The 115,343-nt window shown below is 33.5% G+C and carries 105 protein-coding genes and 2 tRNA genes; 56 read left to right on the top strand and 51 right to left on the bottom strand.

Translation table 11 applies throughout. The features are described 5' to 3' along the window. Nucleotides 1–3: 3 nt before the first annotated feature. Both ACSV4D_RS04290 and proS read right to left on the bottom strand, forming a co-directional pair. Nucleotides 4–75 (bottom strand) — tRNA-Glu (locus tag ACSV4D_RS04290). Between the two features lie 97 nt (nucleotides 76–172). Next, on the bottom strand, nucleotides 173–1,651 hold the full coding sequence (gene proS / locus ACSV4D_RS04295; RefSeq protein WP_439227284.1) for a proline--tRNA ligase: 1,479 nt from the start codon (nucleotides 1,649–1,651) through the stop codon (nucleotides 173–175). Nucleotides 1,652–1,752: 101 nt separating this feature from the next. Here proS and ACSV4D_RS04300 point away from each other — a divergent pair, with 101 nt between their 5' ends. From ACSV4D_RS04300 to ACSV4D_RS04320, 5 genes are all read left to right on the top strand, one after another. Next, nucleotides 1,753–2,664, top strand: a complete 912-nt coding sequence (locus ACSV4D_RS04300) for a hypothetical protein (protein WP_439227285.1) — start codon at nucleotides 1,753–1,755, stop codon at nucleotides 2,662–2,664. A gap of 21 nt (nucleotides 2,665–2,685) precedes the next feature. After that, nucleotides 2,686–4,221 carry an OmpP1/FadL family transporter gene (locus tag ACSV4D_RS04305; protein ID WP_439227286.1) on the top strand — a complete coding sequence of 512 codons (1,536 nt, stop codon included), beginning with the start codon at nucleotides 2,686–2,688 and terminating at the stop codon, nucleotides 4,219–4,221. A gap of 215 nt (nucleotides 4,222–4,436) precedes the next feature. Continuing rightward, complete coding sequence (rimO, locus tag ACSV4D_RS04310; RefSeq protein WP_439227288.1) at nucleotides 4,437–5,750, top strand: 30S ribosomal protein S12 methylthiotransferase RimO; 1,314 nt, start codon at nucleotides 4,437–4,439, stop codon at nucleotides 5,748–5,750. A gap of 29 nt (nucleotides 5,751–5,779) precedes the next feature. Then, complete coding sequence (locus tag ACSV4D_RS04315; protein ID WP_408081470.1) at nucleotides 5,780–6,268, top strand: hypothetical protein; 489 nt, start codon at nucleotides 5,780–5,782, stop codon at nucleotides 6,266–6,268. Nucleotides 6,269–6,299: 31 nt separating this feature from the next. Beyond that, nucleotides 6,300–7,202, top strand: coding sequence for an N-acetylmuramoyl-L-alanine amidase (locus ACSV4D_RS04320; protein WP_408081469.1), 903 nt, complete (start codon nucleotides 6,300–6,302; stop codon nucleotides 7,200–7,202). 153 nt (nucleotides 7,203–7,355) lie between these two features. On the opposite strand, the gene ACSV4D_RS04325 is transcribed toward ACSV4D_RS04320, so the two are convergent. The 3 genes from ACSV4D_RS04325 to ACSV4D_RS04335 all read right to left on the bottom strand — a co-directional run bounded on the left by ACSV4D_RS04325 (nucleotide 7,356) and on the right by ACSV4D_RS04335 (nucleotide 12,583). Beyond that, complete coding sequence (locus ACSV4D_RS04325) at nucleotides 7,356–8,381, bottom strand: outer membrane beta-barrel protein (RefSeq protein WP_439227289.1); 1,026 nt, start codon at nucleotides 8,379–8,381, stop codon at nucleotides 7,356–7,358. 507 nt (nucleotides 8,382–8,888) lie between these two features. Then, on the bottom strand, nucleotides 8,889–11,081 hold the full coding sequence (locus ACSV4D_RS04330) for a B12-binding domain-containing radical SAM protein (RefSeq protein ID WP_439227290.1): 2,193 nt from the start codon (nucleotides 11,079–11,081) through the stop codon (nucleotides 8,889–8,891). Nucleotides 11,082–11,305: 224 nt separating this feature from the next. Then, complete coding sequence (locus ACSV4D_RS04335) at nucleotides 11,306–12,583, bottom strand: MFS transporter (protein WP_408081466.1); 1,278 nt, start codon at nucleotides 12,581–12,583, stop codon at nucleotides 11,306–11,308. Nucleotides 12,584–12,690: 107 nt separating this feature from the next. Here ACSV4D_RS04335 and bshC point away from each other — a divergent pair, with 107 nt between their 5' ends. Both bshC and ACSV4D_RS04345 read left to right on the top strand, forming a co-directional pair. Continuing rightward, nucleotides 12,691–14,280 carry a bacillithiol biosynthesis cysteine-adding enzyme BshC gene (gene bshC / locus ACSV4D_RS04340; protein ID WP_439227291.1) on the top strand — a complete coding sequence of 530 codons (1,590 nt, stop codon included), beginning with the start codon at nucleotides 12,691–12,693 and terminating at the stop codon, nucleotides 14,278–14,280. Nucleotides 14,281–14,377: 97 nt separating this feature from the next. Beyond that, nucleotides 14,378–14,797 carry a nucleoside-diphosphate kinase gene (locus ACSV4D_RS04345; protein WP_408081464.1) on the top strand — a complete coding sequence of 140 codons (420 nt, stop codon included), beginning with the start codon at nucleotides 14,378–14,380 and terminating at the stop codon, nucleotides 14,795–14,797. Between the two features lie 145 nt (nucleotides 14,798–14,942). Here the strand turns inward: ACSV4D_RS04345 and ACSV4D_RS04350 are convergent, their stop codons facing one another. The 12 genes from ACSV4D_RS04350 to ACSV4D_RS04405 form a co-directional block, all read right to left on the bottom strand. Then, entirely contained in the window at nucleotides 14,943–15,239 is a 297-nt protein-coding gene (locus ACSV4D_RS04350) for a DUF721 domain-containing protein (protein ID WP_439227292.1), read from the bottom strand. Further along, on the bottom strand, nucleotides 15,220–15,663 hold the full coding sequence (locus ACSV4D_RS04355) for a hypothetical protein (RefSeq protein ID WP_439227293.1): 444 nt from the start codon (nucleotides 15,661–15,663) through the stop codon (nucleotides 15,220–15,222). The genes ACSV4D_RS04350 and ACSV4D_RS04355 overlap by 20 nt, the downstream gene beginning before the upstream one ends. Before the next feature lie 192 nt (nucleotides 15,664–15,855). Then, nucleotides 15,856–16,239 carry a hypothetical protein gene (locus ACSV4D_RS04360; protein ID WP_439227294.1) on the bottom strand — a complete coding sequence of 128 codons (384 nt, stop codon included), beginning with the start codon at nucleotides 16,237–16,239 and terminating at the stop codon, nucleotides 15,856–15,858. A gap of 240 nt (nucleotides 16,240–16,479) precedes the next feature. After that, nucleotides 16,480–17,433 carry a signal recognition particle-docking protein FtsY gene (gene ftsY, locus ACSV4D_RS04365; protein WP_408081459.1) on the bottom strand — a complete coding sequence of 318 codons (954 nt, stop codon included), beginning with the start codon at nucleotides 17,431–17,433 and terminating at the stop codon, nucleotides 16,480–16,482. Between the two features lie 127 nt (nucleotides 17,434–17,560). After that, nucleotides 17,561–17,713, bottom strand: coding sequence for a DUF4295 domain-containing protein (locus ACSV4D_RS04370; protein WP_073244765.1), 153 nt, complete (start codon nucleotides 17,711–17,713; stop codon nucleotides 17,561–17,563). 72 nt (nucleotides 17,714–17,785) lie between these two features. After that, a complete protein-coding gene (gene rpmG / locus ACSV4D_RS04375; protein WP_016988713.1) occupies nucleotides 17,786–17,968 on the bottom strand; it encodes a 50S ribosomal protein L33 in 183 nt (60 codons plus the stop codon). Between the two features lie 30 nt (nucleotides 17,969–17,998). Continuing rightward, on the bottom strand, nucleotides 17,999–18,235 hold the full coding sequence (rpmB, locus tag ACSV4D_RS04380; RefSeq protein WP_035660225.1) for a 50S ribosomal protein L28: 237 nt from the start codon (nucleotides 18,233–18,235) through the stop codon (nucleotides 17,999–18,001). 75 nt (nucleotides 18,236–18,310) lie between these two features. Beyond that, nucleotides 18,311–19,564: a competence/damage-inducible protein A gene (locus ACSV4D_RS04385; RefSeq protein WP_439227295.1), complete on the bottom strand. Its 1,254-nt coding sequence runs from the start codon at nucleotides 19,562–19,564 to the stop codon at nucleotides 18,311–18,313. Nucleotides 19,565–19,673: 109 nt separating this feature from the next. Then, nucleotides 19,674–20,018: an Hpt domain-containing protein gene (locus ACSV4D_RS04390; RefSeq protein ID WP_408081457.1), complete on the bottom strand. Its 345-nt coding sequence runs from the start codon at nucleotides 20,016–20,018 to the stop codon at nucleotides 19,674–19,676. Further along, nucleotides 20,018–20,629 carry a fumarylacetoacetate hydrolase family protein gene (locus ACSV4D_RS04395; protein WP_439227296.1) on the bottom strand — a complete coding sequence of 204 codons (612 nt, stop codon included), beginning with the start codon at nucleotides 20,627–20,629 and terminating at the stop codon, nucleotides 20,018–20,020. Before ACSV4D_RS04395 ends, ACSV4D_RS04390 begins: the two co-directional genes overlap by 1 nt. Nucleotides 20,630–20,721: 92 nt before the next feature. Continuing rightward, complete coding sequence (locus tag ACSV4D_RS04400) at nucleotides 20,722–21,492, bottom strand: exonuclease domain-containing protein (RefSeq protein WP_408081454.1); 771 nt, start codon at nucleotides 21,490–21,492, stop codon at nucleotides 20,722–20,724. A 117-nt stretch (nucleotides 21,493–21,609) separates the two neighbouring features. Then, nucleotides 21,610–22,908: a dihydrolipoamide acetyltransferase family protein gene (locus tag ACSV4D_RS04405; RefSeq protein WP_439227297.1), complete on the bottom strand. Its 1,299-nt coding sequence runs from the start codon at nucleotides 22,906–22,908 to the stop codon at nucleotides 21,610–21,612. Nucleotides 22,909–23,267: 359 nt separating this feature from the next. On the opposite strand from ACSV4D_RS04405, the gene ACSV4D_RS04410 reads away from it, so the two are divergent. From ACSV4D_RS04410 to ACSV4D_RS04420, 3 genes are all read left to right on the top strand, one after another. Then, nucleotides 23,268–24,290 carry a T9SS C-terminal target domain-containing protein gene (locus ACSV4D_RS04410; RefSeq protein WP_439227298.1) on the top strand — a complete coding sequence of 341 codons (1,023 nt, stop codon included), beginning with the start codon at nucleotides 23,268–23,270 and terminating at the stop codon, nucleotides 24,288–24,290. Between the two features lie 58 nt (nucleotides 24,291–24,348). Further along, nucleotides 24,349–26,211, top strand: coding sequence for an ABC-F family ATP-binding cassette domain-containing protein (locus tag ACSV4D_RS04415; RefSeq protein ID WP_439227299.1), 1,863 nt, complete (start codon nucleotides 24,349–24,351; stop codon nucleotides 26,209–26,211). A gap of 137 nt (nucleotides 26,212–26,348) precedes the next feature. Continuing rightward, the gene (locus tag ACSV4D_RS04420; RefSeq protein WP_408081450.1) at nucleotides 26,349–26,975 is read left to right on the top strand and encodes a carbonic anhydrase; all 627 of its coding nucleotides are present in this window, start codon (nucleotides 26,349–26,351) and stop codon (nucleotides 26,973–26,975) included. A gap of 97 nt (nucleotides 26,976–27,072) precedes the next feature. On the opposite strand, the gene ACSV4D_RS04425 is transcribed toward ACSV4D_RS04420, so the two are convergent. Further along, complete coding sequence (locus ACSV4D_RS04425) at nucleotides 27,073–27,333, bottom strand: SemiSWEET family sugar transporter (RefSeq protein WP_408081449.1); 261 nt, start codon at nucleotides 27,331–27,333, stop codon at nucleotides 27,073–27,075. 162 nt (nucleotides 27,334–27,495) lie between these two features. Next, entirely contained in the window at nucleotides 27,496–29,772 is a 2,277-nt protein-coding gene (gene katG, locus ACSV4D_RS04430; RefSeq protein WP_439227300.1) for a catalase/peroxidase HPI, read from the bottom strand. Nucleotides 29,773–30,112: 340 nt separating this feature from the next. Here katG and ACSV4D_RS04435 point away from each other — a divergent pair, with 340 nt between their 5' ends. Next, nucleotides 30,113–31,891 carry an AMP-dependent synthetase/ligase gene (locus ACSV4D_RS04435; RefSeq protein ID WP_439227301.1) on the top strand — a complete coding sequence of 593 codons (1,779 nt, stop codon included), beginning with the start codon at nucleotides 30,113–30,115 and terminating at the stop codon, nucleotides 31,889–31,891. A gap of 57 nt (nucleotides 31,892–31,948) precedes the next feature. Here ACSV4D_RS04435 and ACSV4D_RS04440 read toward each other — a convergent pair whose 3' ends face one another. From ACSV4D_RS04440 to ACSV4D_RS04450, 3 genes are read right to left on the bottom strand one after another with little or no spacing between them, the layout of a single operon-like run. Further along, a complete protein-coding gene (locus tag ACSV4D_RS04440) occupies nucleotides 31,949–34,195 on the bottom strand; it encodes a UvrD-helicase domain-containing protein (RefSeq protein ID WP_439227302.1) in 2,247 nt (748 codons plus the stop codon). Further along, nucleotides 34,185–35,360, bottom strand: coding sequence for an ATP-dependent nuclease (locus tag ACSV4D_RS04445; RefSeq protein ID WP_439227477.1), 1,176 nt, complete (start codon nucleotides 35,358–35,360; stop codon nucleotides 34,185–34,187). The genes ACSV4D_RS04440 and ACSV4D_RS04445 overlap by 11 nt, the downstream gene beginning before the upstream one ends. Before the next feature lie 14 nt (nucleotides 35,361–35,374). Then, entirely contained in the window at nucleotides 35,375–35,962 is a 588-nt protein-coding gene (locus ACSV4D_RS04450; RefSeq protein WP_439227303.1) for an ATP-dependent nuclease, read from the bottom strand. A 470-nt stretch (nucleotides 35,963–36,432) separates the two neighbouring features. Between ACSV4D_RS04450 and ACSV4D_RS04455 the strand changes: the two genes are divergently transcribed. From ACSV4D_RS04455 to ACSV4D_RS04475, 5 genes are all read left to right on the top strand, one after another. Next, complete coding sequence (locus ACSV4D_RS04455; RefSeq protein ID WP_408081443.1) at nucleotides 36,433–36,900, top strand: MarR family winged helix-turn-helix transcriptional regulator; 468 nt, start codon at nucleotides 36,433–36,435, stop codon at nucleotides 36,898–36,900. After that, nucleotides 36,884–39,274 (top strand): 3-hydroxyacyl-CoA dehydrogenase NAD-binding domain-containing protein, encoded by a 2,391-nt coding sequence (locus ACSV4D_RS04460; protein WP_439227304.1) that lies wholly within the window; start codon nucleotides 36,884–36,886, stop codon nucleotides 39,272–39,274. Before ACSV4D_RS04455 ends, ACSV4D_RS04460 begins: the two co-directional genes overlap by 17 nt. A gap of 89 nt (nucleotides 39,275–39,363) precedes the next feature. After that, nucleotides 39,364–40,545 (top strand): acetyl-CoA C-acyltransferase, encoded by a 1,182-nt coding sequence (locus tag ACSV4D_RS04465; RefSeq protein ID WP_439227305.1) that lies wholly within the window; start codon nucleotides 39,364–39,366, stop codon nucleotides 40,543–40,545. Nucleotides 40,546–40,586: 41 nt separating this feature from the next. Further along, nucleotides 40,587–40,940, top strand: a complete 354-nt coding sequence (locus ACSV4D_RS04470) for a four helix bundle protein (RefSeq protein WP_439227306.1) — start codon at nucleotides 40,587–40,589, stop codon at nucleotides 40,938–40,940. Nucleotides 40,941–40,986: 46 nt separating this feature from the next. After that, complete coding sequence (locus ACSV4D_RS04475; protein ID WP_439227307.1) at nucleotides 40,987–42,777, top strand: acyl-CoA dehydrogenase family protein; 1,791 nt, start codon at nucleotides 40,987–40,989, stop codon at nucleotides 42,775–42,777. Nucleotides 42,778–42,848: 71 nt separating this feature from the next. Here ACSV4D_RS04475 and ACSV4D_RS04480 read toward each other — a convergent pair whose 3' ends face one another. Next, nucleotides 42,849–43,373, bottom strand: a complete 525-nt coding sequence (locus ACSV4D_RS04480) for a DUF4251 domain-containing protein (RefSeq protein ID WP_439227308.1) — start codon at nucleotides 43,371–43,373, stop codon at nucleotides 42,849–42,851. A 165-nt stretch (nucleotides 43,374–43,538) separates the two neighbouring features. Between ACSV4D_RS04480 and ACSV4D_RS04485 the strand changes: the two genes are divergently transcribed. Both ACSV4D_RS04485 and ACSV4D_RS04490 read left to right on the top strand, forming a co-directional pair. Beyond that, nucleotides 43,539–44,063 (top strand): hypothetical protein, encoded by a 525-nt coding sequence (locus ACSV4D_RS04485; protein ID WP_408081437.1) that lies wholly within the window; start codon nucleotides 43,539–43,541, stop codon nucleotides 44,061–44,063. 130 nt (nucleotides 44,064–44,193) lie between these two features. Next, nucleotides 44,194–45,393: an LETM1-related biofilm-associated protein gene (locus ACSV4D_RS04490; protein WP_408081436.1), complete on the top strand. Its 1,200-nt coding sequence runs from the start codon at nucleotides 44,194–44,196 to the stop codon at nucleotides 45,391–45,393. Between the two features lie 32 nt (nucleotides 45,394–45,425). Here ACSV4D_RS04490 and can read toward each other — a convergent pair whose 3' ends face one another. The 3 genes from can to ACSV4D_RS04505 form a co-directional block, all read right to left on the bottom strand. After that, a complete protein-coding gene (gene can, locus ACSV4D_RS04495; RefSeq protein ID WP_439227309.1) occupies nucleotides 45,426–46,061 on the bottom strand; it encodes a carbonate dehydratase in 636 nt (211 codons plus the stop codon). A 58-nt stretch (nucleotides 46,062–46,119) separates the two neighbouring features. After that, nucleotides 46,120–47,757: a SulP family inorganic anion transporter gene (locus ACSV4D_RS04500; RefSeq protein ID WP_408081434.1), complete on the bottom strand. Its 1,638-nt coding sequence runs from the start codon at nucleotides 47,755–47,757 to the stop codon at nucleotides 46,120–46,122. Between the two features lie 82 nt (nucleotides 47,758–47,839). Continuing rightward, entirely contained in the window at nucleotides 47,840–48,124 is a 285-nt protein-coding gene (locus ACSV4D_RS04505) for a hypothetical protein (protein ID WP_408081433.1), read from the bottom strand. 171 nt (nucleotides 48,125–48,295) lie between these two features. On the opposite strand from ACSV4D_RS04505, the gene ACSV4D_RS04510 reads away from it, so the two are divergent. Further along, on the top strand, nucleotides 48,296–49,252 hold the full coding sequence (locus ACSV4D_RS04510) for a hydrogen peroxide-inducible genes activator (protein ID WP_408081432.1): 957 nt from the start codon (nucleotides 48,296–48,298) through the stop codon (nucleotides 49,250–49,252). On the opposite strand, the gene ACSV4D_RS04515 is transcribed toward ACSV4D_RS04510, so the two are convergent. The 3 genes from ACSV4D_RS04515 to mnmD form a co-directional block, all read right to left on the bottom strand. Then, nucleotides 49,249–49,476, bottom strand: coding sequence for a hypothetical protein (locus ACSV4D_RS04515; protein ID WP_408081431.1), 228 nt, complete (start codon nucleotides 49,474–49,476; stop codon nucleotides 49,249–49,251). The genes ACSV4D_RS04510 and ACSV4D_RS04515 overlap by 4 nt on opposite strands. Before the next feature lie 283 nt (nucleotides 49,477–49,759). Further along, the gene (locus ACSV4D_RS04520; RefSeq protein WP_408081430.1) at nucleotides 49,760–49,957 is read right to left on the bottom strand and encodes a hypothetical protein; all 198 of its coding nucleotides are present in this window, start codon (nucleotides 49,955–49,957) and stop codon (nucleotides 49,760–49,762) included. 142 nt (nucleotides 49,958–50,099) lie between these two features. Continuing rightward, complete coding sequence (mnmD, locus tag ACSV4D_RS04525; protein ID WP_439227310.1) at nucleotides 50,100–50,759, bottom strand: tRNA (5-methylaminomethyl-2-thiouridine)(34)-methyltransferase MnmD; 660 nt, start codon at nucleotides 50,757–50,759, stop codon at nucleotides 50,100–50,102. A gap of 284 nt (nucleotides 50,760–51,043) precedes the next feature. Here mnmD and ACSV4D_RS04530 point away from each other — a divergent pair, with 284 nt between their 5' ends. After that, the gene (locus tag ACSV4D_RS04530; protein WP_439227311.1) at nucleotides 51,044–52,111 is read left to right on the top strand and encodes a branched-chain amino acid aminotransferase; all 1,068 of its coding nucleotides are present in this window, start codon (nucleotides 51,044–51,046) and stop codon (nucleotides 52,109–52,111) included. A 61-nt stretch (nucleotides 52,112–52,172) separates the two neighbouring features. On the opposite strand, the gene ACSV4D_RS04535 is transcribed toward ACSV4D_RS04530, so the two are convergent. Then, a complete protein-coding gene (locus ACSV4D_RS04535; protein WP_439227312.1) occupies nucleotides 52,173–52,562 on the bottom strand; it encodes a hypothetical protein in 390 nt (129 codons plus the stop codon). 81 nt (nucleotides 52,563–52,643) lie between these two features. Here ACSV4D_RS04535 and ACSV4D_RS04540 point away from each other — a divergent pair, with 81 nt between their 5' ends. From ACSV4D_RS04540 to ACSV4D_RS04575, 8 genes are all read left to right on the top strand, one after another. After that, the gene (locus ACSV4D_RS04540; protein WP_408081426.1) at nucleotides 52,644–52,832 is read left to right on the top strand and encodes a hypothetical protein; all 189 of its coding nucleotides are present in this window, start codon (nucleotides 52,644–52,646) and stop codon (nucleotides 52,830–52,832) included. A gap of 273 nt (nucleotides 52,833–53,105) precedes the next feature. After that, a complete protein-coding gene (locus ACSV4D_RS04545) occupies nucleotides 53,106–54,275 on the top strand; it encodes an SRPBCC family protein (RefSeq protein WP_439227313.1) in 1,170 nt (389 codons plus the stop codon). A gap of 53 nt (nucleotides 54,276–54,328) precedes the next feature. Further along, nucleotides 54,329–54,871 carry an RNA polymerase sigma factor gene (locus ACSV4D_RS04550; RefSeq protein WP_439227314.1) on the top strand — a complete coding sequence of 181 codons (543 nt, stop codon included), beginning with the start codon at nucleotides 54,329–54,331 and terminating at the stop codon, nucleotides 54,869–54,871. 33 nt (nucleotides 54,872–54,904) lie between these two features. Further along, on the top strand, nucleotides 54,905–55,321 hold the full coding sequence (locus ACSV4D_RS04555; protein ID WP_439227315.1) for a hypothetical protein: 417 nt from the start codon (nucleotides 54,905–54,907) through the stop codon (nucleotides 55,319–55,321). A gap of 21 nt (nucleotides 55,322–55,342) precedes the next feature. Further along, nucleotides 55,343–55,795, top strand: coding sequence for a sensor of ECF-type sigma factor (locus tag ACSV4D_RS04560; protein ID WP_408081422.1), 453 nt, complete (start codon nucleotides 55,343–55,345; stop codon nucleotides 55,793–55,795). Between the two features lie 177 nt (nucleotides 55,796–55,972). Further along, a complete protein-coding gene (locus ACSV4D_RS04565) occupies nucleotides 55,973–57,298 on the top strand; it encodes a hypothetical protein (protein WP_439227316.1) in 1,326 nt (441 codons plus the stop codon). 119 nt (nucleotides 57,299–57,417) lie between these two features. Then, complete coding sequence (locus tag ACSV4D_RS04570; protein ID WP_408081538.1) at nucleotides 57,418–59,397, top strand: KUP/HAK/KT family potassium transporter; 1,980 nt, start codon at nucleotides 57,418–57,420, stop codon at nucleotides 59,395–59,397. A 435-nt stretch (nucleotides 59,398–59,832) separates the two neighbouring features. Next, nucleotides 59,833–60,813: a GTP pyrophosphokinase gene (locus tag ACSV4D_RS04575; RefSeq protein WP_439227317.1), complete on the top strand. Its 981-nt coding sequence runs from the start codon at nucleotides 59,833–59,835 to the stop codon at nucleotides 60,811–60,813. A 316-nt stretch (nucleotides 60,814–61,129) separates the two neighbouring features. Here ACSV4D_RS04575 and carB read toward each other — a convergent pair whose 3' ends face one another. Then, nucleotides 61,130–63,982, bottom strand: a complete 2,853-nt coding sequence (gene carB / locus ACSV4D_RS04580) for a carbamoyl-phosphate synthase large subunit (protein ID WP_408081419.1) — start codon at nucleotides 63,980–63,982, stop codon at nucleotides 61,130–61,132. 167 nt (nucleotides 63,983–64,149) lie between these two features. Beyond that, nucleotides 64,150–64,311, bottom strand: coding sequence for a 50S ribosomal protein L34 (gene rpmH / locus ACSV4D_RS04585; RefSeq protein ID WP_008464848.1), 162 nt, complete (start codon nucleotides 64,309–64,311; stop codon nucleotides 64,150–64,152). A gap of 166 nt (nucleotides 64,312–64,477) precedes the next feature. Here rpmH and ACSV4D_RS04590 point away from each other — a divergent pair, with 166 nt between their 5' ends. After that, entirely contained in the window at nucleotides 64,478–64,993 is a 516-nt protein-coding gene (locus tag ACSV4D_RS04590) for a DUF2892 domain-containing protein (protein ID WP_408081418.1), read from the top strand. 77 nt (nucleotides 64,994–65,070) lie between these two features. On the opposite strand, the gene ACSV4D_RS04595 is transcribed toward ACSV4D_RS04590, so the two are convergent. Further along, a complete protein-coding gene (locus tag ACSV4D_RS04595) occupies nucleotides 65,071–65,742 on the bottom strand; it encodes a YqiA/YcfP family alpha/beta fold hydrolase (RefSeq protein WP_439227318.1) in 672 nt (223 codons plus the stop codon). Between the two features lie 266 nt (nucleotides 65,743–66,008). Here ACSV4D_RS04595 and ACSV4D_RS04600 point away from each other — a divergent pair, with 266 nt between their 5' ends. Continuing rightward, nucleotides 66,009–66,311 carry a GNAT family N-acetyltransferase gene (locus tag ACSV4D_RS04600; protein ID WP_439227319.1) on the top strand — a complete coding sequence of 101 codons (303 nt, stop codon included), beginning with the start codon at nucleotides 66,009–66,011 and terminating at the stop codon, nucleotides 66,309–66,311. Nucleotides 66,312–66,387: 76 nt separating this feature from the next. On the opposite strand, the gene ACSV4D_RS04605 is transcribed toward ACSV4D_RS04600, so the two are convergent. The 4 genes from ACSV4D_RS04605 to ACSV4D_RS04620 all read right to left on the bottom strand — a co-directional run bounded on the left by ACSV4D_RS04605 (nucleotide 66,388) and on the right by ACSV4D_RS04620 (nucleotide 71,361). Continuing rightward, nucleotides 66,388–68,022 carry an ABC-F family ATP-binding cassette domain-containing protein gene (locus tag ACSV4D_RS04605; protein ID WP_439227320.1) on the bottom strand — a complete coding sequence of 545 codons (1,635 nt, stop codon included), beginning with the start codon at nucleotides 68,020–68,022 and terminating at the stop codon, nucleotides 66,388–66,390. 159 nt (nucleotides 68,023–68,181) lie between these two features. After that, complete coding sequence (locus tag ACSV4D_RS04610; RefSeq protein WP_439227478.1) at nucleotides 68,182–69,645, bottom strand: alanine/glycine:cation symporter family protein; 1,464 nt, start codon at nucleotides 69,643–69,645, stop codon at nucleotides 68,182–68,184. Nucleotides 69,646–69,807: 162 nt separating this feature from the next. Beyond that, a complete protein-coding gene (locus ACSV4D_RS04615; RefSeq protein WP_439227321.1) occupies nucleotides 69,808–70,983 on the bottom strand; it encodes a GlmU family protein in 1,176 nt (391 codons plus the stop codon). A 126-nt stretch (nucleotides 70,984–71,109) separates the two neighbouring features. Then, nucleotides 71,110–71,361 (bottom strand): type B 50S ribosomal protein L31, encoded by a 252-nt coding sequence (locus ACSV4D_RS04620; protein WP_035662670.1) that lies wholly within the window; start codon nucleotides 71,359–71,361, stop codon nucleotides 71,110–71,112. Nucleotides 71,362–71,602: 241 nt separating this feature from the next. On the opposite strand from ACSV4D_RS04620, the gene ACSV4D_RS04625 reads away from it, so the two are divergent. From ACSV4D_RS04625 to ACSV4D_RS04645, 5 genes are all read left to right on the top strand, one after another. Beyond that, the gene (locus ACSV4D_RS04625; RefSeq protein WP_439227322.1) at nucleotides 71,603–72,136 is read left to right on the top strand and encodes a DUF4199 domain-containing protein; all 534 of its coding nucleotides are present in this window, start codon (nucleotides 71,603–71,605) and stop codon (nucleotides 72,134–72,136) included. Nucleotides 72,137–72,143: 7 nt separating this feature from the next. After that, a complete protein-coding gene (locus tag ACSV4D_RS04630) occupies nucleotides 72,144–73,103 on the top strand; it encodes a glycosyltransferase family 2 protein (protein ID WP_408081411.1) in 960 nt (319 codons plus the stop codon). Nucleotides 73,104–73,233: 130 nt separating this feature from the next. Continuing rightward, the gene (locus tag ACSV4D_RS04635; protein WP_408081410.1) at nucleotides 73,234–74,961 is read left to right on the top strand and encodes a phospho-sugar mutase; all 1,728 of its coding nucleotides are present in this window, start codon (nucleotides 73,234–73,236) and stop codon (nucleotides 74,959–74,961) included. Beyond that, on the top strand, nucleotides 74,961–76,790 hold the full coding sequence (locus ACSV4D_RS04640) for an ABC transporter ATP-binding protein (protein WP_439227323.1): 1,830 nt from the start codon (nucleotides 74,961–74,963) through the stop codon (nucleotides 76,788–76,790). Before ACSV4D_RS04635 ends, ACSV4D_RS04640 begins: the two co-directional genes overlap by 1 nt. An 81-nt stretch (nucleotides 76,791–76,871) precedes the next feature. Beyond that, a complete protein-coding gene (locus ACSV4D_RS04645; RefSeq protein WP_408081408.1) occupies nucleotides 76,872–77,573 on the top strand; it encodes a DUF2971 domain-containing protein in 702 nt (233 codons plus the stop codon). Here the strand turns inward: ACSV4D_RS04645 and ACSV4D_RS04650 are convergent. From ACSV4D_RS04650 to ACSV4D_RS04660, 3 genes are all read right to left on the bottom strand, one after another. Continuing rightward, nucleotides 77,566–78,285 (bottom strand): hypothetical protein, encoded by a 720-nt coding sequence (locus tag ACSV4D_RS04650; protein WP_439227479.1) that lies wholly within the window; start codon nucleotides 78,283–78,285, stop codon nucleotides 77,566–77,568. The two genes, ACSV4D_RS04645 and ACSV4D_RS04650, sit on opposite strands and share 8 nt — an antisense overlap. A 117-nt stretch (nucleotides 78,286–78,402) precedes the next feature. Further along, nucleotides 78,403–80,871, bottom strand: a complete 2,469-nt coding sequence (locus tag ACSV4D_RS04655) for a TonB-dependent receptor (protein ID WP_439227324.1) — start codon at nucleotides 80,869–80,871, stop codon at nucleotides 78,403–78,405. A 12-nt stretch (nucleotides 80,872–80,883) separates the two neighbouring features. After that, complete coding sequence (locus tag ACSV4D_RS04660) at nucleotides 80,884–82,578, bottom strand: M23 family metallopeptidase (RefSeq protein ID WP_439227325.1); 1,695 nt, start codon at nucleotides 82,576–82,578, stop codon at nucleotides 80,884–80,886. Nucleotides 82,579–82,755: 177 nt separating this feature from the next. Here ACSV4D_RS04660 and ACSV4D_RS04665 point away from each other — a divergent pair, with 177 nt between their 5' ends. The 3 genes from ACSV4D_RS04665 to rny all read left to right on the top strand — a co-directional run bounded on the left by ACSV4D_RS04665 (nucleotide 82,756) and on the right by rny (nucleotide 85,117). Continuing rightward, nucleotides 82,756–83,046: a hypothetical protein gene (locus tag ACSV4D_RS04665; protein WP_408081404.1), complete on the top strand. Its 291-nt coding sequence runs from the start codon at nucleotides 82,756–82,758 to the stop codon at nucleotides 83,044–83,046. A gap of 8 nt (nucleotides 83,047–83,054) precedes the next feature. Further along, nucleotides 83,055–83,342, top strand: coding sequence for a cell division protein ZapA (locus tag ACSV4D_RS04670; protein ID WP_035660797.1), 288 nt, complete (start codon nucleotides 83,055–83,057; stop codon nucleotides 83,340–83,342). Nucleotides 83,343–83,554: 212 nt separating this feature from the next. Further along, complete coding sequence (gene rny, locus ACSV4D_RS04675; RefSeq protein ID WP_408081403.1) at nucleotides 83,555–85,117, top strand: ribonuclease Y; 1,563 nt, start codon at nucleotides 83,555–83,557, stop codon at nucleotides 85,115–85,117. An 86-nt stretch (nucleotides 85,118–85,203) separates the two neighbouring features. On the opposite strand, the gene xerD is transcribed toward rny, so the two are convergent. The 3 genes from xerD to ACSV4D_RS04690 all read right to left on the bottom strand — a co-directional run bounded on the left by xerD (nucleotide 85,204) and on the right by ACSV4D_RS04690 (nucleotide 87,438). Beyond that, a complete protein-coding gene (gene xerD, locus ACSV4D_RS04680) occupies nucleotides 85,204–86,106 on the bottom strand; it encodes a site-specific tyrosine recombinase XerD (RefSeq protein WP_439227326.1) in 903 nt (300 codons plus the stop codon). Between the two features lie 77 nt (nucleotides 86,107–86,183). Further along, on the bottom strand, nucleotides 86,184–86,657 hold the full coding sequence (locus ACSV4D_RS04685) for a hypothetical protein (protein ID WP_439227327.1): 474 nt from the start codon (nucleotides 86,655–86,657) through the stop codon (nucleotides 86,184–86,186). A 184-nt stretch (nucleotides 86,658–86,841) separates the two neighbouring features. Continuing rightward, nucleotides 86,842–87,438 (bottom strand): porin family protein, encoded by a 597-nt coding sequence (locus tag ACSV4D_RS04690; protein ID WP_439227328.1) that lies wholly within the window; start codon nucleotides 87,436–87,438, stop codon nucleotides 86,842–86,844. A gap of 325 nt (nucleotides 87,439–87,763) precedes the next feature. Here ACSV4D_RS04690 and ACSV4D_RS04695 point away from each other — a divergent pair, with 325 nt between their 5' ends. Together ACSV4D_RS04695 and ACSV4D_RS04700 are read left to right on the top strand one after the other, a co-directional pair. Continuing rightward, nucleotides 87,764–88,315 carry a porin family protein gene (locus tag ACSV4D_RS04695; RefSeq protein WP_439227329.1) on the top strand — a complete coding sequence of 184 codons (552 nt, stop codon included), beginning with the start codon at nucleotides 87,764–87,766 and terminating at the stop codon, nucleotides 88,313–88,315. An 80-nt stretch (nucleotides 88,316–88,395) separates the two neighbouring features. Beyond that, nucleotides 88,396–88,809 carry a type II 3-dehydroquinate dehydratase gene (locus ACSV4D_RS04700; RefSeq protein ID WP_408081398.1) on the top strand — a complete coding sequence of 138 codons (414 nt, stop codon included), beginning with the start codon at nucleotides 88,396–88,398 and terminating at the stop codon, nucleotides 88,807–88,809. A 65-nt stretch (nucleotides 88,810–88,874) separates the two neighbouring features. Here the strand turns inward: ACSV4D_RS04700 and ACSV4D_RS04705 are convergent, their stop codons facing one another. From ACSV4D_RS04705 to ACSV4D_RS04720, 4 genes are all read right to left on the bottom strand, one after another. Continuing rightward, nucleotides 88,875–89,747 (bottom strand): cation diffusion facilitator family transporter, encoded by an 873-nt coding sequence (locus ACSV4D_RS04705; RefSeq protein ID WP_439227331.1) that lies wholly within the window; start codon nucleotides 89,745–89,747, stop codon nucleotides 88,875–88,877. Between the two features lie 10 nt (nucleotides 89,748–89,757). Continuing rightward, the gene (murA, locus tag ACSV4D_RS04710; protein WP_439227332.1) at nucleotides 89,758–91,074 is read right to left on the bottom strand and encodes a UDP-N-acetylglucosamine 1-carboxyvinyltransferase; all 1,317 of its coding nucleotides are present in this window, start codon (nucleotides 91,072–91,074) and stop codon (nucleotides 89,758–89,760) included. Between the two features lie 97 nt (nucleotides 91,075–91,171). Further along, nucleotides 91,172–91,909, bottom strand: coding sequence for a DUF4290 domain-containing protein (locus ACSV4D_RS04715; protein WP_439227333.1), 738 nt, complete (start codon nucleotides 91,907–91,909; stop codon nucleotides 91,172–91,174). A gap of 56 nt (nucleotides 91,910–91,965) precedes the next feature. Next, nucleotides 91,966–92,250, bottom strand: a complete 285-nt coding sequence (locus tag ACSV4D_RS04720; RefSeq protein WP_408081394.1) for a DUF493 family protein — start codon at nucleotides 92,248–92,250, stop codon at nucleotides 91,966–91,968. A gap of 220 nt (nucleotides 92,251–92,470) precedes the next feature. Here ACSV4D_RS04720 and ACSV4D_RS04725 point away from each other — a divergent pair, with 220 nt between their 5' ends. The 4 genes from ACSV4D_RS04725 (at nucleotide 92,471) to ACSV4D_RS04740 (ending at nucleotide 96,446) form a co-directional block, all read left to right on the top strand. After that, nucleotides 92,471–94,363, top strand: coding sequence for a RecQ family ATP-dependent DNA helicase (locus ACSV4D_RS04725; RefSeq protein ID WP_439227334.1), 1,893 nt, complete (start codon nucleotides 92,471–92,473; stop codon nucleotides 94,361–94,363). Continuing rightward, complete coding sequence (gene fmt / locus ACSV4D_RS04730) at nucleotides 94,363–95,310, top strand: methionyl-tRNA formyltransferase (RefSeq protein ID WP_439227335.1); 948 nt, start codon at nucleotides 94,363–94,365, stop codon at nucleotides 95,308–95,310. Before ACSV4D_RS04725 ends, fmt begins: the two co-directional genes overlap by 1 nt. A 179-nt stretch (nucleotides 95,311–95,489) precedes the next feature. After that, entirely contained in the window at nucleotides 95,490–95,762 is a 273-nt protein-coding gene (locus tag ACSV4D_RS04735; RefSeq protein WP_071183513.1) for an HU family DNA-binding protein, read from the top strand. A gap of 123 nt (nucleotides 95,763–95,885) precedes the next feature. After that, nucleotides 95,886–96,446 carry a YqgE/AlgH family protein gene (locus ACSV4D_RS04740; protein WP_408081391.1) on the top strand — a complete coding sequence of 187 codons (561 nt, stop codon included), beginning with the start codon at nucleotides 95,886–95,888 and terminating at the stop codon, nucleotides 96,444–96,446. Here ACSV4D_RS04740 and ACSV4D_RS04745 read toward each other — a convergent pair. Continuing rightward, nucleotides 96,443–97,282, bottom strand: coding sequence for an aminotransferase class IV (locus ACSV4D_RS04745; protein ID WP_439227336.1), 840 nt, complete (start codon nucleotides 97,280–97,282; stop codon nucleotides 96,443–96,445). The genes ACSV4D_RS04740 and ACSV4D_RS04745 overlap by 4 nt on opposite strands. Nucleotides 97,283–97,337: 55 nt before the next feature. Beyond that, on the bottom strand, nucleotides 97,338–97,730 hold the full coding sequence (locus tag ACSV4D_RS04750) for an START-like domain-containing protein (protein WP_408081389.1): 393 nt from the start codon (nucleotides 97,728–97,730) through the stop codon (nucleotides 97,338–97,340). A 155-nt stretch (nucleotides 97,731–97,885) separates the two neighbouring features. Between ACSV4D_RS04750 and ACSV4D_RS04755 the strand changes: the two genes are divergently transcribed. The 7 genes from ACSV4D_RS04755 to ACSV4D_RS04785 all read left to right on the top strand — a co-directional run bounded on the left by ACSV4D_RS04755 (nucleotide 97,886) and on the right by ACSV4D_RS04785 (nucleotide 109,345). Next, nucleotides 97,886–97,959 (top strand) — tRNA-Met (locus ACSV4D_RS04755). A 548-nt stretch (nucleotides 97,960–98,507) separates the two neighbouring features. Then, nucleotides 98,508–103,328, top strand: a complete 4,821-nt coding sequence (locus ACSV4D_RS04760) for a LamG-like jellyroll fold domain-containing protein (RefSeq protein ID WP_439227337.1) — start codon at nucleotides 98,508–98,510, stop codon at nucleotides 103,326–103,328. 202 nt (nucleotides 103,329–103,530) lie between these two features. Continuing rightward, nucleotides 103,531–105,045: an ankyrin repeat domain-containing protein gene (locus tag ACSV4D_RS04765; protein WP_439227338.1), complete on the top strand. Its 1,515-nt coding sequence runs from the start codon at nucleotides 103,531–103,533 to the stop codon at nucleotides 105,043–105,045. A gap of 4 nt (nucleotides 105,046–105,049) precedes the next feature. Beyond that, nucleotides 105,050–105,532 carry a DUF2271 domain-containing protein gene (locus ACSV4D_RS04770; protein ID WP_408081386.1) on the top strand — a complete coding sequence of 161 codons (483 nt, stop codon included), beginning with the start codon at nucleotides 105,050–105,052 and terminating at the stop codon, nucleotides 105,530–105,532. Between the two features lie 12 nt (nucleotides 105,533–105,544). Next, on the top strand, nucleotides 105,545–107,725 hold the full coding sequence (locus ACSV4D_RS04775) for a PepSY domain-containing protein (protein WP_439227339.1): 2,181 nt from the start codon (nucleotides 105,545–105,547) through the stop codon (nucleotides 107,723–107,725). Nucleotides 107,726–107,744: 19 nt separating this feature from the next. Continuing rightward, a complete protein-coding gene (locus tag ACSV4D_RS04780) occupies nucleotides 107,745–108,752 on the top strand; it encodes an FAD:protein FMN transferase (protein ID WP_439227340.1) in 1,008 nt (335 codons plus the stop codon). Nucleotides 108,753–108,787: 35 nt separating this feature from the next. Then, nucleotides 108,788–109,345 (top strand): GNAT family N-acetyltransferase, encoded by a 558-nt coding sequence (locus ACSV4D_RS04785; protein WP_439227341.1) that lies wholly within the window; start codon nucleotides 108,788–108,790, stop codon nucleotides 109,343–109,345. A 38-nt stretch (nucleotides 109,346–109,383) separates the two neighbouring features. On the opposite strand, the gene ACSV4D_RS04790 is transcribed toward ACSV4D_RS04785, so the two are convergent. Further along, nucleotides 109,384–109,842, bottom strand: coding sequence for a DUF4442 domain-containing protein (locus tag ACSV4D_RS04790; RefSeq protein WP_408081537.1), 459 nt, complete (start codon nucleotides 109,840–109,842; stop codon nucleotides 109,384–109,386). Between the two features lie 150 nt (nucleotides 109,843–109,992). Here ACSV4D_RS04790 and ACSV4D_RS04795 point away from each other — a divergent pair, with 150 nt between their 5' ends. From ACSV4D_RS04795 to ACSV4D_RS04815, 5 genes are all read left to right on the top strand, one after another. Next, the gene (locus ACSV4D_RS04795; RefSeq protein ID WP_439227342.1) at nucleotides 109,993–110,448 is read left to right on the top strand and encodes a DUF4870 domain-containing protein; all 456 of its coding nucleotides are present in this window, start codon (nucleotides 109,993–109,995) and stop codon (nucleotides 110,446–110,448) included. Nucleotides 110,449–110,507: 59 nt separating this feature from the next. Further along, nucleotides 110,508–110,846, top strand: coding sequence for a PadR family transcriptional regulator (locus ACSV4D_RS04800; protein ID WP_408081381.1), 339 nt, complete (start codon nucleotides 110,508–110,510; stop codon nucleotides 110,844–110,846). Beyond that, nucleotides 110,843–112,540 (top strand): PspC domain-containing protein, encoded by a 1,698-nt coding sequence (locus ACSV4D_RS04805; protein ID WP_439227343.1) that lies wholly within the window; start codon nucleotides 110,843–110,845, stop codon nucleotides 112,538–112,540. The genes ACSV4D_RS04800 and ACSV4D_RS04805 overlap by 4 nt, the downstream gene beginning before the upstream one ends. Before the next feature lie 2 nt (nucleotides 112,541–112,542). Then, nucleotides 112,543–113,322, top strand: coding sequence for a head GIN domain-containing protein (locus tag ACSV4D_RS04810; RefSeq protein ID WP_439227345.1), 780 nt, complete (start codon nucleotides 112,543–112,545; stop codon nucleotides 113,320–113,322). A gap of 82 nt (nucleotides 113,323–113,404) precedes the next feature. Then, the gene (locus ACSV4D_RS04815) at nucleotides 113,405–114,232 is read left to right on the top strand and encodes a GIN domain-containing protein (RefSeq protein ID WP_439227346.1); all 828 of its coding nucleotides are present in this window, start codon (nucleotides 113,405–113,407) and stop codon (nucleotides 114,230–114,232) included. An 83-nt stretch (nucleotides 114,233–114,315) separates the two neighbouring features. Here ACSV4D_RS04815 and trxB read toward each other — a convergent pair whose 3' ends face one another. After that, the gene (gene trxB, locus ACSV4D_RS04820) at nucleotides 114,316–115,263 is read right to left on the bottom strand and encodes a thioredoxin-disulfide reductase (RefSeq protein WP_439227347.1); all 948 of its coding nucleotides are present in this window, start codon (nucleotides 115,261–115,263) and stop codon (nucleotides 114,316–114,318) included. Nucleotides 115,264–115,343: the final 80 nt, after the last annotated feature.

Genomic DNA, 115,343 nt, shown 5'->3' on the forward strand with positions numbered 1-115,343 from the left:
TTGTAGTCCGTGGGGGAATCGAACCCCCCTTACCAGGATGAAAACCTGGCGTCCTAACCGATAGACGAACGGACCATTGCGTTACATTGTGCAGTGCATTTCTGTATTGCGGTTGCAAAGATACAACTGTTTTTTAATTGCGCAATAGCTAACACAAAAAAAATTATTTTTTTTAATATGCTTTAGCAAAAAACACTCTTTTAGCAGACGGATTCCCAGTAAACACGCAGGATCCGGCTTCTTCAACAGCCTCAAGAGGAATACATCTGATAGTAGCCTTAGTTAACTCTTTAATCTTCTCTTCTGTTTCTGCAGTTCCATCCCAATGCGCTGATACAAAACCACCTTTGTTCTCTAAAACTTCTTTAAACTCATCAAAACTATTTACCTCGGTAATATGAGTTTCTCTGTAATTTAATGCCTTATTAAACAAATCAGACTGAATTTGCGCTAATAATTCGCTAATATATGTTGTAATGCCGTCTTTAGATTTCACTTCTTTAGTCAAAGTATCTCTTCTCGCCACTTCATAAGTTCCATTTTCAAGATCCTTTGGCCCGACAGCAATTCTTACCGGAACCCCTTTTAATTCCCATTCTGCAAATTTAAATCCTGGTTTTTGTGTAGTTCTATTATCAAACTTTACCGAAATTCCCAGCTTTCGCAAATCAGCAATTAATTTATCTACTTCAACAGTTATCTGAGTCAATTGTTCATCCGTCTTATATATAGGAACAACAACAACTTGGATTGGAGCTAAATTTGGAGGCAACACCAATCCCTGATCGTCAGAGTGCGTCATTACCAACGCTCCCATCAATCTTGTAGAAACCCCCCAAGAAGTTCCCCACACATATTCTTGTTTCCCTTCTGCATTGGCAAACTTCACATCAAATGCCTCAGCGAAATTCTGACCTAAGAAATGAGAAGTTCCTGCCTGTAGCGCTTTCCCATCTTGCATCAAAGCTTCAATACAATAGGTCTCTTCAGCACCAGCAAAACGCTCTGTTTCTGTTTTTAATCCCTTAACAACCGGAATAGCCATAAAATTTTGAACAAAATCAGCATACACATTCATCATTTTTTCTGATTCTTCAATAGCTTCCTTTCTTGTTGCATGCGCCGTATGCCCTTCCTGCCATAAAAACTCCGCAGTTCTCAAAAACAAACGCGTACGCATTTCCCATCGCACCACATTGGCCCATTGGTTAATTAACAAAGGTAAATCTCTATAAGATTGCACCCAACCTTTATAAGTAGACCAAATAATAGCCTCACTGGTAGGACGAACAATAAGTTCTTCTTCCAGTTTAGCATTAGGATCCACCATTAATTTTCCTGGTCTTTCAGGATCATTTTTTAATCTGTAATGTGTTACCACAGCACATTCTTTAGCAAAACCTTCGGCATTTTTCTCCTCGGCTTCAAACATGCTTTTAGGAACAAACAAAGGAAAATAGGCATTCTGATGCCCTGTTTCTTTAAACATCCTGTCTAATTCAGCTTGCATCTTTTCCCAGATAGCATAACCATAAGGCTTAATAACCATGCAGCCTCTAACTCCTGAATTTTCGGCTAAATCAGCTTTTACAACCAGCTCATTATACCATTTTGAATAATCTTCTGATCGCGTAGTAAGGTTCTTACTCATATTGAATAGTTTGGCACAAATTTTGTTTTGTTTTATTTAACTAAATAGTTTGGCAAAACTAACTATTTTTGTAATGTCCAACAATAAAAAACCCAATAGATATGAAAACTAATATTTTTCCATTCAGAAAAGCAAAAAATTATCTTTATATTGGATTACTAAGTCTTTTTATGATCTCTTGTGGTTCCTATCAAAATAGCTCCTATTACGAAAGTGATGGTATATACAGTACCTCAACTGACCTAAGAATAGAAAGAAGAAATACAAATTCTGATAATTACTACAAAGACTATTTTAATTCCTTACAAAGCGACAGTGAATCTGAAATCATTACAGATATTGACAAATACAGTGATTTCGACTCTGTTAATAACGATTCTTACACCGGCTATGCCGGCTGGGGAGATAACCAAACCGGAACTATAGTAAATATTTATCCAGATTACTGGGGAATGAATTATGGATTTGGATGGAATAACTGGGGATGGAACAATTGGGGATGGAATAATTGGGGAATGAACTACGGTTTTGGCTGGAATAACTGGGGCTGGAATAACTGGGGAATAAACTATGGATTTGGCTGGAACAACTGGGGTTATAATAATTGGGGCTGGAATAACAATTACTATTACTACAACAGACCCAACTACTCTACTTATACACCAACCAGAAGAAGATCTGTAAGCAACTCTGCTAATTACTCTTCCGGAAATAGAACTTACACTCCAACCAGAAGTTACTCAACAGACCGTGTTAATTCCAGAAGACCAACATTTACAAACCCAAGAACATACAACAGAAACAACCCCACAAACAGCAACAATCAGACTACGACAAGAAGATCTGCAACCCAAAATACCACCACGACAAGACAGCAAAGCAACTATTCAAGAAACGAAAGCTATACTCCTTCCCGATCTTACAGCAGTCCATCCAGCAATAGCGGACGTTCTTATGGCGGAAGCAGCAGCGGTGGCGGAGGTTCAAGATCATCCGGAGGTGGCAGAAGATAATAACCATTTAAAACCTACACAATGAAAAAATACTTATATTTAATCTTAGCAGGGTTTACATTTAGCGCTGTACAATCTCAGGAATTAGTAGATGCCTTAAGGTATTCTCAGGATACCCCCAACGGTAGTGCACGTTACAGAGCCATGAGCGGTGCCTTTGGAGCATTAGGAGGTGATTTATCTTCGTTGAATGTGAATCCGGCCGGTAGTGCTGTTTTTAACAATAACCAACTTGCTTTTTCTTTTAGCAATGTTGATACTAAAAATAAATCCAATTATTTTGGTACTAACATGACAGGAAAAGACAACTCCTTTGACATCAATCAAGCTGGGGCTGTGTTTGTTTTCAACAACCGTAGTCAAAGCGATTGGACTAAAATAGCATTAGCCATAAATTACGAACAAACAAACAATTATGACAACTCGATAATTTCTGCAGGTACTAATACTACCTATTCTGTTGGTGATTATTTTTTATACTATGCTAATGGCGACTCCAGAAAAAATCTGGCAGCTGTTCCATTAGGCAACATTCGAAACTTTGATTATTACCAATTAGACTATGTCAAACAACAGGCTTTTTTAGGCTACGAAGGCTATCTGATTAATCCGGTAACGGAAGACGACAACAATGCGCAATACACCACCAACGTACCACAAGGAGGCAATTACTATCAGGAAAACACCATTACTTCAGAAGGATATAATGGAAAACTTTCTTTTAACGCAGCTACATCTTATAAAGACAAACTGTATCTGGGACTAACCTTAAACTCTCATTTTACTGATTTTAGACAAAATACCTTGTTTTACGAAGATAACGATAATGCCAATAACAATATAGTAGACTTACTAAATACCTCATTTGAAAATGAAATTTATACGTATGGGTCTGGATTTTCATTTCAACTGGGTGCTATAGCAAAATTAAATGACGAAGTACGTGTAGGACTTTCTTACGAGTCCCCTACCTGGAACAAATTTAATGATGAAATAAGACAAAATCTTTTCTCTACAATTCAAAATTACGAAAACAACAATAATCCTAATGAAGAGGTTATAAATCCAGATTCATTTCAAACAACAATATACGACACTTATAAATTAAAAACACCCGGTAAAATCACAGGAAGTATTGCTTATGTTTTTAACAAAAAAGGATTAATCAGTTTGGACTATGGTTATAAAGATTACAGTAGTATAGAATATTCCATGGAAAGAGACACCAGAAATACTTATATTAATTCAGATATTTCAGAACAATTAAGAGGAGCTTCTGAAATAAGAGTGGGTGGAGAATACAAAATTGAAAGATTGAGTCTGAGAGCCGGTTACCGTTTTGAAGGAAGTCCATATAAAGACAAAACTACTGTGGGTGATTTAAATGGATTTTCAGCAGGTCTGGGTTATAATTTTGGGGGCACAAAAGTTGATCTTTCTTATGCTTACGCCAAAAGAAATTCGCAACAAGGCTTCTTTAGCCAGGGTTTTAAAGACGGAGCCAGTATCGATGCAATCAACAACAGCGTTTCTTTATCTGTATTATTTGAACTGTAATTACTGACAAAATAATTTGAAGAATAACCGTCTTGTCTTTGATAAACAAGGCGGTTTTTTTTAGCCCTGATGGCAGCGACATCCTTTCCTGCCGGTGTTTGGCAGGAAAGATACAGCGAACAGCAGGATTAGCTCCTGAAAACCGCACTAAAACACCCTCAAAGTAATATTCTTTGAATAAAAAAACGTAATTTTGCCATCCAATTTACAAATCTATGAGAACCAAGTCTTTAAAAAAGAACAAAATAAACGTAATTACCTTAGGGTGTTCAAAAAACATATATGATAGTGAGGTATTAATGGGACAACTTCGCGCCAATGGAAAAGAGGTGGAACACGAAGCTCCTGTTGAGAGAGAAGGAAATATTATTGTGATCAATACTTGTGGATTTATTGATAATGCTAAAGCAGAATCAGTAAATATGATTCTGGAATATGCCGACAAGAAAGAAAAAGGTCTGGTTGACAAAGTTTTTGTAACAGGATGTTTATCGGAAAGATACCGCCCTGACTTGGAAAAAGAAATTCCGAACGTAGATCAGTTTTTTGGAACTACCGAATTACCTCAGCTACTAAAAGCACTTGGCGCTGATTATAAACATGAATTATTAGGAGAACGTTTGACAACAACTCCTAAAAATTATGCCTATTTAAAAATTGCCGAAGGCTGCGACAGACCGTGCAGTTTTTGTGCTATTCCCATTATGCGCGGAAAACATGTTTCGCAACCTATTGAAAAACTGGTTAAAGAAGCTGAAGGTCTAGCCTGGGATGGAGTAAAAGAATTAATACTGATTGCTCAGGATTTGACCTATTATGGTCTTGATATATACAAAAAAAGAAATTTAGCCGAACTTTTAGAAGCTCTGGCAGCTGTTGACGGAATTGAATGGATTCGTTTACACTATGCCTTCCCAACCGGTTTCCCAATGGATGTTTTAGATTTAATGAAGCGCGAACCTAAGATTTGTAATTATATTGATATTCCGTTACAACACATTTCTGATTCAATTTTAAAATCAATGCGTCGCGGAACAACTCAGGCAAAAACAACCCAATTATTAAAAGATTTCAGAGCAGCTGTTCCCGGAATGGCTATTCGTACCACTTTGATTGTAGGATATCCGGGAGAAACACAGGAAGATTTTGAAATTCTGAAAGATTTTGTTCAGGAAATGAAATTTGACCGAATGGGATGTTTTGCTTATTCGCATGAGGAAAACACACATGCTTACTTACTAGAAGATGATGTTCCGGATGATGTAAAGCAAGCCCGTGCTAATGAAATTATGGAATTACAGTCGCAAATTTCATGGGATTTAAATCAGGAAAAAATTGGACAAACATTTAAATGTATCATTGACAGAAAAGAAGGCGGACATTTTGTAGGCCGCACCGAATTTGACAGTCCTGATGTAGATAACGAAGTATTGATAGATGCTTCTCAATTTTATTTAAAAACAGGTGATTTTGCAATGATTAAAATTACTGAGGCAACAGAATTTGACCTTTACGGAGAACCAGCATAAATTTAATTTTAGCTTTAAAAAAAATAAACATGAACAAGACACAATTTATTTTTGTATTAACGTTTATATTATTATCCATTAATACAGCTTTTGCTCAATATGGTTACGGAAACGGATATGGTAATGGTTATGGCAACGGTTACGGAATGGGAAGAAACAGCATGGGAATGAGCCAAATGGATCAGACACCATCAAAACCTAAAGAAATTCCGGTTGAAGTTACTGTTGCCAAAATAATGGAAAAGCTAAAGCCTGAATTAAATCTGGATGAATTACAAACTATTGCTATTGGAAATGTTTATACCGACATTATCAAATCGCAAACTGCCATTATGAAAGACGAAAATTTAAGTCAGACCGACAAATCAAATGAAATAAAAGCTCTTTTTGAAGTTAACGAAAGAAAAGTAAATGAATACCTGAACGAAGAGCAGAAACAAAAATACAAAGCACTAAAAGAAGAACGCGGAACAAACAAAAAAGAAAAAAAGAAAAAATCAAAAAAGGAAAACAATTAGTTTTCCTTTTTTAATAAAATAGCTTTAAAAAATGAATAAACATCTTAGTTATTTAATTACTGCAGCGATTATTACATCCTGCTCCACGAATCCGTATAAAAAGAGCGAGAAAGAATATTCTACAAAATTAAAATCTTTACAGGTTGAAATGGCAGTCAAAAAACCTGAGCCTTTACCTGCAGTTGATAAAGTTGTAATAAGTATTGACAGTGCTTATTCTAAGCAATTATATACTTTTAAAGACAGTATATTTAAAATAGGTTCTACACAGTTAAATAATGGAATCCAAACCGAATGGATCAGCACCGTCAATTTTAATCTTCGTAAGCCTAACTTTATTATCATTCATCATACTGCTCAGGATTCTGTTCAACAAACAATTAATACATTTACAAAAGAATTTACACAAGTAAGCGCCCATTATATAATTGCCGATGATGGCCATGTAATACAAATGCTAAATGACTATTTGCGTGCCTGGCATGCCGGAGCAGGCTCCTGGGGAAAAAACACCGATATTAATTCAGCTTCTATCGGAATCGAATTAGACAATAATGGTATCGAACCCTTTTCTGAGGCACAAATTACAAGTCTTATGGCATTATTAAGCAAATTAAAAAAAGACTATAATATTCCACCTCAAAACATTATAGGCCATTCGGATATTGCTCCAACGCGAAAAAAAGATCCAAGTGCTCAGTTCCCATGGAAAGTTTTAGCTGAAAATGGTTTTGGAATCTGGAAAGATGATATACTTCCCTTAGCACCATTTGATTTTAATCCTGAATTAGCTTTGCGAATCATTGGTTATGATACTAAAAATTACAATGCTGCCATCACTGCTTTTAAATTACACTATATGCCCCAGGAAGTGAATGCTGTTTTAGATCAAAATACCATAAATACTATTTACTCTATTTATCTGAAGCAATAATTAAGTTGCTTTAAAAAAAAATTTAAAAAGTCTTTGAAGCTCAGGTTTCAAAGACTTTTTAAATTTAACAAACAAAAAACTGCCAAGACCTTTAAAAGAATCCTGGCAGTAAAAAAAATTATATTTTAATCTAAATTTGAGATTTAGTTATTCTTAGAATCCATAAACTAAAGCGACAGAAGCTTGAGCCGCAGATTTTGTCGGCATCATGTCTGAATCCATGAAGTTATCTTCTTTAGCTGAATCTAATCTGAATTCAGGAATTACAGTTAATCCACCTGCTTTTAAGTTAGCTGACAATGTAAAAGCTGTTACTGAATTGTCTGCAGAAAGACCAATCATACCATCAGCTTCTTTTGCTTTAAAATACTCAGCACGTAATCCTAATCCAAAGTTATCAGTTATAGCTACTGCAGGATACAAAGCAACACCTGTATAACCATAATCACTATCTCCAGCTGAAGACCAATCAGCAGCATTCAAACCTAAACTAAATTTATCAGACAATTGGAAAGATGCTGTTAAATCTACGATAGTACCGCTTACAGAACCATCCATGAAGTTCAAATAAGCACTTACACCTTCTGTAGGAGTTATAGACAATTGAGCTCCTAAAGCGTTTAATCCTTTAAATGGATCTGCAGAATATACGTTCCATTGATCGTTAAAAGCTCCTACCATCAGACCTACTTTATCAGAGAAAGCATAATTCGCTTTTACCCCTGCATTTTGGAATGGTCCGTTAGTAAATAAATAAGATGTTGAATAATGGAAATTAGCCAATGGTGAAATCACCTCATAACCAATAAAAGTTCCCATAAAACCTGCTGTAAAGCTTAATTTATCTGTAGCGGCATAAGTCGCATACAAATTCTGAATGTGGAATGAATTATCATCTGCTCCATCACCATTTAAGATGGATTGGTATTGTCCTCTTGGTCCAAAAGAAACCTCACCCACGAAAGAAGTTTTACCTGTTGTTTTCTTTAAAGCAATATCAATCATACCTAAAGAAACAGAATTCTGATCGCTTGCAAAACTAGTTCCAATATTAGGCACTTTTGCAAAATCATATTTGTAATAAAGATCAGCAGAACCTGAAATTTCCAAAGGTGTGTCTTGTGCAAATGTCATGCTTCCTGTCAGCGCTAAAGCTAAAATAAAAATTACTTTTTTCATGTTGAATTTTGTTTTGGTTATTTAAATTATTTTTACTTAAAAAGAGATATTAACATATTATTCTCAACATTTAACATGTTTTTATCCTTTTTGTTGAAGCAAATTTATCAACTTTTACTTTTACAAAAATGAAAAATTATAACTTTTTACTGATTTTGACGTCGAATTATCAAAAACCGCAAATCAAATAAAAAAAAATACATTTTCCTTATTTTTCAATATCAAAAAAATGATTATTCTCATGTTTAAAAAAGACAAACCCCTCAAAAAACAGACATAAAATCATAAATAAGCCTAAAAAAACTTAAAAATCTTAAAATAAACTACAATCAAAAACAAAAGACCCTTCAAAAAACAGGGGTATACCCAAAAACAATACATAAAAAACAAAAGTAATATAAACAACAAAACCTCCTAAAAGGAGGTTTTGTACTGAAAAATAAAAATAAGTATCGTGATTAGAGGAATTGAAAGTAATAAATGTAAAATACCTAAAATACTTTTCTGCTATAAGATTAAAAGTCCTGACCGGCGTAGTGTATTAATAGCTTTTGAATACCAGAATAACTCAAAATCTTCTAAATACAATTCAAAATCAGCTTTCACTTCCTGAAAAGTATAAATTTTAGCACTCGAAACAGTAATCTTTTGCAAGATATCCATCAGCCACTCACCCTCAGCCTGGTTTGTTTGAATAATGAAACTTTCCTTCTTATCATGAAATGTCAGCGCAAGCATTCCCCAACTGTTTCCTTTTTTAGATTTTGTAAAATATTCCGCAAGAGGGTTTCCTCCAAGCCAAACTACCTTGGCATTTGGCTTAACAGAAAAATCAGCTGTTTCCTGTAAAGCATTAAAAATAAAATCCGGATGAATTTTAGTTTTAGGAATTTTAAAATCAAACCATTCCTGTAGTTCAAAATCAAAACAAATGCCGTGCATATAATTAAAGAGTGATTTTTTAAGTCCAAAACTGAATTTATCGTGGTCAATCCCTGTTGCATCTGTATAATTAATATCATTATTAGCAAAAGTTCCAATAGTTTCGGTTTCTTTAACTACACCAAATTTCTCCGGGTATAACCCAACAGGACTGTGTGCTGTCATGGCAAACTGATGCCAAAATCCCGATTGCAAAATTCCGGCTTCAAACAATTGACGCACCATTTCAAGACTATCCACTGTTTCTTGTATGGTTTGTGTAGGATAGCCATACATTAAATAGGCATGTACCATAATACCCGCTTCGGTAAAATTCCGGGTAACACGGGCTACTTGTTCCACAGTTACTCCTTTATCTATTAATTTCAACAATCGATCTGAGGCCACTTCAAGTCCTCCGGAAACAGCTATACATCCGGAAGCTTTTAATAACCAAGCTAAATCCTGCGTAAAACTTTTCTCAAATCGAATGTTCGTCCACCAGGTAACGGATAATTTTCTTTTCAAAATTTCCAATGCCAAAGCACGCATTAAAGCCGGTGGAGCAGCTTCATCAACAAAATGGAATCCGTTTTCTCCCGTTTGCGCTATCATTTCCTCCATTCTATCGCACAATAAACTAGCCGCTACAGGCTCGTATACCTTAATATAGTCTAATGAAATATCGCAAAACGTACATTTTCCCCAATAACATCCATGTGCCATCGTCAATTTATTCCATCTTCCGTCGCTCCACATACGATGCATCGGATTCACAATTTCGATAACTGAAATGTATTTGTCCAATAACAAATCTGAGTAATCGGGTGTTCCTACTTGAGATTGTTTGTAGTCTGACTTCGTTGAATTGTTTTTATAAACGACTTTACCATCTTCTAAAAGAAAAGTTCGCTTATAACTGACTTCTACAGGATCAGTCTGACAAACGGATTGAACTATCAATTCAATGGGAACTTCGCCATCATCTAAGGTGATATAATCAAAAAATTCAAAAACACGGGCATCCGAAAGCGAACGCAATTCGGTATTAGGAAAGCCTCCTCCCATTGAAACTTTAACTTCAGGATAATGCTTTTTTACCCATTGCGCACTTCTAAATGCTGAATATAAATTTCCAGGAAAAGGAACCGATATTAAAAATAATGTCGGCTGAATAGTTTCGATTCTTTCTTTTAAAATAGAAAGAAGTATATGATCTATATAGGTAGGTTCTTGTTGTAAAGCATCGTACAATTCGTCAAAAGAATTAGCACTTCGACCTAAACGTTCAGCATAACGACTGAAACCAAAATTAGCATCGACACATTCTACAATAAAATCAGAGATATCTTCGAGATACAATGTCGCCAAATGTTTCGCCTTATCCTGAGTTCCCATCGTACCAAAAGCCCAATCCAATTCTTCCAATTGTGCAAAACGGGACGCTTCCGGCAGATAATCTTCCTGACAAATTTGCAATGCCAAGGTTGGATTTTTTCCTTGCAAAAAAGCAATAACCGAATCGATGGTTTTAATGTATTCGTCTTGAAGAGCGAAAATTCTTTTACAGTTGTCAGTTGTTGGTTGATGGTTATTAGACTGAAACAAATCAGTTAATCCTTCTTTCGAAAACAATTTCAAAATCACTTCAATTCCTAAATCAGCCTGAACGGAATCGATATTTTTGGTGTTTAAAAACCCTTTAATATAGGCTGTTGCCGGATATGGTGTATTCAGCTGTGTAAAAGGCGGAGTGATGAGGAAAAGTTTGGTTTTCAAAGGGAATTGTTTTGTGCAAAAATAGGAGTTATTTGGGGATTTTTGGCAAAATGATTCCAATGTTAGTTTTATTATTTCGAACTTTTGTTCTGTAAATATTTAACTACATAAAGAACATAAAAGTCATTTTAGTTTAAAAATATAATCTTAAAACACAAAAGGCTCAACGTTTTAAACTTTGAGCCCTTTGTATAAATATCCATAAACTTTATATTCAAATAATCTTAAAACTTATGTTCCTGCCTGCTAATCACCAACAACGAAATTAAGGAAATAACAGCAGCAACAGTCAGATAAATACCTACTGCTACAATTCCATAGCTTTCAGCTAATTTAATTGCAACCATTGGTGCAAATGCAGCCCCTAAAATCCCTGCCAGGTTAAACGTCAATGAAGCACCTGTATATCGAACGGTGGTCGGAAATAATTCAGATAAAAAAGTTCCCAGAGGACCATAAATAAATCCCATCAATGACATTCCTAAACACACAAAAAAAGTAACCATTACAATATTAGCTGATGTTAAAAATAACGGAAAGAAGAATCCAAAAACAGCAATTGCAATAGTGGTATAAATTAACATTTTGCGACGACCAATTTTATCGGCAGCCAAAGCTGAAACAGGTATAAAAATAGCAAAAAACAACACTGAGAACAACTGAATTAAAAGCGCATCTCTGTTAGAAAACCCCAAACCTTTAGTATTCCAATTCAGCATAAAAACAGTCATCAGATAAAAAACTAAAAAAGTGGTAATAGCCGCCAGAGTTCCAAAAATCAACTGATTTTTATACTGTTTGAAGACAGCTACAAAAGGAACTTTAACCTCTTTTTGTTCTTCTTTTGAATTTTCAAATGCAGGGGTTTCTGAAATTTTTAATCGGATATAAAAACCTACCAACACTAATAACGAACTGGCTATAAAAGGAATTCTCCATCCATAATCCATAAAAGCTTCGGGACTCATAGAATCCGTTAATAATAAAAAAGTTCCGCCTGAAAGTAATAAACCTATTGGCGCTCCTAACTGCGGAAACATTCCGTACCAGGCGCGTTTGTGTGGCGGTGCATTTTCGATAGCCAGCAATACAGCTCCACCCCATTCGCCTCCTAAGCCTACTCCCTGACCAAAACGACAAAGCATTAGTAATATGGGAGCCAAAACCCCAATACTTGCATAACCAGGTAAAAAACCAATACTTACAGTTGAAATTCCCATAGTCAATAAAGCTACAACCAAAGTAACTTTCCTACCTACTTTATCTCCGTAATGTCCAAATACTGCTGAACCCAAAGGCCTTGCTAAAAAAGCAATTGAGAAAGTAGCCAGGGACTCTAAAGTAGAGACAGTACTGTTTTCTCCCGGAAAAAACAATTGAGGAAAAACTAATACCGCAGCATTAGCATAAATATAAAAATCAAAAAACTCAATTGTAGTTCCAATTAAACTTCCTAAAAGGACATGTTTTAAAGAGTTGACCTTTGTTGACACTGCTTTCATTTTTAAAAATTCTGGGTTAAAATCCAGCAAAAATCACCCTTATTTTTGAAAGCTACAAATATTTAGTTCCAATATTTTTTGGTAATTTTACTCAAAAGTAAATAAACATGCCCAACGACTGTATCAGCTATCAAAAATCAGGATATTTTTCTCCTTTGATGAATGATTATTTAGATCAAAATCCGAAACTAAAATCCCTTTATAATAGATTCCCTACTCTTGAAAATTTTGAAGCTCAAATAGCCGAAAAACATGCCAATTTTAATCATAACAACAGAACAAATCTGGTTGCTGTGTTGCAAAAACAATATGCTGAAATAGAAATTTCCCATCAGACCCAGCAAAATATTGAGGCCTTAAAAGTAGAAAACACCTTTACAGTAACAACCGGACACCAATTAAATCTATTTTCAGGACCTTTATATTTTCTGTATAAAATCATTTCTACTATTAATTTAACCGCTGAGTTAAAAGTAAAATATCCTGCTTATAATTTTGTACCTATCTACTGGATGGCTACCGAAGATCATGATTTTGAAGAAATCAATTATTTTAATTTTAAAGGTAAAAAATTCCGTTGGAATAGAACAAGTACAGGACCTGTAGGACGATTATCGACTGAAGGCTTAGATGATTTTCTGGAAATATTTGCCCAAGAATTAGGTTCAAGTAGCAATGCTGAAACTTTAAAAAAATTATTTCAAGAAGCCTATTTGAATCATAACAATCTTGCTGATGCTACCCGTTTTTTAGCTAATAGCTTATTTGGCTCAGAAGGATTAGTAATTATTGATGCCGATGAAGCTGATTTAAAACAAAATTTCATTCCATATATTAAGGAAGAATTATTGCAGCAAACAGCTTATAAAAATGTAATTGCAACTACCGAAAAACTTACGGAATATAACATCCAAGTAAATCCTCGTGAAATCAATTTATTTTATATTGAAGATAATTTACGAGAACGTATTGTTTTTGAAAATGCAAAATATAAAATCAACAATACTAAACTTGAATTTTCAGAAAGCGAAATCTTAGCATTATTGGAAAGTAATCCTGAAAAATTCAGCCCAAACGTAATCATGCGTCCGTTGTACCAAGAAGTTATTTTACCTAATCTTTGTTACATTGGCGGAGGAGGTGAAATTGCCTATTGGTTAGAACTAAAATCTTTTTTTGATGCAGTACAAGTTAGTTTCCCAATCCTGTTAGTTCGAAATTCCGTGCTTTTAGTAACCGAAAAACAAATAAAAAAAGCCGAAAAATTAGATGTAAGCTGGAGTGATTTATTCTCAAAACAAGAAGATCTTATTAACACCAAAGCTAAAATCCTATCCGAATTTGATATTGATTTAACGATGCTAAAAAAGCAATTACAGACGCAATTCAGCATCCTGAACGAAATCACGACAAAGACAGATCCTTCATTTGCAGGAGCAGTAAAAGCACAAGAAATAAAACAGCTAAAAGGACTTGAAAATTTAGAAAAACGACTACTTAAAGCTGAAAAAATAAAATTAAAAGACACTTTAACCCGAATAGCCGATTTGCAAAATGAATTGTTCCCTAATCAGGGTTTACAGGAACGTCAGGCTAATTTTTCTGAATTTTATATTGAAAGTGGAAATAAGCTTATTTCTAAACTGACAGACCAACTCCAACCGCTTGAACAACGTTTTGATATTATCTCATTATAAAATTTAACAAATTAAAGCCATTTCAGCCTTAATTTATAGTTATTTCAAAGCTGAAACCATTAAAAAAAAGTTACTTTTATAAAAAAGAAATAATAAAATGACAACCAACAGAACTTTTACCATGATTAAACCCGATGCTGTCACTAATGGACACATTGGAAACATACTTGCAATGATTACAAATGCAGGCTTTAAAATTGTATCTCTAAAACTAACTCAACTTACTGTTGCCGACGCGCAGGCTTTTTATGCCGTTCACGCAGCAAGACCTTTTTACGGGGAATTAGTAGAATTTATGTCCAGCGGACCTATTGTGGCAGCTATTTTAGAAAAAGAAAATGCTGTTGCTGATTTCAGAACTTTAATCGGAGCTACCAATCCTGCCGATGCTGCCGAAGGAACTATTAGAAAATTATATGCCACTTCTATGAGTCAGAATGCTGTTCATGGTTCTGATAGCGATGAAAACGCAGCTATTGAAGGTAATTTTCATTTTGCCGGAAGAGAACAGTTCTAGTTTCCAGAAATTAGAATTCAGACTTATTAGCTTAAAAAAATTATAGCTTAAAAATAAAAAATCCCATATCACTTTTCAAAACGATATGGGATTTTTACTGCTATATGCAAACTGAAATCTGCCTTCTAATTTATAAAATCTGTAATTATCGCAAAACCACATCTTTCACCACATCTCTCCGTAATTCTTCATTAATCATCCTTATGATTTTAGATTTCCCGTGACTTAACTCTTCTCGCAACACAGATGATGTTAATTCCACATAAAGAGTACTGTTTTTTAAAACTACATTCCTGGTATAACTATTCACACCATTTCCCATTAAGTTTTGCCATGCTTCCTTCACATTAACATCATCCATGCCGGATTGTAGTTTATTAACCTGAATAATCTGCTTTAAAACATCACCTACAGTACTTTCATTATTTAGTCTCTTCGCCATCTTTCAATAAATTTACAGGTCCTGCTTTTTTATACTCGTATTCTTTGTTTTGATCGTTTTTAATACACATTTCCTCATCTGTTAGTTTAACTAACTCTTCGGTCCATTTAGCATAAGGTGTAGAATAATCCAGAAAAACTTGCTCTTTTTCAAACCTCACCTTTACATTTTCAAAATCTTCATTAAATAAAAATGTCCCATTAAATTGTGGTCTTACTTTTCGGCGAATTCCTTTGTTATTTGCAATTTCAAAATAATCAAAATTCTCATTCATTTTATACTCCTTGTCTTCACCTTCCTTAAAGCTCACTTTCTCTATTTCCCAATACCCATTTAACTTATGAATATCTTCAGGAGTGATTTTTTGTTGGCAAGACACTAAAAACAAGCATACAAAAAGAATTTTAAAACTATTTTTCATCATCATTTTATTTTTTAGAAGCATGTACCTGCTGTTCGCTAGATCTTTCATGCCAAACACCGGCATAAAAGGATGCCGCTACCATCAGGGCTGGAAATTTGAAAACAAAAATACATTTTGTTTCTCAAACAAAGTTAAGCGTATTAAAGTTAATCTGGCAAAAAAAAATATCTTGTACCAATAATTAAAATATCATTATTTAGCCAATTGATTTAAAGCTTCTTTCTTAGAGAATTTATACAATCGTTTGATAATCCAGATTAGAACTACAAACATGGTACAATTGAGTACTCCAATTAATACATGTGTTATATTATTTGGAAAAAGAAGAATAAAATCATGCCCTTTGATTGTAGCTGAATAACTGGAAACACAAAACGGAAATAAAAAAAGTCTGATTTTAATCCAGACATCCTGATGAATTCCTTGCTGAGAAGTAGATAGAATAAGAGCAAAACCTATAATAAAAGAAATTCCCAAGGCACTTGCCCAAAGTTTTAAAGATGGCTCGAAGTAAATGGACATCATAGAAAAATACCAAATAAGATAACACCACAATATTATCTTTGGAGTTTTCATATTCAAAACATATTTAAAAGTAGTCTTTTTCACAGAACATCATTTACAAACAAAGACTTCTAAAATATTCTATTTATTATTAATTCTTTTTTTAAATCCTAAAACAAATAGTAAAATGCCTGTAATTAATAAAATATAGTATAAAATCAGGAACTGATTTCTGACCAGATTCGCTATTACAAAACAAACCACACTTATCATGTACAGATAAATTGGAGCTATATTTTTAAACATATTATTTTATTTAAAGAAACTATCAATAAATTCAAATTTATTAAAGACTTGCAAGTCTTCAATTCCTTCTCCTACCCCAATGTATTTGACAGGAATTTGAAATTGGTCAGAAATCCCAATTACAACTCCACCTTTAGCCGTTCCGTCTAATTTGGTAACTGCTAATGAAGTTACCTCAGTTGCAGCAGTAAATTGTTTAGCCTGCTCAAAAGCATTTTGACCGGTAGAACCATCTAAAACCAATAACACATCATGTGGAGCATCAGCTACCACTTTTTGCATTACCCTTTTTACTTTAGATAATTCATTCATTAAATTTACTTTGTTATGCAAACGTCCAGCGGTATCAATAATTACAATATCAGCATCCTGAGCCACTGCTGATTGTAAGGTATCAAAAGCTACAGAAGCAGGATCAGAACCCATATTTTGTCTTACAATTGGCACATCAACTCTATCAGCCCAAATTTGTAATTGGTCAATTGCAGCAGCTCTAAAAGTATCGGCTGCTCCCAGAACTACTTTGTAACCTTGTTTTTTAAACTGATAAGCCAGTTTTCCAATAGTAGTGGTTTTTCCAACACCGTTAACTCCTACAACCATTAAAACATAAGGCTTTACATTAACCGGAATTACAAATTCGGTTGCTTCCCCGGTATTGGTTTCAGATAATAAAGCAGCAATTTCTTCCTGCAGAATCTGATTTAATTCTGCTGTACCCAAATATTTATCTTCAGCAACACGATTCTCTATACGGGTTATTATTTTTAAAGTAGTATCAACCCCTACATCCGAAGAAACCAGTATCTCTTCTAAGTTATCTAAAACATCGTCATCAACCTTAGACTTTCCAACAATAGCTTTGCTTAATTTTGAAAAGAAAGTAGTTTTTGTTTTCTCTAAACCTTTATCTAAGGTCTCTTTTTTATCTGAAGAAAATATTCTTTTAAAAAAACTCATCGTATATACAGTATTAATAACAAGAAGATTAACAAATAAACCCTCCTGCTTCTTTTAAAGAGTAAATATAGAAAATAAAAAAGCTACTTCCTGAAGAAAGTAGCTTTTCTATATATGCTTTTATGAATTATTTCTTTTTCAAGAATTCATCAACTAGTTCAGGTGCTAATATCGTTTCTACGAAAGTATAAGCGCCAGTTTTTGGAGATTTTACCATTTTGATGGCTTTTGATAATCTCTTAGAAGATGTTTGTAACGATGCTACGGTTTTCTTTGCCATGACTAATTATTTGTTTATTTAAATTTTAAATAATCTTCAAATGTTACCATTTGAGATTTTTAAAATCTCTTATTATTTAATTTCTTTGTGAACAGTTACTCTCTTCAATACAGGGTTGAATTTTTTAATTTCCAATCTGTCCGGAGTATTTTTTTTGTTCTTTGTTGTTATGTATCTCGAAGTACCTGCAACACCTGAAGTTTTGTGTTCAGTACATTCTAAAATTACCTGGATTCTATTACCTTTCTTTGCCATCTTGCTATATATTTATTTAGGAAATAAAGATTATTTAATAAATCCTTGAGACTGTGCTTTTTTCAAAACAGCGTCAATTCCATTTTTATTAATTGTTTTTATCGTAGATGCTGCTACTCTAAGAGTAATCCATCTATCTTCTTCTGGAAGATAAAAACGCTTTTTAACTAAGTTTACAGAAAACTTTCTCTTAGTTTTGTTCATAGCGTGAGAAACGTTATTTCCTACCATCGCTCTTTTACCTGTAAGGTCACAAACTCTTGACATTATACTTATATTTTATATTCGTTATTCAAAATCAGGGTGCAAAGAAAAGAAAAATAAACGGTTCAAACAAAAAAATCACAATACATTTTTAAAAATTTCTTTCTTTATCATTTCAAGGCTTTTAATTAATGCCCTATCTATCACTTTTTCACGGGGTTGACCAAAATTAAACTCCTCTACAATCACCTCATTTGGTGTAGCTAATGCTATAAAAACACTTCCCAATTCGGCTTTTTCGACTCCTTTTGAAGGACCTGCATTACCGGTTGTTGCGATAGCATAATCAGTATTCATTATTTTTTTTACATTCAATGCCATTTCAGATGCTACTTCTGCACTCACAACAGTATGTTCTTCTATTGTTTTTTCAGAAACTCCTAATATATTTATCTTAGTCTCAGTCGCATAAGAAACCACACTTCCTTTAAAATATTTTGAAGCTCCCGCCACTGATGCTAAACTTGCAGCTATCTGACCGCCGGTGCAGCTTTCAGCAGTTGCAATTGTTTTTCTCTCTTTTGTCAAAAGTCGGCCCACCACAACCTCTATTGTTTCATCCTCATCAAACCCTACAATTATATCATGGATTATTGCATCTAAAGAAGCTACATAAGATTCAATTGCCTGTTCTAACAATTCCTTATCTTTCCCTCTTGCCGTAAGTCGCAAGCGTACTCTTCCAGGAGCAGGTAAATAAGCTAACTTAATAAATTCAGGTAAACTATTTTCCCAATCTTCAATTCGTTCCGCCACCATACTTTCGCCTTGTCCGTAGGTTAAAATGGTTTTATGCATTATATACGGACGGTTGTATTCCTGAACTACTTTTGGAATAATCTCATTTTCTACCAAATATTTCATTTCAAACGGAACTCCCGGTAACGAAACAAAGACGGTGTTTTCTTTTTTCATCCACATCCCCGGAGCAGTTCCTACCTGATTGTGTAAAACAGTACAGCGTGATGGAACCAAAGCCTGATCTTTATTAATCTGGGTAATCGTACGTTTATAAAAACCTTCTATTAATTGGGTAACATGCTTTAGTACTGCCTGATCCACAATTAATTCATCTTCAAAATAATCACAAAATGTTTTTTTGGTAACATCATCTTTTGTTGGTCCAAGACCTCCCGTTATAATTACAAGATCAACCTTGTTTTGTAGTTTTGCAAAAGTATCCAGTATATGCTGCTTGTCATCAGTTATGGAAATCATCTCATTAATTTCTATTCCTATTTTATCTAGTGATTTTGCAATAAAACCGGAATTGGTATCAATAATTTGTCCAATTAAAATCTCATCTCCTATAGTAACAATAGTTGCTTTCATCTTTAGTATGCTGAAAATTTGAGTTTCTTATAAAATAAAATCAACACCCAAAAAAAATATTGAATGTTGATTCTTATTGTTATTTATGTTTATTTATAAAAAGAGCATTTTATAAATCAAAGTCTTTTTTAATTTCTTTAATAGCTTCTTTTACCTGTGATTTTATACTGTCAAAAGTATGTTCAATATCTTTTCGTTTACCTTCTGCTTTGGTCCAGGCTTCTACTTCCAGAATTTCTTCAAAAGCTACCGTCATTCCCAACAAATCTAATGTAGGTTTGATTTTATGTGCATAAGCATACGCATGCTTATGATCTTTCTTTTTGATGCCTTCCTTAATTTGTGCCAAATCTTCCGGAACATCATTCACAAATAAAGTCAGAATTTCATTTACAAATTCAGAATCATTATCTGAAATCGCATATACTTTTGATAAATTATAGTTTAAAGCCATTATTTTACTTGTATTCTAAATAGTTTTTTCCCTTCTAAAAATCCTTCCAAAACATCATTTGGCTGCACAGCTGCAACTCCTTTTGGAGTACCTGTAAAAATAATATCGCCAATTTTAAGAGTAAAATATTGTGAAACATAAGCTATTAACTCATCTATTTTCCACAACATCATATTTACATTCCCTTCCTGAACGATTTCATTATTATTTCTTAATTCAAAAGTAAGATTTTCTAATGAACTAAATTGTGATTTATGTAAAAAATCTCCAATTACAGCCGAACCATCGAAAGCTTTTGCCTTTTCCCATGGCAAGCCTTTGGATTTTAATTCATTTTGTAAGTCCCGTGCCGTAAAATCGATTCCAACACTTATTTCATCATAATATTTATGTGCAAACTTAGCATCAATATACTTTCCTACCTTATTAATTTTAACAATTACCTCTACTTCATGCTGTACATCTTCTGAAAATTCAGGAAGCACAAAAGGATACTGTTTCAACAATACCGCCGAATCCGGTTTAATAAAAATTACAGGTTCTGTTGGACGCTCATTTTGCAATTCTTCAATATGATTTGCATAATTCCGTCCGATACAAATTATTTTCATTTCTTTTAAGTTACTGAGTCACTGAGTTACTGAGCTTCTAAGAAAATGAGCAAAAAAACTCAGCAATTTAGAAACTTAGTTACTTAGAAACTTTATTTTGTATTTAACTTTCTTAATTTTATAGCTGTCAATACTTTTTTAGTATATAAAGGAAAATCAGCATTTTGTACCCAGCTAAAATAACCAGGTTCTCTTTCTAAAATTACATCTACCTTGACCCCTTTATGTTTTCCAAAAGTAAAGATTTCATCTCCGTCTTTATCAAAAGAAATCATTCCGGCAAAATCGGCTATTTTTTTTCTTGTTGTAAACTCAGACAATGATTTCATGTCGTTTTCCAAATCAGGATAACGCTCTAATTGTGCTTTTAATATTTCATAAGTCGCCATCGTATCTGCTTCAGCTGAATGGGCATTTTCTAAACTCTGACCACAATAAAATTTTAAAGCTGCACTCAAAGTACGCTCTTCTTTTTTATGAAATATAGTCTGAACATCAACTGAAACTCTGTTTTTCATATCAAAATCGACTCCGGCGCGAAGCAATTCTTCTGCCAGAAGCGGAATATCAAAACGATCTGAATTAAACCCAGCTAAATCGCTGTCTTTTATCATATTATAAACCTGAGTCGCCAACTCCTTAAAAGTAGGTTCATTAGCTACTTTTTCATCTGTAATTCCATGAACAGCGGTAGTTTGCGGTGGAATTGGAATCGTAGGATTCACCAGCCAGGTTTTACTTTCTTTGTTTCCGTTTGGAAAAACTTTAAAAATTGAGATTTCTACAATTCTATCCTTTCCAATGTCAATTCCTGTAGTTTCAAGATCAAAAAAGCAAATCGGTCTATTGAGTTTTAATTCCATTTTAAAAATATATAATTACAAATATAAAGTTTTGAATCTGATATAAACAACAGTTAAAAAAAGAAAACCCGAAAGTTATTTTAAAACTTTCGGGTATTTCACTCCTGTAATTTTATATCAAATTGTTCTTGTAATATCAAAAGCCTCTAAATATTCGGCTACTCTTTTCACAAACATACCACCTAAAGCACCATCAATAACGCGGTGATCATAACCATGGCTTAAAAACATTTTTTGTCTGATTCCGATAAAATCTCCTTCAGGAGTTTCAATAACCGCAGGAACTTTTCGAATAGTTCCCAATGCCAGACTACCTACTTCCGGCTGATTCAAAATAGGAGTTCCAAATACACTGCCAAAAGAACCTACATTGGTTACGGTATACGTTCCTCCGTTGGTATCATCGGGTTTTAACTTGCCTTGTTTAGCACGATTCCCTAAATCATTCACCGCTTTTGCCATTCCAACTAAATTCAGCTGATCAGCATTTTTGATTACCGGAACAATCAAATTCCCATTAGGCAAAGCTGCCGCCATACCTAAATTGATGTTTTTCTTTTTGACAATATAATCCCCATCAACCGAAATATTCATCCCCGGAAAATCTTTCAATGCTTTAGCAACAGCTTCCATAAAAATAGGCGTAAAAGTCAGTTTTTCACCTTCTCTTTTTTCAAATTCATTTTTATGTTTGTCACGCCATTTTACAATATTAGTAACATCTACTTCTATAAAAGAATACACATGAGCCGATGTCTGTTGAGAAGAAATCATATATCCCGCAATAAGCTTGCGCATTCTGTCCATTTCAATAATTTCATCTCCACCGTTTACTGAAACCGGCGCTGTAGTTCTAAAGAAATCAGGAACATCAGTCGCTTGTACAACTGCTTTTTGAGGTTTGTATTTTCTGTCTTTTAAATATTCTAAAATATCATTTTTAGTGACTCTGCCTTCGCTCCCTGTCCCCGGAATTTGTTCTAACTCCTCAACAGCAATTCCTTCGGCAGCAGCGATATTTTTCACTAATGGAGAAAAGAATTTTTCAGAACCTGAATTTGTTATTGATTCCGGAACAGCAACGGTTTCTTTTGCTGTTTCTATTGTTTTTGTTACTTCTTCAATTATTTCAGGAGCAATAGTTGTTTCGGTCTCCTCTTCTTCTTCATTCTCTCCTTCTGTTTCGATGATTGCAATAGTTTGCCCTACTTCAACCAAATCATCTTTTGAAAACAGTTGTTCTATTAAAACACCCGAAACTTCACTAGGTACTTCACTATCCACTTTGTCGGTAGCAACTTCTAGCACTGCTTCATCGGCTTCAATTTTATCGCCTACTTGCTTTAACCAGTTTGTAATGGTTGCTTCTGCGACACTTTCTCCCATTCTAGGAAGCTTTAATTCGAATCTTGCCATATTGTTAACCTAAAAGGTAGTTTTTAATTTCTGTTTGCGAAATTACTAAATTCTTAAAACATAAATTATATTAAATGTAGCTTTCCTATATTAATTATAACAAGCAACTCATTTTCAAACCAATAATACACATATTAATAAAAATCAATTGGTAAATACTGTGTTTTTTACAAATTCGATAAAAATCACAGTAAAGTAAACGACTGTTTTTTACCATAAATTAACCTTAAACACCCCATTGACCATGGAAAAAGCCATGTTTTATTTTCTTTTTCATTTCTAAAAGTAGTCATTTTTTTAAAAAAGAGAAAGCTTCTCTTAAGATGACAAAAGAATCAATTCATTAAAATCGCTTACTTTTGAAGTATAATAAAGCATCCGTTTTTAAATTATTGTATCCGTTGAAAAAAATATTCTTGTTACTGTTTCTGTTTTACATGAGCCAAATTCAATCTCAAATTTCCGGTTGTACAGACCCTTTATCCAAAAATTACAATCCACAGGCAACCCTTAATGACGGAAGTTGTCAGTATAAGAATAAAAAAATAAAGCCTTTTTTTTCAAAAAAACTCAGTGATACTATTGGAGAAACATCAGGTTTAATCGTCTTTGACACTTTATTATGGACTCATAACGATGATACCGATACCAACATTTACGGATTAGATACTTTAGGCGAAATTAAAAAGCAAATCAAACTCGAAAAAGTAAACAATACAGATTGGGAGGCGATTTCGCAAGACAGCAGCTACTTATATATAGGCGATTTTGGAAATAATTACCGAGGCAATCGTACCGATTTACATATTTTAAGAATTGAAAAAAAATCGTTCTTACTGAATGCTCCGGTGATTGACACCATCTTTTTTTCTTATGCTGATCAAACTGATTTTTCACAAGTAACTCCTAATAAAACCAACTTTGATTGTGAAGCTTTCATAGTTTCTAAAGACAGTATTTATCTGTTCAGTAAACAGTGGAGTTATAAAAAATCAAACATTTATGTACTGCCTAAAAAACCCGGAAAATATATTGCTCAATACAAACAAACTCTTAATATCAAAGGACTCGTTACTGATGCAAGCTATCTGGAAGATAAAAAACTAATAGCACTTTGTGGTTATACTAAAACGGGAAAAAGCTTTATTTATCTTTTATACGACTTTAAAAACCATGATTTTTTATCCGGAAATAAGAGAAAAATTAAATTAAAACTCCGCTTTCACCAAATAGAAGGTATTAGCACTCAAGACGGATTACAGTACTACCTTACCAATGAAAGTTTTAAAAGAAAACCCTTTATCAATGTCCCTCAAAAATTACATCAGCTGGATTTGAACAGCTATTTATCACATTATTTGAATAAATTCAAAAAGGATTAAAACAAACAATTCGTAATTAGTCGTTTAATAGTTTACTTTTGCCAAAAAAATTACAACTGTGAATTATTTATCTGTCGAAAATATATCCAAATCATTTGGAGAAAAAACGCTGTTTGAAAACATTTCTTTCGGAATTAACAAAGACCAAAAAATTGCCTTTATTGCCAAGAACGGTTCTGGGAAAACCACTATTATGAGTATTATCAATGGTTTAGACGAACCTGATACGGGGCAAGTAGTTTTAAGAAAAGGCATCCGTATGGCATTTCTTTCGCAAGACAATAATTTGCAAGACGAATTAACCATTGAAGAAAGCATTTTTGCTTCAGACAATGAAACCCTGAAAGTAATTGAACAATACGAAAAAGCATTAGAAAATCCTGAAGACGAAGAAGCCTATCAAAAAGCTTTTGATGCCATGGACCAGCACAATGCCTGGGATTTTGAAACCCAATACAAACAAATTTTGTTCAAATTAAAACTGGAAGATTTTAAACTAAAAGTAAAAAATCTTTCCGGTGGACAAAAAAAACGTCTATCACTTGCCATTATCCTGATTAACCGTCCAGATTTATTAATCTTAGACGAACCTACCAATCATCTGGATTTAGAAATGATTGAATGGTTAGAATCTTATTTTGCTAAAGAAAACATCACCTTGTTTATGGTTACGCACGACCGTTTTTTCTTAGAGCGTGTGTGTAATGAAATTTTAGAATTAGACAACGGAAAATTATACCAGTACAAAGGAAATTACTCTTATTATTTAGAAAAAAAAGAAGAACGAATTGCCTCAGAAAATGCAAGTATTGATAAAGCTCAAAATTTATTCGTTAAAGAATTAGAATGGATGCGTCGCCAGCCAAAAGCGCGAACAACCAAATCTAAATCACGTCAGGATGATTTTTATATCATCAAAGAAAAAGCACAAAGTCGCCGTAAAGAGAATAAAGTGGAACTGGAAATCAATATGGAACGTATGGGAAGTAAGATTATCGAGCTTCATAAGATTTCTAAGAAATTCAAAGACCGTATTATTCTGGATGATTTTAGTTTTGATTTTCAACGTGGCGAACGCATTGGGATTATTGGAAAAAACGGAACAGGAAAATCAACCTTCTTGAACTTACTTACCGGAACACTTCCTTTAGATTCTGGAAGAGTGGTTAAGGGAGAAACTATAAAAATCGGATACTACACACAAAGCGGAATCAACCCAAAACCAGGACAACGCGTTATTGATATCATAAAAGAATATGGCGAATTTATTCCTTTGGCAAAAGGAAGAATTATTTCGGCTTCTCAGTTATTAGAGCGTTTCCTTTTTGATGCTAAAAAACAATACGATTTTGTAGATAAATTAAGTGGTGGCGAATTAAAACGTTTGTATTTATGTACGGTTTTGATTCAAAATCCTAACTTCTTGATTCTGGATGAACCTACAAACGATTTGGATATTGTAACCCTAAATGTACTGGAAAGTTTCCTTTTAGATTATCCCGGATGCTTATTAGTAGTTTCGCACGACCGTTATTTTATGGATAAAATTGTAGACCACTTATTCATTTTTAGAGGTCAGGGTGTCGTTGAAAATTTCCCTGGAAACTATTCGGATTTCAGAGCTTATGAAGACAGTGCTGATGTAGCACAAAAAGAAGAAAACAAAGCCGAAAAGAAAGAATGGAAACAAAAAAATCCAACTGGAAATCTAACATTCAACGAGCAAAAAGAATTTCAAAAAATTGAGAAAGAAATCAAAGATTTAGAGATCGATAAAGCTAAAATCGAACAACTTTTTTCAGACGGTAAAGTTGCCGACGCCGACATCGAGAAAAAAGCTAAAGAATTAGAAAACATCATTGCCAAAATTGAAGCTAAAGAAGAACGCTGGTTTGAACTTTCGGCTAAAATGGAAGGATAATTAATTCCCGAACTATTTATAATGTCCTGACTTTTTTATTTGCAATATAAAAAGCCAGGACTTTTTTGTTAGATAACAGGATTGTATTTTATAGATTTATAATTACATCTTATCTTTGAAAAAAAAAAAAACAAAATATGGATATCAAACAAATTTTTGAAAACAACAAAAAGTGGATCGCTAAACAACTGCAAACTGATGAAACTTATTTTGACAAATTAGGCGCGGGACAAGCTCCTGAAATCCTATACATTGGCTGTTCTGACAGTCGTGTAACTGCCGAAGAAGTGATGGGTTTACAGCCGGGCGAAGTTTTTGTTCACAGAAACATTGCCAATATGGTTCCTAATACTGATTTGAATTCAATGTCAGTTATTAATTATGCGGTGAGCCATCTAAAAGTAAATCACATTGTTGTTTGCGGACATTACGGATGTGGTGGGGTTTTAGCTGCGATGCAACAATCTGATTTGGGGATTTTAAATCCTTGGCTGAGAAACATCAGAGATGTATATAGAATTCACCAGCAAGAACTGGATGCTATTACTGACGAAGCAGAGAAATACAAAAGACTGGTTGAATTAAACGTACAGGAACAATGTATTAATGTAATTAAAACTGCCGAAGTACAAAAAGCAAATACCGAGAGAAATTTAAAAGTGTACGGTTGGATTTTTGATCTTCATTCCGGAGAATTAATCGATTTAAAGATCAATTTTGATGAGATTTTAAAAGATATTACTAAAATTTATAAAATATCTTAATCAACTATTTCATAGTTCAAATTATAAAAAATCCAGTCTTATTGGTCAAAATGAGACTGGATTTTTGTATATCAAAAAGATATTTTCAATTATAAAATCACTCTTTTTCGTAGTAAATAATAAAATAAACCATTATTAAGTTTAAGAATAAAGAAATACTATTAGTAATAACAATAGGAAGGTCATTTTTTAAAATTCCATACACCACCCACAATGCCACTCCAAAAGTCAGTACACTAAAGGTTAACAACGAAATATCTTTTACTTTTTTTGTTCTCCAGACTTTCAAAATCTGAGGAATAACCGAAGTCATCACACATACTCCTGCAATGAAGCCCAGGATATCGGTAAAATTCATATTTTCTATTTTTAAGTTAAAGCATCGGAAATTATAGTAATCAAAAATAATTTGATTTAATTTTCCGGCTTGACTTCAATAAAACAATGATTATCTCAAAAAAAAAAACTCTCAATCAGTTTTTTAACTTTTTGAGAGCTTTTCAATGAATGCAGAACAATTTTAGTTAACCAAATCAAAACGATCTAAATGCATGACTTTATTCCAGGCAGCCACAAAATCTTTCACAAATTTATCGTGAGCATCAGCACTGGCATAAACCTCAGCAACAGCTCTCAACTCAGAGTTAGATCCAAATACTAAATCCACGCGGGTTCCGGTCCATTTGGGCTGTCCCGTTTTACGGTCTGTTCCCATATAAATTTCTTTACTCTCGTCCATTGCTTTCCATGCTGTCCCCATATCTAACAAATTAACAAAGAAATCTGCTGTTAATTGCCCCGGACGATTTGTTAACACACCATTTGCAGATCCGTCATAATTAACATTCAAAGCTCTCAAACCACCTATCAACACCGTTAATTCAGGAGCGGTCAGCGTTAATAATTGTGCTTTATCAATCAATAATTCTTCGGTAGAAACAGCACTTTTGTCTTTTCTGTAATTTCTAAATCCATCAGCTACAGGCTCTAAAAACGCTATAGATTCGACGTCTGTTTGCTCTTGAGTTGCATCTGTACGACCAGCTGAAAATGGTATGGTTACTACTGTTCCGGCAGCTGCTGCAGCTTTTTCAACGCCAACATTTCCTGCTAATACAATTAAGTCTGCAACAGAAACTTTTTTAGATCCGTTAGCAGTATTAAACTGATTTTGGATATTTTCTAAAGCCGTTAAGATTTTACTCAACTGAGCGGGATTATTTACTTCCCAGTTTTTTTGTGGTTCTAATCGAATGCGTGCCCCATTAGCCCCACCACGTTTATCAGAACCTCTGAATGTCGATGCCGAAGCCCAGGCTGTCGATACTAATTCTGACACTGAAAATCCTAATCCTGAAATTTGAGATTTTAAAACATCAATATCATTAGCATCTATTAATTCATGATTCACAGCCGGAAGCGGATCTTGCCAGGTAAACACTTCCTGAGGTACATCCGGACCTAAATAGCGTGAAAGAGGCCCCATATCACGATGCGTTAATTTAAACCATGCTTTTGCGAAAGCATCAGCAAACTGATCCGGATTATCCCTAAATCTTTTGGATATTTTTGCATATTCAGGATCAAATCGTAACGATAAATCGGTTGTCAGCATTGTTGGTCGGTGCATTTTATTGGGATTATGAGCATCAGGAGTAATTTCACCAACATTTTTAGCCACCCATTGATGCGCACCGGCTGGACTTTTTGTCAATTCCCACTCAAAATCTAATAAATATTCAAAAAACAGGTTGCTCCATTCCGTTGGTTTGCTAGTCCAGGTAACTTCGAGACCTGAACTAATAGTATCCGCACCTCTTCCTGATCCATAACTATTATTCCACCCAAAACCCTGCTCTTCAATTCCCGAAGCTTCAGGTTCTTTACCCACATGCTCCGTAGAAGCTGCCCCGTGTGCTTTACCAAAGGTATGTCCACCGGCAATTAATGCCACCGTTTCCTCATCATTCATTGCCATACGGGCAAAAGTATCTCTAATATCATGAGCTGCTAAAACCGGATCCGGATTTCCGTCCGGTCCTTCCGGATTAACATAAATCAATCCCATTTGAACTGCTGCCAGAGGATTTTCTAATTTACGGGAATGAACTTTGCCATCTGCATCATCGTCAGAAGCCACTACACCCTCTCCTGGAACTCCATGAGAACCTTGTGCATAACGGATGTCGCCTCCCAGCCAGATTTTTTCAGAACCCCAATACACATCCATATCCGGTTCCCAAACATCAGCACGTCCACCGGCAAAGCCTAATGTTTTGAATCCCATCGATTCTAAAGCGATATTTCCGGTAAGAATCATTAAATCAGCCCAGGAAATTTTATTGCCATATTTTTGTTTTATGGGCCAAATCAAACGGCGTGCTTTATCTAAAGACACATTATCAGGCCAGGAATTTAACGGAGCAAAACGTTGCTGACCTGAACCTGCACCACCGCGTCCGTCCTGCACACGATACGTACCTGCACTATGCCATGCCATACGGATAAAAAACGGTCCGTAATGACCAAAATCTGCCGGCCACCAGTCCTGAGAATCGGTCATTAAAGCATGAAGATCTTTCTTTACCGCCTCTAAATCCAATGATTTAAAAGCTTCTGCATAATCAAATTCTTCATCCATAGGATTCGATTTTGATGAATGTTGACGTAAAATATCAACCTTTAACTGATTAGGCCACCAGTTACGATTTTGCGTTCCATTACCTGCACTCTGCTTTGGGGCACTTCCTGAAAAAGGGCATTTCCCACCACCGTTTGAATTGTTTGTGTTTTCCATAATTATTATATTTCTTTTGTTTTAAAAATCTGCCAAGCTAAGTTATCGATATAAAACTATTAAAAAATATTTTACAATAGATAATACTTATAGTTTAATATTGTTTAAAAAAAAGATTTTAGGACATTAAATTACAAAATAAAAAACACAAAATCTATAGGGAAATATAATTATCTTACTTACAATAATTTATAACAAGTATCATTAATTAATTTACTTAATAAAAAAACTCTTTTTAAACAGATTAGAATTATCATTATTTTTCGCTTAATAAATTGCTAAAAAAAAGAAAATTTAGTATTTTTTTTATAATTTGCATAGGATTCCAAAACACGCAGACATGACTTCAATTACCAGAATTTTTGATTTTCCTTACCATCAACAGGATGAATTTACTACAATTCCGGATGCTTTAACATCTAAACAAAATGGTGTCTGGATAAAAGTTTCTACTCGGGAATACATTGCTCAGGCAAATACTATTTCGAGAGCTTTGTTGCGAATGGGGGTAAAAAAAGATGACAAAATCGCCATTATTTCGTCTAATAACAGAACGGAATGGCATATTACAGATATTGGCGTGTTACAAACCGGAGCACAAACTGTCCCAGTCTACCCTACTATTTCCGAAGCAGATTACCAATACATCCTGAACCATTGTGAGGCAAAATACTGTTTTGTTTCTGACGAAGGTGTATTGCAGAAAATAAATTCTGTTAAAGACAAACTACCACATCTTAAAGAAATTTATAGTTTTAATACGATTCCCAATTGTAAAAATTGGAATGAACTGCTTATTCTGGGAGAAGACAACAGCAATCAGGACGAAGTTGAAGCAATAAAAAACAGCATCAAAACCGAAGATTTAGCCACTATTATTTATACTTCGGGAACAACCGGGAACCCAAAAGGGGTGATGCTTTCGCACCAAAATATTGTTTCAAATGTTTTAGGTAGTGCTCCCAGAATTCCTTTTAAAGCAGGAGAAAGTCGCGCATTGAGTTTTTTACCTATTTGCCACATTTTCGAACGAATGGTTTTGTATTTGTACCAATTTTACGGTGTATCGATTTACTTTGGCGAAAGCATAGAAAAAATTGGCGAAAACATAAAAGAAGTCCAACCTACTGTCATTACAGCCGTTCCCCGATTAATCGAAAAAGTATATGATAAAATTTATGCTAAAGGAGCAGAACTTACCGGTATTAAAAAGAAATTATTCTTTTGGGCGATTAACTTAGGATTGCGATATGAACCTTATGGAGCCAATGGATTCTGGTATGAATTTCAACTTAAAATTGCACGAAAGCTTATTTTCAGCAAATGGAAAGACGGACTTGGAGGTAAACTGGAAGTTATGGTTTCCGGAAGTGCCGCACTGCAAACCCGTTTATCCCGAATTTTTGCCGCTGCCGAAATTCCTGTCATGGAAGGTTATGGACTAACCGAAACTTCGCCTGTAATTGCCGTAAATGATATGCGGAACTATGGATTCCGAATAGGAACTGTTGGAAAAGTCATTGATAATGTCGAAGTAAAAATTGCCGAAGACGGCGAGATTCTTTGCAAAGGTCCTAACGTAATGATGGGTTATTATAAAAATGAAGCCTTAACTAACGAAGTGATTACCGAAGGTTATTTCCACACAGGAGATATTGGAAACATGGATAAAGATGGTTTCTTAAAAATTACCGATCGCAAAAAAGAAATGTTCAAAACATCCGGCGGAAAATACATTGCACCTCAGCTGATTGAAAACACGATGAAGCAATCCCGTTTTATTGAGAATATTATGGTGATTGGCGAAGGTCAGAAAATGCCGGCGGCTTTTATCCAGCCTAATTTTGATTTTATAAAAGAATGGGCTAAGAAAAACAAAATCAATGTGGGAACAACTCTAAAAGAAATCAGCACGAATGAAAAAGTAATTGCCCGCATCCAACAGGAAATTGATTCCATTAATCCAAAATTTGGACACTGGGAACAAATTAAAAAATTCGAACTCACTCCTACCGTTTGGTCTATTGATGGTGGCGAAATGACCCCAACACTCAAATTAAAACGTAAAAACGTGTTGGAGAAGTATCAGGATTTATACGATAAGATATATGGTGTTTAAAATCAAAATGATATAAAACTAAAAACGGCTGTCTTTTGAGATAGCCGTTTTTTTTTATCAAATTGGTATTACTTCCCAACCAAAATCTTTAAAATCTTGAATTTTTTCTTTAACATTTTCTTCTAAAACTGCAAAACACAACAAATGTGTTGGACGAGAAAAACCTACATACATCATTTTTAAAGCTTCTTTTCCAAATGCATCTTTTTCACCTGTATTTTTACCTTTGTTTTTTTCGCCAACAATAAAGTTATGGTTAGAATTTGTCAAAACATTAAGTATTTGAGATTTTTGGGACTCGTATTTATTTTTAAAAGTTTCAATGTACATTGTAGCACAATGTGTTTGTCCTTTTACAGAATGAATAGTTGCTATATCTATACTAAAATCTTCTTCTCTAATTATTTCTTTTATAGGTTTAACTTCCTTTTCAAAAGTCGAAATAAATAATTGAGTTGATGGTTGTAAATTTTCACTTAGTACAAACCATTCTCTAAACTCTTCGTTTATAAATTCTTTTATAGACTTAAAAACTTCTTCGTAATTTTTCTTTGTAACTAATTCAAAGCACCACTTAAATAATTTTTCTTTGAATATTTCATAAGCAAAAGGGTATTTATCTTCTAATTGTAAAATTTGAATATGTTTTATCATTTCACTTTTAGAATATCTTCTTTGCACTTCTTTACCTCTTATAGTAGTTGTATATTTTTCTTCTTCTAATAGTAAAATGTAAATCAATGCGTTAAGAATAGATTTTCTAACAGCTTCAAGTGTTGTTTTATTTTCATCAAATAATTGTATGTGTTTACTCAAAGTTGAAAAATCTTCTTTTTTTGCTTTTGATTCTTTGGAATATACAGGAAAAATATCTTGTAAGCGAATGTTTTTGTTATCTTCTTTCTTCTCATCCCAAACAGCTGACCAACCAATTATTTTGAAACCGTTTTCTTTATTCTTTTCGCAATGATGTAATTTATGTTTGTTTATTAATTCTTTGAATTTATCCTTTAACAAATGCTTTGTTTCGTGGCTAAAAACAATTAGATGTGGTTTTATTCCTTCTTCTCCTTTACTTTCGACAATAAATTTAGGAATACCATCTTCATCTTTTTTGGAGTCAAGAATAAATCTATTTACTAAATTTGAATTTAATTTTGTTAAGCGATTAGAACCTTTAAGGAAAAGAGGTTTCCTTTCTTTCCAATCACATTCAGTTTTTACTTTTTTAGAAGTTGAATTATAGATTGCTTGATTTGGATCTCCAATTCTTTGAATAATAGTTTTAGAATTTTCTTTAAAAAAGATATTTTCAATAATATCAATTTGATATTTTTCTAAATCCTGCATTTCATCAACAAATACATATTTAAATCGATTTTGAAGAATGGATTTGATTTTAGGAAAACCTTTTAGATAAAATTCACCAAATGAAAAAGAATCTTTATATCTTAAAAAGCCTTCTTTAAATAAAATCTCATATTGTTCTAGCAATAATTTACCAGAACCTTTTTCAAAACCGAATGTAGTTTCGTTATTTATGAATTTATTTGATAAAAAATCTAATCTATAGTGTGTGGCTTTTTCAAACTTTTCCTCATTTACTTTCTGTAATGCAAATTTATTTTTACTCTTAATTAGTTCTTTTATACTTTCATTAATGTTTTTAGTTTTTAAACTATCATCTTTACAAGACATATAAATTAAATTCCCTTTTTTACATAGAATATTTTCCTTTTTTAATTTCTGATGTATTTCTCTTGAGTCTTTTAAAGAGATTTTCAGAAATTCAGAAATTTCTTTTTGAGTTAAGTTTGAATAAGAAGAATAGATTTGATTAAAAAAATAGCTAAATAAATCATTTTTAAATGGTAGTTTTTTCGTTAATGAAATTAATTTTGAAGCGGGTATTTCATCATCATTTTTTGATATATAAGTGCCATATTTTTCAAAACAACCTTGATTTGCCAAATACTTATTTACAAAAGTTTGAATTGTCCCCACAAAATTCGGATATTCAAAAAGATGGGGACAATGTTTTTTAAGTTTCTTTTCAATTTCATCAACTGCATTATTTGTATGCGACAAAACTAAAATTCCTGAACCATCATTAAAAGGCATTTGCTTTGACAAACAATATAATTTAGCCAATAAAGCTGTCGTTTTGCCGCTTCCTGGAACGGCTAATAAATCACAAGTATCAAGATTAGTAATAAATTCAATTCTTTCATCATCAAAATCATTACCTCCAATTAATAGTTTTGCAGCTTCTTCTATATGTTCAGGGTTAATTTCAATTTTCATAACTGCAAGCGTGTTTTATGGCATCAACTAAATATTTAATGTATTCGTCTTGTTCATCTATAATCAAACTTTCATTATCTTCTATTTTTTGCGCTAAATCAGTTGCAATTTTTACCTTATCTAATTTTGAAGAACTTACTTTCTTTAACATTGGAATAAATTCATCAAAGTTATTTTTAAAAATTGTTGGATGTACTTTTTTTAATGACTCTTTAAAAATTTTAGATAAACAAGTGGATTTATACAAACACCACTCTAAAGTCCATTGTTTAGCTAATTGTAATTCTATTTTAGTTTTATCAAACTCTTTTTCTAACTTTTCTAAATTCTCATATTTAGTTTTAGCTTTTCCTTCTAATTTATCAAGAGCAATGAAACTTCCATTTTCTTCTGGTCTGTTATCTAAATCTGTAACAATACTTACTGGTATATTCATTTTTTCTTCATCATTTTGTCTCAAAAATATTTTTGCAAAATGTAAATAGGCAGTAGAAGCAACATTTACAATAGAAACTTCTTTTTCAGTTAAATCATAATCCATTTTTTGAGCCAAAGCAGGAATTAATATTTCTTCTGACCAACCTTCAACAATAATTACTCCTTTAGCAAAAAATAGATTTGATTTTGTAACGTCTAAAAAACGTTTTAAATAAACATAGTCATTCGGTTCTAATTTAGTTTTTCCTTCACCCATTGGAAAAACATTATTGTCTTTACAAATTATTAATGATTTTAAAGGAACTTTTGAAGCAATGTTTGGACTATGTGTTGTTAAAATATATTGTATGGTTTCTTCTCCTTCTTTTTCTTTTAGAGCGTTGATAATTTTCATTTGAGCTTGAGGATGTAAATGCGCTTCTAATTCTTCAATCATACACAATCTTAATCCATCCCAATTTTCCTTTTTCAGATGGAGCAATTCAGCCGACATATAAAGTCGATTCATTGTTCCTAATCCTAAATTCGTTTCTTCATTAATGCCTAATGAAATTTTTTCAAGAATGTTTTTTATTTCTGCTTTTCCAAGAGAAAAAATAGATTCATATTTATGGTCAATAAATTTCTTTAGAAACTCATCAATTTTATCTTTTATTTCTTCTTTGTTACTTGAAGTTTTATCTACCTTATTTTCATCCTCAAACCAAAGTTCAATTTCTTCATTAATTTTTTTAAATTTTTCTACAAAATATGCTCCTTATTATTCTTGTCTTTTTTGAATAATTTATGTTCTTGAAGAATTTGAGATAAACGAGAATTCTTTTTTGCAGTTAAATCAGAATTTGCGTCTCTCAATGCTTTTAAATAAGTACATTTTAGATAATCTCTTGCTTCAGCATTAAGTGGAAAGCCAACATCGTCCATTCCAGCTTTAATATCAGTTGGTAAAATTCTACCGTCTTTGTCTTTACTGACATCATAGATTAATCTCAAAACAGGTATATCAATTCCATTTTCTTTTGTCCAACCAAGCCATTCAATGAAATTTTTGGCTTGATTATCCTTTAAACCTTTAAACTCAATTTCAATACGCAAACGATTTTCATTTTTATGAAAATCTTCATTTTCAACTTTTATCCACTCATAGGCGTGAGTTTTTAGAACTAATTTAATGGCGTCAATTATTGCAGTTTTACCTGAATCATTTTCTCCTATTAACACATTCAAGCCTTTGGTAAAAGGCACAATTAAATCAGGATTACTCGAATCAAAAACATTATTTGATCCATATTTTCTAAAATTCCAAAGTTTTAATTCTGATATATACATATTCCTGTTTTTTTAATCCTAAAATGTAAAAGGCTTCGATATCCAAATTTAACAAAAAAGCAACCACAAAAAACTTTATTCTACAATCAACTCATAAACTCGTTAAACGGGAATGTCTTTTGGAGTTGGGTTTGCGTGAGGGATGGAAGTGGCATCCTTTTTATTTTGTACTTCGACAAGCTCAGTATGACAAAATAAAAAGATATAACGGACAGCCCGACCTTTTCTCGTCTTTTTTTGATGAGAAAAGGACACGCCCAGGAAAAAATTAATATTAACAAGCTTCTCGATAATCCATACCAGAATTAAAAAAAATTAACAAAAAAATGTCATTTTTTTGTTATGCATGCATATCATTTTTTCTTATATTTGAAAGAACAGTACTATTATCCATAATTATTACATAGAAATAAAATGATTTTGATAAAAATGTACATCGCTTTTTGAGAGAAACCCAATACGCTTGCCACATGAAAAATAAAACCATCGATTATATCTTAAGAGCGACCTGGCAGGCGGTTTCCAGAATGTACAACGAGGAAGCCGCTAAATACGGCGCTACCATGGCAACGGGATTTGTATTATTGAGTATAGACAAAGAAAAAGGAACACCATCGACGGCTTTAGGTCCCAAAATGGGAATGGAGGCCACCAGCCTGACCCGCACCTTGAAATCGATGGAAGAAAAAGGATTAATCCTCAAAAAAAAGAATCCTAATGATGGTCGCGGGGTTTTAATATACCTGACCGAGCTGGGTAAAGAAAAAAGAGCTTTGTCAAAAAGCACCGTCATTCAATTTAACGAGAGTATCAGAAAACACATTTCTGATGAAAAATGGGAACATTTTACAGAAGTTGCCGAAACGATAGGACAACTAATAAACGATAAAGAAATATTTAATCAATCTGAAAATATAGAAAATGAAACGCACCATTAAAAAAGTTGCCGTAATAGGTTCAGGAATCATGGGTTCAGGAATTGCTTGTCATTTTGCCAATATTGGTGTCGAAGTTTTGCTTTTGGATATTATTCCAAAAGAAGTTAACGACGCCGAAAGCAAAAAAGGGCTTACACTGGAAAGTAAATCGGTAAGAAACAGAATTGTTAACGAACATTTGGCGAATTCCTTAAAATCAAAACCTTCTCCTATTTACAGCACCAAATTTGCCAGCAGGATTACCACGGGAAATACTACTGATGATATGGCAAAAATTGCTGCTGTGGATTGGGTTATTGAAGTTGTTGTAGAACGACTGGATATTAAAAAAGTTGTTTTCGAGCAAATTGATCAATACCGAACGCCGGGAACATTGGTTACTTCAAATACTTCGGGGATTCCTATCCATTTTATGAGCGAAGGACGAAGTGAAGATTTCCAAAACCATTTTTGCGGCACGCACTTTTTTAATCCGGCGCGTTATTTAAAATTATTCGAAATCATTCCGGGACCCAAAACTTCAACAGAAGTATTGGATTTTCTCAATAATTATGGCGAAAAATTTTTAGGAAAAACTTCGGTTGTGGCTAAAGATACTCCTGCGTTTATTGGAAACAGAATTGGAGTTTTCGGAATCCAGAGTTTGTTTCATTTGGTCAAAGAAATGGGCTTAACCATTGAAGAAGTGGATAAACTAACAGGGCCAGTAATTGGACGACCAAAATCAGCTACTTTTAGAACAGTCGATGTAGTAGGTCTGGATACTTTGGTACATGTAGCCAATGGAATTTATGAAAACTGTCCTGAGGATGAAGCGCATGAATTATTTAAACTTCCGGAATTTATTACCAAAATGATGGAGAATAAATGGTTTGGAAGTAAAACGGGACAAGGTTTTTATAAAAAAGTGGATGCAGCTATCCTTTCTTTAGATTTAGATACTTTAGAATATCGTCCTGCTAAAAAAGCATCATTTGCAACATTAGAACAGACAAAAACCATCGACAAACCGATTGATCGTTTTAAAATTTTATTGAAAGGAACGGACAAAGCGGGTGAATTTTACAGAAAAAGTTTTGCCGCCTTATTTGCCTATGTTTCTAATAGAATTCCTGAAATTTCGGATGAATTATATAAAATTGATGATGCCATGAAAGCCGGCTTTGGCTGGGAAAACGGACCATTTGAAATCTGGGACGCCATCGGAGTTGAAAAAGGACTTGAAATCATCAAAGCAGAAGGTCACACTCCTGCTCCATGGGTAAATGAAATGATGGCTTCAGGAAATACCAGTTTTTACACTATAAAAGAAGGAGCTACTTATTTCTATGATATTGCAAAGAAATCGCAAACTAAAGTTCCCGGACAAGATGCTTTTATTATTCTGAATAACATTCGCGAAAGCAAAAAAATATGGAGTAACAGCGGCGCTATCATCGAAGATTTAGGAGACGGAATTTTAAATATTGAATTCAAATCTAAAATGAACACTATTGGTGGAGATGTGTTACAAGCCATCAACAAAGGAATTGATCTAGCCGAAAAAGAATATGAAGGTGTAGTTATTGGAAATCAGGCAGCTAATTTTTCGGTGGGAGCCAATATTGGAATGATTTTCATGATGGCAGTGGAACAGGAATATGACGAACTGAATATGGCCATAAAGCAGTTTCAGGACACCATGATGCGCGTGCGTTATTCTTCGATTCCGGTAATTGTGGCACCTCACGGAATGACTTTTGGCGGTGGCTGCGAAATGAGTTTACATGCTGATAAAGTGGTTGCTGCCGCAGAAACGTATATGGGATTAGTGGAGTTTGGTGTTGGTGTGATTCCTGGTGGTGGTGGTTCTAAAGAATTAACTTTAAGAGCTTCTGATTTATTCCGTAAAAATGATGTAGAATTAAATACTTTACAGGAATATTTCCTGACTATTGCTATGGTAAAAGTATCGACTTCAGCTTATGAAGCCTTTGATACCGGTTTATTACAACATGGAAAAGATATTATTGTAGTTAACAAAGACCGCCAAATTGCCGAAGCTAAAAAACACGCCTTATTAATGGCCGAAGCGGGCTACACTCAACCCATCAGAAGAAATGATATCAAGGTTTTAGGAAAACAAGCTCTGGGAATGTTTTTAGTAGGAACAGACCAGATGCTGGCCGGAAAATACATCTCTGAACACGATAAAAAAATTGCTAACAAACTGGCTTACGTCATGGCTGGTGGCGATTTATCAGAACCTACACTAGTTTCTGAACAATACCTACTGAATCTGGAAAGAGAAGCTTTCTTGTCTCTTTGTACCGAAAGAAAGACGTTGGAACGCATTCAGCATATGTTGAAAACAGGGAAACCTTTGAGAAATTAGTCTAAGAACCAAGAAGCAAGATACAAGAAACAAGATTTACTCACAGTAATCTTTTCTGTTTTTTCTTTCTTCTATTATCTAAATAAAAAATGAAAACAGCCTATATAGTAAAAGCATATCGGACAGCGGTGGGAAAAGCGCCAAAAGGAGTATTCCGTTTCAAACGTCCTGATGAATTAGCGGCAGAAACCATTCAGCACATGATGAATGAACTGCCTGATTTCGACAAAAAACGAATTGATGACGTCATGGTAGGAAATGCTATGCCGGAAGCTGAACAAGGTTTAAACTTTGGACGGCTTATTTCATTAATGGGATTAGAAATTAATGATGTTCCGGGTGTAACGGTGAACAGATATTGTGCTTCAGGAATAGAAACCATCGGAATGGCAACTGCCCGAATTCAGTCGGGAATGGCAGATTGTATTATTGCCGGAGGTGCCGAAAGTATGAGTTTTATCCCAATGGGCGGTTACCGTCCTACTCCTGATTATGCTGTTGCAAAAGCAGGTCACGAGGATTATTACTGGGGAATGGGACTCACTGCCGAAGCTGTGGCCAAACAATTTAACATATCCAGAGAAGATCAGGATGCATTTGCTTTTCAGTCCCATCAAAAAGCTTTAAAAGCGCAAGCCGAAGGGAAGTTTGACAGCCAGATTGTTCCCATTACGATTGAACAGACTTTTGTGAATACCGATGGTAAAAAAGAAACTAAATCCTATACCGTAAACCAAGACGAAGGTCCGAGAGCAGATACGTCAATGGAAGCATTAGCTAAACTAAGACCTGTTTTTGCCGCTGACGGAAGTGTAACTGCGGGAACCTCATCGCAAATGAGTGATGGAGCAGCTTTTGTTTTAGTGATGAGTGAAGAATTAGTAAAAGAATTAAATCTGGAACCCATTGCCAGACTGGTTAATTATGCCTCAGCTGGAGTAGAACCAAGAATTATGGGTATAGGACCTGTAAAAGCAATCCCAAAAGCCTTAAAACAAGCGGGATTACAACTAAAAGATATTGAATTAATTGAACTAAACGAAGCTTTTGCTTCTCAATCTTTAGCTGTAATCAGGGAATTAGGATTAAATCCGGATATTGTAAATGTAAACGGAGGTGCCATTGCCTTAGGACATCCGCTAGGTTGTACCGGAGCTAAATTATCAGTTCAGTTATTCGATGAAATGAAACGCCGTGGCAATAAATATGGAATGGTCACTATGTGTGTAGGAACCGGGCAAGGAGCTGCGGGGATTTTTGAGTTGTTGTAAGAAACTAGAAGAAAGAAACAAGAGAAAAGATATAAAAGCTCATGAAACATAATTTCAAAAATCTTAAAATTTGGATTTTATCAATGGAAATAACTTCTGATATTCATAAAATAACTTTAGAATTTCCTAAAAATGAAATTTATGGACTAGTAAGTCAAATGAATAGAGCTGCAGTTTCAATGCCTTCTAATATAGCCGAAGGTTCAAATAGAGGAAACACTCATTTTATCCATTTTATAAACATCAGCCTTGGTTCTTCATTCGAATTACAAACACAACTATTAATTGCATTTCAAAATAGATATATAACTGACGAAAAAACGATAGAAATTGAAAACAAGATTATTGAATTTCAAAAAATGACTACTGGATTTATCAGTAAATTGGAAGTCTAATCTTTTTTCTTGCTTCTTTCTTCTTTACTCTAAAAAAAATAAAACCATGGACGACAAAACAAGAGGAGGACAATTCCTTGTAAAAGAAACAAAATGCGAAGACATTTTTATTCCGGAAGATTTCACGGAAGAACAAAAAATGATGCGTGATATGGTCAGAGAGTTTGTTGACAAAGAACTTTGGCCAAACAAAGACCGCTTTGAAAAAAAGGACTATGCTTTCACAGTTGAGTGCATGCAAAAAGCAGCTGAACTGGGATTATTAAGCATTTCTGTACCCGAAGCTTATGGCGGAATGGGAATGGGATTTGTAGATACGGTTTTGGTGTGTGATTACATTTCAGGGGCAACAGGATCCTTTTCCAGTGCTTTTGGTGCACATACCGGAATTGGTACATTACCTATCACTTTATACGGAACCGAAGAGCAAAAACAAAAATACGTTCCCAAACTAGCTTCCGGTGAATGGTTTGGTGCTTACTGCCTTACGGAACCAGGAGCAGGAAGTGATGCTAATTCCGGAAAAACAAAAGCCGTATTATCCGAAGATGGCACACATTATAAAATTACAGGACAAAAAATGTGGATTACCAATGCCGGATTTTGTTCGCTTTTTATCGTTTTTGCCCGAATTGAAGATGACAAAAACATTACCGGTTTTATTGTAGAAAACAATCCTGAAAACGGAATTTCAACCAATGAAGAAGAACATAAACTAGGAATTCGTGCTTCATCGACCCGTCAGGTTTTCTTTAACGAAACTAAAGTTCCTGTAGAAAATATGCTTTCAGAAAGAGGTAATGGTTTCAAAATAGCGATGAATGCACTGAATGTAGGACGAATCAAATTGGCGGCAGCCTGCCTGGACTCCCAACGAAGAATAATTACTGGTTCTGCCAAATATTCAAATGAAAGAGTACAGTTTAATGTTCCTATTGCAAAATTCGGAGCTATACGCTACAAACTTGCTGAAATGGCTACGAGCTGTTATGCGGGAGAAAGTGCTGTTTACCGGGCTGCTAAAAGTATTGAAGAAAGAATCAGCATCCGCGAAAGCGAAGGAACTTCACATCAGGAAGCCGAACTAAAAGGCGTGGAAGAATTTGCCATAGAATGTGCAATTTTAAAAGTCGCCGTTTCAGAAGATATTCAAAATTGCTCTGACGAAGGAATTCAAATCTTTGGCGGAATGGGATTTTCAGAAGATACTCCTATGGAAAGTGCCTGGCGTGATGCCAGAATCACGAGAATTTATGAAGGGACAAATGAAATAAACCGAATGCTTGCTGTGGGAATGTTAATCAAAAAAGCCATGAAAGGTCATGTAGATTTATTAGGTCCTGCTTCTAAAATTCAGGAGGATTTAATGAGTATTCCTTCTTTTGACACACCTGATTATTCTGAATTATTTGCAGAAGAAAAAGAAATGATCAGTAAATTAAAAAAAGTATTTTTAATGGTTGCCGGAGGAGCCGTGCAAAAGTACGGTCCCAATTTAGATAATGAACAGCAATTACTAATTGCTTCTGCTGATATTTTAATCGAAATTTATATGGCCGAATCTGCTATCCTGAGAACAGAAAAGTTAGCTAAGAAACTCGGAGAAGACAATATAAAAGAACAAATTGCTATGGCTAAATTATACCTTTATAAAGCTGTTGATATCATCACTCAAAAAGGGAAAGAAAGTATTATTTCTTTTGCCGAAGGCGATGAACAACGCATGATGTTAATGGGATTAAGACGTTATACTAAATACACCAATATGCCTAATATTGTAGAAATAAGAAGAACTATTAGTGCTAAAATAATTGCCGAAAACAGATATTGTTTTTAAGTTTTAGCATCATATTAAAGCATAAAAAAACGTCTTACTTTATTGTTAAGACGTTTTTGTTTTTATACTATTTATTCTTTCTTTTCTTCTTCTATGGCTGAAATAGCGCCAAAATAATTAATAGGACTTCGGTTATTGCTTATAATTGACAAAGTAGCACTTCCCTGAGAAGAAACTGAAAGTGTCATGTTAAAAAAATCCTGCTGCCCTTTGACCTCAACATCAATCTGATAGCCTTTTTTAACTTTCTTCACCTCAAACTTTTCTGGTTTTCCTTCAAATTTAAGTCCGGTATCACTACTTCCATATCCCAAACCACTAAAACCTCTGCCAAAAAAAGGCATTTCGCTTTTTATAAAATCCGGTCTAAATCGGACAAAATTAGGATTTGCCGTCAAATCAATAAATCTAAAAATTTGTGAATTGGAATTTTGAGCTACAAATTCAAATGCTTTAGCATCTATTAATTTTTCTATTTCTTTTTGCTTTTCCAGCTTTTGCTCAGTTCTGAGTTGTTTTTTGCTTTTTTCCTGAGCAAAAACAGTAAAAAAACTAAAGAAAAAAACAACAAAAACTATACGTTTATATGATTTCATATTTACTGATTTTAAATTTCACAATACCTTAAATACTGATTTACAAGGTTCAAATCACTTATAAATGTACTACTTCTAATAAACAAATTGTCATTATAAAAAGTAAAATTTTACTTTTTTGAAATAACAAAAATTGTTCCTATTTTAGAAAAAAAACAAAAACGCATGAAAATATTAGGCATCGGTTCCCGAATTGCACACTCAGAATACGGAAAAGGAGTAATTACTAATGTATCATCAACCGATTATTGGGTTACATTTATAGAAAACGGCTTAGAAACAATTCCTCTAAATGATAACTTTGAAATCATTGAAGCAGCTGAAAATGAAGTTGACACAGTGAGTTTTTCCGAGGTGGAAAAAAGTTTACGTGATCTTCTGAAAAAATGGTCGGATGTTTCCGAAATTGTACCTATTGGTGATAAGTGGAAAGGCGGAAAAATGATTTTAGAACCCGGACAAGCCGGATTAGCTTCTAAGGAAATACCTATTGACACCTTTTTTCACAAAATTGTAATGGTTCGGGACCGGATTCGGGTAATGGAGCAAAAAATCAATTCCAGTAAATTAGAAGAAAGTGAAAAAATAGACTTACAACAGTATATCACCCGAATTTACGGAAGTTTAACTTCTTTTAATATTTTATTCAAATCACCTACAAACCATTTTGTGGGAGAAAAATCAAAATAGAGTTTAAAGATTAGAATTCTCGCTACAGAAAACATACAATAAAAAATTAACTAAAATTGATTATTAATTAAAGATAACTTCTAAAATAAAACGAGAAAAACATATAGCTTTGTAGCATCAAAATAAGAGTATGATTAACCCTTCTGCATCTGGTTGGATTGATAAGTTTTTTATCACGCAGGAATTCACAAAACAAGATGTTTTGCTGAATACTGATTTATTTTATAAAAAAATCAGAGCAACCGGCTTTATCTATGGGCATATTATTGCATTTGAAACTCCAAATCCTATTGATACAACAGGGTGGGTACAAAATGAAAAGCCTAAAGTATCTCTTTTAAATACTTTATACGGTATTTATGTATTAACTACTCATGATTTGGACTGCCAGACTTTTATCAAAAAATGTCTTGATTTTTATGATAAAATGCATCCTCAGGGTTTCAATCTGTTTAAAAAAGTTTTACCTAATGGTTCCGCATCTTTAAATCTGGAAAAAATTATTGATAACCGTGTTCAGACGAATGTTGATATTATCAATAAAAATTTTTCACATATTGTAACTAATGCGCTTCTTTTTATAGACGTTTTAGCTTTCAGACAATATTTAATCCATGGTGAAATACCTGAAAAATATCTGAAAAAAATTGAAGAAGCCGTAATCAGTGTGGTAAGCTTAGCTTTAAAAATAAAAACTAATAAATCGAATTATGATGATTTATTAATCAAACTCTTTGAAGCTTCAGTACGCTACAGCAAGTTTTCTAAAATTAACGCCTTTAATTTAGAGGATCTAAATTTAGACTATTTCAGTGCTGATTTAGAAAAATATTACCTGGTTGATATGGCAGGAATGGCTTTATGGAGTGATGGTATAATTGAAAATGAAGAAATTTATTTTTTACATAAACTGGCTCAAAACACTAAGGTTTCAGGTGATTTTGTATCTGAAAGTATAAAAAACACAGATACTTTTATAAAACAATATCAAAAAGAAATTCCGTATTTTAATTACTCCAATCCGGTAAAACATTTTTATGATCAAACGACACAAAATGTGATTACGCTCATTAGTCGCAATAAAAACAGATTAATCAAAGAAATAGTAGGCAGTAAGGAATTAATGCTTTTATTAGCTTATTCCACCCGTAGAGATTTGAACGAAAAAGAAAAAAAGAAAGTAAAAAAACAATTATTGGATATTTGCAAAACAATTCCATCCCTAACTATTTTTTTACTTCCCGGCGGAAGTTTATTACTTCCTATTCTTATAAAATTTATCCCTACATTACTTCCTTCAGCATTCAACGAAAATTTAGATAATGAATAAAAAAAAATCGCCCTGATGGCGATTTTTTTTCATTATAAAGTCAATTGATAAACTTCATCCAGTTCAAGATTAGAACTAATATTGACATTCAAATCTGTAACAAATCCTGAATTTAATCCGTAAACCCAACCGTGTAAAGTTAAATCCTGACCGTTTTTCCAGGCAGCCTGCACGATTGAAGTTTTAGCTAAATCAAAAACCTGTTCTTTCGCATTGATTTCAACAAAAGCATTAAACCGCTCTGTTTCGTCTTTTATTGAATTCAAATACACATTATGCATACGATAAACATCTTTTATATGTCTGATCCAGTTATCAATAATTCCTATAGATTGATTTCCCATGGCTGCTTTAATCCCTCCACAGCCATAATGTCCGCAAACAATGACGTGTTTTACTTTTAAAACATTCACGGCATAATCCAGTACACTTAACATATTCATGTCAGAATGAACAACCATATTCGCGATATTTCGGTGTACAAAAACTTCACCTGGTTTAGCTCCGATAATTTCATTAGCTGGCACACGGCTATCAGAACAGCCAATCCATAGCAATGGAGGTGTTTGTCCTTTAGCCAAATCCGCAAAATAATTAGGGTCTTTCGCTAATGCTTTTTCAACCCATTCTTTATTATTATCTAATATCTTTTTATAAAAATTGACCATCTTACTTTAATTTTATAGGTTTTATTAAACTTGTTTTCTGTCTGCTTTCGACAGAATTTTAAAAAATTTCTTTCTTCACAATAACTCTTTTAGCTACATCATAATAATGCTCAATAGTAACATGATTAGGAGTTTCCTCAGTATTTTCTAACTGATATGCTTTCTTAAAACCTTTCAGCTTAACTTTAATATTTTCATCTACAGCTCTGGTCGATTTAAATTCATTAATTAAATCTAAAATATCATGAGCTATATACACAGTATCATGAGCTGAAATTACCACTTTTGAATTTTCAGGAATTGATTTTAACGTACTTTTAATTGCCGCTTTATTCAGAAACGAAACTTCTTGTGCCAGATCAATATGAATGATATCACCATCCGCATATTCTTCTTTTTTAAAAGTATAAGCTCTTTTTAAATTTCCTTTTAAAACAAATATGATACTAATAATTATTCCCAGCATTACTCCTTTTAATAAATCAGTCGCAACAACAGCAATCATTGTCGCTATAAAGGGAACAAACTGATATTTACCTTTATCCCAAAAATGTTTAATGGTAGCGGGTTTAGCCAGTTTATATCCAATTAAGATTAATATTGTTGCTAAAGTTGCCAACGGAATTTTATTTAAAATTACCGGGATAGTCAGCACACTTATTACCAGTAAAATCCCGTGAATAATTGTAGACATTTTTGATTTTGCGCCAGCATTATTATTAGCTGATGTTCTTACAACAACTGAAGTCATTGGCAACCCTCCTAATAATGAACTAATAACATTCCCTACTCCCTGCGCTTTTAACTCCACATTTGTATTAGTATACCTTTTTTGTGCATCTAATCTGTCGGCAGCTTCAATACACAGTAAAGTTTCAATTGAAGCCACTACCGCTATAGTTACGGCAATGGTCCAGACTTTAGGATTAGTAAATTGTGTAAAGTCAGGAAGTATGATAATTTCTTTAAAATCATCAATGGACTCAGGAACAGGCAATGAAACCAAATGTTCATTCCCAATAGCTAAAGAACTACCTGCACTAATAAAAATTTCATTTAAGCCTATACCTGCGATAACAGCGATAAGTGCTCCGGGAACTAATTTAAATTTCTTTAAAAACGCTACTTTTTCCCATGAAATGAGTATTATTAAAGAGACAATAGTTACTACTATAGCTCCTAATTGAAAATGATCGAAAACTCTGAATAAGGATGAAAAAGTATTGTCACCATCCATTTGAGAAAACGACTGATCTCCTTCAAAATCTGCATCATAACCAAAAGCATGCGGAAGCTGTTTTAAAATAATTATAATTCCGATACCTCCAAGCATACCTTCGATTACATTTGTAGGGAAATAATTGGAAATACTTCCGGCTTTAATAAAACCTAATATTAACTGAATGATTCCGGCTATAAAAACGGCAGATAAAAAGATATTAAACGCTCCTAAATCGCTAATGGCAGTAAGAACAATTGCTGTCAAACCGGCTGCAGGTCCGGAAACACTAATATGTGACTGGCTCAAATAACCTACCACTATCCCTCCTACTATACCTGCAATAATACCTGAAAAAAGTGGCGCACCCGAAGCCATTGCAATACCTAAACACAACGGTAGTGCTACCAAGAAAACCACTAAACCTGAAGCAAAATCAGATTTAAGATTGGCAAAAAGATTAATTTTTTTTGTCATAATACAATTATATTTATAATATGAATTGAAACTGTATTAGCTAATACAGTTTTTAATACAATTCTAATGTTTAATAAAAGTGTTATGCTCTGTCAGGAGGAGGAGTAAATATGGTTTTGGAAACATTATCATGCTTCGATAGATTTTTAGAAAGAATTAAACTTTTTACAAGTGTTTTTTTGAATTCAAACACTATAGCAGAAGTCTCTACACAAACTAAATTTTTCACTTCTTTTTTTACATGCTCTTCCTCTGACAGACTATAGAACATAGTCGTATCAGTAGACTTTTCTATCAATTTCACAATAGTGGGAGTAGATAAAAAAGCAATGAAAATAAATAAAAAAATGTGAGCTATTAATTTCATAGTGGTAAAATTAAACTTAAAAAAACAAATTAATTACAATGAAACAATATTTTTTCAAAAAAAATAACATTATAAGACATTCACTTTTATACAAATAAAATTAAAAAAGCCACCCCTCTGAATCATAAATTAAATTGATTGTTTTTATATTTGTATCAAAAACATCTATTTATGACAATTACCCAACTTAAATATGTACTTGCTGTAGCCGAACATAAAAATTTTACACTTGCTGCTGAAAAGTGTTTTGTAACCCAACCTACACTGAGTATGCAAATTCAAAAAATTGAGGATGAACTGAATATCCAAATTTTTGACCGTACTAAAAAACCCATTCAGCTTACTGATATTGGTCAAAAAATTGTAACTCAGGCTAAAAACATTGTAAATGAAGCCGATAGAATTCAGGATATTGTAGAACAACAAAAAGGTTTTATTGGCGGTGAATTCAGGCTGGGTATCATTCCTACCATAATGCCTACGTTGTTGCCCATGTTTTTAAATAATTTTATAAAAAAACATCCCAAAGTAAAACTTATTATTGAGGAACTCAATACCGAAGAAATTATTACTAAACTTAATAACGGTCATTTGGATGCGGCAATTGCTGCCACTCCGTTAATGGAAGAAAAAATAAAAGAAATTGTTTTATATTTTGAACCTTTTGTAGCCTACATCCCTGAAAGCCACCAGCATTTTCAGAAAAAAGAGATTGAAGTTGAGGATTTAAATATTGATGAAATTTTATTATTACAGGACGGTCATTGTTTTAGAGACGGAATTTTAAATTTATGCAAAAACAACAGCCGTAACGAAGGGAATCATTTTCAAATAGAAAGCGGCAGTTTTGAAACCTTAATAAAACTTGCTGATGAAGGCCTGGGAACCACATTGCTACCTTATTTACATACCTTAGATTTAAAGGAATCAGATAAAATTAAACTTCGCCATTTTGCTGAGCCAAAACCGGCCAGAGAAGTGAGCTTGATTTTTCCAAAAAGCGAATTAAAAATTCAGATTATAGAAGCTTTGAGAAGTACTATTGCAGGGGTAATAAAAGGAGCCATTGTTTTTCAGAATGTTCAGATTATTAGTCCGCTTCAAAAAAAACAGAGTCAAAAATTTTAAACTTTTGACTCTGTTTGACAATTTTTATTTCTCTCCACTACAGAAAGGCATTTTTGCAATTCAGGCTTTTCTTTCGTATAATAGTTAAGCCAGTTTTTAAGATGCTCTAACTCATAAGGCAATAAATTCTTAACAGCTTTTTTTAGCTCTTTGACAAATAAGTCAGGCGCATAACTCACTCTTTCCAGTATCGATTTAGTATAGTCATATATCATTCTTTGCATATCTTGAAATGGGTTTAAAAGTTATAGTTAATTAAGATATCGTAATTTACAAAAATTAAGCCCTTTTCTGAAACCTGAAATAGTTAAAAAAGATACAAAGTTACAGTTTGATTTTTTATTTTTTTTAACGACATACACAACCATTATCAGCCAAAAAAAAAGCTGTTTCATCAATTCATGAAACAGCTTTAAGTTTTTTTTATTCAACCCTGTAAAACAAGTATAATTCGGAATTATTATTTTCTAAAAAATTGGTTTTATTTAAATTACCAAACACTTGAATTTAAATATTCACAATCATTAACGAAGGCTGAAGTTCCGGTTTTTCTATGATAAAAGATGTTAACCATTCTTTTAATTGTTCTAATTCATAAGGCAAGAGTGTTTTTATGGCTTTTTCTAATTCTTTACAAAAGAGAACAGGATCAAAACTAACTCTTTCTAATATCGATTTTGTATAATCAAACATGATTTTTGACATGATGCATCAATAATTTTTAGGTTAAACATCAATTTTAAGGCTTTGTAAAAATATACATTTTGAAGACATTTTTTTATTTTTTTAACGTATTTTTTTGATTTATATTATTTTCGTTAAAAATTATTTCGCACATTTTTAAACATCACTTAAATGCTCTGAACATTTCTCTTTTACCCGGAGGACCTGCCAGTTTTTCAACTCTGAAACCTACTTCCTTCATACTCCTTTTCACTACTCCACGAGCTGCATAAGTGACTAAAACTCCGTTTTCTTTTAATGCATCATACATCTTTTTAAAAATTTCGGTACTCCATAATTCAGGTTGTACTCTGTAACCAAAAGCATCAAAATAAATTAAATCAAATTGTGCCACATCATCAATATCCTGAAAAAACTGTTTCCTCTTAGTCAGCGAGAAAGAATCACTTAATTTAATTTTCTCTCCCCAGTTGCACTGATGCATTTGTTCAAATTCCAGCATTCGATCAGCAGCATTCAGTTCACCCACATAGTTCATCAGCACCACTTCCTCGGGAGACACAGGATAAGCTTCTACACCGGTATAATCAATTGTCTGTTTGTATTTAGGTGCTTCTAAAAAACTTATAAAACTATTAAGCCCTGTTCCAAAACCAATTTCTAAAATGGAAACAGCTTTGTTTTCAAACAACGAAAGGCCGTTTTTTATAAAAACATGATATGCTTCCTGAATAGCTCCGTGTTTTGAATGATAGCTCTCATTCCATTCCTCTAAATGGATTGTCGTAGAACCATCTTTTGTTTGTATAATTTCTCTCTTCAAATTAATTGTTTTTACAATGACTGATAATGTTTCCCAAAATTACTTAAAACATACGGTTTAAAATGGCAAAAAGCATTGATTTATTGCATATTTAACAGAAAAGATTGTGTTTTTTTTTATTTTTTTTTGAATATACGAAAATCATATTCAATAGTAACAATTATTAAAGTTTTAGCAAGCATTTTGTCCTTTTTTATTTAATTTTGCATTAATCAAAGTTTAGTTCATCATAAAGTGAAATTTTATACTTAAGTATACATTCAAAAAAATAAAAACATATTATTATGAGTACCACTCAAACCAGCAAAATTGAAATTCTAAAAGCCCCAAATACAAAAATTAACGAAGTAGATTTTGATAACATTAATTTTGGTTCAGTCTTTACAGATCATTTATTTGAGTGTGATTACAAAAATGGTGAATGGCAAACTCCTACTATCAAACCTTATGCTCCTTTTATGATGGATCCTTCTTCAAGAGTTTTTCATTATGGACAGGCAATTTTTGAAGGTATGAAAGCGTACAAAGATGATAATGATGACATTTGGCTTTTCAGACCGGATGAAAACATAAAACGTTTTAACAGTTCTGCTGTTAGAATGGCTATGCCTGAAGTTCCGGAATCTTTATTTACCGAAGGATTAAATCAGTTATTAAAATTAGACGAAGCCTGGATAAAAAAAGGAATAGGAAATACGCTTTACATCAGACCTTTTATGATAGCAACCGGTTTTGGAGTAGTAGCAAATCCTTCTGATGAGTATAAATTCATGATTATCTTATCTCCTGCAAAAGCTTATTATTCAGGAGAAGTTAAGGTTCTTGTTGCTGAACACTACAGTAGAGCTGCTAATGGAGGAATTGGTTCAGCAAAAACCGCAGGAAATTATGCCGGACAATTTTATCCTACCAGCTTAGCGAATAAAGAAGGATACCAACAAATTATCTGGACTGATGACGCAACACATACTAAACTGGAAGAAGCAGGAACAATGAATGTGTTTTTCAGATTCAACGATACCTTAGTAACCGCGCCAACCAGCGAAAGAATTTTAGACGGCGTAACCCGAAAAAGTCTTATTGATATGGCTAAAAAAGAAGGCATCAACATGGAAGTTCGTCCTGTTTTGATTTCTGAATTAATTGAAGGAATCAAAGACGGTAGTTTAAAAGAAATTTTTGGAGCTGGAACTGCAGCAGTTGTGAGTCCTATAAAAGGATTTGCATATAAAGAAGAATATTTTGAATTACCTAAAATTGAAGATTCCATTGCATTACAATTAAAAGAAAAGCTAACGAATATTCAACATAAACTAACCGAAGATCCATTTGGCTGGACGGTTAAAATATAATTTTTTCTTTAAAAGACAGAAAGAAGCGATTTTCAGATTTGAGAATCGCTTCTTTTTTTGCTTAAATATCAGTTAGTATTTTTGAAAAATCCGGTTTAAAATAATTAGGCCCTTTCATTACTTTTCCGTCTTCACGATAAACCGGCTGCCCATCTTCCCCCAGCTTACTCATATTACTTCGTTGAATTTCATCAAAAACGGCTTCAATTTTATCCTGAAGTCCGTGTTCGATAATCGTTCCGCATAAAATATACATCATATCACCCAAAGCATCAGCTATTTCTACTAAATCATTATTTTTAACGGCTTCGAGGTATTCTTCATTTTCTTCTTTCATTAAATGATAACGAAGTGTTTTTTTAGCCTCTCCTAAGTCGGCAACTGGAACTTCACTGTGTCCTATCCCAAATGCGGTATGAAATTCTTTAACGGAATTGATTTGCTTTTGCATAATTTATTATTAATTAAATGAAATGCAAATTAGCAACTAATCCTAAACATTTACTTATTTTTGTACTAAATTTTTAAAATTATGTTTAGCCAGGGTCAATTCGTATTTGCTGTCTGTTTTCTTATCGCTTTTATCATCGTTATGATTTTTTCTTACCGAAAAGACATTCAGACACATAAGATATTCTACAAAGGGAACTACAAAATCCTAATTGGATTCTTTATTTTTATTGGACTTTTATTTGTTATAAAAATATTTTTCAGACATTAAAAGTACAGCAACTGTTTCTTTTTTATGACTTCCAAAACACAAAATAACACAACCGGTCAAATATTAAAATACAGAATGACAAACCGTTACGATTTTGTTATTTATTTGTATTAATACTTTCAATGCATTCCGTTAAGAATGCAAATTTTAAAAAACACACAATTATTTGATTTCCGAATACTGTGCAAAGTCCCGCTTTTTTTAATTTTCAGACTCATAGTCTTGCATATTGATAAAATTTCTAACTTTACATCATAAAATAATCAATTAATTATGAGAATTTTAAAATATATCTTTCTTTTATTACTACTAAGCCTCGTGGCACTATCGATATTTATAGCTACTCAAAAAGGAGATTTCCTTGTAGAAAGAAGTAAGATTATTAATTCTCCCAAATCCTCTGTTTATAATTATGTAAATGATTACAGAAACTGGAGTGATTTTGGTTCCTGGACAAATGATGATGCAGAAATTAAAGTAAATTACCCTCAAAATACTATTGGCAAAGGAGCTTCTTACAACTGGGAAGGAAAAAATGGTGAGGGTGAAATGCGCACTATCCGCATTAAGGAAAACGACAGTATAGTACAGTCCATGAAATTTGAAGGAACATATTCAACCGTATACTGGCATTTTAAAGACACTATCGGAGGAACAAAAGTAACCTGGAAAACTGAGGGAAAAATGAGTTTTCTTTTTAAAATCTATGCCGCTTTAAATGGTGGTACCGACAGGGTGATAGGAGCAATTTATGAAAAAAGCTTAGTTAATTTAGACCGGGCATTAGATTATGAAATCAATACGTTTTCTACTATTGATAATGGAATCGTTAAGAAACCCATGCAAAATTATATTGGACAAACATTTACAAGTGAATTTGCCAAAGTCAATAAAAACTTCAAAATTGTAATCCCGAAACTGATTGCTTTTTGCAAAAAAAATGACATTATAATCAGCGGCAAACCTTTTATTATTTATCATACTTATGATACCGCTAAGGAACTGACTAAAATCACTATCGGAATAGGTATTCGTGAAGCCATATTTCTAAGTGCCGGAAGTGATATCGTTTCCGGACAACTGGATGCTTTTGAAGGCGTAAAAACAACTTTAACGGGAGATTATTCGCATTTAAAAACAGCTTATAACAAAACTGTTAATTATTTAAATCAAAACAAACTAACTCCAAATCCTGTTTTTTCACATCTGGAAATTTATAGTTTAAGTAAAAACGATGTCAAAAACCCTTCAAAATGGGTTACCGAAATTTATATTCCTGTAATGCCTAAGGAGATTCCTCCTGTAAAAACATATTCTCCTGCAACAGCAGCTCCCACCACAACAGCACCAACAACAACGGCTCCTGTAAAAGTGGCACCGCTAAAAGCAAAACCTGCTGAAGAGTCAAAACCAAAAGCAATAGATGAGGAATTTGAATTTTAATTTTTTATCAATTAAACCATCCATTTACTTTTATATCTAATCAACAAAAAACTTTGCTGGACGAAAAGGAATTCATACAACAATTATTAAATCCGAAAACGCAGAATGAAGCTTTTCAGAAATTGTTGTATACCTATCAAAAGCCATTGTACAATCATATTCGGAATATTGTGCTGAATCATGATGATACGGATGATGTTTTACAAAACACATTTATTAAAGTTTTTGAAAATCTGAAAAAATTTAAAGGAGAGAGCAAATTATTTTCCTGGATGTATCGCATAGCCACTAATGAAGCACTGAGTTTTTTAAATCAAAAAGCCCGAAAAAGCGGTATTTCCTCCGAAACTTTACAAAGTAAAGCAATTGACAACCTTAAATCTGATGTTTATTTTGATGGAAATGAAATCCAAATTGCTTTGCATAAAGCCATTATTACACTTCCTGAGAAGCAACAACTGGTCTTTAAAATGAAATATTTTGAAGAATTAAAATACGAAGAAATTTCAGAAATCCTGGGTACATCCGTAGGAGCCTTAAAAGCATCTTACCATCATGCCGTAAAAAAAATAGAATCTCAATTAACAGCAAATTAAACCTTTTCCATTTGATTCAGTCTAATAGCTATCATGAAAGAATTTAAATTAAATACCATCCCTAAAATTGATTCCGGATTAAAAACTCCGGAAGATCTATATTTTGAGAAATTTTCAGAAACCATTTTAGAGAAAACAACTCATAAAGAGCCTAAAACAATTTCACTGTTCCGGAAAAGGAAAACTATTATTATGATGGTTGCTGCTGTACTTGTATTAGCATTAACAATACCTGTATTTATGAATCATGCTAATCATTCAGAAGAAATTGATACTGAAACGCTGGAAAATTACCTAAGTTATCAGTCGAATGTAAATCAGTATGATTTAATAAACGCACTTGACGAAGAAGATATTAACAATATCAAACCAAATATTGCTCTGGAAGATAATACAATTGAAGAGCTGCTGATTAGTAACAATAATTTAGAAAATTATATTTTAGAATAATAGTACATAAATAGAGAGAAGATGAATTTTAGAAAATTATTACCCATAATCCTGTTATTTACCTGCAGCTTTTATGCTCAGGAAAGCATAAAAGATAAGAAAGAGCAAATCAGATCCTTTAAAGTAGCGTTTTTCACTTCTGAATTAGACCTGAGTTCACAAGAATCAGCAAAATTCTGGCCCCTTTATAATGCTTATGACGACAAACAATTTGAAATAAGACATAAAAAGATGAAGTTTTTTAAAAGCAAAATGCACGGGGATGCGCTGAACAAAATGAGCGAAAAAGATGCTGCTGCTTTATTATACCAAATGGACGCTGCCGATGAAGAGCTATTCTTGTTACGAAAAAAATTCAGTAAAAATGTGAGAGCTGTTTTACCGGCTGTAAAAATTTTAAAATTAAAAAAAGCAGAAGACGATTTTTATCGAAAATTACTCCAGCAATATGGTGACCGGGGAAAGAAAAAATAATTATTTTTTTTAAAAGCACAAATGCCGCTTCATTAAATTGAAGCGGCATTTTTATTGGATACTATAAACTGATTTTATGCGTTTTAACTCCAAGCCTGAAATAAAACGACACCACTGATAATTGAATTGGCACAGTAATTGAATATTGCAAATTATCACTCTAAAAAACAGTTTGCCATGAAAACTAAAATTATATTCCTTAGCCTTTTAGCTGCTTTATTTATCACAAAAGCAGACGCCCAGAGCAGCACTACAGTTAATGCAATGAGTAACGAAATTAGCGACAATCTTGATTTAAGAGCTGTTGCATCAATTTTTGGTGACTCTGAAAATCTGGAAGATTTTGAAAGACGTTTAAACGATCCTGAAATACAAATTTCTAATTTAGATTTAAACAATGATAATGAAGTCGATTATTTGCGTGTTATTGAAACTGTAGAACAAAACACCCATGTGGTTATTATCCAGTCGGTATTAGACCGTGATGTTTATCAGGATGTAGCGACCATAGATATTGAAAGAAACAACAACAGTGTGCAGGTACAGTTTGTAGGGAATGAATACCTATACGGAGCCAATTACATTTACGAGCCGGTTTATTATTCCACACCGGTAATCTATGCTTCTTTCTGGAGCGCTAATTACCGTCCTTATGTGTCAAATTGGTATTGGAATTATTATCCATCTTATTTCTATGCCTGGAATCCTTATCCGGTATACCGATACAGAAACAATATTCATATCAGTTTAAATTTCAATAACAGATACAACTATGTAAACTACAGAAGAAGCAACATAGCTGTTTCACTTTACAATTCCAGACGCTCTAATGCCTATGAAAAACGTTATCCTAACTATGCTTTCGCAAAAAGAAATACGAAGTATTCTAATCGTTATGATTTAGACCGAAACAGAAGGTACAGCAGCACCGCAAGCAGAAACACCAGCGGAAGAAGATACAGCAACAGCACTTCAGGAAGAAATTATTCATCTGACAGAAATACTCCTTCCAGAAACTACAGCCAGACTAATAGCAACCGTTCAAAGGAGAATTCAACTAAAAGAACTCCCGGCAGAAGCTACAGCACCAACAAGGCTAACAGTTCAGGAACCAATACAGCCGAAAGAACGCCTGGCAGAAATTACAATTCAAACAGAGCTAACACTTCGGGAGGAAACAGAACTTATACCCCGAACAAAACTAACAGCGCATCTGAAAATAAAGCCCAAAGAACAGCAGGCAGAGATTACAATCAAAACCGGGCGAATACTGCCAGACAAAATACAGCACCGCAACAACAAAGCGCGCGAACTTATACTCCAAGACAGGATAACAGTACGCAAAGAGCAGTACAAAGATCCGGAAACAGCAATCAGAACCGGGGAACAATTTCCAGACCTGCTACTCCGTCAGCTGCTCCTCAAAGAGCTGAATCCGGCAGAAACAGAAGCGGTAATCAGAGAAACAACAACTCATCCGGAAGTAACAACCGAAGAATATAACAAAATAAAATGCGATTATTAAAAACACGATCATTTGGTCGTGTTTTTTTGCTTTTTAAGAATAATAACTTTCGAATTGTTTAAAAATGAGTAAATTTGGGGCGTTTACAAAAATATACATGAGCGCATCACATAAAAACTTACATAGCAAATTAACATTAGGAGGTTTATTAGTTACACTAGGAATTATATATGGCGATATTGGAACTTCTCCATTATATGTAATGAAAGCAATACTGGGAGAACATACCATCGATGCAGATGTGGTCCTTGGAGGAATTTCGGCAGTGTTCTGGACATTAACATTACAAACTACTATAAAATATGTAATCATTACTTTAAATGCAGACAATCATGGTGAAGGCGGAATTTTTGCCTTGTATGCTCTGGTCAAAAAAACAAAGATCAAATGGCTTATTGTCCCCGCCATTATTGGAGGAAGTGCGCTATTAGCGGATGGAATCATCACTCCGCCCGTTTCTGTATCTTCGGCAGTAGAAGGAATCCGTACCTATTATCCTGAAATAAACACCGTTCCCATAGTTATCGGAATCTTATTTGTACTGTTTACTATTCAGCAGTTTGGAACAAAACTCGTTGGAAGATTCTTTGCCCCGATGATGCTGGTATGGTTCAGTATGCTGGGGATATTGGGTATTATCCAGATTGTGCATCATCCTGAAGTTTTCAAAGCTATAAATCCTTATTATGCTTACCATTTACTGACTATACATCCGGATGGATTTTTCGTATTGGGCTTCGTTTTCTTATGTACAACAGGAGCAGAAGCTTTGTATTCTGACATGGGACATTGCGGGAGAAAAAATATCAGAATCAGCTGGATTTTTGTTAAATCTACACTGGTACTGAATTATTTCGGACAAGGAGCTTATCTGATTCATCATAGTGGCGAAACACTACAGAGCTTGGGCGGTAAAAACGGAAACCCTTTTTATTTAATCATGGAAGACTGGTTCCAGCCTTTCGGAATCGTAATTGCAACAATGGCTGCAGTAATTGCTTCACAAGCTTTAATAAGCGGATCATTTACGCTAATAAACGAAGCCATGAGACTGAATTTCTGGCCTAAAGTAAAAATAAAATACCCTACCGAATTACAGGGACAACTGTATATTCCGTCAATCAACTGGTTGTTATTCTTTGGCTGTGTGGGAATCGTTCTCCATTTTGAAGAATCAAGCAATATGGAGCATGCTTACGGTTTAGCGATCATTCTGTGTATGATTATGACGACCATTTTACTTAATTTCTATTTGATTATGAAAAGAGTAAAATTGTATTTTATGGTGCCGTTAATAACCATTTACCTCTTAATCGAATTAAGCTTTTTAGCAGCAAATATTACCAAGTTTACCGATGGCGGATATGTAACTTTAATGATTGCTATTATCTTGATAGGTATCATGTCTATCTGGAATTCAGCCAAAAAAATCAATAAGATTTATACTAAAATTGTAAAAATTGGAGACTACAAAAAAGTATTGAGCGAATTAAGTGCCGATTTAAGTATTCCTAAATACGCCACGCATCTGGTTTATATGACCAATGCAGGCCGTGCAGATGAAATAGAAGAAAAAGTAATGTACTCTATTTTGCAAAAAAGACCTAAAAGAGCCGACATTTACTGGTTTGTTCACGTGAACATCTTAACCGAACCTTACAAAACAGAATACCGCGTTACAGAGATAATGAAGGATGATTTGTATCGTGTGGACTTCAATTTAGGTTTTAGAGAACCCACAAAAATCAATCTTTTGTTCAAAGAAGTAATCAGAGACATGGTTAAAAACGGTGAAGTAGATATTAGAAGCCGTTACGAATCACTGAACAAAAACAACATCATTGGCGACTTTAAATTTGTGCTTTCTGAGAAATTTTTATCGAATGACAACGACTTAAAATGGCATGAAAACATCATTATGAATTCGTATTTCTTTATCAAAAAACTGAGTTTATCCGAAGAAAGCGCCTTTGGCCTGGACAGTAGCTCAGTGAAAATAGAAAAATTCCCGATGATACTGCACACACCGGAAAACATTGATTTAACCCGTTTAGACTCCCGAAGCATTCTGGATTAAGAATCTTTTTAAATTTCAACAACAAAAAGCACTAGTGACATAGTGCTTTTGTTTTTTATTAAGCTTCTGAATTATTGCCAACAGGGACACGGAGTTCGTATCAGTACATTTTTTTATTTCGAACGCTCTATTTTACTGGGTGGAGGATAAAAATAGTTCTAATAAGCTAAAAAAAATACTCCAGCCAATATCAGGAAACAATTAAAGCAGTAGCTTAGCTACAATACAAGACCATTCACGGACGTTAATAGCTTATTTTAAAAATACTATTAATGATTTTTCATTGTAAGAAATATTTTTATATTTGTAAGTGTACGAAAAAAAATTAATACACAATAATAACCACCAAAATAGGCGCATAACATGCCAATCAAGCTTAAAACTAGTTCAATTTATACGCATATAAGCTAGTTAGACGAAATACAAAAAAACTGAATGAATATACAAGAAACAAAAAATCAATTCGAAAATTTAAAGTCTTCTTATGACAGTTTGGGAAGAAATGTGATTGAATCACTTAAAATTTTGTTGCAAAATGAAAACATTCAGACACTTTCTATTTATTATAGAGTTAAAAGTTCTGAATCTTTTTTAGAAAAGATTACTCGAAAATCATATGAAAAACCTTTTGATGAAATTGAAGATATTTGTGGAATTAGAATAATATGTTATTACCAAACTGATATTGAAAAGATATCAAATATAATTAATAAGGAATTTAATGTTTCTGAATCCGAAGACAAAGAAACAACTCTTGACTACAATCAATTTGGTTATCGTTCCTATCATCTAATTGCTTCTGTAAATTCAGAATGGGAAAAAACACCAAATTTCAGAGGCCTTTCTAATCTAAAGTGTGAAATTCAAATTAGAACAATTTTGATGCACGCTTGGGCCGAAATTGAACATTCATTAGCTTATAAAACTGAACTTCAAACTCCAATGAAATTTAGAAGAAAACTTCATAGAATTAGCGCAAAATTAGAAGAAGCTGATGAGCAGTTTGAAGAATTAAAAATTGAAAGTAAAAAATACCAAATTGAAGTTAGTGAAAAAGTAAAGAAAACGACCGACGATAAATTGGAATTAAATATAGACACTTTGCAAGCCTTTATGGATGCTAATTTTCCTAGAAGACATAAGAATCTTGATTCTACAGGAGAATTACTCGACCAAATGGTTCACTATGGTATTACTTTAGATGAATTAAGTGGACATTGGAAGAAAATTAAACCAAAATTTTTAGATATTGAAAAAGAATATTTATTAGAGAATAAAGGAGGATTTACCAAATGGGCACAACCCGGAATCGCACGTTTTGTATTGGATTTATTTAATGAGAATTTTAGAAAACGTTTAAAAAGTGAGCAAACAAGAAATAAAATTAATGAATATAAAGAAAAGTACTTTGCCTAACAGCCACTACAACGGATTTGGGCATTAGGTTTAATTTGAAGTTGGTTTTGTATTTGGAAGACTTGGCAAATCCGAAATAGGTTTTAATTTAACCCCAATCCCAATAGCGCGGAAATATTTTCCGTGCCCGCAACAATGAGCAAATAATCAATACAAAACATAACAAACGACTTTGTAAAGTTACTGGCTGAGATTGCTTCGTTCCTCGCAATGAACTGTACTATAAACCAGTCGCTTGGAAACAGACAAAGCTTAGCAAGATTATAACCAAAAAAAAGCCCCAAAAAGGGGCTTTTCAATATTTAAACCTAAGTGCTTATTTACTCAGGTACATTTTTCTTCTGGAGTACAATTCGTAGAATTGGTCGTCTTTTAAGTCATCAATAAACAAGATGCTTTCTCCTGTAGATTTCATTTCAGGTCCTAAAGCTTTGTTTACATTCGGGAACTTACTGAAAGAGAATACCGGTTGCTTGATGGCATATCCTTTTAATTGTGGATTGAAATCAAAGTCCGTTACTTTACTGTGTCCTAACATTACTTTCGTAGCATAGTTTACATACGGCTCTCCGTAAGCTTTAGCAATAAACGGAACCGTACGGGAAGCTCTTGGATTCGCTTCGATAATGTAAACTGTATCGTCTTTAATAGCAAACTGGATGTTGATTAATCCTACTGTTTTCAAAGCGATAGCAATTTTCTGAGTATGGTCTTTAATCTGTTGCATCACAAATTCTCCTAAGTTAAAAGGAGGCAATGTAGCGTTAGAATCTCCGGAGTGTACTCCACAAGGTTCAATATGCTCCATAATTCCGATGATGTATACATTTTCACCGTCGCAAATGGCATCTGCTTCTGCTTCAATGGCACCATCAAGATAGTGGTCTAAAAGCAATTTGTTACCCGGAATAGTTTTCAGCAGGTTTACTACGTGCTCTTCTAACTCCTGCTTGTTGATTACAATTTTCATTCCCTGACCCCCCAGTACATAAGAAGGACGAATCAATAATGGGAAATCCAGCTGGTCAGCAAGCTCAGAAGCTTCATCAGCGGTTTCAGCGATTCCGAATTTAGGGAAAGGAATTTCTAATTCAGTCAGTAAATCAGAGAAACGTCCTCTGTCTTCGGCTAGATCCAGTGCATCAAAACTGGTTCCGATGATTTTCACTCCGTATTTAGATAATTTTTCAGCTAATTTAAGCGCTGTTTGTCCACCTAACTGAACGATAACCCCTTCCGGTTTTTCGTGCTGGATGATATCGTAAATATGCTCCCAGAATACCGGTTCGAAGTATAATTTATCAGCTGTATCAAAATCAGTTGAAACGGTTTCAGGATTACAGTTAATCATGATCGTTTCGTATCCACACTCTTTAGAAGCCAGGACTCCGTGTACACAAGAGTAGTCAAATTCGATTCCCTGCCCGATACGGTTAGGTCCTGAACCTAATACAATGATTTTCTTTCTGTCAGTAACCACACTTTCATTGTCTACAAAACGGGTTCCGTCTGCTTTTTCAATTTCTGCTTCAAAAGTAGAATAGTAGTAAGGTGTTTTTGCTTTAAACTCTGCTGCACAGGTATCCACCAGTTTAAACACACGGTTGATGTTCATGTTCATACGCAAAGCATGTACTTCACTTTCCAGACAACCCATCATGTGAGCGATTTGTCTGTCGGCAAAACCTTTTTGTTTTGCTTCAAGCAAAAATTCTTTTGGTAAAGTTGTTATTGTATATTTAGCAATCTCTTTCTCAAGTGTATGTAATTCTTCGTATTGTTTTAAGAACCACATATCAATCTTAGTGATTTCGTGAATTCTGCTCAATGGAATTCCCATTGCGATAGCATCATAAATCACAAAAACTCTATCCCAGCTTGCGTAAGTAAGTTTTTCAATAATTTGCTCGTAGTTGGTGTATCCTTTACCATCTGCCCCTAAACCATTACGTTTAATCTCTAAGGATTGAGTAGCTTTGTGTAAAGCTTCCTGGAACGAACGTCCAATACCCATAACCTCACCTACAGACTTCATCTGAAGACCTAAAGTTCTGTCAGAACCTTCAAATTTATCAAAGTTCCAACGTGGTATTTTCACAATTACATAATCCAGTGTAGGCTCGAATAAAGCAGAAGTAGATTTTGTAATTTGGTTTTGTAATTCATCTAAAGTATAGCCTAAAGCTAATTTTGAAGCAATTTTAGCAATAGGGTAACCGGTAGCTTTAGAAGCTAATGCAGAAGAACGGGATACACGAGGGTTGATTTCAATTGCCACGATATCTTCTTTATCATCCGGTGAAACTGCAAACTGCACGTTACAACCTCCGGCAAAGTTACCGATACTACGCATCATCAGGATAGCGTAATCACGTAATTTTTGGAATGTTGTGTCTGACAAGGTCATCGCCGGTGCAACCGTAATAGAATCTCCGGTATGGATTCCCATTGGGTCCATGTTTTCGATAGAACAAATAATTACAACATTGTCATTTTTATCTCTTAAAAGCTCTAATTCGTATTCTTTCCATCCCATCAAAGCTTTATCAATTAAAACTTCGTGAATTGGTGATGCTTCCAGACCGGCAGTTAATAATCTGTCAAAATCTTCCGGTTTGTACACAATAGATGCTCCGGTTCCTCCCAGAGTAAATGACGGACGAATAACAAGCGGGAAACCAAATTCCTGAGCAATTTCTTTTCCTCTTAAGTAAGAAGTACAAATTTCAGCAGGAGCTGTAGGTACATCTATTTTCTTAAGCAATGCTTTAAACTGATCTCTGTCTTCAGTAATATTAATGGCGTTTACATCAACTCCTATCAAACGTACTCCAAAATCTTCCCAAATTCCTTTGTCCTGTGCTTCCAAACACAAGTTAAGTGCTGTTTGTCCTCCCATTGTAGGCAATACAGCATCAATTTGCGGGTGCTCTTTTAGAATTTCGATAATCGACTTTGTTGTTAAAGGCTTCAAATAAATATGATCCGCCATAGATGGGTCGGTCATAATTGTAGCAGGGTTCGAATTGATAAGAATAACCTCAATTCCTTCTTCGCGAATAGAACGTGCTGATTGTGATCCTGCGTAATCAAATTCGCAGGCTTGACCAATAACAATAGGACCTGAACCTATAATTAAAACTGATTTTATTGAAGTGTCTTTTGGCATTATATGATAATTATTGTTTTAATGAAGTAATTTTTTTTACTCAATTCTGTTGTTTAAAAATGATGCAACTCACTAATAATCTTAATCTTGAGTCTTATTTTACCGACAAGATATAAAAAAAGGCGGTACTAAAAAAAGTAACGCCCTTATTTATGCTTATACAAACATTATTTTTTGTGTCTAGGTTCGCTAGAAACAGTTAATTTATGTCTTCCTTTAGCTCTTCTACGCGCAAGAACTTTTCTTCCATTTGCAGAAGCCATTCTGTCCATAAATCCGTGTTTATTTCTTCTTTTTCTTTTCGATGGTTGAAACGTTCTTTTGCTCATTGCTTTGTATCTTTAAAACTTATTTATATGTATCTTTTATTTTCGAATGGTGGTTATTCTGAAACCGAGTGCAAATATACAAAGACTTTTTTTTCTGGCAAGAAGTTTTATAAAAATATTTTTAAATCCTTTTACTATCTTTGCAAACATAAATTATATACCCACCATGTTAAACAAGAATATCAAACTTATTATCGCCGGACTTATCGTAATTACCAGCATTTGGCAGTTTACAGAAAACAATATCGGAAACGGAATCTTCTTATTATTACTTACTATAATTCCTGTTTTTCTGTATTACAGAAACGAATTTATCTTATTGGCTTTTTTAAAATTAAGAAAACAGGACTTTGAAGGTGCTCAAAAATGGCTTTCTTATATTAAAAATCCGGAATCTGCATTGATTAAAAAACAACAAGGCTACTTTAATTACCTTCACGGAATCATGCTTTCACAAACCAACATCAATCAATCTGAAAAATATTTCAAGAAAGCAATCGAATTAGGATTATCTATGGATATGGATTTGGCTGTAGCCAAATTAAATCTGGCTGGAATCGCATTGTCACGCAGAAGAAAACTGGAAGCGACTAACCTGATTAGTGAAGTAAAAAAGTTAGACAAACAAAATATGCTGAAAGAACAAATCGCTATGATGAAAGAACAAATGAAAAGAATCTGATTTTTTTCTAAAACAACAATCCCGAAATTTCGGGTCAAAATCCCAAATTCCAAGAGTTTGGGATTTTTTTTTATTATTTACAACCCGGGATTTTTTCCTAAAATAATATCCGGCAAATGGGTATTAAACCAACGGTATTTTGTGTAAATCACAACATGCGTTCCGCCTTTGATTACAATACATTTTTTTATATTCTGAACAGGAAATATGCGGTCTTTATCTCCATGAATGTGAACAACGCGATTATCTGCCGCTAAACGATTCCAAAGAACTACTTTTTCCACCGCCCATTTCAAATAATAAATATCCCGCACGGATAAAAAAGTATCATACAATTGTATCCTATGCTTTAATTTCTCTGTCAATATTGATTTTGCCAGCTTGTTCAACCCTAAAATCAACCGCATTGGAATTAATTTATGTGCCAAAGTTGATTTAGCAAATTTGATTCGTTTAGGTAATTCTGATCTTGTTTTTACACTCGAAATAATAATTATTCTTCTAACTTCTATTAAATCAGCAATTTCCTGAACCAGAATTCCACCAAAGGAAACCCCAATTAAAACCGGATTTTTTTCGGTAATCTTCAACACTATCCTTTTAGCATAATCCACCAGAGACTCTTGTGGTTTTGGAATTTCCCATTCTAAATAATGGACATCAAATAGTGCTTCATCCAATTTGATTCGTTCAAAAATCAATGAATTAGCTGCCAGTCCGGGCATGAAATAGACAGGAATTTTACTCATAATCAAATTTACACTTTTACAACAGGAATAAAACTAATATAAGTCTTTTAAGGAATAACACCTAATTTTTGCAAATAACAAAATTCCTGTTTTAAAATCAGAAATCAAAAATGTAAAGTTAAAATTATTTGATTTTGATTATCAATTACTTAACTTTACAATCCCTCATTCAGTTAGAAATCATTGCACAGATAATTTGGCTATAAAAAAGAATAATCTTTATTCATTCTTATATTTTTTAGTCTTTTTCAATAAATAAAAAAAACATGGAAACAATTGCTACTATCGAAATTAAAGACAACTCTTTTGCAAGACAATTTGAAACCACAATCCCCGAAGGACTCGTAACAGTAGAATATTCTTTTCAGGAACGGAAAATATTTTTAACTAAAATTAATACTCCCGAAGAATTCAATAACGAAAAATTCATTGACAATTTACTTAAAACTATCTTAGAAAATGCCATTGAACAACGCTTAAAAGTCGTTCCTACCTATCCCAGAATCGTTCAGTTTTTCAAAAAAAATCCATCATACAAAGAATTACTTCCCCCTGGAATCCGAATTTAACTCTACATATAATTCTAAAACAAAAAAGGCACAAGAATCAACTTGCGCCTTTTTTGTTTTATTGTTAAATCGAAATTTATTTTTCAATTTCTCTCATGCTTTCCATTTTCTTGTGCGCTAAGAAACCGGAAATATCTTCAAAATGCTCTACTACTCTTTTGTTTCCAAATTCAAAAACCTTAGTTGCCAGACCATCTAAAAAATCACGGTCGTGAGAAACTAAGATTAAAGTTCCGTCGAAATCACGTAATGCATCTTTAATAATATCCTTAGTTTTCATATCCAGGTGATTAGAAGGCTCATCCAGAATCAACAAATTAACAGGCTCTAACAACAATTTTATCATTGCCAAACGTGTTTTTTCTCCACCGGAAAGTACTTTTACTTTCTTAGTAATATCATCGCCCTGAAACATGAATGCACCCAAAATATTTTTGATTTGCGTACGAATATCACCAACAGCAATATTATCTATGGTTTCAAAAATAGTAGCATTTTCATCTAACAATGAAGCCTGATTTTGAGCAAAATACCCTATCTGAGCATTATGACCAATCTCAACACTTCCGCCATCAATACCAATTTCTTTCATGATAGCTTTAATCATTGTCGACTTACCCTCACCATTTTTACCTACGAAAGCCACTTTTTGACCTCTTTCAATAACAATATTAGCATCCTTAAAAACCACATGATCTCCATAAGCTTTAGCCAAATCCTTCACCACAACAGGATATTGTCCTGAACGTGCCGCAGGCGGAAACTTTAATCTCAAAGCCGAAGTATCTACCTCATCTACCTGAACAATATCTAATTTTTCTAACATTCGAACACGGGACTGAACCGCATCTGTTTTAGAAAAAGTCCCTTTAAAACGCTCAATAAAGGCACGATTATCAGCAATCATTTTTTGTTGCTCGTCGTAAGCTTTTTGTTGGTGAATTCTACGATCTTTTCGCAATTCTAAATAATGCGAATATTTAGCTTTGTAATCGTATATTCTACCCATTGTTACCTCAATAGTACGATTAGTAATATTATCAACAAAAGCCCTATCATGAGAAATTACCACAACTGCCTTAGCCGAATTAATCAGGAAATCTTCTAACCATTGAATACTTTCAATATCCATGTGATTGGTAGGCTCATCCAGTAAAATCAAATCAGGTTTGCGTAATAAAATTTTAGCTAATTCGATTCGCATTCTCCATCCTCCTGAAAACTCTGATGTTTGTCTTGTAAAATCTTCCCGAACAAAACCTAGTCCCATCAAGATTTTTTCCACTTCCGCTTCATAATTTACTTCTTCGATGGCATAAAACTTTTCACTTAAATCAGAAACACGCTCGATTAACTTCATATAGTCATCACTCTCGTAATCTGTTCTAATCGTTAATTGCTCATTGATTTCGTCAATTTCCGATTTCATAGCAAAAATTTCAGAAAAAGCTTTAGAAGCTTCTTCCATCACTGTTGCTCCATCAGTAGTTAATAAATGCTGAGGCAAATAAGCCACAACAGCATCTTTAGGAGTTGAAACACTCCCTGTTGAAGGTTTAGAATTTCCTGCTATAATTTTTAAAAGTGTCGATTTTCCCGCACCATTCTTACCCATAAGGGCAATTTTATCATTTTCATTGATTGCAAAAGAAACATCACTAAAAAGTGTAGTTCCTCCAAACTGAACCGATATATCGTTAATTGTAATCATTGTTTTTTATTTATTCGGTTAACCATTTAATTGATTAGCTCTTTTTTTGAAAGCTGCAAAGATAGCTTAATTAAGTAATTTTTTCCTATAAAATAAAAGCTTCTGATTGCAACCCAAAAATTGCAATCAGAAGCTTCAAAATAGTATCAAAAAATTCGATTAATTCACTTTTGTCTTATTCAGAGTATTCCAGATATGCGCATTAGAAACTCCTATTTCCTCCGGAACAAAAACAGGATCCTTACCGGATTTCTTCTGTTTTTCATAATCCCCTAACGCTTTCAAAGCCGGTTTTTGCAAAAGAATAATTGCCACAATATTAAACCATGCCATTAATCCCACTCCTACATCACCAATTGCCCATGCTAATTTTGCCTGATTCAAAGCACCATACATAATAACAAACATCATAACCACCTTTAGAATATAATAAAACACAGCTGATTCCATCTTTCTGGTCAAATAAGAAATATTAGTTTCTGCGATATAATAATAAGCAATAATAGTTGTGAAAGCAAAGAAAAACAACGCTATTGCCACAAAATAAGACCCAAAACCGGGAAAAACAGTATCCATTGCGCTTTGTGTATAAGCCGGTCCTACCGCTACATTATGTAATCCCTTATATAAAAATTCCGATGCTCCATTAGTACCAAAATCAGGATTTTGGACATTATACATTCCTGTAATCAAAATCATAAAACCGGTAGCTGAACATACAAATAACGTATCAATATACACCGAAAAAGACTGCACCAAACCCTGTTTAGCCGGATGCGAAACATTTGCAGCTGCAGCAATATGTGGTGCCGTTCCCTGTCCTGCTTCATTAGAATAAATTCCTCTTTTTACACCCCATTGAATCGCCAGACCAAAAACAGCTCCAAATCCGGCTTCTAAATCGAAAGCACTTTTAAAAATTAAACTAACAACCCTTCCCAACTGATCAAAATTAACCCCAATAATTATAAGAGCCAGCAAAATATAACCAATAGCCATAAAAGGTACTACAAACTCTGTAAACTTCGCTATTCTTTTTACCCCTCCAAAAACAATAGCTCCAAACAACACCACCATTCCCAAACCTGAAATCCAGGTATCGAAGTTAAAAGCATTTTGAATTCCCTCTGCAACAGAATTAGCCTGAACTCCCGGTAAAAATACTCCTGCCGAAATTACTGAAACAATCGCAAATAATACTGCAAACCACTTCACCCCAAGACCTCTTTCAATATAAAAAGCAGGACCTCCGCGGAATTCCCCTAAATGTTTTTCCTTATAAATTTGCGCCAGAGTAGCCTCAACATAAGCAGTACTCGCACCTAAAAAAGCAACCGTCCACATCCAAAACATAGCCCCCGGACCACCAAAAGCAATCGCTGTAGCCACACCGGCAATATTCCCCGTTCCCACTCTTCCCGCTAAAGACATGGCTAAAGCCTGAAATGAAGAAACACCGGAATCTGTACTTTCTCCATCAAATAACAAACGCCACATTTCTTTAATATAGCGTATTTGCAGAAAACGAGTTCGTATTGAAAAATAAAGTAGTGTACCCAAACACAAAATGATTAAGCCATTACTCCAAATCACATCGTTTAACATTCCCACAAATTCTTCCATATCTTTATTAAGTATTAATTTACCATCAAAAAAACAACAAAACATCCATTTATCAAACATTTTTATAATAAATAACAAAAAAAACATCTTAAAACAAAAAAGCTTTGTTCTTTACAAACAAAGCTTTTTTAATAAATTCTATGATATAAAAAAGGATACAGATTATTCTTTTCTCCATTTTTTAGTTTCTTCAAAAACATGTTCTAAAATAGCAGCTTCTTTTTCATCAAATTCTATATTTCTTCTTCCCATAACCAACTTCGCTGTTTCGAAAGCTTTTTTGGTCACATAAGTGGTAAATCCTGCTGCTCCGCCCCAGGAAAAACTTGGAACAAAATTACGAGGAAATCCACTACCAAATATATTTGAACTCACTCCGATAACTGTCCCGGTATTAAACATCGTATTGATTCCGCATTTACTGTGATCACCCATCATCAAACCACAAAACTGTAAACCCGTCTTAGCAAAACCTTCTGTTTCATAACTCCATAGCTTAACCTCATCATAATTATTTTTAAGATTTGAATTATTAGAATCCGCTCCAATATTACACCATTCTCCTAAAACTGAATTTCCCAAAAATCCGTCATGCCCCTTATTAGAATGATTGAACAGCACTGAATTATTAATTTCTCCTCCTATTTTCGAATAAGAGCCTACCGTTGTTGCTCCATAAATTTTGGCACTCATTTTGACAACCGCACCTTCACAAAGCGCAAAAGGTCCCCGGATAACAGTACCTTCCATTATTAAAGTATTTTTACCAATGTAAATAGGACCTGTAGCAGCATTTAGCGTAACAAATTCCAATTGAGCGCCTTCTTCAATAAAAATATTCTCCGGCGCAATAACATTTACGCTTTTAGGAATAGGCTGTGATTTTCTTTCTTCTGTTAAAAATTCAAAATCCTCGCGAATAGCCGCATCATTTTTAGAAAAAATATCCCAAGTATTCATAACCGTCAAACAGTCTTCATTGTATTCGATAATTTCATAAGAATCAAAATCAACTTCCTCCTGACTGTCATTAGTAAAAAAAGCAATTACTTCTTCTCCTTTAAACAAAGCCTGATTTGGTTCCAGATTCGAAACCATTTCAGCCAAAACTTCATTCGGAAGAAAAGAAGCATTAATCATTATATTCTCTTCTAATTCCACCATCGGATATTTATCAGACAAATATTCTTCTGTTAAAGTCGTAATTGTTGAGCCTAAATATTTCTCCCATTTTTGACGTATAGTTAGAATCCCAATAAGAATATCCGCTACGGGACGAGTAAAAGTAAATGGTAATAATGCATTACGAGCAGGTCCGTCAAAAAGTATATAATTCATAAAGCTGTCAATTTGTTAATTGTATTTTTTTGTAAAATACGAGCCAAAGTTACAAAGTTTTCAAATAGATTAAAATAAAAAAGCCCTCCGAATGGAAGGCTTAAATTATATAAAAACAAATTAAAATTATTTAATATGTTTAGCGTATTTAGTTTTGAATTTATCAATACGTCCTGCTGTATCAATAAGTTTAGATTTACCTGTATAAAAAGGGTGAGAAGTTCTGGAAATCTCCATTTTTACAACTGGGTATTCAACACCATCAACTGTAATTGTCTCTTTAGTATCTGCAGTAGATTTAGTGATAAAAACGTCATCATTTGACATGTCTTTAAAAGCAACTAATCTGTAATTTTCCGGGTGTACACCTTTTTTCATCTTGAATCTTTTTTTTATTTGTTTGGCTATAACTTAATTTTGAAGCTTTCCTTTTAACAGAAAAGGTATAAACTAATTATAACTTTTTATTTTATATTAATTTTGAGGATGCAAAAATACAATTATTTTTCAATAAACAAATGTTTATTTCTTTTTTTTATATAAATGGCTAAAAACAGTTTTTTCCACTTCAATATACAGGGAATTACTATATTTGTTGCTTAATTAAAAGCTTTTTAAAATGATTCATGAGACTATCAAAAAAAACGGAGTGAATTTTGGAATTATTACCGGATTAACTTCTGTTTTAATTACTGCTTTGATTTACTCTATTGATTTAAATTTATTTACATCAGCCTGGGTTGGAGTTTCTAATTTGGCTATATATCTCATTATTGCCATCGTATTATTAAGCAAAACAAAAAAAGAATTTCCGGGCACTTTTACTTTTAAAGATGCTTTTACCACCTACTTTATTTCAGCTCTGATTGGAATTGCAATATCGGTAGTTTTCAATATCATACTATTTAATTTTATTGATCCTGCCGCCAAAGACACCATTAAAGAGCTTACTATTAAATATATGATTTCTGCAATGGAAAAGTTTAATGCTCCTGCTGCAACTATAAATAAAGCCGTTACTGATTTAAAAGAAAACGATCAGTTTTCAATTGCCGGATTATTAAAAGGCTCCTTATCAAATATTGTTTTCTGCACCATTTTTGGTCTAATTATGGCTGCTTTCTTTAAAAGCAAATCCTCATCACAAGAATAAAAAATCGATGAATCTATCTATATTAATCCCTCTTCTTAACGAAGAAGAATCACTTAAAGAACTTTACACCTGGATTATTAAAGTAATGCAGGAACACCGTTATTCCTACGAAATCATATTTCTGGACGACGGAAGCTCTGACAAATCATGGTTTATCATTCAGGAATTTGCTGCCCAGAATCCGCATGTTAAAGGCATTCGATTCATGAAAAACTTCGGGAAATCTCAGGCTTTACACGCTGGTTTTGCTAAAGCTCAGGGCGATGTAATCATCACTATGGATGCTGACCTGCAAGACAGCCCCGAAGAAATTCCGGGATTATACCAAATGATTACCCAGGAAAATTTTGATTTGGTATCCGGATGGAAAAAGAAACGCTATGATTCTGTAGTTGCTAAAAATCTTCCTTCCAAATTATTTAACTGGGCTGCCCGAAAAACTTCAGGAGTTCATTTAAATGACTTTAATTGCGGACTGAAAGCTTATCGAAATATTGTTGTAAAAAATATTGAAGTTTCCGGCGAAATGCATAGATACATTCCGGTTCTTGCAAAAAATGCCGGTTTTGGAAAAATTGGTGAAAAAGTAGTACAGCATCAGGCCAGAAAATACGGTGAAACAAAGTTTGGAATGGAACGTTTTATCAACGGATTCTTAGATTTAATCACCATTTGGTTTCTCTCAAGGTTCGGAAAAAGACCGATGCACCTCTTTGGAGCTATTGGTTCTTTGATGTTTATCATCGGATTTTTGTTAGCGGGATATATTGGATTTTCTAAATTGTACCATATGTATAACAACATGTCATACAGTTTAGTCACTAACAATCCATGGTTTTTTATTGCCCTAACCACGATGATTTTAGGAACACAATTATTTTTAGCCGGTTTTCTTGGCGAAATCATTTTACGCACGAAGAATAATGAAGAAAGATATAAAATTTCAAATGAAATTAATTTTTCTTAAACAATCTTCTGCTTAAAAAATAATAAAATCCTATATTTATTACATCTAAACCAGTGAGTTGTTTTAAAGAAATACAAGAAACTAAAACAACACAAAACATAAAACTACAACAGTAAAAAAAGCTACAAAAATGGAAATTAAACAAAACATTTTAGACGCCGTCAATGAGTGGAAAAGTCCAGTATTTGACCACGAAACTCAGGAAGCAATTAATAAATTACTAACCGACTCTCCTAAAGAGGCAGAAGAAAGCTTCTACAAAAACTTAGAATTTGGAACCGGCGGAATGCGGGGGGTTATGGGAGTTGGAAACAACCGTATTAACAAATACACTCTGGGAAAAAGTACACAAGGACTTTCTAATTACCTGCATACCGTTTTTCCTAATCAGCCCATCAAAGCCGTTATTGCTTTTGATTGTCGCCACAACAGTAAAACATTAGCTAAGGTAGTTGCTGATGTTTTTTCTGCAAATGGAATTCAGGTTTATCTGTTTTCTGATTTAAGACCTACACCGGAATTGTCTTTTGCCCTAAGACATTTAGGCTGTCAGTGTGGCATTGTTCTTACAGCTTCGCACAATCCACCGGAATACAATGGTTATAAAGTTTACTGGGAAGACGGTGGTCAGATTGTTCCTCCCGAAGACGCAGCAATTATTAATGCTATTGAAAAATTAAATTATAATGATATCAAATTTGATGCTAATGAGAATTTGATTGAATATATTGATAAAGAGGTTGATCAGGCTTTTATCCAATCCACTATTGAAAATGCCAGTTTTGACACTCCTGCTGAAGCAAAAGACAATCTGAATATTGTTTTCACTTCACTGCACGGAACTTCAATTACTGCAATCCCGGAAACTTTTGCGCAAGCAGGCTACAAAAACGTAAACATAGTAGAAGAACAGGCAGTACCTGACGGAGATTTTCCAACAGTGAAGTCACCAAATCCTGAGGAACCGGAAGCTTTAACTTTAGCCTTGGCTTTAGCCGATAAAACCAATGCAGATATCGTTATTGGTACTGATCCCGACTGTGACCGCTTAGGAATCGCTGTTAGAAACAACGAAGGAAAAATGACTTTGTTAAACGGAAACCAAACGATGATTTTAATGACTGCTTTTCTATTAGAAAAATGGAAAAAAGCAGGTAAAATCAACGGAAAACAGTTTGTGGGCTCCACCATTGTTTCTACTCCTATGATTATGGAATTAGCATCTGCTTACGGAGTAGGATTTAAAGTAGGATTAACAGGCTTTAAATGGATTGCTAAAATGATTAAAGATTTCCCTGAATTGGAATTCATCGGAGGTGGTGAAGAAAGTTTTGGATACATGGTAGGTGACGCTGTTCGTGATAAAGATGCGGTTGCAGCTACACTGTTAATTTGTGAAATAGCTGCTCAGGCTAAAGCCAACGGAAGCAGTGTCTACAAAGAATTATTGCAATTGTACACTCAACATGGATTCTATAAAGAATATCTGGTTTCATTAACTAAAAAAGGAATGGAAGGCTTACAGGAAATCAACCAGATGATGATTGACCTGAGAGAAAATCCATTAAAAGAAATTAACGGACAACGTGTAGTAATGGTAGAAGATTATCAATCCTCCGTTGCTAAAAATTTATTAGACGGAGAAGAATCCCCAATACATATGCCTAAATCTAATGTATTGATTTATTATACTGAAGACGGATCTAAAATCTGTGCCAGACCAAGTGGAACAGAACCGAAAATTAAATTTTACATAAGCGTAAACACTGAATTAGATACAGTTGAAAACTTCAACGAAACAGAATCTTATTTAGATCAAAAAATTGCTTCAATAATCTCAGAAATGCAATTAAAATAATGGATGTTAACATAAAAAAACTAATTCCTTTTGTTTCAAATTATAAAAAACACATTTATTTAAATGTGTTTTTTAATATATTTTATGCATTGTTTTCTACTTTGCTGATGGTATCTATGATTCCTACCCTCAATGTACTTTTTGGGATTGATGAAAAAATTTATACCGCCCCAGAATACGAAGGAATCGGAACTATCAAAAACTACACGGGAGACTTTCTGAATTACAAAATGACGACCCTTACCGATGTTTACGGTTTTAAAATCATGTTGTTATTTGTTATTTCAATTATCATTATAACCGCTTTTTTAAAAAACATTTCCAACTACTTTGCTTCCTATCATGTTACACGGTTAAGAACAGGTGTTCTTAGAGATTTAAGAAAAAAATTATACACCACAATCATTAACCTGCCTGTATCTTATTATTCTGAAAAGAAAAAAGGAGACGTTATGGCGCGTATGTTAGGAGATATAAATGATGTTCAGAATTCCTTTTTTCAGGTTTTGGAACTGGTTGTCAGAGAACCATTGACTATCATTTTCTCAATAGTAACTATGTTTATTATAAGTCCGAAACTATCTCTTTTTGTTTTAATTTTTATTCCGGTCGCAGGAATTATCATTTCAAGAATCGGAAAAAACCTGAAGGCCAAATCAATAAAAGCACAAAATGAAAATGGTATTTTTATTTCCATTTTAGACGAAACTTTAGGTGGATTAAAAGTGGTAAAAGGGTACAATGCTGAAGAATCTTTTATTGCTAAATTCAACAGTTCCATAAATCGGCTTTTACATCTTTCTAACAGCATTGGGAATAAAAACAACTTAGCTTCTCCTATGAGTGAGTTCCTGGGTATTGTTACTATTTCAGTGTTATTATGGTTTGGTGCCCAACTAGTTGTTGAAGATCAATCCATCACTTCGGCAACTTTTATTACTTATATCGCACTTGCTTACACCATTTTAACTCCTGCAAAAGCAGTTTCTAAAGCATCTTATCAGGTCAAATCCGGATTAGCGGCAGCAGAAAGAGTTTTCACGTTGATGGATCAGGAGAACACTATAATTGACAAAGCTGACGCTGTTGATAAAGAAACCTTTAATGATACTATCCGATTAGAAAACATCAATTTCAGATACAAAAAAGAAAATGTTCTGGATAACTTTACATTAGAGATTCCTAAAGGAAAAACCATTGCACTGGTAGGACAATCCGGTTCCGGAAAAAGTACTATTGCTAATTTACTAACCCGCTTTTACGATGTCAATGAAGGTAAAATAACGATGGATGGATTAGATATTAAAGACATCAAATTAAAATCACTTCGCGGTTTAATGGGATTGGTTACTCAGGATTCTATTCTTTTCAACGATACCATTAAAGCCAACATTGCTTTAGGAAAACCAGATGCAACTGACGAAGAAGTAATTGAAGCTTTAAAAATTGCCAATGCTTACGAATTTGTAAAAGAACTACCCGAAGGAATTCACTCCAATGTAGGCGATAGCGGAAACAAACTTTCAGGCGGACAAAAACAGCGTTTGTCTATTGCACGTGCCGTATTAAAAAATCCACCAATTATGATTCTGGATGAAGCTACTTCTGCTTTAGACACTGAAAGTGAAAAATTTGTACAAATGGCACTCGAAAACATGATGCAAAACCGAACTTCGATTGTTATTGCTCACCGTCTTTCTACTATTCAAAAAGCAAATAGTATTATTGTAATGCATAAAGGTAAAATTGTCGAACAGGGAACACATGAAGAATTAATAGCTTTAAATGGTACTTATAACAAACTGGTAATGATGCAGTCATTCGAATAAATAATTATAATTTAACATCATTCTATTTGAGGTTCTAAAACAAATAACAACTTTTACAGCACTAAAACATAAGTTTATAAAATGTATCACAACAACCTAAATATCAAACTTCCGGAAGATACAAATACTGTGGTTTGGAAATATTTAGATTTGTCAAAATTTTTAGATTTACTAATTTCTAAAAAGTTGTTTATGTCGCGATCAGACAAATTTGAAGATCAGTATGAAGGTACTTTTAGCGAGCCTACTTATGAAGAAATCAAGAAATTAGCCATTGACAATCCTGATTTTATAAACAACTATAAAATACACCGGGAAAAAGTAGCCATCAGCAGCTGGCACATCAATGAATACGAATCGTTTGCTATGTGGCAAATATTTACTCAAAACAGTGAAGGACTCGCTATTCAGTCTACTATCGGGCGATTACAAAAAGCGCTTAACCCTGAAAACAACTTTAAGCAGTATATAGGCGAAGTAAATTATATTGATTATAAAAAAGAATACATTCCATTTGACGACTTGTTTTTCCCTTTTTTGTTTAAAAGAAAAAGTTTTCAATATGAGCGCGAAGTACGAATTATAAGTGATGTTACCGACAGCAACACGACGCTAAATGACGGATTAAAAATAAATATTGACATCAGCCAATTAATTGAAAAAATCTACATTCATCCCAAATCAGAAAACTGGTATAAGAATCTTGTAATTCAATTAGTGAAAGAATTAGGTTTTGATTTTACAATTGAAAAATCAGATCTGGAAAGCGATATCCTTATATAGGATCATAACTTCTGGCTTCCCAGTTTGCATCTAAAAGGTTAATGTAGTTGTAATGTACCACATCATTTTTATCAAACTGACCATTTTTATTAGTATCCTCAACAGTTCTGTAATACAAACGATTAGTTGATTCTATTAAACTCCAGTCAATTAATTCTTCAAAATTAGCTGAAATTTTTGTAAAATGTTCACCGCTGATATCACTCAGATACAATGCTTTGATATCACTGGTATCTAATTTACCATCTCTGTTGGTATCCAGATCATACATAGTATAAACCAGGATTTGTTTTTTAGTCTTATCAGCAATAGCTTTTAAATAAGTAGCAGTTAAAATCAAAGCAGGCTTATCGGTCAGAGTATGTATTGAGTCTGAATCTGTTTTCTGAAATTTTAAATTTTGTAAATAGCCTGTTACTTCATCATCTCCTAAGTTAGAAATCGTAAAACTTAAATCTATTACACTCGAAGAACCATATCTGGCTTTAGTTCCTCGCTCATAAACTCTTAAATCCCCTACAGGATGAATTAAATACTGCGTGCCTTCCATCTGAATAGGCAAATCAGCAATCGAAATCTGACTTGAATCTACTTTAGCAACAGACTTATCATTAGTCGTATTATATATCACTTTTGGTTTTTCTACTTCTTTTTTACAACTTACTAAAAGCAAAACGGCAATATTCATTATGGCTATAGACACTGTTTTCATACGAATGTGATATTTAAATATTTTCAAATGTAATGATTTTTAAAAACGGTTTAGGTTTTTTAAACTTAATTTATGACTTAATTTAATGAAATAAAAACTTCCAAAAGCAACTATTTATTACAATTTAGCATTCAGTTTCACATTAAATATTCTTGTAGTCATATAATTAGGAACAGCATATTCATTTTTAGAATACACATCCCTTACCCATGTATTTGTAATCGCATTTTGATTATTAAACAAATTAAATATTTCTAAACCTATGGCCAGCTCTTTAAAACTCCCTAGCCAGCTCTTTTTTATTTTTTTCGAATTTGCATCAATTAACACCTTAGAAAAACCAATATCAACTCTGCGATAATCATTTAACCTGTTTTGATAATTGTATGCATCTGCATAAGAAGGAGATCCTCCGGGCAAACCGGTATTGTAAACTAAATTTAAATACAATTTCATCCCCGGAATAGCAGGCATATAATCCTGAAACAGGACACCAAATTTCAATCGCTGATCGGTAGGTCTGGCAATATAACCTCTGTCAGCACTATTTTCTTCTGTTTTAAGATACCCAAAACTAAACCAGGATTCTGTTCCGGGAACAAATTCGCCATTCAATCTTAAATCTAATCCTTGCGCATAAGCTTTAGCGTCATTTGTCGCAGCATAACGGATTCTGACATTCTCTATCGTATAAGTATTAACATCAGTTAGCGCTTTATAATACAATTCAGAAACCAACTTAAACGGGCGTTGCCACATTTTAAAATTATATTCATTTCCTATAACTACCTGAACCGATTGTTGTGCTTTTACATTATCCTGAACTGCTCCGGAAGCATCTCTTAATTCCCTGTAAAAAGGAGGCTGATAATAATACCCTCCCGAAATTCTAAAAGTCATATCTTTCTCCCAATCCGGTTTTACTGCTAACTGTGCTCTGGGACTAAAAACAGTTTGAGAATTTCCCGAAGAATTCGTTCCGGAAACACTCCAATTTTGCATTCTTATTCCGGCTGTATACCAAAGCTGAGCCTTTTCTAAATTCGATTTTGCATTCCACTGCAAATAAGCAGAAAACCTATTAATCGTATTATAGTTAGTAGCAAAAACACTTTGATAAGGTGCCAATGGTCCGGTAAAAGAAGTATCTGGCTGGTCTTCTCTGGAAAAGTCCAGAATGGGCGGATTAATTGAAAATCCTGCCGAATCGATTACTTCCCATTCTGCTATTCTATCCCTGATAGATTCCCGCGTATATTTAAGTCCAAATTCTAAATTATTGTCTTTCCAGTTATATAAACCCTTGATTTCAGTATTAATAATTAAAGCATCGAGGTCGTTTCTTGCATGATTCAACTGAGTACCAATGCCATTTATATAAGAAACACCTTCATAAGTATCCCCTCCAATAGTAGTTTCATTGTCTTCTAATCGATATTGTGCCAGAATATCAAAATATTCTTGTTCTAAAGTATGAAAAACAGAAGTAATGAACTTGAATTTTAATTTATCAGAAAACTGATAAGTACTTTTTAAAGCACCAAAATAAGTATTGTATTTATCTCTTTCCTGTCCTTCATAATACACTGTAAGCATCATCGGCTTATCAATAGTACCAAATCTGGTTCTCCGTAGTAAAGGCTGATAATCGTATTTATTTTGCGAAATATTCCCTAAAAAATTCCATTGCCATTTATCTGACGCTTTGTAATTTATATTTGTCTGAACATCAATAAAAGAAGGCGTGTAATTTGTTTCTGTATCCTGACTATTGACTAAAAGACTGTTGTTTCTATAGCGAAAACCGGTAACTGAACTCCATTTTTTATTCTTTGAAACGGCATCAACAGCGAGGTTTCCTCCAAGTAAACTTGCCTCTAAAGTGGCGGCAAATCGTGTTGGTTTTCTATACGTAATATCTAAAACTGAAGACAATTTATCACCATATCCAGCCTGAAATCCACCTGCAGAAAAAGTAATATTCTGTACCAGATCAGTATTGGTAAAACTCAAACCTTCCTGTTGTCCGGAACGAATTAAAAAAGGACGATAAATTTCAATTTCATTGACATACACTAAATTTTCATCATAGTTCCCTCCTCTTACCGAATATTGTGTACTCAGTTCATTATTAGAATTTACTCCTGCCAGTGTTTTCAACACATTTTCAACTCCGGGATTAGCTCCTGGAATTTTCTTTATTAAAGTTCCGGGAATAGTTACAATTCCATCTATCTGACTTTTTTTGTCTTTTGATACCACAATCTCCCCTATTTGCTCCTCATTTTCTTTCATTATTAAGTTCAATTCGTAATCTGAAGCACTTTTTAACAGCAGGGAAATGCTCGTTTTTTTATAGGTTACATGGCTAAATAATAAATTTATTTTTTTATTTACAGGAACTTTAATCACATAATTTCCTTTTATACCGGACTGGGTTGTATGCCCCGAAAACGAAATATTCACATTATTCACAGGTCGGTTTTCAGTATCAACTATTGTCCCCTTCACTTTTACCAGCTGTGCAAAAGAGGAAAAACTAATCCAAAACAGAATAAAAACACCACTTAATTTATTGCTATTCAAAGTATCGCAGTATTATTTTTGACTTCTAAAAAAATGAGACTCAAAAGTTGTTGAATTTCCCACTTGATCCGTTACAATCACTTTTAAATCATTAGCGCCTTCTGCCACAAGTGTATCATCAAAATAATGGGTAATTTTTCTGGTTTTATAATCGTACTCAAATAAAATCCAAGTTCCGTTTAAATAACCATTATAAGATTTTATTCCCGAACCTGAATCACTTATAGAAAGCTGAATAGTTTTCTCATTACTTAACCAGCGACCTTCAATTGATCTGGCAATACTTATTACTGGTGGCGTAGTATCTATTCCTAAAGTGTATTTTCCTAAAGAACGTACTTTAGCACTATAAACATTTCCTTTTACGGTAGTTGAATTATACCCTAATCTGCCGTTTGAACTCAAATCAGCGATATATACTTTATTTTTCTGATCAGCTGAATACTGATCACTTTCTATAGCAATTTCAAAACTGGAGTGTACCGGAACCGAATCATCATGAAGAGTCAAAACGTTTCCGTTTACTGCAAAATCCATTGCAAAATCATCATAAAAAGTTCCTGCAGGAAAAGTAACTGTCATGTTGTTTTTAGAAAAAATATTATCTGTTTTAGCTTTTACAAAATAATTAGAATTATTTGCTTCCTGTTCCACTACAGGACTGGAAGAATCAAAACCAATCGGAATATTTATAATAGTAGTATTTCCAAAAAAATCAGCTACCTCAATGCGATACACTAAATTAATATTAGGAGATACTTTTACAATTCCATTATCCGCATCGGTTTTAATAATACTTAAATTAAAAGGAGTATTCATAAACAGTTTCTGAACTCTTTGATACGATTTTTTATAACGTGAATAATCAATTAAAGCATTAATATAGCGCATTTCATCAAACGAATAAGTATCAAATTGATACCCAAAAACCGCTTTCCCATTAAGATAAGATTGCACTTTGTATACTCCGTTTCTATTAGATGAATTATTATTATAATCATCAGCAGTGATTCCAAATCCAATTTTCCCATTAGATAGCACTTTACTCGCTAAATAAGTTCCGTCTTTTTGCAAATTCACATTCAGCAGTAGTGGACGCTTGGATTTATTAACTGTTGCTCCGTCTAAAGGATAGACATAAAGCGCCGAAATTATAGGTTTTTTAGTGTCATTAATTTTTTTATCAAGACCAAAGAACATTGGATTAATAATTTTTTCTGTTTTGGTATCTCTAAATTCAAAATGCAAATGAGGACCTCCTGACGAACCGCTATTTCCGGAAAGAGCAATAAGTTGTCCTTTTTTAACCACTAACTCATTAGCTTTCGGAAACATTTCCACCTCAAAGGACTGTTCCTTATATTGTGCTTTTTTTATATAATCCGCAATTGCACCGGTAGCAGTCTGTAAATGACAATAAACAGTGGTAAAACCATTAGGATGATTGATGTAAATAGCTTTCCCGTTACCAAATGGTGAAATTTTAATACGCGAAACATACCCATCCGCAGCAGCATGTACTTCTAAACCTTCTTTTTGCAAAGTTCTGAAATCAAAACCCGCATGAAAATGATTCGATCTTAATTCTCCAAAATTCCCTGATAATTGTATCGGAATGTCTAATGGAGCCTGAAAATAATCTCTGGGATATGTATTCTGAGCTATCACTGCCCTAGAAATCAATAGAAAGAAGATAAATAATCTCATATATGTCGTTTTTGCTAAGATAAAAAAAGTAATTAGGAATACTTTACAAAAAAAGTTTTTTTGTAACCATTTACAATACAACATTTTGATTATTATTTAATAAAAAAAGCGATAAAATATTGTAATAATAAAAACTAATACTAAATTTGTAATATTAAGTAATGAACAGGATTAATTATGAGTGTAATTGCAGAAATAATTGATACTCTTGAAAATAAAGTTGAAAAACTTATTCTAAAATTAAAAAAATTAGAAAAAAATAATCAGGATTTAACTATCGAATTAAATAAAGCTGCTCAGGTCATACAATCGCAATCACAGGAAATTGAAGCCTTAAAAGCACAGTATGAAACACTTAAAATTGCCAATTCATTATTAGGCAGTGACGAAAACAAAAGAGATACGAAGCTTAAAATAAATTCATTAATTCGGGAAATTGATTACTGTATCGCACAGTTATCAGATTAGTATAAACAATGGACGAAAAGCTTAAAATTAAAATATCAATTGCAGACCGGGTTTATCCGCTAACAGTAGATCCCAGTCAAGAAGAAGGACTCAGAAGTGCTTCTAAAAAAATTGATACAATGATAAAGCAATTTGAAGAAAATTATGCTGTTCGCGACAAACAGGACGTTTTAGCTATGTGTGCTTTGCAATTTGCATCGCAGGTAGAGCAAAAACAGATTGACAATGCTATTAATGGAGACGAAACCATTGACAGAATTCAGAAAATTAATGCACTTTTAGACGAAAATCTCTAAAAAATACGTTCTTTAACAACTAAGATACTGCCTACATTAGTTCACAATTTGGTAAACTCAACACTAACAATTTAGAATGAGCGAATCATCGTTACTATAGCAAGCCAATTCAGTTTGGAAGCTTGAACAGCGAGTTAGCTCAAAACTTGTCTTTACGAGTTTATACAAACAACTAATGTAGGCTTTTTTTATATATAAATTTTTAAACAAACATGGACATATTAACGATTATTATTTCGGGAATTATAGGTATTGCAGTAGGTTTTACCATCGCTAAAATCATAGAAAAAAGCAACATTTCTAACCTTATCAAAAACGCTAAAAAAGAAGCTGCTTCTATCTTAAAAGACGCCAATCTCGAGGCTGAAAACATAAAGAAAGACAAAATTCTTCAGGCAAAAGAAAAATTTATCGAATTAAAATCGGAACACGAACAAGTGATTTTGGCTCGTGACAAAAAAGTAGCCGAAGTTGAAAAAAGAACCAGAGATAAAGAATCTCAAATTTCTAATGAATTATCGAAAGCTAAAAAAATAAACGACGATTTCGAGAAAAAAACTGCCGAATTTGAGGCAAAAATTGAAGTTTTAGACAAAAAACAAGCCGAAGTAGACAGACTACATAAAAGCCAGTTACAACAGCTTGAAGTCATTTCAGGACTTTCTGCCGAAGAAGCAAAAGAACAATTAGTAGAAGGCTTAAAAGCTGAAGCTAAAAGCAAAGCTATGTCTCATATTCAGGACACTATTGAAGAGGCTAAACTTACTGCACAGCAGGAAGCGAAGAAAATTATTATCAACACCATTCAACGTGTTGGAACAGAGGAAGCAGTTGAAAATTGCGTTTCTGTATTCAACATTGAATCTGATGATGTTAAAGGAAGAATCATCGGTCGTGAAGGAAGAAACATCAGAGCTCTTGAAGCCGCTACCGGGGTTGAAATCATTGTTGACGATACACCTGAAGCGATTATTCTTTCCTGTTTCGATCCGGTTCGCAGAGAAATTGCCCGTTTATCATTACATAAATTAGTAACTGACGGACGTATTCACCCGGCACGTATTGAAGAAGTAGTTGCTAAAACAGCCAAACAAATTGATGACGAAATCATCGAAGTAGGTAAGCGTACGGTTATCGACTTAGGAATTCACGGCTTACACCCGGAGTTAATCAAAGTGGTTGGGCGTATGAAATACCGTTCTTCTTATGGTCAAAACTTATTACAACACTCTCGTGAAGTTTCAAAACTTTGTGGATTGATGGCTGCCGAATTAGGATTGAATGTCAAACTGGCTAAAAGAGCCGGTTTATTACACGATATTGGAAAAGTACCGGATACTGAAAGTGATCTACCTCACGCCTTATTAGGAATGCAATGGGCTGAGAAATATGGCGAAAAAGAAGAAGTTTGTAATGCCATTGGTGCGCACCACGACGAGATTGAAATGAAATCTTTATTATCTCCGATTATTCAGGTGTGTGATGCTATTTCAGGAGCAAGACCGGGAGCCAGAAGACAGGTTTTAGATTCTTACATCCAACGTCTAAAAGATTTGGAAGAAGTAGCTTATGGATTTAACGGTGTTAAAAATGCTTATGCTATCCAGGCAGGTAGAGAATTACGTGTGATTGTAGAAAGTGAAAAAGTTTCTGATGACAATGCCGCTACTCTGTCTTTTGAAATCTCTCAAAAAATCCAAACAGAAATGACATACCCAGGTCAGGTAAAAGTGACTGTAATCAGAGAAACCAGAGCTGTAAATATTGCTAAATAATTACTCAAAATTCTAAATATTAAAAATTCCAAATTCCAACTATGATGATGGGATTTGGTTTTTTTTTTTACAATCCATTTTAGAATTTACTTCGTTTTCCTTGGATGAAAATTATTAATTACTTCGGTTAAAAAGGTTCTGTCCAAGTGTAAATAGATTTCAGTTGTCGTTATAGATTCATGCCCAAGCATCAACTGAATAGAGCGTAAATCGGCACCATTTTCCAGCAAATGTGTAGCAAAAGAATGCCTGAAAGTATGCGGACTTATTTTCTTTTTCAGACCAATTTCAGACGCCAGATTTTTTATAATAGTAAAAACCATAGCCCGGGTTAGCTGCCCTCCTCTTCGATTTAAAAATAACGTATCCGTAAACTCTTTTTTAACAGGAACCTCAGTCCTTACATTATCTTTATAAATGAGAATGTATTTTTGTGTCTGATTAGCAATGGGTACAAACCTATCTTTATTTCCCTTTCCTGTTACTTTGATAAAGCCTTCGTCAAAAAACAAATCGGAAATTTTAAGAGCAACTAATTCTGAGACCCGAAGTCCACAGCTATACAAAGTTTCTAACATTGCTTTGTTACGTTCCCCTTCATTAGTACTCAAATCAATTGCTGCTATTAACGCATCAATTTCCTCAACCGCTAAGGTATCCGGTAACTTACGCATTGTTTTAGGTGACTCAATCAATTCCATTGGATTATCTTTTCTATAATCTTCAAAAATCAAATAACTAAAAAAGCTTTTTAATCCCGAAATAATTCGAGCCTGAGAACGGGCATTCACCTGACCGGAAATCGTATAAATGAACTGCTGAATTGTTTCTTCGTTGATTTTTAAAGGAGAAACTTCTATTTTATTATCTGAAAGAAACAGACACAATCGTTCCATATCAAAAGAATAGTTTGTAATTGTATTCTTTGATAAGCCTCTTTCTATTTTAAGATAAGATTGAAAACTTTTAATATAAAAATCCCAGTTCATATTACAAATTAACAACATTTATAAGCATAAAAAAACCCCTTCTTTTCAGAAGAGGTTTTGATTAGACAGTTTCTTGTTTACAATTTAAAGTTAACTCCTAAATTGACAGAAGAAGCAGTTACACCATCAAGAGCAATTCCTTTATAGGCAACATATAATCCCGTATTACCCATTTGGTAACCAAATTTAGGCTGGTACAAAAATCCGCTATCAACTCCGTCAGGATTTACACCTATTCCATACCCTAAATCTACTCCTAAGAACCAGTTATTCGTTAAAGTAAATTGCGCAGTAGCTGCTACAGGGATAAAACCAACTGCATCCACACCATCTTTACCTAAATAAGAAGTATAACCAGTAGTTATACCAGCATCTAAACCTTCAGCTACACTCCAGGTATAAGCCAAATCTGCTCCTAGATTTACAGAACTACCATCTTTAATGTCTCCAGTAGGTAATCCTACATGAGCTCCTAATTTGAAAGCTCCACTTTGCGCATTTGCAAATCCAAAAGCAAATACAGCCGCTGCTGTTAAAATGATTTTTTTCATAGTTTACAATTGTTAAATTAGTAATTTATCAGATTAAAATTAACAAAACATCAAAAACCAAAACTAAATCCTACTAAAAACTTATCAACAATACTATTAACAACATTTTAACAAGAAAAACATAAGGCAAAAAAAAGACCATTCTTTCGAACGGTCTTTATAATAATATATTCTAAAAATTTGTTTAGAATTTGTATCCAACAGCTAAAGAAAAACCAGAAGTCTTTAATTTAGAATCTTCTCCTAAGAAATCTTCCTTAGTAATACCTGTTAAACCAATATTATATCTAAAATCAACTGCTACATTCTCAGTTAATTCATATCCTAATCCAAAATTCAAACCAAAATTAACCGTTTCCAAATCATCTTTAATATCTTCTGAATCTCCTTCAAATTTAGCTTTAGCACCAACTAAAAAACCAATTTGTGGCCCTACTTGCAAACTAATTTTTTCAGATGCAAAATATTTAGCCATTACCGGTACATTAATATACGACAAATTAAAATCTACATCTCCTTCCGCAGCCATAGTATTACTTTCATATGAAAACAAAACTTCAGGTTGAACCGCAAATTTATTAGCTACTTTAATTTCTGCAAATCCACCAGCTAAAAAACCAACATTTCCATTAAACTTAATTGTGATATCATCTCCTCCTTCAAAATTAGTTGCTCTTAAACTTGAAAGATTACCACCAACTTTCAAACCAAATTTAGTTTCCTGAGCATTGGTGATTCCAAATGCGAATACTGCCAAAGCAGACAAAATAATTTTTTTCATTTTTAATATATGTTAAATTTTCCGTGCAAAACTAAATATTTTCTACAAAACAACATAATTTATTGTTAAAAATATAGTAAATTAAAAACATCAGCAATATACTGTTCACTTAAATAATTTGTGCATCAATACCATACACCTATTTTATCGCTAAAAATATGGTGTTTTTATTAAAAAACACATAAATATTAATAATATTTTACTTTCTTTGTTTACAAAGAAAAATTAAAAAATGAAACATTAATTAAGAATTATATAATATCTGAAGAGTTATAGAGTTATATATTGCACACTCAAATCGATTATAAATATTAAATTACATTTTATGAAAAAATTAATCTTAGTCGCAATTATGTTGTTAAGCATAACGACTGCATTACAGGCTCAATCCATCCGTTTTGGTATCAAAGGTGGTGCGAATTTTGCAAATCAATATGGAGATGATTTTCCTGACGTTAGTAAAGAAGGAATCACAAGTTACCATGCCGGTCTGGTTTCAGAAATTAAATTATTTGACAGTTTTGCTATTCAGCCGGAGCTTTTGTATTCTACACAAGGAGCCACGTATAAAAATGCTGTAGATGAATTTAAAAATGAATTAGGGTACCTTTCTATTCCGGTATTAGCTAAATTTTACCTAAGTGAAAGTTTGAGCTTAGAAGTAGGACCACAAGCTTCTTTCCTGTTAAGCGAAAGAAATGATTTTGACGTAGAAAATGCAAAAACTTTTGAATTTGCTGTTGCAGGTGGTCTGGGACTTAATATCACAAAAAATTTATTTATTCAGGCACGATATGGTCTTGGTTTAACCGAAGTTTCCAAGGAAGCTGATATTAAAAATTCAACATTTCAATTATCTGCCGGAATTATGTTCTAAAAAAAATAAAAAAACACACTAAAAACCGTCTCGTTATTTTTTTAACGAAACGGTTTTTTTATTTTTACAAAAAGATAAAAATGAAAATTAGCATTATAAACGGACCTAATCTCAACTTGTTAGGAAAACGCGAACCAGAAATCTACGGAAGTTTAACTTTTGAAGAGTATTTTGAAGACATAAAAATGAAATTCCCTTCAGTTGAATTTACGTATTACCAAAGTAATATTGAAGGAGAACTCATTGACAAAATACAGGAATTTGGTTTTTCATATGATGGAATTATTTTGAATGCAGGAGCCTATACCCATACTTCTGTGGGCATTGGTGACGCTGTTAAAGGAATTACCACTCCGGTTGTTGAAGTACATATTTCAAACACATTTTCAAGAGAAAGCTTTAGACATCAGTCTTATATTTCCGGAAATGCCAAAGGTGTTGTATTAGGTTTTGGCTTAAAAAGCTATGATTTAGCGATACAATCTTTTCTTTAACAAGGAAAAATTATAAAAAAACGAGCCGATTAAAAGATAATCGGCTCGTTTTTTTTATAATAAATTCATTCATCATCAGGCTCTATATGAATTAACACATGACCTAATTCAGGAATTTCTTTTCGTAATGTATCTTTCAGTTTATGGGCTAACTGATGTCCCTGTTTAACCGTAATTTCTGCATTTACAACAGCATGCAAATCCACATGATATTTCATGCCGGATTTGCGTATAAAACACTTTTCAGTATCTGTTATTCCTTCTACCCTGACGGCTACAGCTCTAATATGCCGGATTAAATCATCATAAAGATGTTCGTCCATAATTTCACTCAAAGCAGGTCTGAATATTAAATAGCTGTTATAAAGAATAAAGCAGGATGCAAAAAGAGCCGCCCAGTCGTCAGCCGATTCATAACCTTTACCAAGAACCAAAGCAATTGTAATTCCTATGAAAGCTGCAACTGAAGTTATTGCATCACTCCTGTGGTGCCACGCATCGGCTTTTAAAGAAGAACTATTGGTTTCTATACTCCGTTTCATTACCAGTTGAAAAGAATACTCTTTCCAGATGATTATTGCTCCCAGTACAATAAGTGTCCATGATTTAGGCAGATCATGAGGGGTCTGTATATTCTTAATACTTTCATAAGCTATAACTGTTGCAGAAGTAATTAAAAAACCAACTACCAGAAAAGTAATTAAAGGTTCGGCTCTACCGTGACCGTAAGGGTGGTTTTCATCAGCAGGCCTATTGGAATATTTGATACCAAATAAAACTAAAAGAGAAGCAAAAATATCGGTTGTAGATTCAATTGCGTCAGCAATCAAGGCATAAGAATTGCCAAAAAAACCTGCTAAACCTTTAATAATGGCTAAGCAGGTATTTCCTATAATGCTAAAGTAAGTGGCTTTTATGGCTTGCTGTGCTTTACTCATTTAGTGGTATTTATTCAACACGAACAATTTTAGCTCCAATAGCTCTTAATCGCTCATCTATACGCTCATAACCGCGGTCAATTTGCTCGATATTCTGTATTGTACTTGTTCCTTTTGCAGAAAGCGCAGCAATAAGTAAAGAGATTCCTGCACGAATATCTGGAGAAGACATCGTTGTTGCTTTAAGAGTTGATTTAAAATCATGTCCTATTACCACCGCTCTATGCGGATCACATAACATGATTTTTGCTCCCATATCGATTAGTTTGTCTACGAAAAACAGACGGCTTTCAAACATTTTCTGATGAATCAGCACATCTCCTTTTGCCTGAGTAGCCACCACTAAAACAATACTTAATAAATCCGGTGTAAATCCTGGCCAGGGTGCATCGGCAATAGTTAAAATAGAGCCGTCAATATCTGTTTTTACTTCATATCCGTTTTCGTGTGTAGGGATATAAATATCATCGCCACGACGTTCTAAAGTGATTCCTAATTTTCTGAAAGTATTTGGAATCAGCCCTAAATTATCCCAGCTTACATTTTTTATAGTAAGCTCACTTCTGGTCATTGCAGCAAGACCAATCCAGGAACCTATTTCAATCATATCCGGAAGAATGCGATGCTCACAACCACCTAAACGTTCTACTCCTTCAATAGTTAATAAATTAGAACCTACACCTGTAATCTTAGCTCCCATAGAATTTAACATTTTGCAAAGCTGTTGCAAATAAGGTTCGCAGGCAGCATTGTAAATTGTAGTCGTTCCTTTTGCTAAAACGGCAGCCATAACAATATTAGCAGTTCCTGTTACTGAAGCTTCATCAAGCAACATATCAGTTCCTTGTAAACCGCCTTCCGGAGATTCCACTCCATAAAAATGGTCTTCTCTGTTGTAACGAAATTTAGCCCCCAGATTTATAAAACCTTCAAAATGTGTATCTAATCTTCTTCTGCCTATTTTATCTCCTCCCGGTTTTGGAATATATCCTTTACCAAAACGGGCCAAAAGTGGACCAACAATCATGATAGAACCTCTTAAAGCACCACCTTCTTTTTTGAAAGCTTCAGTTTCAAGATATCCTGTATTTACTTCATCTGATTGAAAAGTATAAGAACCGTGTGCTAATTTTTCAATTTTAACACCCAGATTTCCTAAAAGTGTAATCAGTTTATTGATATCTATAATATCGGGAATATTGTTAATTGTAACTTTTTCAGCAGTTAAAAGTACAGCACATAAAATCTGTAAAGCTTCATTTTTAGCTCCTTGCGGAGTAATTTCTCCTTTTAAACGGATTCCTCCTTCAATTTTAAAAATTCCCATATTATTATTTTAAGATTCTAAGTCACTAAAATTATAAGGTTCTAAGCTTTTTTGATTTTAAAACATCAATTGCTCAAAAATTAGCCATTTAGCAACTTTATTGATTTTTTTGATTGTTTTTAGTATTGTTATTTTTAGAAAACTGCTTGGACTTTGTTCCTTTCATGTTTTTATTACTTTGAATTTTAGGTTGTCCCGGAGCAGAAATCTTGTTGGACATTCTTTTATTGGTACGCAACAAATCACTTGTATTGATAAGCTCTTCTGAACTTTGCAACAGATTTAATTTTCCGCCTGAAAGCTCATATAAGTGTTCAAAAATCACATCGTCCTTTACTGTATCCTTGTTCCAGCTTAAGTAGGATTTTTTCATATGATTAGCAATTACTTTTACCAATGCGCTTTTCATTTCTCCCTCTTCCCATTTGTTGGCAACATCAATCATATATTTGATGTTGTTTCCGTAATAGCGGTACTTGGGGAAATTTTGAGGATATTTTAAAACATCCGGTTTTAATTGCAGGACTTCACGCGAAGGGATAGGATACGGAGAGTCTACATCTAATTTAAAATCGGACATGATAAAAAGCTGATCCCATAATTTATGCTGAAAATCAGGCACATCACGCAAATGGGGATTTAAGGTTCCCATAACCTGAATGATATATTTTGCAGCTTTATTTCTTGTTTCGGCATCTTCTATTTCAGTTGCCTGATCTATTAGTTTTTGTAAATGACGTCCGTATTCAGGAATAATCAAATGCGATCTTTCGGCATTATATTCTAAATGATGAACTACATCATTCGCATTTTCTTTTATATATTTCTGATTCATATTTGTTTTTTTGGAAGCTTTAACAAAAACACTTTGTCTGAATTGCTTTTTTTAAATTATAACGAAATAATTCCTTCGATAGTAGAGACTTCGATATACTTATCAATAATTGCCTGAGGATTTTCCATCTGAACGTCAACGGAAACACTGGTAAATTTACCGGTTTTAGACTGGGTTGTTTTTATAACCGCACCTAAACCATCAAAAGCAAGTTCTACCTGTTTAATTTTATCATTATCAGTAGGAACAATAAATTTAAACAAATATATCGCCGGCCAGGTATTGCTTTTTTCTAATTCGCCTTTTAATCTATCGAAAAATTCTTCGGTTTTCTTATCCATTTTGTCTTTAAAAATAAAAGCAAATATACGGTTTCAATTCTAAAATAAGAATTCTGGAATATGAAATTTAGCAAAATCATATTTTGATTCGCCACATTTTTTAAAATCTAAATTAGTTTGAGTAAGTTTGTTGTAAATACAGCTTTTTTTTTCGAATTTAAAATTCATTTCACAAAATCATTCGTTGTACAAAAAACCGAATTAACTTTTCCTCAATTGCATGTCTGAAGCTTTACAAATTCTAAAAAAATACTGGAATCACGATCATTTCAGAGAACCGCAGGAAGAGATCATTAAAGCTGTTTTAAACGGTCAGGATACATTTGCACTCATGCCCACCGGTGGCGGAAAATCAGTATGTTTCCAAATTCCGGCGCTGATGCAAAAAGGAATCTGTTTAGTAATTTCCCCTCTTGTTGCTTTAATGAAAGATCAGGTTGCCAACTTACAAAAACGCAATATCAAAGCCCTTGCACTCACGGGAGGCATAAAATCAGACGAATTAATTGATTTACTGGATAATTGTCAGTTTGGCAATTATAAATTTCTTTATTTATCACCCGAACGCTTACAATCGGATTGGATTTTAGACCGGATAAAAACCCTTCCAATCAATCTGATTGCTATTGATGAAGCGCATTGTGTTTCGCAATGGGGACATGATTTTCGTCCTGCTTATCTAAAAATATCTAATTTAAAAACATATTTCCCCAAAGTCCCTTTTCTGGCTTTAACCGCCACAGCAACATCCAGAGTAAAAAATGATATTATCACCGAATTAGGATTACTAAATCCACACTGTTTTGAAAAATCTTTCGAAAGAAAAAACATTGCTTATATGGTTTTTGAAATTGAGGACAAACTGTTTAGAATACAACAAATTCTAAGCAAAAATCCACAACCTTCCATAATATATGTACGAAACCGAAAAGCTTGTTTAGACACTGCCGCCCAACTGAATTCACTTGGATTTAAAGCAACTTATTATCATGGCGGACTTTCGACCAAAGAAAAAGAAAAAAACATGAAGCTGTGGATGGAAGAAGATGTTCAGGTTATGATTGCTACAAATGCTTTTGGGATGGGAATTGACAAAGCCAATGTAAAAACGGTAATCCATATTCAACTGCCTGAAAATATTGAAAATTATTATCAGGAAGCTGGCCGGGCGGGAAGAAACGGCGAAAAAGCATTTGCTGTTTTACTTACCAGTCCTTCGGATATTGTTCAGGCCGAGAATCAGTTTATATACATTCTTCCTGATAAAAAGTTTCTGTTGGAGGTTTTTATCAAAATTTGCAATTATTTCCAAATTGCCTATGGCGAAGGTATTAATGAACAATATTCTTTTAATTTAAATCGGTTTTGTGTACGCTATAAATTTCCTGTTTTAAAAACATACAACGCTATTCAATTTTTAGACCGGCAGGGAATCATTAGTCTGTCACAGGAATTTTCAGAAAAAATAAGTCTGCAATTTGTCATTCCCTCCAAAGAAGTTATACGATATACAAGTTTGAATCCCCAGGACGAAGAAATCATCTTAACTATCATAAGAAGCTATCCGGGAATTTATGACATTCAGACTAATTTCAATCTGCCGTTAATTGCCCGGAAGTCTAAACACACTGAAATGGAAGTACAAACCGTTTTAGAAAAATTAAAAGAAAAAGGAATTATTGATTATCATTCTAAAAACAATGACACTACATTAATTTTTAATGAAATTCGAGAAGACGAAAGAACAATAAACCGGGTAGCAAAATATTTAAAATATCAAAACCAACTCAAAAAAGAGCAACTGGAGTCAGTTTTAAATTATACAAGGGAAAATGCTATTTGCAAAAGCAAATTAATCTTAAGCTATTTTGGAGAAGAAAAAAGCAGTAATTGCGGAATATGCTCTTATTGTATCAGTCAAAAAACAAGTACAGACAGTAAAATTCCATTATCAGATCAAATCTTAGTATTATTAAAAACAGCCGATTTAAGTTCAAGAGAAATTCAGATTAAGTTAAATAATCCCTCTGACGATGTTATCTTTGCAATTCAGGAATTATTAGAAAACAACACTATTCAAATTCTGACTAATAACAAATACAGCATAAAATAATGGAAAAATTACGAATCGTTTTCATGGGAACACCTGACTTTGCAGTGGGAATCCTGGATACTATTTTAAAAAATAACTTCGAAATTGCGGGAGTGATCACCGCAGCAGATAAACCTGCAGGCCGCGGACAAAAAATAAAATACTCTGCCGTAAAAGAATATGCTTTAGCCCATAATTTACATTTACTACAACCTGTAAACCTAAAAGACGAATCTTTTCTGGCAGAATTAAAAGCGCTTAATGCCAATTTACAAATAGTAGTTGCCTTTAGAATGCTGCCAAAAGTAGTCTGGGAAATGCCGGCTTTAGGCACATTTAACCTTCACGCTTCCCTACTGCCTAATTATCGCGGTGCTGCACCTATTAACTGGGCGATTATCAACGGAGAAACTAATACAGGGGTTACCACTTTTTTTATTGATGATAAAATAGATACCGGCGCAATGATTCTAAGCAAAGAAACTGCAATTGATTCCAATGAAAATGCAGGACAGCTTCATGACCGTTTAATGAACCTGGGAAGCGATACCGTAATTAAAACATTAGAATTAATTCAAAACGGATCAGTTAGTACCACTATACAAACCGATGATTCTAATATAAAAACGGCTTACAAACTCAACAAAGAAAATTGCAAAATAGACTGGACAAAACCCGCACTAACAATTCATAACCTCATTAGAGGTCTGAGTCCTTATCCAGCTTCCTGGTGTATTTTTTCAGATAAAAATCAGGAATGGAATGTAAAAATATACGAATCCGAAATAATTTATGAAAATCATGATTATAATCCGGGAAAAATAATCAGCTCCAAAAAAGAATTAAAAATTGCGGTAAAAGACGGTTTTATTCAATTATTAAGTTTACAATTTCCAGGCAAAAAGAAGATGACGACATCCGAACTACTCAACGGAATTACTTTTTCGGAAGAAGCAAAAGCATCTTAAGCCAATAAAAACGGGCAATAAACTGCAAAAACAATTCAAAAACAACAAGGTTATGAACAAAAAAAACAAGTTATCAACAAAATACCGTAAAATCCTTAAAAACACTTGTGAGGTCTGTATTTACTGTTAAATTTGTGTATAACAATTTTATTTTTAACCAACAATTAATAACTTTTATTATGAACAAATCAGAATTAATCGATGCTATCGCTGCTGACGCAGGAATTACTAAAGCTGCTGCTAAATTAGCTTTAGAATCATTTTTAGGAAATGTAGGTGGTACTTTGAAAAAAGGTGGAAAAGTATCTTTAGTAGGTTTTGGATCTTGGTCAGTTTCTCCAAGAGCAGCTAGAGACGGAAGAAATCCTCAAACTGGTAAAACAATTCAAATCGCAGCTAAAAACGTTGTAAAATTTAAAGCTGGAGCTGAATTAGAAGGAGCTGTAAACTAATAATTAGTTACAAATCTTATCCATATAAAAAACCCTCATTTGAGGGTTTTTTTATGCTTTTTAACGAATATGTTTGGTGTTTTTTATTTTTTTTTCTTAAATTTAATAAAAACTAGAACAATCATGATTTCAGAAACATTAATAAAAGGACAATTGCTAATTGCTGAACCTTCTATAATTGGAGATTTGTCATTCAATAGATCTGTGATTTTATTGGCTGATCATGACAAAGACGGATCAGTAGGTTTCATTATCAATAAACCATTAAAATATACTATAAACGATTTGATTCCTGATATCGATTCCCGTTTAAAAATTTACAATGGGGGTCCCGTTGAACAGGATAATCTTTATTTTATACATAATGTACCCGATTTAATCCCCAATAGTATTGAAATTTCAAACGGGATTTACTGGGGTGGTGATTTTGAATCCACTAAAGCGCTTATCAATACAGGAAAAATAAATAAAAACAATATTCGTTTTTTTCTGGGATACACAGGATGGTCAGAAAGCCAGTTACAATCAGAAATGGATGCCAATTCATGGATTATCACTTCTAATAATTATAAAAACAAAATTATTGGAAAATCATCTACCCATTTCTGGAAAGAACAAATCATGGAATTAGGAGGCGATTATCTTATTTGGTCCAATGCTCCGGAGAATCCATATTTGAATTAAGCAACAGTAATGATTTCATTTAATTTTGAAATCAACTGCTTTGAAACATTTACTTTAAAATTCTTTTTTCTATATTTTGTTATAGGCTGAATTCCTTTTATCACATTGGTAACAAATAATTCATCGGCTTTTTGAAGTTCAAATGGCGAAATAACTTCCTCCACCACTTCAATTTCCTCTATCGTTTTAGCCAATTTTAAAATCTGTTTTCGCATCACGCCATTGAGACATCCTTCAGAAACCGGAGGTGTAATCAATTTGCTTCCTACCAACATAAAAATATTTCCCTGAATAGCTTCAACCACATTTTTACTATCGTTTAACAACAAACAATTATCCAAATCATTTTCACTGGCAAAAATACTTGCCGCTACATTTAATATCCTATTAGTGGTCTTAATTGAAGAAAGTAATTGTTTTGTGATATAAAAATCTTTAAACAAATCCACTTCATACTCTTTTTCTTCAAAAGAATATTTGACAACTTCTAATGCTGTTGCGTGAATCAGAAAACTTACAGTATTATCAACAGGCAAATAGTAGCCGCCATCGTGTCTGAAAACTGTAATACGGGCTCTTGCCGAAGCAGATATAGCTAATTGATTAGTCAGAGAAACGAATTGTTCTTCCAGGTATTCCATGGTAAAATTCATTGGAATCTCCATTCTTACCACACGCATGGAAGCCATTAATCTAAAATAATGATCTTCTAAATACAACACCTTCCCATTTACAATTTTAACGGTTTCAAAAACGGCATCTCCATATAAAAATCCGCGATTTTGTGTTATTGTATTTGAATCTTGCGTTGCTAAAGTTCCATTAAAATTAATCATAAAAAAAGCCCTGAATTTAGTTCAGGGCAAATATAAGTCATAAAATAGAATTTAGCTATACAGAACCTAAGAGATGTTTCAAATCAGAAATTTGGTTTTCCCATAACTGCGAAGCTTCTTCGAGTTCCTCTTCTTCAGCAAAATCAATTACCATCAATGACACATCCTTAGTTAATTCATCAACAAGAATATGCAATTCAAAAAAATACTCTGTATCTTTTCCTGCTGTATCCACCCATTTAAATTTCACTTTTTCCCCTGATTTTTTAGATGCTAATCTTGCTTTTTCTTCCGAATCATTCCAGATAAAAGTAAAAAATTCTCCTCTTGAGTTCACATCATCAGCAAACCATTCAGATAAACCAGAAGGAGTAGAAATATATTGATATAATAATTGTGGCGAAGAATTTATAGGAAACTCAATTTCGTAACGTACTTTAACATCCATAGAGGCAGATTTATTTTTTTTTCGAATATATAGAATATAATGTCTAAAAAAAAACGTTTTTAAAAATATTTTTTTTCTTCATTTTATACTTGCAACTTTTAATTTTATTTCTATCTTTGCACCCGCAATCAGGAACAGTACAAACCTGAACATTTGGCGAGGTAGCTCAGTTGGTTAGAGCGCAGGATTCATAACCCTGAGGTCACGGGTTCAACTCCCGTCTTCGCTACAAAAACAAACCCTTAAACATCAATTGTTTAAGGGTTTTTTATTGGGATTTTGTTTCCAAAACACTTTCTTTTATACGTAATAAATTAATCAATTTAAGAACGAATTGAGAGAAAATACAAAATAGAAGAAACACTTTTTAGATGCTAAAGAGAAAGAATTACATGACTTCACAAAAAAATAACAGTTACTCTTATTAATTACATTCTTTTTTTTTAACACTGCTTTTCCAAATACCTCTATATTAGCTCTTCCGCAAAAATTTAAAAATACTTTTTACCTAAAAAAATCAAAAAAAAGCATTCCGAAACTTTTAAGCTTAAAATCAAGCTTTTACAAAATGGATTCAAACAAACAAAAAGAAATCTTTTTCTTTCTTTTTAAATAAAAATACGCACTTAATCGATATTTTTAAGCTTTTAATCGATTATAAATAAAAAAATAAATATTTTTACAAACCAAAAGACCCCCAAAATCTATGAATCAATTTCCCTTTCTGGATTGTCTTTAAAACACTATAAACAAAATAGTTAATATTAAATTCAAACTATGGAAAAACTTTACCTAAGAAAAAAACAAAGTTACCTTCTATACTTACCGCTTACAATCCTTTTTTTCTTACTATCTATTGTAAATCATGCACAGGTTAGAAAGACTTTTACACAAAGAACTTCATCAGCTACACCATCAAAAGTAATTTATAACATCAAAGGTGATTTTACGATGTTAGGAAACACTAACCTAACTCTTAAAAACTATGGTAACAATACTGATAATGACCAGGAAATGGTTTATGTAGATATTGATGGTGATTCAAATACCTGGAACTCTTCTTCGGCCAATTTACAACTTTCAACTGAAAATGGTGCAAACCCAAGCTGCTCCACAATTCTATTTGCCGGACTTTACTGGACTGGTAAATCCGACGATGCAGACATATTTTCTGTTAGAAACAAAGACATCTATCATAGTAGTACTGTACTCAATACAAATTACACTATGACTACATCTAGAGGTGGCTCAAGTAGTAATTCTTATTATCCAATTTATACATTTACTGGTAATGGCCATGTATATATTTTTAGTTTTAATAATACAGCTTCATCAGGTACCTCTACAGTTACACTAACTTTAGATGGTATCACTCAACCATCAATTAATGTTACTTATAATTCCGGAAAAGCAACTTTCAACACTCCTTTTACTTCTAATCCTGCATTTGGAACATCTTTTACTTTAAATAGTCTAACGAGAGATACTTCAAAAAATAGAAGTGAGTCTCAATATCAATCAAGCAGTTATGCAAATATTTCATATTCAACTTCAAAAAATTACGATAAAAAAGTAGTTTCTCTCAAAGGACCTTTAGCTTCCACATACACAACGATAACTGCTAATGCATCAGATATTTGGTATCCAGGTTCTGCTGACGATGGAATTTATGTTGGCTACAAAGAAATAACCGACTATGTAAAAACTAATGGTTTAGGAACTTATACTGTGGCAGATATTGCACTAAAAGAAGGTATCGGGCCAACCCCAGGATTTTCCGGTGGCTGGGGAATGGTTGTTATTTACGAAAACCCTCTAATGAATAGCCGCGCAGTAACTCTTTTTGATGGGTATGCAAATGAAAATGGTTCTTTTGTAGGTGATATTCCTATTTCAGGGTTTGTTGCTGTAAATGCCGGACAAGTTAATATGAAACTAGGTGTAATGGTAAGTGAAGGGGATGTAAATAAAACTGGAGACTATTTAAAAGTACAGCAGAAAAACACTACTACTTATATAGATTTATCACATTCCGGAAACACAACTAATAATTTCTACAACTCGACTATCCTAACAGGTGGAAACACCAGAAACCCCAGTTTGCAAAACAATACGGGAATCGATTTGTGTATGTTTAATATCCCCAATACCGGAAATATAAATATTGCTAACGGCCAAACTTCAACTAATTTTAAATACGGCTCAAATTTAGACAAATTCTCCATCTTTGGCTTTGCTATGTCGGTGGACTCATATGTACCAGACACCCAAGGTTTAATTAGTGTTAATTCTATAAACAATGTCACCAACCCTGCTGTATTAAATGCATTACCGGGACAGGCAATTAATTATTCGCTTAAGATTACCAACGAAGGAACTGAAGCGACTAATAATACTATTGTTTCTATACCAATTCCTGCCACAGCAATTTTCGATACCGGTACAAACATAACCTTTAATACATATCATGGTTTCAGTACTGCAGAGGAACCTCATTATGATCCGGTTACAAATGCGATTATTTGGGATTTAGGAACTTTGCCTATTACCGCAAATCACCCGGAATACATTTATGCCGATTTAAGTTTTGACCTCAATGTTACCACAGACTGTGCCATTATATTAAATGCAGGTTGTGCGCCTGAAGTTTCATTAGAAACCGGTACTATAACGGGTGCAGGGGCAACTTCCGGAACAGCGTTTACAAACTATTTTTTCAAGGGTTATGACAATACTACCTGCCAGCAGCCTATCGACGGTTCTATTAAAGTAGCTATTGACGCCAGTTCTTGTTTATCCGGTTTAGCCGGTCCGGATCAGCTTACTTATTGTGGTGGTGAAATAGTAACATTAAATGCTTCCTCAGGAGCTAGCGGTACATGGTCTATCGTTAACGGTCCTTCGGGGAACGGAGAAATTTTCTCTGATAATACAAGTCCAACCTCAACTTTCTATAGCCCTAACATGGGTACATATACTTTAAGATGGACTACTAGTTGCGGAACAACTGATGACGTTCTGGTTACCTTTGAACTTTGTAACGTAGTAAATTTTGACGGAGTGGATGATAATATCAACTTTAAAAATAAATTTAACTTAAACAATGGTAATTTTAGTATTGAGGCTTGGATAAAATCAAATGTTACCAACGGAAATAATCAAACTATTTTATCCAAACATCTTAGTCCTACAGCTAATGATGGTTATGATTTAAGGATTATTAATAATGTTATTTCTTTCCATTGGAACAACAATTCCATTACTGCCACACATGGTATCGACACAGACAGATGGTATCATATTGCAGTAACTTTTGACGGAAGTAATTATAATTTATACATTGACGGTATATTAGAAGAAACAACTTCCGGTTCAAATCCCATAGCAAATAATATTGATTTTATTATTGGTGCCATGAGCCAAAATACCGATGTCCCTTATAATTATTTTAATGGATGGATTGATGAACTTCGTATTTGGAATACTCCTTTATCTGCAGATCAAATCCGGAGAATGATGAATCAGGAAATAGAAAATGACGGAAGTAATAATGTAAAAGGTGCTGTTATCCCTAAAAACATCAGCGGATTAAACTGGAGCAACTTATCCGGATACTATCAAATGAATAATACTGATGATGTTAGCAATGGTTATTTAGTCGATAAATCCGGAAATAATAATATCGGAAAATTAAAAGGAATTTATCTTCCTGAACCTGATACTGCACCTATTCCGTATACTTCCGGAGCAGACGGTGCGTGGGAAACAGATGCAAGCTGGACACATTATGATGTTTGGGATCCTCCATACAGTTTAGGTATTGACAATTCAACAATAATTGAATGGAATATTGTAGCCACTTCACACAATATTACTTCTGCAGGAAACAAAACTGTTTTAGGATTAGTAGTAAACAGCAATAAAATCAGTGCCAACAATGATTCTAAAATTAAAATCTCCAGTTACCTGAAACTAGATGGTAAAATAGATTTAGTTGGAAAATCACAATTAATCCAAACCATGGACAGTGACCTAGAGGTAAGTAGTTCTGGTTCTATTGAAAGAGATCAGCAAGGGCAATCCAATTTATTTAATTACAATTATTGGAGTTCGCCTGTGGGCGCAATCAGTACTACTGCTAATAATGTGAATTATTCGGTAGGAAGCGTCATGAAAGACGGAACAACTTCCACTCCGAAAAACATTCAATGGATAGGAGGATATAATGGTTCACCTACAACTCCTATAAGTATTGCAAGATACTGGCTTTATAAATTTGATAATTATGCCAATGCTTATGCTAATTGGGTACAAATGAACGAAAACTCGTCAGTGAGAGTCGGTCAAGGATATACTATGAAAGGCAGTGGCACTTCCGCCGATACTCAAAATTATACTTTTGTTGGTAAACCTAATAATGGATTAATCTCTTCCAATAGTGTAAGTGCGAATCAATTATTACTGGCCGGAAACCCCTATCCTTCTTCACTGGACAGCAAAACTTTTATTGAGGATAATGAAAATTCAATTAACGGAACTATTTATTACTGGGAACATTATGCCAGCAACAATACTCACATTTTGAGAGATTATCAGGGAGGATACGCCACACGTAACTTAACCGGAGGGGTTGTTGCTTCATCAGCCAATGTAGATTTTATAAGTAAACTAGGAACACCATCCAGAGGAATTCCTAACCGTTTTATTCCTGTAGGACAGGCTTTCTTTTTAATCGGAAAAGCGGATTCCGGCGGAACAATAACGTATAATAATAATCAAAGAGCTTTTCATAAAGAAGATGACGCTGCTAATTCAAATGTGATGTATAAAATCACTGCTCAGACCAAACAACATTGGCAGAATAACAATAACGATGAAGTGGTGGAGGAAAAGTATAAAAAAGTCCGATTAGGATTTACTTCTTATAACGATTATCACCGTCAGATATTATTAGGATTCATAGACGAAAAAGCTACTGATGCAATAGATTTTGGTTATGATGCTTACAATATGGACAATCTTCCTAATGATATGTTTTTCTTAATTAATGAAGATCAATTTGTTATTCAGGGCGTTGGAGCTTTTGATAAAAATGCTTCTTATCCTATTGGTGTAAAAGTAAATGCCGAAGGAATTGTGAAATTTATGATTGATGAAACCGAAAATTTTGATGACAATCAAGCCATTTATATTTTTGACAGCGAAACCAATACGTATCACAATATCAAAAATCAAAATTTTGAAATCAGTCTTGTTGCGGGTTATACTACCCGATTCTCTCTGCGCTTTTACAATCCCGCAGACGCACCAATTGAACCCGAGGAACCAATAGATATGCCTGAAATGAATCCTGGAATGACAATTATCCATATTCAAAAATCAGACAATATCAATATCAACAATCAAATTAAAAACTGTAGTGTTACAAAAGTGAGACTCTATAACGAATCAGGAATTGAAATCGAGAACTGGAAAATTCAGGAAAACCGAAACCAGTCAAACATTCAGGTTCACATCAAAAAAGCAAAATTAGGAGTATACATTGTAAAAGTAGAAACTACAGCAGGCGACTTTACTAAAAAAATAATTATTGAATAAAAACATTTCTGTTATTTACAATTAAATCATCTCAGATTGATTCTTACATCAGTTCGGGATGATTTTTTATTTAAAAAAACAGCTTACAAACTCTAAAATCTCGTTTTTATTTTTACATTTGCATTATTTTTATTTATTCTAAATAGAATAAAGTATTAAACTATACCTATAAATGTTTATCTAATCGAAAAACGATACCATAATGAAGAAAAATCTATTTGTTTCGTTAGCCTTTGCCGCTACTTTTCTGGCTTCGGCTCAACAAAAAAACTCATTGTTAGAGCAATCTTTCTGGAAAGCATCTCCTGATGTTGCAGCTGTAAAAGCAGAAATAGCCAAAGGAAATAATCCATCTGAAAGTACCCGAAATGCTTTTGATGCTGTGGTTTATGCTATAAATAGTGAGGCGCCAAATGAAACTATTAAATTCTTGCTGGAACAGCCCGGTAATTCTGTTAACAAATCAACTCATGACAACCGTATCTATCTACACTGGGCGGCTTACAGAGGCAACGTTGAACTGGTAAATTATTTAATTGCTAAAGGGTCTGATATTAATCTTGAAGACAGCCACGGAACTACACCTGTAACATTTGCTTTGAATGCAGGGCAAACAAATACGAATTTGTATGATGCTTTCTTTAAAGCAGGTTTAGATGTTAAGAAAAAATACAGAGACGGGGCAAATCTTTTATTATTGGCTGTGCCAAATGACAAAGATTTAACTTTAACAAATTATTTCATTTCTAAAGGATTATCGCTTAAAGATACTGATAACAAAGGAAATACTGCTTTTAATTATGTTGCCCGAACAGGAAATATTGAACTTCTGAAAACACTTTTACAAAAAGGGATCAAACCTACTGATAATGCTGTAATTCTTGCTGCTCAGGGATCCAGAAGAGAAGCAAATACAATTGAAGTTTTTAAATATTTAATTGAAGATTTAAAATTAAACCCAACAGTAGTTTCAGCCGAGGGAGAAACGGTTTTACACAGTTTGGTACGTAAACCCAATCAGACTGAAATTATCAATTACTTTTTAAATAAAGGAGTTGATATCAACAAAACCGATAACGATGGAAACACAGCTTTAATGAATGCTGCCTCCGGAAGAGATACTGAAGCATTAGAATTAGTACTTTCAAAAGTAAAAGATGTAAATGCTCAAAATGCTAAAGGAGAATCTGCTTTAGCAATAGCGGTACAATCCGGAAGTCCGGAAGCAGTAACACTTTTATTAAATAAAAAAGCTGATGTATCTGTTTTAGACAAAGACAACAATAATCTGGGATATTATTTAATCCAGTCCTATCGTCCGCAAATGATGGGTGGACGCGGTCAGGAATCCGGGAACACTCCTAAAGAAGATCCTTTTGCAGTGAAATTAAAATTATTGCAAGACCACGGATTGAATTTAACTCAGGCTCAAAAAGACGGAAACACGCTGTATCATTTTGCGTTATTGAAAAATGATTTAAAATTACTTCAAAAAATCGCTTCTTTAAACATCGATATCAATGCCAAAAACAAAGATGGATTAACCGCTTTACATAAAGCAGTTATGATTGCGAAAAATGATACCCTTATCAAATATTTGTTGGAATCAGGTGCTAAAAAAGACATCAAAACCGACTTTGATGAAAGCGCTTACGACTTAGCTAAAGAAAATGAAACTTTAACCCAAAACAACATTTCAGTTGAAATTTTAAAATAATAAAATGAACTCTATTATTAAAACAGCCATAACAGGCGCATTTATCCTTCTTCTTTCTTTTCAGGCAACAGCACAAAGCAGTAAATACAAGTGTATGCTGCAAATGTCTAATTACATGGGTGAAGGCGCTTATGTAGTAGTTTCTTTGATTAATGCCAAAGGAGAATATGAAAAGACACTTTATGTAATGGGAGATGACAAAAAATGGTACAATAGTCTGAAAGAATGGCATAAATTCAATTCAAAAAAACCTTCTAATATTAGTGCTATCACGGGTGCTTCGGTTACAGGGGGCGATCGTAGTATCACCACTATAGAAATAGAAGATTCTAAGATTAATCACGGATATAAATTACGCTTTGAATCTGCTGTAGAAGATCAGAAATACCATGTTAGCGATGTAGAAATCCCTCTGACTGCAGCAGGAATTGCGGCAAAAACAGAAGGAAAAGGATACATCCGTTATGTTCGATTAAACAAAATATAATAGCAGTTCTAAATGACTCTTTCATTCTGGCGGTACTCACACCTCGCGCTGGCGGTATTTTCTGCTGCATTTTTATTTTTGGCATCCGTTACAGGTACTATACTTGCAGTAGATGCAATACAGGAGAAAATACCACCACATCGGGTGGAAAATTTTGATGATATTACATTGGGACAAACCCTGCCTGTACTACGCAAAATTTATCCCGAAATTACCGAAGTAAGTATCGACCATAATCAGTTTGTAAATTTACAGGCAATTGATAATGATGGAAACGATGTCAACGCCTATATCAATCCGCTAACAGGGAAAATCATAGGTACACCGGTTAAAAAAAGTGATTTTATTAATTGGGTTACCGGGCTGCACCGTTCTTTATTTCTACATGAAACAGGACGATTTATTATAGGTATTAATTCTTTTTTATTAGTGCTAATTAGTATTTCAGGTTTTGCACTTGTCATTAACAGACAAAGAGGTTTACGCAACTTTTTTTCTAAAATCATTAAAGAATATTTTGCCCAATATTATCATGTTTTACTCGGGCGTCTGGCATTGATTCCTATTCTGATTATTGCGCTTTCCGGGACTTATTTGTCTATGGAACGTTTTCATCTTTTCGAAAACAAAAATGAAAACCAAACAGAAACCCCACCAACAACTGCTGCTAAAAAAACATTCGATTTAAAAAACACTTCTTTAGCCGAGGTTACTAAAATAGAATTTCCTTTTTCAGATGATCCTGAAGACTATTATATTTTCGAACTGAAAGACCGAAAAATTGAAGTCAATCAATATTCTAACGAAATTATTTCGGAAGAACTTTTCCCTGCAACTCAATTATTATCTGATTTAAGTCTGGATCTGCACACCGGAAGAGCTAACGGCATCTGGGCATTTATCCTAGGCTTAGCATCTTTAAATATCCTGTTTTTTATCTATTCCGGATTTGCTATGACATTAAAAAGAAGAGCAAGCCGGATTAAAAACAAATTCAAAGCGGAGGAAAGCAAGTACATTTTATTAGTAGGTTCAGAAAATGGAAGTTCGCTTCGTTTTGCCAATGCCATTTTGAAACAAATTACTGATAATGGTGAAAAAGCACATTTGGCACAACTCAATAACTACAGCCTTTATCCAAAAGCCGAACATTTACTGATTTTTACCTCAACTTATGGTTTGGGTGATCCTCCTTCTAATGCCGGTAAATTTGTAAATCTTTTAGAAAAATTCACACAACAGCAATCCATTCATTATTCCGTGATTGGATTTGGTTCAAAATCCTATCCTGATTTTTGTGGATATGCTAAAGAAGTGGATACCCTTTTAGCAACAAAAAACTGGGCAAATCGTTTCTTGGCATTACACACCGTAAATGACAAATCAGCCGAAGAATTCGTAAACTGGGTAAAATTATGGAGTGCCCAAACTGGTATTGCGCTTAGCACTACTCCATCGGTTTACAATCATATTCCTAAAGGATTACAGCAACTAATGGTTTTAGACAAAACAGCCATTTCAGCAACCGAAAAAACTTTCCTGTTAACTTTAAGAGCCGGAATACGAAGTAAATTCACCTCCGGAGATCTTTTAGCCATTTATCCTGCCAATGATAATCGTGAACGCCTATATTCTATTGGAAAAAAAGAGGGAAACATCCAGTTAGCCGTAAAATTACATCCTGAGGGTCTGGGTTCGGAGTTTTTATACAATCTGAAACCCGGAGATACTATTAAAGCGCAAATCATCAATAATCATGCTTTTCATTTTCCTAAAAAAACAAGTCAGGTTGCCTTAATATCTAATGGAACCGGGATTGCTCCGTTTTTGGGAATGATTGCTCAAAACAGGAAAAAAGTTCCGATTCATTTGTATTCCGGCTTTCGCCAAAAAACCGACATCACTGCGAATTATGAAAAATTTGCCTCAGAAATGATACAAAAACAGTATTTATCACATTTTCATATAGCTTATTCACGTGAAGAAAACCATCATTATGTAATGGATTTAATCCAAATGGATGCTGATTTTTTTGCTGATTTACTAAAAAACGATGGAATCATTATGATTTGTGGTGCACTGGCGATGCAATTTGATGTTGAAGAAATATTAGATACTATTTGTATTTTTAAAAACAATACAACTTTATCTGCTTACAAAGCTAAAGGTCAAATCCTGACGGATTGTTATTAATTTTACGCACTCTATTTGAATGAAAACCAAATCCTTCTTAATTGTAAGCTTTTTTACTTTTCTGCTATTTGGCTTATCCTGTCATTCACAAGTTTTACGAAAAAGAACAACCTCACTTATGGGCGGACGTTTTGATATTAGCATTATTGCTAAAGATTCTCTTACTGCCGAACAAAATATTGATATTATCATTTCCGAAATCAGCCGCATTGAAAACCTCATTTCTGATTGGAAACCCAGCTCACAAGTTTCTAAAATCAATCAGAATGCCGGAATTCGTCCTGTAAAAGTAGATCCCGAAGTGTTTGAGTTAACAAAAAGAGCGCTCCATCTTTCAAAAATTACCAATGGTGCTTTTGACATAAGCTTTGCCGCAATGGACAAGATCTGGAAATTTGATGGTTCGATGACCGAAATGCCTTCGGCGGAAGCCATCAAAAAATCCGTAGAAAAAGTAGGTTATAAAAATATTGTTTTAGACAGTGTCAATTCGACTATTTTCTTAAAATTAAAAGGAATGAAAATTGGATTTGGAGCACTTGGCGAAGGTTATGCCACCCATAAATGCCAACAAATGATGCTGACCAAAGGAATTCAATCGGGAATTATAAATGCTACAGGCGACATGAGTGTCTGGGGAACACAGATTAACGGAAAACCATGGAATATTGGTATTACAAATCCTTTTGAACCAAGCCAGGTTTTCGCTGTTGTTACTTTAAAACAAGGAGCTGTGACTACCTCCGGCTCTTATGAAAAATTTGTAATTTTTAATGGAAAACGGTATTCTCATATCATTAATCCGGCTACCGGCTATCCATCGACAGGTTTGTGCAGCGTAACGGTTTTTGGTCCAAATGCTGAAACAGCTAATGGTTTTAGTACTTCGGCAATGGTTCTTGGAGAGAAACAGGCTGAGGAATTTTTAAAAAATTATCCTGATTATTATTACATTATGTTTACCGACTCCGGTAAAATGATTAAATCAAAGAATTTCCCTAAACATCATTTTAAAAGGTATAAATAGTATGTTTTTATTATCTTTTCAGTAAAATAATTGATATGATAATTAAAAAAGCAGCTCCTGAAGATTCTAAATCAATTGCTCCTTATTTATTGCTCGCAATGGAAAGTATTATTTATACATTCATCGGAGAAAAAAATCCTGCAAAAGCAACTGAATTTTTACTTTATTTTATAGAGAAAGAAAACAATCAGTATTCTTATCAGAATTGTTGGGTTGTGGAAGATCAAAATCAAATTATTGCGGCTGTCAATATTTATGACGGGGAAAAACTGAAAGAATTAAGAAAACCCGTTACAGACTATATAAATAAGCAATATGGACAAAATTTAAATATTGAAGACGAGACAGAAAGTGGCGAATATTATATTGATACTTTAGGTGTAAATCCTCAATATCAGGGAAAAGGTATTGGATCTGAGCTATTGCGTTTTCTTATAAAAGAATACAGCAAGTACAATCTCCCTTTAGGTCTGCTGGTGGATACAGAAAATCCGCTGGCAAAAAAATTATATTTTAAACTTGGTTTTGAATCAATAGGAAGAAAAAAATTAGTCGGTAAAGAAATGGAACACCTGCAAATAAAACCATTTTAAAATTGGAAATAAATTGGAACTTATTTCATAATCATACATTATTTATTTTTCAATTTAATGGTCCATTCAAAATCCATTTCAGAAACGGATTCTCCTTTTTCATTTGTTCCAACAGATTTTAGCCAGAAAGTTTGTCCTTCTCCTGTACTTATCGTTTGATTGACTGCATTTTCAATTTCATTGTTATTTTGGCAAGTAAAAGTAATTCTGCCCGTTGCTTTTTTAGAAAAACTGCTTTTATTAGCAGCCACCAGCATAGCAATATTTTGCCTGCTGTTTTGAATATGGAGCATAACTAAGGCTCCGGTGGATAATTCGGCAGCCATTGCCTGAACAGCAAAATACATCGAATTAAAAGGATTTTGATTTATCCACCGGTGCTTTACTGCTACAACACATTTATTATATACAATCTCTTTCACCCTCACTCCGCAAATAAATGCTGAAGGTAATTTGAATAATAAAAAACGATTAAAATGGGCAGCCGAAAGTTTCATTGTCTTTGATTTTGAACCAATATACAAAATAATCACAACTTTTGAATTCATTTTTAAAAGTTAAAAATATGTTAATTTTAAGTACTTTGTAATACATAATACCTTTCTAAAGACATATATTTGTATAAGAAATTACTAAAACTGATAAAAATGGAAACCAACAGTCACAAAACCACCGCAGCAATAACTCATTTGAGTGCTTTAACGCAGTACTTCATCCCTTTTGGAAGTTTTATTTTTCCAATTATAATCTGGAGCAGTAAAAAAGAACAATCTGAATTTATTGACTATCACGGAAAACAACTGCTTAATTTTCAATTGAGTATTTTTATTTATTCCTTAATTCTGGGAATCATAGCAATACCGGTATTGCTCTTTTCTCTTTTTAACGGAGTTTCCCTAGACGCACTGATTAATGACAATGATTTTATATTGTCTCAACTGGATTTAGATAATTTAATTGGGGAAATAACTTTTGGTATTCTACTGCTGATAGCTTTCTTTCTGTTAAAAGTTTTTGAGTTTTTCTTACTAATCATTGCTGCTATAAATGCGTCAAACGGAGAAAGATATAAATACCCTATTACAATAAATTTCATTAAATAAGAGACTCATGATATTTATTCATAAAAAAACAATCAAATTCAATAACAAAATAAAATCATATGAACATTGAAAACACAAAAGCCCAGATGCGAAAAGGTGTTCTCGAGTTTTGCATCTTATCTGTCTTAAAACAGAAGGATGCCTATACATCCGAAATATTGGAAACCTTAAAAAACGCAAAACTGTTAGTTGTAGAAGGAACTATTTATCCTTTATTAACACGACTAAAAAATGACGGATTGTTAAATTACCGCTGGGAGGAATCCACTTCAGGACCACCCCGAAAGTACTATGGTCTCACTGAAACAGGACAGACTTTTCTGGACGAACTGAATGGAACCTGGACCGAATTATCCAATGCCGTAAACCTAATCACAAATCAAAAAACGGAGTCATGAATAAAACTGTAAACATCAACTTAGGCGGAATGTTCTTCCATATTGACGAAGATGCATACCAAAAACTATCTCGCTATTTTGACGCAATTAAGCGCTCACTTTCAAATTCATCCGGAAAAGATGAAGTTATCAAAGATATTGAAATGAGAATAGCGGAGTTACTGAATGAAAAACTAAAAAATGATAAGCAGGTAGTTATTTTAAATGATATTGATGCCATTATTGCTGTGATGGGACAACCCGAAGATTATATCATTGAAGACGAACCACACTCATTTGAAAACAGACAATATAACACTGCAACTAAATCTAAAAAACTATATCGCGATGGCGAAAAAGGAATGATTGGTGGTGTTGCTTCCGGATTGAGTTACTATTTTGGGATTGATGCAGTCTGGATTCGAATTATATTAGTACTCTTTATCTTTGCCGGTTTTGGAACAGGAATTATCGCCTATATCATTTTGTGGATTGTAACTCCTGAAGCAAAAACTACATCCGAAAAGCTGGAAATGACCGGAGAAGCTGTCAATATTTCGAATATTGAAAAAAAAGTGAGACAGGAATTTGAAAATGTTTCTGAAAAAATAAAAAATGCTGATTATGACAAATATGGAAATCAGATCAAAACAGGCGCTAACAGAGTGGGAAACTCATTAGGAAATTTTATCATCGGTTTTTTTAAAATAATCGCTAAGTTTCTGGGGCTTTTCTTAATCATTGCAGGCTTGAGCACACTGGCCTTTTTACTGATTGGTGTTTTTACTTTAGGAACAAATACTTTTATTGAACTTCCGTGGCAGGGATTTGTGGAGACAGGCAATTTTACGGATTATCCTATTTGGGTTTTTGGACTACTGATGTTTTTTGCAGTAGGGATTCCGTTCTTTTTCCTGACTTTATTAGGTTTTAAACTATTGGCTCCTAATACAAAATCAATTGGTTCTATTGCTAAATACACTTTACTGGCTCTTTGGATTATCGCTGTTTCATTAGTAATTGCTCTTGGAATCAAGCAGGCCTCAGCCTTTGCAATGGATGGTCGTATAGTTAAAAAAGAAACTCTTAATCTAGCTGCAAAGGATACTTTGTTTGTCAAATTCAAACACAATGATTTTTTTGCCAGAGATATAAATGATCGTTCTGAATTTAAAATTACTACAGATTCTACGAATAACGATGTGATTTATTCGAATGAGGTGCGTTTTCGAATAAAAAAATCAAACGAAAATTATTCGTATATCCAAATTGAAAAAGAAGCTAAAGGGAAATCATTTTCCGAAGCCAGAAAAAATGCGGATCAAATTAATTATCACTATAAAATTATTGGAAACCAACTCATTTTTGATAATTATCTGTTAACCGAATTAAGAAATAAATACCGCAACCAGCGTATCGAAATTGTCCTGTTTCTAACCGAAGGAACTGTTTTTAAAACAGATTCTTCCGTTAATGATTACGACCGTTCAGACAATGATTTTTTTGATCTGGATCATGACATTAACGAACCTTTATATAAAGTAGGAGCTTTTGAAGTGTCGTGTTTAAATTGTACTGAAACTGACATGGAGAATGACAATGAATCCTCGTCAATAACTATCAATAAAGATGGAATTACAGTAAAAAATGACAGTGTAAACGGAGTTTCTAAACTAAAAGTAGATAAAAACGGTATCATTATTAAAACCAATTAATTATGCTCAAGACCAAATTCCATCCCTTGCTTTTGTTTTCATTTATAATATTATTATGCACTTCCTGCATTAATTATGATAGCAATGAAACTATAAAAACAGTAAAATCATCAGGAAATATAACTCATGAAACCAGACATCTTAACGAAGATTTTAATAAAATAAATGTGAGTAGCGGAATCAATGTAATCATTGAACAGTCTGATAATACTGAAATTACTGTTATTACTGATGAAGATTTTCAAAAAAAAATAAAAACAAAAGTAGAAAACGGGACTTTGTATGTGTCGAATACCACCAATACAACTACATTTAAATTTTTTGGTTACAAGCGTACCAGAATACACGATGCAGCTACTAAAAAAGTGATTATTAAACTACCAGTCATTCATAAACTGGAAGCTAATTCGGCATCAAAAATAGAAAACAAAGGAATTTTAAGAGGGGACCATATCGCATTAAAATCCTCTGCTGCTGCAGAAATTAAACTAAACTTAGAATTTGAAAAAATTGAGTCTGAATCCAGTAGTGCCGGTAAAATTGATTTAAAAGGAATGGCTCTTGATTTACTTACATATACCTCAAGTGCAGCCAAAACCGATGCGGAAGACTTACTTGTAAATAATATTATTGCAGAAGCTTCTTCAGGTTCCAAAATAAATGTATATCCTATAGTAAGCCTAAAAGCAAAAGCCAGTAGCGGAAGTAAAATCACCTATTACAACAAACCCCAACAAATTGAAAAAACAACAAATTCCGGGAGTAAAATTAGCTTTGACTAACAAATAATTTGGATTAAAAACAGATATCGCCTCCTGAAAAGAGGCGATTTTTTTATATTTGTATATAAACATATTATCAAACATGAAAAAAATCAGTATCGTCCTTTTAGTCTTTTTATCCACAACTCTTGTTTTTGCACAAAAAAAAGATAAGATAAGCGGATCAAAAAACATCGTAAAAAAACACAAAAATATAGGGAATTTCAATAGTATTGAAGTTGGAGACAATCTAGAAATTTCATTAGAAAGAGGCGAATTTCCCGGAATCGAAATTCAAGCCGATGACAATTTAATGGATATTATCGCTGTTGAGGTTACAGATCATGTGTTACGTCTTTCCACGTCTAAAAGAATTGTAAAAAGTAAATCATTAAAAGTAAAAGTTACCTATACGGCTCAATTCAATACTATTGTATCCAAAAATGATGCTGTTGTTAGTGCAATTCAGGAAATAATAACAGATAATTTTACTATTAAAACCTTTGACGATTCAAAAATATTAATGAATGCCAGCACCAAAGTTTTTGATTTACAGGCTGATGGTGATTCGGAAATTGAACTGAATTTAAAAAGTGAAACTATAAAAATTGAAATGAGTAAAGATTCGGAATTAAAATCTTTACTGTCAACCGATAATTTAGCTTTAGATATGTATCAAGACACAAAAGCTGAAATTGAAGGTGAGGCTAAAAGCAGTCTTATTCGCTTAGCAAATGACTGTGAACTGGAAGCTTCTAAATTGGAGATAGATAAAATTGAATTAATTACGGAAGGAAAAAGCAAAGCTGCCGTAAATGCAAAAAAAGATATTGTTATCACTGCCAGCGAAGAAACAGAAACAGAACTTTACGGAAATGCAAAACTTGTAATGAATAAGTTTACTGATAAAGCAAAAATTTCTAAAAAATAAGTTTATAAAATATGCTATTAAAAAAGGCTGTTTTCAAACCATGAAGTGAAAACAGCCTTTTTTTGTATTCAATTAAAATAAAGTTATTCTTTAGCAGCTAAATATCTTTCCGCATCAAGAGCAGCCATACAGCCTGTTCCCGCAGCAGTAATTGCCTGACGGTACACATGATCAGCAGCGTCACCGGCTACAAAAACTCCTTCAATATTAGTTTTAGAAGTTCCCGGTGTATTGATAATATAACCTGTTTCGTCTAATGTTAAATACTCTTTAAAAATATCCGTATTGGGTTTATGACCAATTGCGACAAAGAAACCTGTTGCCGGAATATCATACGTTTCATTTGTTGCTTTATTTAACACTTTGACAGCTTCAACTACCTGACCGTCGCCTAAAACTTCAACAGTATCATGATTGAGCAAAATTTCGATATTTTCTGTTTTACGTACACGTTCTTCCATGATTTTAGAAGCTCTGAATTTTTCACTTCTCACTAACATGGTTACTTTTTTACAAAGCTTTGATAAATAATGCGCTTCTTCACAAGCAGAATCTCCTGCTCCAACAATTACAACTTCCTGATTTCTATAGAAAAAACCATCGCAAACAGCACAAGCCGAAACTCCGCCACCCATTTGTAAATAATGCTGCTCAGAAGCCAAACCTAAATATTTAGCTGAAGCACCGGTTGATATAATTACTGTTTCACAGTGTAATTCGATAGCATCATTAATCCATACTTTATGAAAATCTCCTGAAAAATCGACTTTAGTCGCCCATCCGTCACGGATATCAGCTCCAAAACGTTCTGCCTGTTTTTGTAACTGTACCATCATTTCGGGACCGGTAACTCCATCAACATATCCTGGAAAATTTTCTACTTCATTAGTAGTGGTCAATTGACCTCCAGGCTGCATTCCCTGGTATAAAACCGGATTCATATTGGCTCTGGCCGCATAAATAGCTGCAGTATAACCTGCCGGTCCGGAACCTATAATAAGGCATTTTATTTTTTCGATTGTATCAGACATAATAAATTAAGTTTAATTTTAAAACATCACAAAAGTAAGTTTTTATTATTGGAAAATTAAACTTCAACAATCAGTTTTTA

The organism is Flavobacterium sp. ARAG 55.4 (assembly GCF_051846875.1).
Taxonomy (GTDB): domain Bacteria; phylum Bacteroidota; class Bacteroidia; order Flavobacteriales; family Flavobacteriaceae; genus Flavobacterium; species Flavobacterium plantiphilum.

Excerpts from the sequence above, each read along its gene's own strand:
- proS (WP_439227284.1), bottom strand. The coding sequence starts at position 1,651 with ATGAGTAAGAACCTTACTACGCGATCAGAAGATTATTCAAAATGGTAT.
- ACSV4D_RS04300 (WP_439227285.1), top strand. The coding sequence starts at position 1,753 with ATGAAAACTAATATTTTTCCATTCAGAAAAGCAAAAAATTATCTTTAT.
- ACSV4D_RS04305 (WP_439227286.1), top strand. The coding sequence starts at position 2,686 with ATGAAAAAATACTTATATTTAATCTTAGCAGGGTTTACATTTAGCGCT.
- rimO (WP_439227288.1), top strand. The coding sequence starts at position 4,437 with ATGAGAACCAAGTCTTTAAAAAAGAACAAAATAAACGTAATTACCTTA.
- ACSV4D_RS04315 (WP_408081470.1), top strand. The coding sequence starts at position 5,780 with ATGAACAAGACACAATTTATTTTTGTATTAACGTTTATATTATTATCC.
- ACSV4D_RS04320 (WP_408081469.1), top strand. The coding sequence starts at position 6,300 with ATGAATAAACATCTTAGTTATTTAATTACTGCAGCGATTATTACATCC.
- ACSV4D_RS04325 (WP_439227289.1), bottom strand. The coding sequence starts at position 8,381 with ATGAAAAAAGTAATTTTTATTTTAGCTTTAGCGCTGACAGGAAGCATG.
- ACSV4D_RS04335 (WP_408081466.1), bottom strand. The coding sequence starts at position 12,583 with ATGAAAGCAGTGTCAACAAAGGTCAACTCTTTAAAACATGTCCTTTTA.
- bshC (WP_439227291.1), top strand. The coding sequence starts at position 12,691 with ATGCCCAACGACTGTATCAGCTATCAAAAATCAGGATATTTTTCTCCT.
- ACSV4D_RS04345 (WP_408081464.1), top strand. The coding sequence starts at position 14,378 with ATGACAACCAACAGAACTTTTACCATGATTAAACCCGATGCTGTCACT.
- ACSV4D_RS04350 (WP_439227292.1), bottom strand. The coding sequence starts at position 15,239 with ATGGCGAAGAGACTAAATAATGAAAGTACTGTAGGTGATGTTTTAAAG.
- ACSV4D_RS04355 (WP_439227293.1), bottom strand. The coding sequence starts at position 15,663 with ATGATGAAAAATAGTTTTAAAATTCTTTTTGTATGCTTGTTTTTAGTG.
- ACSV4D_RS04360 (WP_439227294.1), bottom strand. The coding sequence starts at position 16,239 with ATGAAAACTCCAAAGATAATATTGTGGTGTTATCTTATTTGGTATTTT.
- ftsY (WP_408081459.1), bottom strand. The coding sequence starts at position 17,433 with ATGAGTTTTTTTAAAAGAATATTTTCTTCAGATAAAAAAGAGACCTTA.
- ACSV4D_RS04370 (WP_073244765.1), bottom strand. The coding sequence starts at position 17,713 with ATGGCAAAGAAAACCGTAGCATCGTTACAAACATCTTCTAAGAGATTA.
- rpmG (WP_016988713.1), bottom strand. The coding sequence starts at position 17,968 with ATGGCAAAGAAAGGTAATAGAATCCAGGTAATTTTAGAATGTACTGAA.
- rpmB (WP_035660225.1), bottom strand. The coding sequence starts at position 18,235 with ATGTCAAGAGTTTGTGACCTTACAGGTAAAAGAGCGATGGTAGGAAAT.
- ACSV4D_RS04385 (WP_439227295.1), bottom strand. The coding sequence starts at position 19,564 with ATGAAAGCAACTATTGTTACTATAGGAGATGAGATTTTAATTGGACAA.
- ACSV4D_RS04390 (WP_408081457.1), bottom strand. The coding sequence starts at position 20,018 with ATGGCTTTAAACTATAATTTATCAAAAGTATATGCGATTTCAGATAAT.
- ACSV4D_RS04395 (WP_439227296.1), bottom strand. The coding sequence starts at position 20,629 with ATGAAAATAATTTGTATCGGACGGAATTATGCAAATCATATTGAAGAA.
- ACSV4D_RS04400 (WP_408081454.1), bottom strand. The coding sequence starts at position 21,492 with ATGGAATTAAAACTCAATAGACCGATTTGCTTTTTTGATCTTGAAACT.
- ACSV4D_RS04405 (WP_439227297.1), bottom strand. The coding sequence starts at position 22,908 with ATGGCAAGATTCGAATTAAAGCTTCCTAGAATGGGAGAAAGTGTCGCA.
- ACSV4D_RS04420 (WP_408081450.1), top strand. The coding sequence starts at position 26,349 with ATGGATATCAAACAAATTTTTGAAAACAACAAAAAGTGGATCGCTAAA.
- ACSV4D_RS04425 (WP_408081449.1), bottom strand. The coding sequence starts at position 27,333 with ATGAATTTTACCGATATCCTGGGCTTCATTGCAGGAGTATGTGTGATG.
- katG (WP_439227300.1), bottom strand. The coding sequence starts at position 29,772 with ATGGAAAACACAAACAATTCAAACGGTGGTGGGAAATGCCCTTTTTCA.
- ACSV4D_RS04435 (WP_439227301.1), top strand. The coding sequence starts at position 30,113 with ATGACTTCAATTACCAGAATTTTTGATTTTCCTTACCATCAACAGGAT.
- ACSV4D_RS04440 (WP_439227302.1), bottom strand. The coding sequence starts at position 34,195 with ATGAAAATTGAAATTAACCCTGAACATATAGAAGAAGCTGCAAAACTA.
- ACSV4D_RS04450 (WP_439227303.1), bottom strand. The coding sequence starts at position 35,962 with ATGTATATATCAGAATTAAAACTTTGGAATTTTAGAAAATATGGATCA.
- ACSV4D_RS04455 (WP_408081443.1), top strand. The coding sequence starts at position 36,433 with ATGAAAAATAAAACCATCGATTATATCTTAAGAGCGACCTGGCAGGCG.
- ACSV4D_RS04460 (WP_439227304.1), top strand. The coding sequence starts at position 36,884 with ATGAAACGCACCATTAAAAAAGTTGCCGTAATAGGTTCAGGAATCATG.
- ACSV4D_RS04465 (WP_439227305.1), top strand. The coding sequence starts at position 39,364 with ATGAAAACAGCCTATATAGTAAAAGCATATCGGACAGCGGTGGGAAAA.
- ACSV4D_RS04470 (WP_439227306.1), top strand. The coding sequence starts at position 40,587 with ATGAAACATAATTTCAAAAATCTTAAAATTTGGATTTTATCAATGGAA.
- ACSV4D_RS04475 (WP_439227307.1), top strand. The coding sequence starts at position 40,987 with ATGGACGACAAAACAAGAGGAGGACAATTCCTTGTAAAAGAAACAAAA.
- ACSV4D_RS04480 (WP_439227308.1), bottom strand. The coding sequence starts at position 43,373 with ATGAAATCATATAAACGTATAGTTTTTGTTGTTTTTTTCTTTAGTTTT.
- ACSV4D_RS04485 (WP_408081437.1), top strand. The coding sequence starts at position 43,539 with ATGAAAATATTAGGCATCGGTTCCCGAATTGCACACTCAGAATACGGA.
- ACSV4D_RS04490 (WP_408081436.1), top strand. The coding sequence starts at position 44,194 with ATGATTAACCCTTCTGCATCTGGTTGGATTGATAAGTTTTTTATCACG.
- can (WP_439227309.1), bottom strand. The coding sequence starts at position 46,061 with ATGGTCAATTTTTATAAAAAGATATTAGATAATAATAAAGAATGGGTT.
- ACSV4D_RS04500 (WP_408081434.1), bottom strand. The coding sequence starts at position 47,757 with ATGACAAAAAAAATTAATCTTTTTGCCAATCTTAAATCTGATTTTGCT.
- ACSV4D_RS04505 (WP_408081433.1), bottom strand. The coding sequence starts at position 48,124 with ATGAAATTAATAGCTCACATTTTTTTATTTATTTTCATTGCTTTTTTA.
- ACSV4D_RS04510 (WP_408081432.1), top strand. The coding sequence starts at position 48,296 with ATGACAATTACCCAACTTAAATATGTACTTGCTGTAGCCGAACATAAA.
- ACSV4D_RS04515 (WP_408081431.1), bottom strand. The coding sequence starts at position 49,476 with ATGCAAAGAATGATATATGACTATACTAAATCGATACTGGAAAGAGTG.
- ACSV4D_RS04520 (WP_408081430.1), bottom strand. The coding sequence starts at position 49,957 with ATGTCAAAAATCATGTTTGATTATACAAAATCGATATTAGAAAGAGTT.
- ACSV4D_RS04530 (WP_439227311.1), top strand. The coding sequence starts at position 51,044 with ATGAGTACCACTCAAACCAGCAAAATTGAAATTCTAAAAGCCCCAAAT.
- ACSV4D_RS04535 (WP_439227312.1), bottom strand. The coding sequence starts at position 52,562 with ATGCAAAAGCAAATCAATTCCGTTAAAGAATTTCATACCGCATTTGGG.
- ACSV4D_RS04540 (WP_408081426.1), top strand. The coding sequence starts at position 52,644 with ATGTTTAGCCAGGGTCAATTCGTATTTGCTGTCTGTTTTCTTATCGCT.
- ACSV4D_RS04545 (WP_439227313.1), top strand. The coding sequence starts at position 53,106 with ATGAGAATTTTAAAATATATCTTTCTTTTATTACTACTAAGCCTCGTG.
- ACSV4D_RS04555 (WP_439227315.1), top strand. The coding sequence starts at position 54,905 with ATGAAAGAATTTAAATTAAATACCATCCCTAAAATTGATTCCGGATTA.
- ACSV4D_RS04560 (WP_408081422.1), top strand. The coding sequence starts at position 55,343 with ATGAATTTTAGAAAATTATTACCCATAATCCTGTTATTTACCTGCAGC.
- ACSV4D_RS04565 (WP_439227316.1), top strand. The coding sequence starts at position 55,973 with ATGAAAACTAAAATTATATTCCTTAGCCTTTTAGCTGCTTTATTTATC.
- ACSV4D_RS04570 (WP_408081538.1), top strand. The coding sequence starts at position 57,418 with ATGAGCGCATCACATAAAAACTTACATAGCAAATTAACATTAGGAGGT.
- ACSV4D_RS04575 (WP_439227317.1), top strand. The coding sequence starts at position 59,833 with ATGAATATACAAGAAACAAAAAATCAATTCGAAAATTTAAAGTCTTCT.
- carB (WP_408081419.1), bottom strand. The coding sequence starts at position 63,982 with ATGCCAAAAGACACTTCAATAAAATCAGTTTTAATTATAGGTTCAGGT.
- rpmH (WP_008464848.1), bottom strand. The coding sequence starts at position 64,311 with ATGAGCAAAAGAACGTTTCAACCATCGAAAAGAAAAAGAAGAAATAAA.
- ACSV4D_RS04590 (WP_408081418.1), top strand. The coding sequence starts at position 64,478 with ATGTTAAACAAGAATATCAAACTTATTATCGCCGGACTTATCGTAATT.
- ACSV4D_RS04595 (WP_439227318.1), bottom strand. The coding sequence starts at position 65,742 with ATGAGTAAAATTCCTGTCTATTTCATGCCCGGACTGGCAGCTAATTCA.
- ACSV4D_RS04600 (WP_439227319.1), top strand. The coding sequence starts at position 66,009 with ATGGAAACAATTGCTACTATCGAAATTAAAGACAACTCTTTTGCAAGA.
- ACSV4D_RS04605 (WP_439227320.1), bottom strand. The coding sequence starts at position 68,022 with ATGATTACAATTAACGATATATCGGTTCAGTTTGGAGGAACTACACTT.
- ACSV4D_RS04610 (WP_439227478.1), bottom strand. The coding sequence starts at position 69,645 with ATGGAAGAATTTGTGGGAATGTTAAACGATGTGATTTGGAGTAATGGC.
- ACSV4D_RS04615 (WP_439227321.1), bottom strand. The coding sequence starts at position 70,983 with ATGAATTATATACTTTTTGACGGACCTGCTCGTAATGCATTATTACCA.
- ACSV4D_RS04620 (WP_035662670.1), bottom strand. The coding sequence starts at position 71,361 with ATGAAAAAAGGTGTACACCCGGAAAATTACAGATTAGTTGCTTTTAAA.
- ACSV4D_RS04625 (WP_439227322.1), top strand. The coding sequence starts at position 71,603 with ATGATTCATGAGACTATCAAAAAAAACGGAGTGAATTTTGGAATTATT.
- ACSV4D_RS04630 (WP_408081411.1), top strand. The coding sequence starts at position 72,144 with ATGAATCTATCTATATTAATCCCTCTTCTTAACGAAGAAGAATCACTT.
- ACSV4D_RS04635 (WP_408081410.1), top strand. The coding sequence starts at position 73,234 with ATGGAAATTAAACAAAACATTTTAGACGCCGTCAATGAGTGGAAAAGT.
- ACSV4D_RS04640 (WP_439227323.1), top strand. The coding sequence starts at position 74,961 with ATGGATGTTAACATAAAAAAACTAATTCCTTTTGTTTCAAATTATAAA.
- ACSV4D_RS04645 (WP_408081408.1), top strand. The coding sequence starts at position 76,872 with ATGTATCACAACAACCTAAATATCAAACTTCCGGAAGATACAAATACT.
- ACSV4D_RS04650 (WP_439227479.1), bottom strand. The coding sequence starts at position 78,285 with ATGAAAACAGTGTCTATAGCCATAATGAATATTGCCGTTTTGCTTTTA.
- ACSV4D_RS04660 (WP_439227325.1), bottom strand. The coding sequence starts at position 82,578 with ATGAGATTATTTATCTTCTTTCTATTGATTTCTAGGGCAGTGATAGCT.
- ACSV4D_RS04665 (WP_408081404.1), top strand. The coding sequence starts at position 82,756 with ATGAGTGTAATTGCAGAAATAATTGATACTCTTGAAAATAAAGTTGAA.
- ACSV4D_RS04670 (WP_035660797.1), top strand. The coding sequence starts at position 83,055 with ATGGACGAAAAGCTTAAAATTAAAATATCAATTGCAGACCGGGTTTAT.
- rny (WP_408081403.1), top strand. The coding sequence starts at position 83,555 with ATGGACATATTAACGATTATTATTTCGGGAATTATAGGTATTGCAGTA.
- xerD (WP_439227326.1), bottom strand. The coding sequence starts at position 86,106 with ATGAACTGGGATTTTTATATTAAAAGTTTTCAATCTTATCTTAAAATA.
- ACSV4D_RS04685 (WP_439227327.1), bottom strand. The coding sequence starts at position 86,657 with ATGAAAAAAATCATTTTAACAGCAGCGGCTGTATTTGCTTTTGGATTT.
- ACSV4D_RS04690 (WP_439227328.1), bottom strand. The coding sequence starts at position 87,438 with ATGAAAAAAATTATTTTGTCTGCTTTGGCAGTATTCGCATTTGGAATC.
- ACSV4D_RS04695 (WP_439227329.1), top strand. The coding sequence starts at position 87,764 with ATGAAAAAATTAATCTTAGTCGCAATTATGTTGTTAAGCATAACGACT.
- ACSV4D_RS04700 (WP_408081398.1), top strand. The coding sequence starts at position 88,396 with ATGAAAATTAGCATTATAAACGGACCTAATCTCAACTTGTTAGGAAAA.
- ACSV4D_RS04705 (WP_439227331.1), bottom strand. The coding sequence starts at position 89,747 with ATGAGTAAAGCACAGCAAGCCATAAAAGCCACTTACTTTAGCATTATA.
- murA (WP_439227332.1), bottom strand. The coding sequence starts at position 91,074 with ATGGGAATTTTTAAAATTGAAGGAGGAATCCGTTTAAAAGGAGAAATT.
- ACSV4D_RS04715 (WP_439227333.1), bottom strand. The coding sequence starts at position 91,909 with ATGAATCAGAAATATATAAAAGAAAATGCGAATGATGTAGTTCATCAT.
- ACSV4D_RS04720 (WP_408081394.1), bottom strand. The coding sequence starts at position 92,250 with ATGGATAAGAAAACCGAAGAATTTTTCGATAGATTAAAAGGCGAATTA.
- ACSV4D_RS04725 (WP_439227334.1), top strand. The coding sequence starts at position 92,471 with ATGTCTGAAGCTTTACAAATTCTAAAAAAATACTGGAATCACGATCAT.
- fmt (WP_439227335.1), top strand. The coding sequence starts at position 94,363 with ATGGAAAAATTACGAATCGTTTTCATGGGAACACCTGACTTTGCAGTG.
- ACSV4D_RS04735 (WP_071183513.1), top strand. The coding sequence starts at position 95,490 with ATGAACAAATCAGAATTAATCGATGCTATCGCTGCTGACGCAGGAATT.
- ACSV4D_RS04740 (WP_408081391.1), top strand. The coding sequence starts at position 95,886 with ATGATTTCAGAAACATTAATAAAAGGACAATTGCTAATTGCTGAACCT.
- ACSV4D_RS04745 (WP_439227336.1), bottom strand. The coding sequence starts at position 97,282 with ATGATTAATTTTAATGGAACTTTAGCAACGCAAGATTCAAATACAATA.
- ACSV4D_RS04750 (WP_408081389.1), bottom strand. The coding sequence starts at position 97,730 with ATGGATGTTAAAGTACGTTACGAAATTGAGTTTCCTATAAATTCTTCG.
- ACSV4D_RS04760 (WP_439227337.1), top strand. The coding sequence starts at position 98,508 with ATGGAAAAACTTTACCTAAGAAAAAAACAAAGTTACCTTCTATACTTA.
- ACSV4D_RS04765 (WP_439227338.1), top strand. The coding sequence starts at position 103,531 with ATGAAGAAAAATCTATTTGTTTCGTTAGCCTTTGCCGCTACTTTTCTG.
- ACSV4D_RS04770 (WP_408081386.1), top strand. The coding sequence starts at position 105,050 with ATGAACTCTATTATTAAAACAGCCATAACAGGCGCATTTATCCTTCTT.
- ACSV4D_RS04775 (WP_439227339.1), top strand. The coding sequence starts at position 105,545 with ATGACTCTTTCATTCTGGCGGTACTCACACCTCGCGCTGGCGGTATTT.
- ACSV4D_RS04780 (WP_439227340.1), top strand. The coding sequence starts at position 107,745 with ATGAAAACCAAATCCTTCTTAATTGTAAGCTTTTTTACTTTTCTGCTA.
- ACSV4D_RS04785 (WP_439227341.1), top strand. The coding sequence starts at position 108,788 with ATGATAATTAAAAAAGCAGCTCCTGAAGATTCTAAATCAATTGCTCCT.
- ACSV4D_RS04790 (WP_408081537.1), bottom strand. The coding sequence starts at position 109,842 with ATGAAACTTTCGGCTGCCCATTTTAATCGTTTTTTATTATTCAAATTA.
- ACSV4D_RS04795 (WP_439227342.1), top strand. The coding sequence starts at position 109,993 with ATGGAAACCAACAGTCACAAAACCACCGCAGCAATAACTCATTTGAGT.
- ACSV4D_RS04800 (WP_408081381.1), top strand. The coding sequence starts at position 110,508 with ATGAACATTGAAAACACAAAAGCCCAGATGCGAAAAGGTGTTCTCGAG.
- ACSV4D_RS04805 (WP_439227343.1), top strand. The coding sequence starts at position 110,843 with ATGAATAAAACTGTAAACATCAACTTAGGCGGAATGTTCTTCCATATT.
- ACSV4D_RS04810 (WP_439227345.1), top strand. The coding sequence starts at position 112,543 with ATGCTCAAGACCAAATTCCATCCCTTGCTTTTGTTTTCATTTATAATA.
- ACSV4D_RS04815 (WP_439227346.1), top strand. The coding sequence starts at position 113,405 with ATGAAAAAAATCAGTATCGTCCTTTTAGTCTTTTTATCCACAACTCTT.
- trxB (WP_439227347.1), bottom strand. The coding sequence starts at position 115,263 with ATGTCTGATACAATCGAAAAAATAAAATGCCTTATTATAGGTTCCGGA.